Source organism: Collinsella aerofaciens, from assembly GCF_015548375.1.
GTDB lineage: Bacteria > Actinomycetota > Coriobacteriia > Coriobacteriales > Coriobacteriaceae > Collinsella > Collinsella aerofaciens_AB.
Map to the genome: position 1 here is coordinate 1 of NZ_JADMWW010000008.1, position 83988 is coordinate 83988.

At 58.2% G+C, this 83988-nt stretch carries 72 protein-coding genes; 30 read left to right on the plus strand and 42 right to left on the minus strand.

Features of this window, described 5'->3' with window-relative positions; genetic code table 11:
* Positions 1 to 1045: 1045 nt before the first annotated feature.
* The 9 genes from I1969_RS04730 to I1969_RS04770 all read left to right on the plus strand — a co-directional run bounded on the left by I1969_RS04730 (position 1046) and on the right by I1969_RS04770 (position 13694).
* The gene (locus I1969_RS04730; protein ID WP_195233337.1) at positions 1046 to 2959 is read left to right on the plus strand and encodes a magnesium chelatase domain-containing protein; all 1914 of its coding nucleotides are present in this window, start codon (positions 1046 to 1048) and stop codon (positions 2957 to 2959) included.
* Between the two features lie 93 nt (positions 2960 to 3052).
* Entirely contained in the window at positions 3053 to 3934 is an 882-nt protein-coding gene (locus I1969_RS04735; protein ID WP_195233339.1) for a hypothetical protein, read from the plus strand.
* 11 nt (positions 3935 to 3945) lie between these two features.
* Complete coding sequence (locus I1969_RS04740) at positions 3946 to 4554, plus strand: 3'-5' exonuclease (RefSeq protein ID WP_195233341.1); 609 nt, start codon at positions 3946 to 3948, stop codon at positions 4552 to 4554.
* 124 nt (positions 4555 to 4678) lie between these two features.
* Positions 4679 to 5743 carry a hypothetical protein gene (locus I1969_RS04745; RefSeq protein ID WP_195233344.1) on the plus strand — a complete coding sequence of 355 codons (1065 nt, stop codon included), beginning with the start codon at positions 4679 to 4681 and terminating at the stop codon, positions 5741 to 5743.
* Positions 5744 to 5746: 3 nt separating this feature from the next.
* Entirely contained in the window at positions 5747 to 7717 is a 1971-nt protein-coding gene (locus tag I1969_RS04750) for a VirD4-like conjugal transfer protein, CD1115 family (protein ID WP_195233352.1), read from the plus strand.
* 47 nt (positions 7718 to 7764) lie between these two features.
* Positions 7765 to 7983 carry a hypothetical protein gene (locus I1969_RS04755; protein ID WP_195233353.1) on the plus strand — a complete coding sequence of 73 codons (219 nt, stop codon included), beginning with the start codon at positions 7765 to 7767 and terminating at the stop codon, positions 7981 to 7983.
* The gene (locus I1969_RS04760; protein ID WP_195233355.1) at positions 7983 to 9572 is read left to right on the plus strand and encodes a hypothetical protein; all 1590 of its coding nucleotides are present in this window, start codon (positions 7983 to 7985) and stop codon (positions 9570 to 9572) included. The genes I1969_RS04755 and I1969_RS04760 overlap by 1 nt, the downstream gene beginning before the upstream one ends.
* Positions 9573 to 9585: 13 nt before the next feature.
* Positions 9586 to 10056, plus strand: a complete 471-nt coding sequence (locus I1969_RS04765; RefSeq protein WP_195233357.1) for a PrgI family mobile element protein — start codon at positions 9586 to 9588, stop codon at positions 10054 to 10056.
* Positions 10053 to 13694, plus strand: a complete 3642-nt coding sequence (locus I1969_RS04770) for a VirB4-like conjugal transfer ATPase, CD1110 family (protein WP_195233359.1) — start codon at positions 10053 to 10055, stop codon at positions 13692 to 13694. The genes I1969_RS04765 and I1969_RS04770 overlap by 4 nt, the downstream gene beginning before the upstream one ends.
* Here I1969_RS04770 and I1969_RS04775 read toward each other — a convergent pair.
* Positions 13691 to 14050: a hypothetical protein gene (locus I1969_RS04775; RefSeq protein WP_195233361.1), complete on the minus strand. Its 360-nt coding sequence runs from the start codon at positions 14048 to 14050 to the stop codon at positions 13691 to 13693. The genes I1969_RS04770 and I1969_RS04775 overlap by 4 nt on opposite strands.
* Before the next feature lie 28 nt (positions 14051 to 14078).
* Here I1969_RS04775 and I1969_RS04780 point away from each other — a divergent pair, with 28 nt between their 5' ends.
* The 9 genes from I1969_RS04780 to I1969_RS04820 all read left to right on the plus strand — a co-directional run bounded on the left by I1969_RS04780 (position 14079) and on the right by I1969_RS04820 (position 25235).
* Complete coding sequence (locus I1969_RS04780) at positions 14079 to 15524, plus strand: phage tail tip lysozyme (RefSeq protein ID WP_195233363.1); 1446 nt, start codon at positions 14079 to 14081, stop codon at positions 15522 to 15524.
* A gap of 25 nt (positions 15525 to 15549) precedes the next feature.
* On the plus strand, positions 15550 to 16068 hold the full coding sequence (locus I1969_RS04785) for a hypothetical protein (RefSeq protein WP_195233365.1): 519 nt from the start codon (positions 15550 to 15552) through the stop codon (positions 16066 to 16068).
* A 77-nt stretch (positions 16069 to 16145) separates the two neighbouring features.
* Positions 16146 to 16403, plus strand: a complete 258-nt coding sequence (locus tag I1969_RS11305; RefSeq protein WP_411161031.1) for a helix-turn-helix domain-containing protein — start codon at positions 16146 to 16148, stop codon at positions 16401 to 16403.
* Positions 16404 to 16506: 103 nt separating this feature from the next.
* Positions 16507 to 17268 carry a hypothetical protein gene (locus tag I1969_RS04795; protein WP_195233369.1) on the plus strand — a complete coding sequence of 254 codons (762 nt, stop codon included), beginning with the start codon at positions 16507 to 16509 and terminating at the stop codon, positions 17266 to 17268.
* Positions 17269 to 17495: 227 nt separating this feature from the next.
* Positions 17496 to 17810, plus strand: coding sequence for a TnpV protein (locus I1969_RS04800; RefSeq protein ID WP_195233371.1), 315 nt, complete (start codon positions 17496 to 17498; stop codon positions 17808 to 17810).
* A gap of 107 nt (positions 17811 to 17917) precedes the next feature.
* Complete coding sequence (locus I1969_RS04805; RefSeq protein WP_195233379.1) at positions 17918 to 23539, plus strand: DEAD/DEAH box helicase family protein; 5622 nt, start codon at positions 17918 to 17920, stop codon at positions 23537 to 23539.
* A gap of 83 nt (positions 23540 to 23622) precedes the next feature.
* Positions 23623 to 24060 carry a hypothetical protein gene (locus I1969_RS04810; protein WP_195233381.1) on the plus strand — a complete coding sequence of 146 codons (438 nt, stop codon included), beginning with the start codon at positions 23623 to 23625 and terminating at the stop codon, positions 24058 to 24060.
* A gap of 1 nt (position 24061) precedes the next feature.
* The gene (locus I1969_RS04815; protein ID WP_195233383.1) at positions 24062 to 24826 is read left to right on the plus strand and encodes a hypothetical protein; all 765 of its coding nucleotides are present in this window, start codon (positions 24062 to 24064) and stop codon (positions 24824 to 24826) included.
* 46 nt (positions 24827 to 24872) lie between these two features.
* Positions 24873 to 25235, plus strand: a complete 363-nt coding sequence (locus I1969_RS04820; RefSeq protein ID WP_195233385.1) for a hypothetical protein — start codon at positions 24873 to 24875, stop codon at positions 25233 to 25235.
* Positions 25236 to 25286: 51 nt separating this feature from the next.
* On the opposite strand, the gene I1969_RS04825 is transcribed toward I1969_RS04820, so the two are convergent.
* Positions 25287 to 25517, minus strand: a complete 231-nt coding sequence (locus tag I1969_RS04825) for a type II toxin-antitoxin system RelE family toxin (protein ID WP_229028267.1) — start codon at positions 25515 to 25517, stop codon at positions 25287 to 25289.
* A gap of 25 nt (positions 25518 to 25542) precedes the next feature.
* On the minus strand, positions 25543 to 25779 hold the full coding sequence (relB, locus tag I1969_RS04830) for a type II toxin-antitoxin system RelB family antitoxin (protein WP_195233388.1): 237 nt from the start codon (positions 25777 to 25779) through the stop codon (positions 25543 to 25545).
* 803 nt (positions 25780 to 26582) lie between these two features.
* On the opposite strand from relB (I1969_RS04830), the gene I1969_RS04835 reads away from it, so the two are divergent.
* Positions 26583 to 27569, plus strand: a complete 987-nt coding sequence (locus tag I1969_RS04835; protein ID WP_195233390.1) for a hypothetical protein — start codon at positions 26583 to 26585, stop codon at positions 27567 to 27569.
* Between the two features lie 73 nt (positions 27570 to 27642).
* On the plus strand, positions 27643 to 27894 hold the full coding sequence (locus I1969_RS04840; protein ID WP_195233392.1) for a hypothetical protein: 252 nt from the start codon (positions 27643 to 27645) through the stop codon (positions 27892 to 27894).
* Here the strand turns inward: I1969_RS04840 and I1969_RS04845 are convergent.
* The 17 genes from I1969_RS04845 to I1969_RS04925 form a co-directional block, all read right to left on the minus strand.
* Positions 27891 to 28436 (minus strand): DUF5067 domain-containing protein, encoded by a 546-nt coding sequence (locus I1969_RS04845; protein ID WP_195233394.1) that lies wholly within the window; start codon positions 28434 to 28436, stop codon positions 27891 to 27893. The two genes, I1969_RS04840 and I1969_RS04845, sit on opposite strands and share 4 nt — an antisense overlap.
* 28 nt (positions 28437 to 28464) lie before the next feature.
* Complete coding sequence (locus tag I1969_RS04850; protein ID WP_195233396.1) at positions 28465 to 29958, minus strand: hypothetical protein; 1494 nt, start codon at positions 29956 to 29958, stop codon at positions 28465 to 28467.
* Positions 29955 to 30332, minus strand: a complete 378-nt coding sequence (locus tag I1969_RS04855) for a DUF192 domain-containing protein (RefSeq protein WP_195233398.1) — start codon at positions 30330 to 30332, stop codon at positions 29955 to 29957. The genes I1969_RS04850 and I1969_RS04855 overlap by 4 nt, the downstream gene beginning before the upstream one ends.
* Before the next feature lie 10 nt (positions 30333 to 30342).
* Positions 30343 to 31212: a type II secretion system F family protein gene (locus I1969_RS04860; RefSeq protein ID WP_195233401.1), complete on the minus strand. Its 870-nt coding sequence runs from the start codon at positions 31210 to 31212 to the stop codon at positions 30343 to 30345.
* A 10-nt stretch (positions 31213 to 31222) separates the two neighbouring features.
* Positions 31223 to 32125 (minus strand): type II secretion system F family protein, encoded by a 903-nt coding sequence (locus tag I1969_RS04865; protein WP_195233410.1) that lies wholly within the window; start codon positions 32123 to 32125, stop codon positions 31223 to 31225.
* Positions 32122 to 33423: a CpaF family protein gene (locus I1969_RS04870; RefSeq protein ID WP_195233412.1), complete on the minus strand. Its 1302-nt coding sequence runs from the start codon at positions 33421 to 33423 to the stop codon at positions 32122 to 32124. The genes I1969_RS04865 and I1969_RS04870 overlap by 4 nt, the downstream gene beginning before the upstream one ends.
* Positions 33413 to 34354, minus strand: a complete 942-nt coding sequence (gene cpaB / locus I1969_RS04875; RefSeq protein ID WP_195233414.1) for a Flp pilus assembly protein CpaB — start codon at positions 34352 to 34354, stop codon at positions 33413 to 33415. Before cpaB ends, I1969_RS04870 begins: the two co-directional genes overlap by 11 nt.
* Positions 34355 to 34667: 313 nt before the next feature.
* The gene (locus I1969_RS04880; RefSeq protein ID WP_195233416.1) at positions 34668 to 35261 is read right to left on the minus strand and encodes a hypothetical protein; all 594 of its coding nucleotides are present in this window, start codon (positions 35259 to 35261) and stop codon (positions 34668 to 34670) included.
* The gene (locus tag I1969_RS04885) at positions 35262 to 35738 is read right to left on the minus strand and encodes a pilus assembly protein (RefSeq protein WP_195233417.1); all 477 of its coding nucleotides are present in this window, start codon (positions 35736 to 35738) and stop codon (positions 35262 to 35264) included.
* Complete coding sequence (locus tag I1969_RS04890; protein WP_195233420.1) at positions 35735 to 36184, minus strand: TadE/TadG family type IV pilus assembly protein; 450 nt, start codon at positions 36182 to 36184, stop codon at positions 35735 to 35737. The genes I1969_RS04885 and I1969_RS04890 overlap by 4 nt, the downstream gene beginning before the upstream one ends.
* On the minus strand, positions 36181 to 36990 hold the full coding sequence (locus I1969_RS04895) for a hypothetical protein (RefSeq protein ID WP_195233422.1): 810 nt from the start codon (positions 36988 to 36990) through the stop codon (positions 36181 to 36183). Before I1969_RS04895 ends, I1969_RS04890 begins: the two co-directional genes overlap by 4 nt.
* 2681 nt (positions 36991 to 39671) lie before the next feature.
* On the minus strand, positions 39672 to 40346 hold the full coding sequence (gene csn2 / locus I1969_RS04900) for a type II-A CRISPR-associated protein Csn2 (protein WP_195233424.1): 675 nt from the start codon (positions 40344 to 40346) through the stop codon (positions 39672 to 39674).
* Positions 40343 to 40651, minus strand: a complete 309-nt coding sequence (gene cas2 / locus I1969_RS04905; protein WP_195233433.1) for a CRISPR-associated endonuclease Cas2 — start codon at positions 40649 to 40651, stop codon at positions 40343 to 40345. Before cas2 ends, csn2 begins: the two co-directional genes overlap by 4 nt.
* Positions 40652 to 40676: 25 nt before the next feature.
* A complete protein-coding gene (gene cas1, locus I1969_RS04910; RefSeq protein WP_195233440.1) occupies positions 40677 to 41564 on the minus strand; it encodes a type II CRISPR-associated endonuclease Cas1 in 888 nt (295 codons plus the stop codon).
* Complete coding sequence (gene cas9, locus I1969_RS04915; protein ID WP_195233449.1) at positions 41557 to 45750, minus strand: type II CRISPR RNA-guided endonuclease Cas9; 4194 nt, start codon at positions 45748 to 45750, stop codon at positions 41557 to 41559. The genes cas1 and cas9 overlap by 8 nt, the downstream gene beginning before the upstream one ends.
* Before the next feature lie 143 nt (positions 45751 to 45893).
* On the minus strand, positions 45894 to 46172 hold the full coding sequence (locus tag I1969_RS04920; RefSeq protein ID WP_195233451.1) for a hypothetical protein: 279 nt from the start codon (positions 46170 to 46172) through the stop codon (positions 45894 to 45896).
* A gap of 268 nt (positions 46173 to 46440) precedes the next feature.
* Positions 46441 to 46683 carry a hypothetical protein gene (locus I1969_RS04925; RefSeq protein WP_195233453.1) on the minus strand — a complete coding sequence of 81 codons (243 nt, stop codon included), beginning with the start codon at positions 46681 to 46683 and terminating at the stop codon, positions 46441 to 46443.
* A gap of 302 nt (positions 46684 to 46985) precedes the next feature.
* Here I1969_RS04925 and I1969_RS04930 point away from each other — a divergent pair, with 302 nt between their 5' ends.
* Together I1969_RS04930 and I1969_RS04935 are read left to right on the plus strand one after the other, a co-directional pair.
* Positions 46986 to 47636 carry a 3'-5' exonuclease gene (locus I1969_RS04930; RefSeq protein WP_195233455.1) on the plus strand — a complete coding sequence of 217 codons (651 nt, stop codon included), beginning with the start codon at positions 46986 to 46988 and terminating at the stop codon, positions 47634 to 47636.
* A 145-nt stretch (positions 47637 to 47781) separates the two neighbouring features.
* Positions 47782 to 47964: a hypothetical protein gene (locus I1969_RS04935; RefSeq protein WP_195233457.1), complete on the plus strand. Its 183-nt coding sequence runs from the start codon at positions 47782 to 47784 to the stop codon at positions 47962 to 47964.
* Between the two features lie 20 nt (positions 47965 to 47984).
* Here I1969_RS04935 and I1969_RS04940 read toward each other — a convergent pair whose 3' ends face one another.
* Positions 47985 to 48386: an HNH endonuclease gene (locus tag I1969_RS04940; RefSeq protein ID WP_195233459.1), complete on the minus strand. Its 402-nt coding sequence runs from the start codon at positions 48384 to 48386 to the stop codon at positions 47985 to 47987.
* A gap of 199 nt (positions 48387 to 48585) precedes the next feature.
* On the opposite strand from I1969_RS04940, the gene I1969_RS04945 reads away from it, so the two are divergent.
* Genes I1969_RS04945 through I1969_RS04955 form a run of 3 tightly spaced genes read left to right on the plus strand, consistent with a single transcriptional unit; the run spans position 48586 to position 52300 of the window.
* On the plus strand, positions 48586 to 49275 hold the full coding sequence (locus I1969_RS04945; protein WP_195233461.1) for a hypothetical protein: 690 nt from the start codon (positions 48586 to 48588) through the stop codon (positions 49273 to 49275).
* Positions 49276 to 49296: 21 nt separating this feature from the next.
* Positions 49297 to 50796 (plus strand): hypothetical protein, encoded by a 1500-nt coding sequence (locus I1969_RS04950; protein WP_195233463.1) that lies wholly within the window; start codon positions 49297 to 49299, stop codon positions 50794 to 50796.
* Positions 50789 to 52300, plus strand: a complete 1512-nt coding sequence (locus I1969_RS04955; RefSeq protein WP_195233465.1) for a hypothetical protein — start codon at positions 50789 to 50791, stop codon at positions 52298 to 52300. The genes I1969_RS04950 and I1969_RS04955 overlap by 8 nt, the downstream gene beginning before the upstream one ends.
* 192 nt (positions 52301 to 52492) lie before the next feature.
* On the opposite strand, the gene I1969_RS04960 is transcribed toward I1969_RS04955, so the two are convergent.
* The 3 genes from I1969_RS04960 to I1969_RS04970 all read right to left on the minus strand — a co-directional run bounded on the left by I1969_RS04960 (position 52493) and on the right by I1969_RS04970 (position 58629).
* Positions 52493 to 55267 (minus strand): hypothetical protein, encoded by a 2775-nt coding sequence (locus I1969_RS04960; protein WP_195233466.1) that lies wholly within the window; start codon positions 55265 to 55267, stop codon positions 52493 to 52495.
* A gap of 70 nt (positions 55268 to 55337) precedes the next feature.
* A complete protein-coding gene (locus I1969_RS04965; RefSeq protein WP_195233468.1) occupies positions 55338 to 58244 on the minus strand; it encodes a hypothetical protein in 2907 nt (968 codons plus the stop codon).
* Between the two features lies 1 nt (position 58245).
* Positions 58246 to 58629, minus strand: a complete 384-nt coding sequence (locus I1969_RS04970) for a hypothetical protein (RefSeq protein ID WP_195233470.1) — start codon at positions 58627 to 58629, stop codon at positions 58246 to 58248.
* 236 nt (positions 58630 to 58865) lie between these two features.
* Between I1969_RS04970 and I1969_RS04975 the strand changes: the two genes are divergently transcribed.
* Positions 58866 to 59843, plus strand: coding sequence for a Fic family protein (locus I1969_RS04975; RefSeq protein WP_195233472.1), 978 nt, complete (start codon positions 58866 to 58868; stop codon positions 59841 to 59843).
* Between the two features lie 153 nt (positions 59844 to 59996).
* On the opposite strand, the gene I1969_RS04980 is transcribed toward I1969_RS04975, so the two are convergent.
* Entirely contained in the window at positions 59997 to 60272 is a 276-nt protein-coding gene (locus I1969_RS04980; protein WP_195233474.1) for a hypothetical protein, read from the minus strand.
* Positions 60273 to 60616: 344 nt separating this feature from the next.
* Here I1969_RS04980 and I1969_RS04985 point away from each other — a divergent pair, with 344 nt between their 5' ends.
* Positions 60617 to 64462, plus strand: coding sequence for a VaFE repeat-containing surface-anchored protein (locus I1969_RS04985; RefSeq protein ID WP_195233476.1), 3846 nt, complete (start codon positions 60617 to 60619; stop codon positions 64460 to 64462).
* Between the two features lie 168 nt (positions 64463 to 64630).
* Here I1969_RS04985 and I1969_RS04990 read toward each other — a convergent pair whose 3' ends face one another.
* From I1969_RS04990 to mihF, 3 genes are all read right to left on the minus strand, one after another.
* Complete coding sequence (locus I1969_RS04990; RefSeq protein ID WP_195233478.1) at positions 64631 to 64948, minus strand: hypothetical protein; 318 nt, start codon at positions 64946 to 64948, stop codon at positions 64631 to 64633.
* A 309-nt stretch (positions 64949 to 65257) separates the two neighbouring features.
* A complete protein-coding gene (locus I1969_RS04995) occupies positions 65258 to 66442 on the minus strand; it encodes a hypothetical protein (protein ID WP_195233480.1) in 1185 nt (394 codons plus the stop codon).
* 37 nt (positions 66443 to 66479) lie between these two features.
* Positions 66480 to 66848 carry an integration host factor, actinobacterial type gene (mihF, locus tag I1969_RS05000; protein ID WP_195233482.1) on the minus strand — a complete coding sequence of 123 codons (369 nt, stop codon included), beginning with the start codon at positions 66846 to 66848 and terminating at the stop codon, positions 66480 to 66482.
* 288 nt (positions 66849 to 67136) lie between these two features.
* On the opposite strand from mihF, the gene relB (I1969_RS05005) reads away from it, so the two are divergent.
* The 3 genes from relB (I1969_RS05005) (at position 67137) to I1969_RS05015 (ending at position 68767) form a co-directional block, all read left to right on the plus strand.
* Positions 67137 to 67364, plus strand: a complete 228-nt coding sequence (relB, locus tag I1969_RS05005) for a type II toxin-antitoxin system RelB family antitoxin (RefSeq protein WP_195233484.1) — start codon at positions 67137 to 67139, stop codon at positions 67362 to 67364.
* Positions 67361 to 67645, plus strand: a complete 285-nt coding sequence (locus tag I1969_RS05010) for a type II toxin-antitoxin system RelE family toxin (RefSeq protein ID WP_195233486.1) — start codon at positions 67361 to 67363, stop codon at positions 67643 to 67645. Before relB (I1969_RS05005) ends, I1969_RS05010 begins: the two co-directional genes overlap by 4 nt.
* Before the next feature lie 255 nt (positions 67646 to 67900).
* A complete protein-coding gene (locus tag I1969_RS05015) occupies positions 67901 to 68767 on the plus strand; it encodes a Fic family protein (protein ID WP_195233493.1) in 867 nt (288 codons plus the stop codon).
* A gap of 95 nt (positions 68768 to 68862) precedes the next feature.
* On the opposite strand, the gene I1969_RS05020 is transcribed toward I1969_RS05015, so the two are convergent.
* The 14 genes from I1969_RS05020 to I1969_RS05085 all read right to left on the minus strand — a co-directional run bounded on the left by I1969_RS05020 (position 68863) and on the right by I1969_RS05085 (position 83427).
* Complete coding sequence (locus tag I1969_RS05020; protein WP_229028268.1) at positions 68863 to 71538, minus strand: N-6 DNA methylase; 2676 nt, start codon at positions 71536 to 71538, stop codon at positions 68863 to 68865.
* Between the two features lie 34 nt (positions 71539 to 71572).
* Positions 71573 to 71752 (minus strand): type II toxin-antitoxin system RelB/DinJ family antitoxin, encoded by a 180-nt coding sequence (locus I1969_RS05025; protein WP_195233505.1) that lies wholly within the window; start codon positions 71750 to 71752, stop codon positions 71573 to 71575.
* A 48-nt stretch (positions 71753 to 71800) separates the two neighbouring features.
* The gene (locus tag I1969_RS05030; RefSeq protein ID WP_195233507.1) at positions 71801 to 71998 is read right to left on the minus strand and encodes a hypothetical protein; all 198 of its coding nucleotides are present in this window, start codon (positions 71996 to 71998) and stop codon (positions 71801 to 71803) included.
* A 447-nt stretch (positions 71999 to 72445) separates the two neighbouring features.
* On the minus strand, positions 72446 to 73216 hold the full coding sequence (locus tag I1969_RS05035) for a class B sortase (protein ID WP_195233509.1): 771 nt from the start codon (positions 73214 to 73216) through the stop codon (positions 72446 to 72448).
* Positions 73213 to 75042, minus strand: coding sequence for a DEAD/DEAH box helicase (locus I1969_RS05040; RefSeq protein WP_195233511.1), 1830 nt, complete (start codon positions 75040 to 75042; stop codon positions 73213 to 73215). Before I1969_RS05040 ends, I1969_RS05035 begins: the two co-directional genes overlap by 4 nt.
* Entirely contained in the window at positions 75029 to 75379 is a 351-nt protein-coding gene (locus tag I1969_RS05045) for a hypothetical protein (protein ID WP_195233514.1), read from the minus strand. The genes I1969_RS05040 and I1969_RS05045 overlap by 14 nt, the downstream gene beginning before the upstream one ends.
* Before the next feature lie 158 nt (positions 75380 to 75537).
* Positions 75538 to 77361, minus strand: coding sequence for a relaxase/mobilization nuclease domain-containing protein (locus I1969_RS05050; protein ID WP_195233516.1), 1824 nt, complete (start codon positions 77359 to 77361; stop codon positions 75538 to 75540).
* Complete coding sequence (locus I1969_RS05055; RefSeq protein ID WP_195233523.1) at positions 77348 to 77752, minus strand: hypothetical protein; 405 nt, start codon at positions 77750 to 77752, stop codon at positions 77348 to 77350. The genes I1969_RS05050 and I1969_RS05055 overlap by 14 nt, the downstream gene beginning before the upstream one ends.
* Positions 77753 to 80024: 2272 nt before the next feature.
* Positions 80025 to 80702, minus strand: coding sequence for a DUF2786 domain-containing protein (locus I1969_RS05060; protein ID WP_195233525.1), 678 nt, complete (start codon positions 80700 to 80702; stop codon positions 80025 to 80027).
* A gap of 54 nt (positions 80703 to 80756) precedes the next feature.
* Complete coding sequence (locus I1969_RS05065) at positions 80757 to 81284, minus strand: hypothetical protein (RefSeq protein WP_195233527.1); 528 nt, start codon at positions 81282 to 81284, stop codon at positions 80757 to 80759.
* A 621-nt stretch (positions 81285 to 81905) separates the two neighbouring features.
* The gene (locus I1969_RS05070; protein WP_324248646.1) at positions 81906 to 82178 is read right to left on the minus strand and encodes a Txe/YoeB family addiction module toxin; all 273 of its coding nucleotides are present in this window, start codon (positions 82176 to 82178) and stop codon (positions 81906 to 81908) included.
* Entirely contained in the window at positions 82165 to 82425 is a 261-nt protein-coding gene (locus I1969_RS05075) for a type II toxin-antitoxin system RelB/DinJ family antitoxin (RefSeq protein WP_195233529.1), read from the minus strand. Before I1969_RS05075 ends, I1969_RS05070 begins: the two co-directional genes overlap by 14 nt.
* A gap of 72 nt (positions 82426 to 82497) precedes the next feature.
* Positions 82498 to 82929 (minus strand): single-stranded DNA-binding protein, encoded by a 432-nt coding sequence (locus tag I1969_RS05080; RefSeq protein ID WP_195233531.1) that lies wholly within the window; start codon positions 82927 to 82929, stop codon positions 82498 to 82500.
* Between the two features lie 78 nt (positions 82930 to 83007).
* Positions 83008 to 83427, minus strand: coding sequence for a hypothetical protein (locus I1969_RS05085; protein WP_195233532.1), 420 nt, complete (start codon positions 83425 to 83427; stop codon positions 83008 to 83010).
* Between the last annotated feature and the right edge of the window lie 561 nt (positions 83428 to 83988).

The window sequence follows — 83988 nt, forward strand, 5'->3', positions numbered from 1 at the left end:
CTTGCGCATTCCGTGAAATGCAGGGTACGGACGGCCGGCCCGGGTCCGGCCCCGTAATCCGGCATAGTTTTGAAATGGCTCTTGTCAACCAGCATTAACTATTACGAAGATTGGACCCACAAACGTTTATCAAGGCAATTGGGTAGGCACGTGGAGTGGGAACTTTGGCAAAAAGGGGCCGGGCTATTTGCCCGGCCCCTTGATTCTCTGGTGGGCCCTCCGGGATTCGAACCCAGAACCCAGGGATTATGAGTCCATATTCAAAACCGGATTCAAGTGGAGAAACGTAAATCTAAGTGTGGATAGCAGCGGATTACAAATTCTGCTGTACCTTAGTTTTACTCGAAATGGCTACTTGATACTTATTGACAGACTGCTTCTTTGGTATCCGATAAAAGCAGTCGATATTCAAAGTCATTAGGTTTTCCTATGATTGCGCTGTGGTTACGTGGAAGATCGAGGCGCTAAGGGTTGAGCATGTGGCCGCCCCAATCACTCACTATCGCGGCTGGGCCATATGTGACGAGGTTGGACGCAACCGGAATCTCTTCGGTCAAGCCAAACCCTATGCGATGGCTCATGAGTTGGAGTGTCCCGGTATCAGCGTTGAATTCCGAAATCCCGGCGAGGATGCCGTGCACACACCTGGCAGCTGGTGCCAATTGACCTGTGAGCTGACATCGATGTCTAAATGCTCCTCGATGGGACTTTGATCATACTCATAATCCCTGGGTTCTGGGTTCGAATCCCGGAGGGCCCACCACTATCTACCAGCGGTTTCCATGAAATACAGTTGTTCAGGGGAACCGCTTTACTATTGGCTATTCCTTCTAGAATCCACTGGTTTCTTCTGGCTATCCACCGCTATCCACCACAGCTCAATGCATAAACAATTATCCCAGTATATACATTGTGAATATGCTATGGACCGTCTCTTTCAATCGGCGGCGAGCCAGTGAGGTCCCGGAACAGTTGTTCAGCTAGACGCAATGGTTAATGCCTGCCGTCAAACTTGTTTCATTATCATTGAGGATTGGAGCGAGTTATGACCAATCGTACAGTTGTCCATGGCGCCATTGTGGAAGGCGCCTCGGCAGTACCCATTGACATCGCGATTGAATTCAAACCGGGAATTCCCGGCATTCACATTCTAGGCATTCAGGATAACGCCGCCGTGGAGTTGCGGGGCATTGTCAGGTGTGCACTCAAGGCGCAGGGATACACCTTGCCTCGAGACAGTGGTTCTATCGACGTCATGCCCTCGCCCGGCTATAGCAAGGCCTTCTCAGGTCGAATTCGAGACGCAGGCTCCCTCGCGCTGGCCATAGCGCTTGGTATCCTGAGCTCCTCGGGGCAGGTCGATCCTACGTATATCAAGGATAAGCTGTATTTTGGATCGCTGGACTTCGGCGGTAACGTGACGTCGTGTCGGGGCGCCATTGCAGTTGAGGATCTCTGCCATGAGCTGAATCTCCAGGGAGTCGTTTCCGCGGCAACTCCGCGCGGATTGAGGCCTTCTAACCCGAGCCTTCAAACCCTGGACTCGATCTCATCTTATTCCTTGGGTAATCCTGAGAATCTTATCGGCAGGCCTATGCCGGCTGAACCAAATCAATTGAGTCCGGTTTACCCGCCTGCTGCAGTCTCCGCTGTGGCCGAGGCCCTTGCGACGCGGATTCCCATTCTAATTGAGACGGATAGTCCGGAGCGTGCGGGAGAGGCGCTTCGCGCGTTCTTCCGCGTCGGCGAAAGCGATGAGGCGACGCTCATGAGGGACCTTGCCGGCGTCGGTGCGAAGGGTAACGTTGCCGTTGTTTCCGATATCGGGACGGCGAGCCTCGCAAGCATTATCGGCGGCGGGCGCCCAATCAGGCCGGGTGTCATCTCTGCCGCAAGCGGTGGCGCCATCGTTCTCGGAAATATCGATCAGGCATCGTCCAATGTCCTTCAGTCTGTGGCATCGGCTACAAGGCGAGATGCCGTCAGAATCGTTAGGGTTGACGGTACTACGCTGTTTCCAAGCGACGCCGCCCTCGTCATGACGGCCCGAGAGGATCGAAGTGACTATGCGATGAAGGCGTTTCAGCTGGGCCCGTTCCCTAAAATCGAGCAGCCGGTCGTTGTCGATATTGACCAATTGGAAAAAGGCCTTTCTCAGATTCATGCGCTCCCCGGATCGCTGGTCTCCTATAGAGAGAACCTCAAAAAGCGCATCGAGGACAGCAGCCTCTATGTGGACGCAACCACCAAGGGCGGCATCAAAGTCAACTATTCGGTTGATGGTGAGCCGAAGACCGTGGAGCTAGTAAAGCAATTCTACGAGGAGAACGATACGCTCTGCATCCAAGCCTTCGATGTGACCGACGGCTCTGACTCATTCGGCTCGCTTTGGTCGGATGTAACCGTGAATCTCGACGGACCTGCCCAAGGAGACCGTACTGTCTACATGCAGAGGTCAAGTGTAGACCCCCTGCCCGGCATCCTCATGGACTCGGAGATATTCGGCTCCGTTATCGATGGCGCCGGACGGGGTGGATATGATGCCGTTGAAGTTAACCTGAACGCTTTTCTTTCGATGAGGGATCTGTCCGAATTCCGCGAGATGGTCATTCCCCCTGAATATAAGGATATCGCCATCGCCGCAGGCGTAAATTTCGCCATCGTGCCGGCGATTGAAGCGAAGGACATTGCTCTTATGCCCGACGGCCTTGTCAGCATCGGCGGGCACGACTATACGCTCTACCGCGGCCAGACCTTCGACGAGTCGCGGAAGGTGGATGTGATCCTCGATCAGTATGAAGAGCTGAGCGTGGCTCCCCACAGAGTCGATTGCAGCCCCAGCACGAAAAAGATCATTGACTCGCTTCGACTTGTGACCAAAAGCACGGCATCGCCTGATGGAGTTGTGTCGATGGAGCGCGACGTGACCCTCCCCCACGCTCAGTCGCTTAAACATTAACCAAAATCTAGGAACAGTTGTTCAACGGCTCTCATCGACAAGCCCAAGGGCGGACGATAGCACCAACGGAACTATGACCGAAGGGAGAGCCGTATGGACAAACTGGATAGGGCGGGTGCGGCCGGGCTGGGCCCGCTTGACCTCGACCGCGTTTTCGATGCCGTGCGCGAAATGATCATGGACCCGCAGCAATGCGAGGGATACCTTAAGTGGCCGGCTGTTGCCACGCTTGGTGCGATTATGGCGGAGCCGAACCTTCTCTCGGCCGTGGCCGAGGTCGCTCTTGACGGCATCGTCCCCGACACGTATGCGGGTCAGAAGTCTTGGCTGCTCGCACGGGCCCTTTTCACGGCCTCCACCGCCCAAGCGGAATATGAGATCGAGCGCGGCCTTGAACTCTCGCCGTCGGATCGAACCCACATCAACCCGAAGGCGTCTATTGCCGTCCAGGACTATATCTCGCGAGACGAGAAGCTCGCCGTCATGAAATTCTATGTCATGGCGGACACGGAGCTCTCGCGCATCGCTATTCCCTGGCCGGCAGGGCCCTATGGCCAGTTCAGGATCGGCGACGAGGGCTATGTCACGGACGAGCAGTTCGGGCGCGTGATTCCCGACCCGGCCGACCAGAGCCTCTATGAGTACATCGCGAACGGCGGCGCACTTACCGACGACGTTGTCCACGCTGCCGTGAGGGGGAATACCGGCCACATCGATACGCTTGCCTCCCAGGCCATCGAAAACGACCCCGAGGCACCGGTCTTCTACACCGAGGCGACCCAGGACGAGTGGGACGAGTCTGTCGACGAGGGCTATGTCCAAACGAGCGACATCAAGACCGAGCGAGCCCATGAGATGCCCGGCACGAAAAACCTCATCGCGCAGATCAGCAGGAAGCTGGGAGGCGGTACCGAGGGCACCCTTCATACCACGGCCCCTAATCGTACTGCCTATTTCCATTACGGACAGGCATAGGGGGCGGCAAGATGAGCATCGCGCTGGTACCTTTCGACTCTCCCATCGAGTGCATGACGATTGACACCGAGACGACGGGGCTCGACCCTTATGACGGCGATGAAATCTTGGCCCTGGCAATGGTTCTCGATATCGAGGGTCAGGATTCGCCCTCGTCGGTCCATCTGCGTGTCAGGCCGCAGCATAAGACCGAGTGGCCTGCCGCAGAGCGCGTGAACCACATCTCACCCGACTCGGTGGCGAACCATAAGCCTTTTAAGAATTATCTCGAGGCCGTCCAGTCGCTATTCGACCGCACGGAGAAGATCGTCGGATGGATTGTCGGCTTCGACCTTGGATTCCTCGAGCATGAGGGCGTCATCATTCCGCAGACAGCGGAAATTGTCGATGCGATGGAGGAATTCGGGCGCGTATACGGCCCATTCTCAGAGTCCCATTCAAGATGGAGGCTCACCTCTGCGGCAGATGCCATGGGATACAGCTTCGAGGGCGCTCCGCATACCGCCCTCGCCGACGCCTTGGCTACAAGGCACCTATATCAACACACGACTGCAGTTACCGAGGGCCTGAAGCGGCCGGGCGTGCATGTCAAACGGCCCGGGGCACGCAGGCATAGCTAATTAGAGAAATTGTCACCCCGTGGCACCAAACCGGTCGGCACGGGTGGCCTATATGGCGAAAACTGTAGTTGGGGCCGCTTTATGTGCGGCCCCAACTACACGTCGCCGGAAGGAGGTAGCAGCAATGCCCGGAGAGAATGAAGAGGCCATGCGTGTTCTGCTGATGCTCGGCCAGGCTGTCCTGCCCCCGGCGCGCGAAGTCCTCATCATCACGATGAGAGCGCTCGCACGTGGTACGGGCAAAGTCGCTGGAGGTGCCGGCAGGGTTGCCGGTCGCGGCGCGAACCGCGCGATCAGCCATGTGAATGGGCTCGGACGTTACGGTCTCGTTACAGAGCACACGCTAAGGCGCGACCGCAACGACGTCATCAAGCTCGTCAACCTCGGCAAGGAGGGCGCGCTCGATCGAAGCGACCTGTCGCTCCTTTCCGACATCTGCCGAAAGCATCGCATCGGGTTCGCTGTCTTCGAGGACCCGGCGACTGGCTATTTCGCAATCGAATACAAGATGAAGGACCAGGAGGCGCTCGCCGCCTGCATTGAGACGGCAATCGAGAGGAAGCTGATCTCGAACGCCGATGTGGACAACGCGATGAGGGGTCCGGTCGAGAGCGGCGTCCAGATGCCCGCCAATCCAAACGATATCCAGTCGTCTTCCCAGCCAAAAGAGTACCCCGCCCTTCCGGCAATCGGGCTACCTGCTGTGGGTCTTCCTCCGGTAGGGCTCCCGCCTGCACCGGAGAATATCGAATATCTGGGTGAGTCTTGGAAGCTCGACCAGAACGATGGCATGTACAAGCGTAAATTCACCGGGTGGGACGGTGTTGTATACACCGCCGCCGTTTCCACGGCCGGAGCCTTCAGGATTACCGATCCCGAAGGGCATACGGCAAAAATCGGGAACCAAATCTGCGAAGGCGATGACAAGGGCGTGCTTCGTGAGGACCGTGCCGATGCCATCGTCCGATGCCATACACAAATCGAGACGCTGAAGGACCGCGAGGCCTTTGAGGGGTCAGTCAGACTCCAGCAGCGCCAGGGACGAACCAAGCAGATGGGTTCGCATGAGGTCATACGCGCCGTCAACATGCGCGACGCAGCCGACCGCAAGGCCAACCGTCACCAAATCGGCAACCAAAACCGTCCGTCCACGCACTCCCGAACCCTCAACAAGCGGGTCAAGAGGTAGCTGATGAAGCTGCCAAAGATAGACATAACGAAGGCTATCGGAGCCGTCGTGCTGGGATCTGCCGCCTTCTGGATCGTGAACCTCACGGTCCAGAAGGTTATGCTCGGCACAAGCGGTATCGAAACGTCCGATGACGTCGTGGCGTTCGTTGCATGGGCGGCATCCCGTCGGCCCCTCGGCATCTATTTCGGTGGGGTTCCGCTGCTGGCCTCAGTCGTCGCGGCCCTTGCAATCGCTCTGGCGATTTTCTTTAAGCATGAGGCGCCCGGAGAAGACATCTCGCCTGCGAAGCAATATGGATCCCAGCGTTTCTCGACCGCACAGGAGCGTCTGCTGTACTCACACAACAAGGCGACGGCTGATTGGCCGGTTCCCGAATGGTGTGAGACGGTCGAGGACGACAATATCATCCTCTCGCTCAATAGCAAGGTTGCCGGCACATCAATCGTCAACGATAAGAAGGACCCGATCAGGCGCGAGAGCCAGGTGCCAAACCGAAACATGTTCATCATGGCTGGATCGGGCGCCGGCAAGTCCTACCGCTTCGTGACCAACCAGATCATGCAGATGAACGGCAATATGGTCTTCACCGATCCCTCGGGCGAGCTTTTCCGTGCATCGGCTGCCTTTTTGGAGAAGAACGGCTATGACGTGCAGGTCATCGACCTGCGCGACGAGGAGCACATCCTGGCCTCAACCCACTACAACCCGCTTATCAACTGCCGCGACGTCACGTCCATCAACTCCCTGGTCAATATGTTTGTCGCGAACACCAAGGGCGAGGACACGCACGGGGACCAGCAGTTCTTCATCGATATGGAGAAGAACTTCTACACCTGCGTTTGCGGCATGTTCGTTTTCTGGTTCAAGGCCAACGGCAATACCGCCGACTGCACTCTTCCCGGCATCATCGATTATCTAGCGATGGCCAAGGCCGACGGCGCCGAGGGCATCAACAAGCTCGATCTCGTTTTCGAGGGCACCCGGGGGCGCGACGGCTTTGACGGATTTGCGCAGTACATCATCGATACCTACGGCGAGGACGCGCTGGATGACGAGTCGCTTCCTGAGAACTCGGTCCTCACCAACTACCGCACCTTCAGGTCCAACGCCGGCGCTCCCGAGCAGATGGCGGCGGTCGTGTCTTCGTGTGCCGCCCGTCTGCAAAGGCTCAATAACCCAGCGATCAGAAAGATGCTGGGCCGCGACGAGCTCGACCTCCAGTCTATCGACAAGCGCAAGCGCGCCATCTTCTTCTGCATCAAGTCCGGCGGCGGCCCCTATGACTTCGTCGCCGCAATGGCCTTAAACCAGTTGTTCGATATCTCGAAGGATATCGGGTCAACGAATGGAATCGGCCATCTAGAGATTCCCCTCTATTGCTATCTCGACGAGCTCGCCCAGATTGGTAAGATCCCCGACCTTGAGAAGCTCTTCGCCGAGAGTCGTAAGTTCTGGATCAACCTCTGCGCAATCGTGCAGGACGGCAAGCAGCTCGAGGCGCGATATGGCAAGCAGTCGGAATCCATCCGAGCAAACTCGGCCATTTTTATGTACATGGGTTCCTCACTCTTTTCCGACTGTGAGCAGATATCCCGTGAGATGGGCAACACCACGAAGAAGTTCACGGACTACTCAGTCTCGAACTCCGCGAGCGGTAAATCCATCCAGGAGAGCACGAGATACGTCAAGGTCCCGCTCATGAGCCCCGAGGAGCTCTACAGCTTCAACGAGGAGGACGGCCTGTCCCCTGATGAGTGTGTGACGCACTACAAGCAAGGTATGTGGTTTCGTGATCTCAAGGCAGATCCCGAGATTCATCCCAGGCGCAAGGAGTATCTCAGCGCCGGCAAGACCGACATGCTCGAGTGGGCGCGCGCCAGGCGACACGCGGATATCCCTGACGTGTCAACACCGGAGGGTGTCGTGCTCATAGACCGCACCAGCCCCAAAACCATCGTCATCGACGCCTAAGGGCGCGTGAATAGGTATCAACTATCCTTAAGGGAAGGAAATCTTCAATGGAACAGCTTGCTGATCTCGTTACCAAATTCGAGAACGTCATGATCGCTGGCGGCTCTCTGTTTGCCTTGTGGGGTGTCTACAATCTGCTCGAGGAGAAGACTAAGGGGCGCCCCGGCCACGGTACCGAGTGGTGGCAGGTTCTCGCTGGCGTCTTTATCGCCGGCTGCGGCTTCTCCCATATCATCTCCCAGCTGTTCAACGGCATCCTCGGATAATGGAGATCAGAGAGAGACTGCTTGCCTTCGCTGCCGGTTCCCCTATCGGTGGTGCTTCGTCGCCTAGGCCAACAGACCCGTATGATGAACTTGAATATGATGAAAGGCCGACTTCGTTTGGCGATCGCGTCTTACGTTTTGCAGCCGTCAGCGTCTTGATGCTCGTTGTGGCTTGTGCCATTGCATCGATTGCCTATGCCGCTCAAAAGGGCCAGTGGAATGTCAACCTCGGCGTTGACAACATGAACCCCGAGCGCACGCAAATTACAATCAGGTGGAGTGACATCGATAAGGACAAGTATGTTTCCTTCGAGCATGGCGGCATTAAGGCCTACAAGATTGGCTACACCATAACGACCACCAAAGACGGAAGTACCGTCGAGGGTCCTGTCTACTACGATAAAAACGGCAAAGTTGTCGATAAATCCCACAGCAAAATGAAGAAGTATAACGGTAGCCTGCAGGGCGAGGACCTTAAGAAAAACTTCGAACCGTCCTGGGCTCCTGATGGTTGGGAAAAGGGCGCGTCTGCTTCGACGAGCACAAGTCCCAACGACAACCATAAGCCGCATGAATCGCAGGGTTCTGAGTCAAAAGATCCAGAGGATCTGGACAACCAACTTATCAGCAAGAAGACCCCGGATTTTGCCCTAGATTTTAAGTTCTTTAAATATGCTGCCGAAAACCTGGCATGGACTTTCTGCCGTGGGCTTGCGGAAAGCGCCACGAGCCTTGCCGAATGGTGCATTTCGCTAGTGTCCTCTACGGCGAGCACTGCATTCACATCCGACTTTACCAATGGTCCTTTCGGCCAGTTCTACACCATGGCATCAAAGCTATCGAAAGGCGCTTTCCAGCCTTATGCCATGGCGTTTCTCGGCCTGACGTTCGGTGTCGCCCTCATGCACCAGCTGGATGTCCGTCGCAAGATGGCAGGCGTCGACATCATGGCAAGCCTCGCATTCGTCGTCATGATGTTCGCGGTGAGCTACACCCTCATCGTCCATGCGATGGACATCTGTGCGGCCGTATACGTTCTCGCCCAACACCTTGTCGGGGTCGTAAACAACACGCTTGCATCCATGGGAATCGACACGACCAACTCCATTGGAATAAAGGAACAGGTAACCAGCTCATTCGACGCCCTGACTTACGCACAGGCCGGCACCTCGTTTATTCTTCTCATCCTTGCCATCGTTTCCCTTGTCGCCTGCGTCGCCTGCCTATTCACCGTGCTGACAACAATCTTCGTGCGTGTCGGCGAAATATATTTAAGGGCCGCCGCAAGCCCCCTTTGCCTAGCGTTCTTTGCTGACGACAAATCAAGACCCATGGGCGTCGGCTATCTCAAGCGTTTCGCCGCGGTTTGTTTCCAGGCGGTGATGATTGTCATCGCGATTGGCATGATCCCACTTATCAATACGGTCGCAACCGAACTCATAGCCCCTATCACGTCTGATACAAGCACCCTGAATGGTTTCGGGGGCGCCGCGGCCGCGCTCATCCCGTCGATGTGCTCCGTCCTTTGCATTACTGAAATCGTGAACAAGTCAAAGGTCGTTGCCAACAGTCTGTTCGGCCTCGCCTAGGAAAGGTAGTGAAATGGCAGAGACATTCGTGCGCGACGATATCAACAACTATGTCGCGAGAAACATCTTTGGTCGTTTTTCCAAGCGCTCGGCCATAGCGGCACTTGCCGCCGTTGCCGTCGTGACCGTCGGAATATACGGCGTCTACGCATGGGGCTGGAGCCTCGATATTGTCACCTACATGGCGATCCCGGTGTGCGTTGCCATCGGCGTCATCGGCCTCCATTCGCACCACGGCCTGAAATCGGAGAAATGGCTGCCGCTCATGCTGAAGGACAGGACGGAGCCCGATCAGCTCACGCTCGCTGTCCCGACTTTCGAGGTGGCCGTTCCGAAGAAGACGAAGGCAGAGGTGCGCGAGCAGAAACGCCGCGAAAAGGCAGCAAGGAAGGCGAGGAAGTTTGAGCAGGAGGCCGTGCCGGCGGGAATCGCCCAGGCGATGGCTGAGGCCTCCGTGAGAAACGATGGGAGAAACCCTAGATGAGCAAACTGACTATTGACGATCTCGACCGAGAGATTGCCGAGGCCGAGGAGCGCCGCGCGAGCGCCCTCGAGGCCGGTTGGCAGAAGGGCGTGCGCCAGATGGACAAACGCCTGAAAAAACTGAAGAAGAAACGTGACAAGTATGTCGCGAATTACGGCACCGACGTGCCATCCATCCCCCTCGGCTCTTCCTGGGCGATAGACGAGGAACAGGCCGAGCTCGGTGTAAACACTGCGCTCTCGACCGATGTGAAGCTCGTCCAGCCTAAGTGGTCGACCACGAAACTCGTCCCCTACGAGCTGCTCACGGTTGACGGCGTCATGCGCATCGACAGCGAGACCTACTCCATCGCCCTTCGCGTCGATGACGTCAACTACCAGGGAGCGCGACCCGAGGACCAGTATCTCGTGCGCGAGGCGTGGGCGGGATACCTCGATTCGCTCGACCACACGGTACGTCTCGGCATTTTCATCATGAACAAGCGCGTGAGCCCGGAGGAGTTCGCTTCTGACCTGCTGTTCCGTGAGGTTCCCGGCGATGAGCGCGGTAACGTCCTGCGCCGCGAGTACAATGCATGGACCCGCTCCATGCTTGCCAAGTCCTCCCGCTCGGTGCGCCGCGACCGCATTATCACGATTGCCGTGTCCGCTGACACGCTGGAGCGTGCGGTGCCCCGGCTGTCCCAGGAGGCGGATTCCTTCCTGCGCTTCATGCGCGACCTCGGGTCCGATGCGCATGTCCTCGACGGCCAGCAGCGCCTCGACATCATTCAGACCATGACGCGCCAGGACGACACTCCGGGCACGGCGAACTTCGAGCGCCTGTCCGGGACCGTCGGCCTCACGACCCGCGAGCTCGTGGCGCCCTCCTCCGTCCTCACCGCTGACGGCTACCGCGGCGACCCCCGCATGATCGTCGGCCGTCGCTGGGTTAAGACCTACGACGTCACCCTTGACGGTTACGGCAAGACCATGAAGGACTCCTTTATTTCAGACCTGACGGGACTGCCCTACGACCTTACCGTCGCGTGGCACATCCGTCCCTGGGAGTTCTCTGCCGCGATCTCGGCCGCCGAGAACCACCTGCACGAGATCACCGAGGAGAACAATACCTATCAGTTCAACACGAGCCGTCCCGAGGTCGGCTACTTTGTCGACCAGAACAACATGCCGCCCGCGATGCGCGAAGCCCAGGAGGACGCCGAGGCGTTCCGAGACGACCTCGAGAGCGCGGAGATGCACGCCTTCGGAGTCACGACCGTCGTGACCGTCCAGGGGCGCACGGAGACTGAGCTCGAGGAGGCCTGCCGCGAGGTGGAGAAGGTGTTCTCCACGCACAGGAAGCCCTATCCCGATTCATGGCGCGCCCTTCGCGAGGAGTCCTTCTCGACCGCTCTGCCGATCGGCGCCCCCTACATCCCGTATGAGCGAACGCTGACCACGGACCCCCTGTCCCATATGCTGATGTTCGTCGCCGCCGAAATGAACGATCCGGGCGGTAACATCATGGGCCTCAACGCCGAGACCCGCTCGTTTATCGTCTACGACCCCGTGTCCCATGAGCACACGAACAGCTTCACGCTGGCACAGCCCCGATCCGGCAAGTCGTTCAATTCCAAGATCACGCGCATCATCCCCGTGCATCTGAAGCATCCGGACGACGACGTGATCACGATCGACCCCGAGGGCGAGTACGTCACACCCACCGAGTATCTGGGCGGCCAGGTCATCCGTATCGCCGAGAATTCCGGCGACTTCATTAATCCCCTCGACATCTCCCTTGCCTACGGCTCGGACGATCCGGAGACGAAGTCCTCCCCCGTGCCCGCGAAGGTGTCCTTCATCCAGTCGCTCGTTCGCATGATGGCCAGCAGCGTCAACGATGCCCAAGCCAATGTCCTCGACGCCGCGACCGCATACGCCTACAACCGGTATCTGGACGATCCGCGCCCCGAGAACCTGCCGACGCTTCAGGATATCTATGACTTCCTGATGTCCGAGCAGGGCTCCGATATGCGCGACGCCCGCGACCTGGCAAAGCTCATTCGCCGTTACGTCACGGGCACGCTGTCGCTGTTCAACCATCCGACGAACGTGAACCTCCAGTCGAATCTCGTGTGCTTCGACCTGCACGAGCTATCCAGCGAGCTCAAGCCGCTGGCGCTGCTCATCATCCTCGATCACATTTGGGTCCGCGTATCGGCGAACCGTCGTGCCGGTAGGAGAACCTGGCTCATCATCGACGAGTTCCAGCTCCTGCTCGACAGTCCCTACGCCCGCAGCCAGATCGACCGCTTCTTCACCCGCGGCGGTAAGTGGGACTTCTACATCAACGCCATCACGCAGAACCTCTCCCGCGTCCTCAACAGCGAGGAGACGCGCTATATGTTCCAGAACTCGCCCTTCGTGACGATTCTGCAGCAGACGAGCGACCTTCTCCCTGACTTCCAAGAGCTGTTCAATCTCTCTGAGAGCCAGACGAAGGTTTTGGCCACCGCACATCCCGGCGAGGGTCTCTACGTGTTCAAGAACCGCGTTGTCCATTTCGACTTTCAGATCGACCAGAAGACCTGTCCGACTCTCTACGACATCTGCACGACCCGTCCCGCCGATATCAAGCGCCGGGCGGTGAAGCCGGCAGCGAAACCCGATGTCGGCTCACTCGACGAGCCTGAAGATGCCCCGTCTTCGACCCCGCGCTCCACTCGTGAGGAGATCGGCCGCAACGTTCCGTCACCTGCACACATGGCTCCCCCGGCGCGCCCTCGACCCAACGTGCGGCCGGCGAGCGAGCAATTCGGTTTTAACGGAGGCGGCAACCGAGACACGGTTACCGCCAAAAAGGAAAGGATGGAAGATATGGATATTCGTGACTTCCAGGAGGGCGCGGACTTCTCGCGCTTCAACACCCGTCGACTCCCGAGTGAGGAGGAGCTGCGCGCGCAGGCCGAGGCCGAGCTCAAGGACCTTGTCCTGAATGCAATCGATAAGGTCTTCACCCGCGAGAGCGACACCCATTTCGACGATTTCGCGCTGGCTCTTTCGTCTGTCGGGGTCACGCTCGGAAGCGAGCCCTCCGGCGATATCGCTTTCTCGAACGGCACGGTCGCCCTCTCCGGCTCCGAGGTAGGCTACACGCTGTCTGCGCTCGTTGCCATGTCGGAGCGCGCTAACGGTCTCGATGCTGAGGTGAAGCCCCAGCCCGCTCCCGCTCCCGAGCAGGCTCAGCCTACCGAAGATCTCAACGCGCAGCCGGGCTCCTGGTCAAACGTCACCCGTCAGCAGCAGATGGATTCAGCGCCTCGTCCGCGCACCCAGACGCAGGCCCCTCAGCAGCCGGCGCCTTCCTCCTCTGTCCAGCAGGCCCCCGCAACCAGCTTTACACAGCCGAATGGCATGTTTTTGAATCAGCGCGCCGCGCAGCGTCATCGCGCCCAGGCTTCCTCCCAGGCGGCTGTCGCCCCCCAGCAGTCGGCAGACCAGCGTTTTGGCAGCGCATCGGTCTCCGATGCGATGTCCACCCTGCTGAAGTATCAAAACGACAGCGGTGAGGATGTCGGCGGCATGTTCGCCAGCCCCGACGAGATCAGCCCCGAGGGTCTCAACGAATATGCCGACGGTTCCGGTTTCGTGGGCTAGTAGATGAAACCGCGCTCGATGAGATATAGCTCAAACCTTGCCCACGCGGATGCCCGTACCGCCGCAAGCCGGCGTACGGGCACCGTGCCCGCCGTGCTCGAAGCCGAGTCACGGCGCACATCTGCATGGCAAAGATCCTTACCGCGCCCGAACAGGTCGCGTTCCGGCTCCTCGGATTTCTCTCGTCTCAGCGCCCAGAAAACGACGCGCTCGCGTGCGGCATCTGCCGCCGCGGGCGCCGCCTCATACGGCGGCACCTTCGCGTCCATCGCGAAATCATCCATGGCAGGCGCATCCGAAGCCGATGCGCCCGACACAGACACATCGGAGGGATCGGGTTTCTCCCCCTCCGTCATGGCCTCGTCTTCCCGACGCGGGGCCGCTGTGTCGGGCGCAACGCCCTCGGCCCAGCTCCTGGCATCCTCATCGCTCGCGAAAAAGGTGGCGACGGTCCCCGTCGCCCCGATTTCCGGTAGCGCCTCCAAGACGCTCAAGCGCGCCAATGCGGTCGAGCTCGACATCCTTATGAAGCGCCGTCCGGGTTCATTCAAGAAGGACCCGGCCGCCGTCAAAAAGCTCAAGGACCATCGCAAGATGGTTTTGCGTAGGAAGAGGAAGGTCGCCCTCAAGCAGGCCTCCCTTAGCATGAAGGCGGGGCGCGCCGTCGGCGGCAAGCTCTCCCGAAAGCTATTCAAGGGCCGTAAGGGAAGAAAGCAGCTTCTCTCCCTCAGGGAATGGAAGAACAGGATCGCCATATTCGCCTCGCTGCTCTCCCTCGGCGGCCTTCTGCTCATGGGGGCGATCCTCGCTTCGTCGCTCGGGCTCGTGCAGTTCGGCCAGCAGGCGGGAGGGGCGAGCAACGGCGGCAGCCTGGACGGCGACGAGCTCACCATCTACCTGTACCTCAAAGACCACGGTTGCGACGACATCCACGCCGCCGCCATCATGGGCAACTACTGCCATGAGTCCGCTGGATCCTCAAATCATAAGATATATCCGATGGCTGACCAGGCAATGGGTTCGCATGCCTATTGGCTGGACGGAAAGAACCCGAAAACAAACGACGAGATCGTTTCGAGAGGCTCTGTATATAACAAGGCGACCGGTATAGGCCAGTGGGACGGAGGGCGCCGCCTTCGCCTGGCTCAATTCGCAAAGGAGAAAGGCAAGAACTGGTACGACCTCGATGTCCAGCTCGAGTTCTGGTCTGATCACGACGAATGGGGCTCGTTTTCCAGTGCCGACGGCAAGTACAACTACCAAACATTCATGGATGCAACCGACCTCGAGGCCGCGACGAAGATCTACGCCATGGGCTGGGAGCGGTGCGCCATGGTGGGAGGCAAACCCTCCGGCTGGGAACCGCGATACACCAACGCGCAGTACTTCTACAACGCGATCACGTCCGGCACCCTCGGCGGCTCGGGCCAGGGTCTGGCGGGCGCCACGGGAAGCCAGCTCACCGTCGTCAACGCCTGCAAGTCAACGCCCTCACCCGGCCTGAACTGGTGTGCCGCGTGGGTGACAAACGTATTCAAGGCGGCTGGTGTCGGCTCCTTCGGTGGAAACGCCTGCGACATGGTCAAGGCATGGTGCCATAGCAACAACCCCGCCGACCTCAAAGTCGGCATGATCGTCGGCGACGCGAGCCACCCGGGCACCGGCACCCCAGGACTTCTCTATGGCCACGTCGGCATCTACATCGGTGACGGCAAGGTCATGAGCAACGAAGGTGCAATCACCACCAAGACGCTCGATGAGTTCATTGCCTTCTACGGTAAGGGCTCAGGAGTCTACTGGGGATGGATAGGCGGAGTCGAACTCAAATAGCCAACAAGGGAAAGGAACGTTCGCCATGTACAAAAAGGGAAAGAAGCTGGATTCGAAAGGGATTATCCTCGCCTGCGTAGGCATCATCATAGTCTGCATCGCAATCAACGTCGCGTTCGCGCTCTTTCCGCCCACAGGCAGGACGGATGACAGCCCGGCGGTGGAATCCTCGGCTGCCTCCGACGGTGAAGTCGGTGCCGATGGCTACGGCACGGGTGATGAATCGGAAGGCGGCGCCATGGATGACAAGGGTGAAACGACGCAAGTCGACCCCTCGGTTGTTGCCGTCCCCGATAACCTGCCCGAGGGAATGACCCAGACTGGTTTCCAAGACGCGGTCGCAAGGTACCTCACGTCCCTGACACCCGAATACGGCGCTCCCGAGAAGACCCTTATCGAGTCGAGTGACGTGAACGTTGGAATGGGTCCCGACGGCTCCGATATCCCCTACTGGGTCATCCGCGTCTACTTCCCCAACGAGACGGAGATTCCCGTGACCGTCGACTACACCAAGGGCGAGGGCTTCAACGTCGGGACGTACTGATCGAGATGAAGAACGCGCCCGGACCGTATACAACCGAACCTTCCCTGCTGCTCTTTCGCCGACGCCTGGCCGCCCTCATGAGGGCAACGGGAATCGACCAGGATGAGCTTGCGGGGATGATCGGGCAATCGTCGCGCTCGATCGGCCTGTGGCTCACTGGCGTCAGGTTGCCCTCGGCCGTCTCACTAAAGGCCCTCTCAAGGACGTTCGGCGTGCCTACCGACTGGCTGCTGGGCGCAGACGCGGTCGAGATAGCCTCGGGGCTAACGAGACTCGCGGAGATAGCATCGGCTCCGAAGGCGACAGATACCGGCGCCGATAGGGCGTCAGGCTAAAGGCTTACCTGCCCTGCCGCGGTGAACACTTGTTCCCGCGCCGGGCGACATGGGCACACTCCCCCATCATCGATGGGTAGTTGACTGAGACGGGGAGGAATTAATGCAACAGAGCCACATTGAAGCGCCTATCGAGATGCTCGCGGCGGTTTTGGGCCATCCGCACGGCTGGGACACGATTCTCGACGCCATGGCCGAGCACTCCGAACTGGGCCCGAGGGGAATTCTCGCTCTTGCGGCATTCAAGCTCGACCATCCCGAGGCCGATACATCGGCTGTCCTCAGCAGGCAGCGCGCCGATATGCTGGGCGGAAAGATCAAGGAGCATCCGGCCGGGTTCGAGATTCTCGTTCCCTTCGCCAGACGAGTGGACGATGAGCTGACTCTCGATTGCGAACTCGTTCCCGAGACGGTCTACCCCGCCTCCGCTTATATAGGGCTCACCTCGTGCCCCGGCGCCGCACCGATCAGCGTCGTCGAGGGGGATGCGGTCGCGCTCGATGCGGTCTCGATGGCCTCCGAAGACGTCGACCTTGAGGGCATGGACCCGATGGCTTCCCACGTTACGCTTCGCCGCTACGGGATCGATGACGGCCTGGAGGTTCGCGTCCCGATGGAGGATACCGAGCTGCTTCTCGCGCGTATCGAGCGCGTTTGTGCCCAGGTGAGAGGCGCCACGGGCAGAATCGACCGCGCCCTCAAGAAGGCGGGATTCGAGTGCAAACCGAGAGTGCGGCCCCCGCAGGGCGAGCGGGCCGAGCGCGGCCAGTCAGCAACTATGACGACCAAGCGACTAAAGAGCATGCTCGCCTCCTTCGATTCCGGTTCGCGCGGAACCTGCAACAACTCTCGAAAGGGGGCGTAGCGCCATGGCCAGGAGAGCGTCGAGGCGCTTCGTTGCGGCAGAGGGGCAAATCTCCCTTTTCGCGATGGATGATTCATCGATCTATGAGGCGCCCGCCGAAGAACAAATCGATAACGTAAAAGCGCAGCAAAGCCTGGCCCTTGACTTCGGGGCGCAAGAGGAATCTTATGTAAGCCAAGCGGGAGGCGACAAGTTCGCCCACAAGGATGATTTCGAGGAGGAAGCGCATGTCGGTGCTGAAGAACCCGTACAAGGGCGTGAGGGGTCTCCGGTATTCCTTCATGGAGCAGAACGCTCCGGAGGATCTGGCCAGGATGGAGGTGGCCGGCGAGACGGAGGAGTATCTCAAGGCGGTGGAGCACAACTACCTGACGAGACTCGCGGAGCTGCAGGACAGCTGCATGGAGAGCTGCGGGGCGACACCGGAGTTCGCGCAGATCACGATGGCCGAGTGCCGGTACGACGACTACATCCGCAAGGCCAACAGTGCCCAGAAGATGGCCGAGGAGATCGCCCTCAACGAGACGGTGCTCACACTCTAGCCGCTCACGACAACACCGAATACCTGAACCCTGATATCCAGGCCGGTCATTCGCCGCTGGAGCGTGCCAGGCTGAATGTCGCCGCGCTGCGCGCCCTCAAGGCGACCATGGAGGAGGGGCGAGACGCCACTCTCGAGGAGGCGCGCGCCATCTCGGCCTATTCCGGTTGGGGCGGTGCCGCGAACGCCTTTGCCGAAAACCCGACCGGTGGCTGGGCCGATGTATCACGGGATCTGAAAGAGCTTTTGAGTGAGGATGAGTTCGCCGATCAGCGCGCGACGGTCCTCACCGCCTTCTACACCCCCCGCCCCGTCGTTGAACTTATCTGGGAGACGTTGAGGGATGCCGGTATCTGTGACGAGGGCAGGGCCGAGATTCTGGAGCCGGGCTGCGGAACGGGCAACTTCATGCGCTGTGTCCCCGTTGGTATGGACGTCCATGTGACCGGCGTCGAAATCGACCCAGTGAGCGCGGGACTCGCACGCGTGCTTTGCCCCGACCATAAGATCGTCGCCGCCGATATCGCCAAATGCGAGATCCCCGAGGGGTCGTTTGATGCCGCCATAGGTAACGTCCCCTACTCGGACGCGATAAAAATCGACGGAGTTCCGCTTCATGACTACATGATCAAGAGGGCCGTGGCCGCCGTGCGCCCCGGCGGTATCGTCGCTGTGCTGACGAGCCGCTATACCATGGACAAGGCCCGGGAGGCCACACGTGAAAGCCTTGCCCGCGAGTGCGATCTTGTCGGCATGGCACGGCTCCCCAAGGAGACTTTCGAGAGCCAGGCGGGAACGAGCGCGCTGTGCGACCTCATCGTCCTGAGGAAGCTCGCCGAGGCGCGGGAAATCACGCACGACAACGCGCCGGCCTGGGTCCGTACGGAGACGAACGCGGACGGCTTCCGCGTGAACGCTCTGCTTGCCTCCAACCCGTCCATGGCCGTCGGCGAGCAGAGCTCGGAGATGACCGCATACGGCCCCGGATATGCATTGATAAGTGGTCTGGACGCCGCTGGAATCGCCGATAGCGCTAGGAAGTCCCTGGCAAATCAGGCCATCGGTGCGATTTCTCATACATTTGAGGGGATGCCCGGCAGGTCTGCCGCTCCCGAGGTCGCGCAGGTCCCCACCAATCCGGCGCTCTATGAGTTCACGCTGGGCGACGGCGGGTCGATCTGGTACGGCAACGGCGACACGGTCGAGCGTTTCCGGCTCGCGGACCGCGGGGCAGAGGACCGCGCACGCGCAATGCTTGAGCTCAGGGATGCCGCTCGAGCGCTTGTCTCGCTCGAGCACGACCCCAAATCGACCGATGCTGCAATCGAATCTGGAATTAAGGCCCTCAGCGACCGCTACGACCTCTTCACTGAGCGCTACGGTCGACTAAATGATCCGAAGAACCGCAGAGTCCTCACCATGAAGGGCTATCACGACTGCTCGCTCGGCATCAACCTCTTCAGTCTCGAGGTGCTGGATACCAAGAAGAACTTCGTCCGCAAGGCCGACATCCTCTCAAAGCGCACTGTGCGCCCCCAGGCACCCCTCCCCGACCGTTCGGAGACCCCGGCTGATGCCCTGGCCGTCTCATATGACCGTACGGGCGGCGTCGATCTGGCGCTCATCGGGCGACTACTCGGCTGCAGTGTCGCCGAGGCCGAGCAAAGGCTCGGCGACCTCATCGTCCGCGATCCGATCACGTCGAGAATCGAGAGCGCCGAGGCATATCTTTCCGGCGATATCGGCGAGAAGCTGGATGCGATCCATTCGATGCAAAAGAAGGTAGAGAGCGATCGTGTCGACGCCGAGGAAAGCTCCTGGCTCGAGTCGGTATCGATTCCCCCTGTCCGCACTCCCGAGACGAGTGCGGAGGTGGCGAGAGCCGTTAGCGTTCTCATGAAAAGCGGCCTGTGGGATACCTGCGTCCATCCCTTGACGGCCGACCGTGCCGTTATCGCCTCGGCGCATGTCGGCAGCCTCCCCGACAGCTGGCGCGATAGGTCATTCAGTACATGGACCGGAGAGGCGTTAATCGCCGCCCTGGGAGAGCTCGATGAGGGGGTTCGCATCTCCACCGAGCGCAGGAACGGCTACGCGGCCATAACGAACCCCCTCATCGCAGCGCTTGTCGAGAGATCGCTCGGATATCTGGCAAGTAAACGAGATTTCGCGACCGATGGGATGAACACGGAGGAGGTTCTCTGGCGATTGTCCACCGATCCCCGCGTGGGGCCCGATGTCCTTGCCGTCGCGCTTGGGCGTGCCGATGCTGACAACACATATCAGACTCCCGATCCAATCAAAAACCTGGCGCGCGCGTATGGGATCTCTGTTGCCCGGAAGTCGGAGCAGGAGCCCCTATCGAGTGTTTTGGCGGCTGCGATGAAGGCAGACACCGTGCCGGCCGAATTCCTTATCTCGCTCGGCTATCGCCAGGCTGGTGAGAAGGCCGTGATGAGGACTACCCATGTTGACTGGATGGGCGACTTCGATCAGCCCATTCCCCACGAGGAGCTCGTCAACTCAGATGACCTTGCCGAGTACAGGGCTAGACGCGAGAGACATATGGCAGCCTTCGGCCTAACCGAGTCGGATGTCGAGAGGCTCGCCGCGCTGCGCACCTGCGAAGAGAAACTGAAAGCCGTGCTTCCACGCGAACTGGGTCCCGGAGAGATCGCGGCGACCCTGGGTTCTCCCTGGATTCCCCCCTCCTTCGTCATGAGCTTCATCGAGGAGGAGCTCGAGTTAACTGATGGCGAGATGACTGCGGCAAAGCAGAGGAAATTTGAGGTTGCCCATGAGCCCCGTACCGGAAAATGGCGCCTGACGGGAAACGCGACCGAGCTTTCGCTTGAGGTGCTGACCAGATACGGGATCAGCAGCTATTCGCCGCTCAAGGTCATCTCGGCCGTCCTCAACGGCAGCGAGACGAAGCTGAACAAGACCGACCTGTCCACGGGCAAGAAGATTCCCGACCCCCAGGGGACTAAGGCCGCATGGGACAGGAGGCGCTTGATTTCGTCGGCTTTCGAGAAATGGGTGTGGGCAGACCCGGATCGGGCAAATGTGCTGTGCAAAATCTACAACGATAGGTACAACCGATTGGCGCCCAGGACGTATGACGGCTCATACCTCACTTTTCCCGGTATGAATCCCGACGTGGAGATGAGGCCGCATCAGCGTGCCGCCGTCGCGCGAGCTGGGCAGGCAGATGAGGGCACGCTTGTGGCACATGTCGTCGGCGCCGGAAAAACCTATACGGGTATCGCCATGTGCATGGAAGCCAGGCGTCTCGGTCGGGCCAACAAGCCGCTTGTCGTCGTGCCGAAGCACCTAACCGAACAGTGGGCATCGGATTTTGCCTACCTCTATCCAGGGTCGAGGGTGCTCTATATGGGTAAATCTGAGTCGGATTCCGCGGATGCGGCGAGGGAGTTCTTCGGCCGCGCGGCAAACGGTGACTGGGACGCCGTGATCGTATCGAGTTCGCGCTTCGATATGCTCGACCTTTCGCAAGAGCGAAAGGAGGTCTATCTCAAACGCCGAAGGATGGAATTCCTGCGGGCCAAAGAAGATGCGCAAGAAAACGGCGGAACCTTCTCGGTTAAAAAGCTCGAGGAAGAAGTTAAGAAAATCAATGAGAAGCTCTCAAAGCTCCATTCTTCTCCGAAGACCGAAGGGCTTTCGTTCGAGGAGATCGGCTTCGACTATCTGTTTGTGGACGAGGCGCATAACTATAAGAATCTCCCTACGTATGGCCTCGCTATTGCGGGAATGACTTCCTCGAAGTCCAACCGCAGCGAGAGCTTGCTTGAAAAGTGCACCTACCTTCGTGAGATTGGCCATGGACGCAACATCGTGTTCGCCACGGGCACACCTGTCACCAATACGATGGGCGAGCTGTACAACATGCAGCGATATCTTGCACCCGAGCTCCTCGAGCGGCAGGGCCTTTCATCGTTCCCGTCTTGGGCGTTCACGTTCGGCACGATAGAGGACTCGATGGAGATCAAGTCTGAGGGCAACGGCTTCCAGCTGAAACAGCGCTTCACGAAGTTCCATAACCTCCCTGAGCTCATGAGCGCTTACCGAACCTTTGCGGACATCGTCACGCAAGAGACCGTGAACCTCAAGGTCCCCGAGTGCGAGGAGATCCATATCACCGTGCCCGCCACGCCTGAGCAGCTCGAGGAAGTCAAAAAACTCGGCATCCGCGGCGAGCGCGTCCGTGCCGGAAATGCAGAGGGCAACGACAATCTGCTTGCGATCACGGGCGACGGCATGAAGGTCGCACTCGACCCGAAGCTGATGCACCCCGAGTTTGAGCCGATGGAGGGCGGCAAATGTGAAGTTTGCGCACGCGAGGTATTTAAAATCTGGGAGGAGACGGCCGACATGCGCGGTGCGCAGCTCGTCTTTTGCGACCGTTCGACCCCGGCCTCGGGGAAATGGAATATCCAAGACGATATGAGGAGACGCCTCATCGAGGCGGGAATTCCCTCCGAGCAGGTTGCTTGCGTCAGCGATGCCGGCAACGATCCGGAGAAGAAAGAAACACTGTTCGAGAAGGTTCGTTCGGGCGAGGTGCGCGTCCTCATGGGTTCGACTGAGAAGCTGGGCACGGGCACAAACGTCCAGACGAGACTCGCGGCCATTCATAACCTTGATTGCCCATGGAGGCCTTCCGATTTCGAGCAGCGCCTTGGTCGAATCAGGCGCCAGGGAAACCTTTTCGAGAGCGTCAGGGACTTCAAGTACGTCGCCCAGGGAACGTTCGACTCCTTCCTCTACTCCACCGTCGAGCACAAACAGCGCTTCATCGGTCAGGTCTTCTCGAATAAGCCGTCCGTGCGCAGCATGGATGACATCGATGAGACGAGAATCTCCTACTCAGACCTTGCCGCCGTGGCGTCGGGTAACCCCGATATCAAGAGGATCCAGGAGCTGAGAAGCGAGATTATGGCACAGTCCATGCTCAAGCAGTCTCATGACGAGATGGTGGCAAACATGCGCCACCAAATCGAATCTCGTTATGAGCCTTCAGCCGCTTGCAACCGACGACGATTCGAGTTGCTCGAACGTGACCACGATGTCCTCGATTCTGCGAACAGGCAAAGGGAGCTCGACAAGGGTGCAGATATCGTAAGGGTCTCGGTCGGAGGTGTGTCGGCGCTAGATCGAGCTAGCGCGATCGGCATGATTCAAGGGGCTGCCGGAGATTGTCCCATCGGCCCAGTCAGGGCAATCGGAGAGTTTCGCGGTCTTGAGATTGTCGTGAAGAAGGAGCAGACGCTGCTCGAGCGAGACGGCACCTTCCGTTACGACCCCTTCATCGGCCTTAGGGTCAAGGGTGCGGCCGACGCGCACTGGTCGAATCATATGCTGCCGTCGGCTACTTCCGGTTCACACACCGTGCTGCAGCAGATGGACGGCATTATCGAGAAAGAGGCGGGCGGTCTAGACCAGGCTAGGGCCCTTATGGAGCGCTCCGACAAGCAGCTTGATGAGGCCAGGAGAATCGTTGTCGAGCCCTGGGACGGTGAGGAGAATCTCGATAAGCTGCAGGACGAGCTTGCCGAGCTGGAGCAGAAGGAGCTTGAAAAAGGCCATGACGAGTCAGGCGTAGATGGTGACCAGGACGAGGACGGCCCTGCCATTGCGGAGTCTCCCGTCAGTGTTGGGGGACACGATGGGGGCGCACATCCCCACACGAGCGGTCATGGATTTTAAACGACAGTCACAGTCGGCCTCCAAAGGCGCTAGCCGTTTGGATGCTATGGAGCCCATTGAGGTTGAATGAGAACGGAGACGGGATGAACGTAGGAAAAAGTCTCGCCGAATCGATTGAGGGGGCCACGACGGCCTACTATCGAGATGGCGGTGGCACCGAGACCGGGATTGCGGCTGACGAGAGACTGGTCGAGGCGCTCAAACAGGCCTATATCGCCGCCTATGCCAGAAATGACGGCGGATCGCTGGATACCGTGAAAAAAGAGCTTGCGGAGTTCGGTGGAAGGGAGCCGACGACCAATGAGATCTGTGAGGCCGCCATCGCGCTCGCAGGCAAGCAAGCGAAGCAGGATGCCGGGGTCATCTCCCGTATGTTTAAGCTACAGGCCGCATCGCTAGCGGAAGAGTATGCGCCTGCGCTTGTCAGGGCCTTCGATGCGGAACGCGCTCAGAAGACCGCCCGCGGCATCGAGCTAGACGAAAACGCTGCGGTCAAGCGAATGAATATTAGGAGGAGCTGATATGTACCTTGTGGATGACAGCGGGAAACCTTACGTCGCCTTATTTAGCGTGCAGTACACGCCCCGGTACAGCGACTATCCAAGGAGGCCCCATGACGTCTGTTTCAAACTCACTAGGGACCCGAAAGGCCGCGACGGCGTTTTCGTTCAGCCCTTCTCATATGGCGGCATCTCTCCCGTGGCCCATGTCTCGCATGAGGTAGAGGCCTCGCTTGCGCTCGGATGGCCGGAGCTTACGTCCAACGGGTATACCGTCGAATTTACCGGCAGTTACGATGAGGCCAAGGGAATCGGGAGTTACAGTGCCGGGCACGAAAAGCTGATGGAGCTCCCGATTCTCATGGGCATTCTCGAGCTGGAGGGGCTGGTCGAAAACGCCGAGCGCGACACGCTTTACGGCGCCCTCGTGATCGATGAGAAAACTAACGAGATCAGGGTCGAGGTTCCCGAGGATGTCGATACCGAGTTCAGGTATTGGCTCAGGAACAACGGGGCGCACCCCGTCTCATCCAAGGAGATGCCGACGGTTCCCGTTGACCGCGATCCGAACCGAATCTCCAAGGAGGTCGAGGCGATCATCTCGGAAAAAACTCCGGAACGCTTCATGAAATCGCTGCTCGACTCGAAGATCCTGCGTGCTGGGGCTTCGGCGGCAGATGTCGCGGCGCTGAGATCGGGACTCGATGGCCTTTTGGGCCATAGCGTCGCCGGTACGGAAAACCTTAAGAAATCGCTCGATATGAGAGAGCGTTCAACGCGACATTAATAGCTCGCAAATCCGTAAGCCCCTGCCCTGATCAGGGGCTTTTCGTTTGTTAGGAAATTCATTTAGTCAGAAATTACATAGTTACGATATTGCACAGTTCCGTTATCACGTAGCTACGTTATGCCGTTGGGGCGGCACCATCGACACCATCAGCGAGGCCAACCTGCAGGACAGCTACATCGAAAACACGGCTTATCGGTGGTGTGTCCTGGGGCTCGTCCCGATCGTCGACACGCGATGGAAGCCCGTCACCTATGGCCACGGCGATTCGAGTTGGTATTACTACAGCAAATGGGACGTGCGCTACGACCGTGCTCGCGCCAAGGAGCTGCTGAAAACGGGGCCGCGGGAGTACGACCGACATCCAGACGGCGGGCCCTACGACGGCCGCCCCTGTTGGCAAGCGTAAAAACGGGGAGGGTCAAAAACCCTCCCCGTTGCGTTAGCGGTGTCGACCAGCCTACCTGCGAGTCCTGTAAACCCTGCTTCGGTGGTCTAAATCGACAACAAGAATGACGAGAACATCGTCCTCGATATCGACAACTATCCGATAGTCTCCGACCCTGTAGCGCCATAGACCAGACTTATTTTCAGTTAAGCCCTTTCCCATGCTCCTCGGGTCTTCGAGCTGTGAAATCTCATGGAGCTTTGCCACAATTCTTTTGGCGATCTGCTTGTCCAGCTTTCTCATTGATCGCTGGACATCCTTATCGACTTCAATCCGCCAAGCCAAGGCTCTCCTCCAGCTCGTCGAGCGTCACAGTCTCAAGCCTGCCGGCCCTATAATCCTCGACCTTCTTCATTAAGCCGTACTCGTACTCCAGCCTGTCAATCTCGGCGGCGAGTGCTTCTGTCATGTAGAAAGTCTTCGTGCGTCCCGTTGATTTCGCCAAACGGTCGTACCTGATTGCTAAGTCCTCGGGCAGCCTCAATGCCGCGGTAGCAGTGGCCATAACGCACCTCCCAATCATGCGTATAACGTGTATTACATTCTAGCACATCGATCACCGCAGAGGTGCACAATAAATGTATTGATCTTCCATCGTTCATGTAATGTGAACTGTAACGAAAGAGGCCACCCAGGATAGCTATGGAAAATCATGGTGCTGATAACTGCGAAATTACGTTAATGAATACTTGCATTTTAAGAAGTTACGGCATTACACAATCACTCTATTACATCGTTACACTATGCCGTAGTTGCGTTATTGCGTAGTTACATTGTCACGTAGTTGAGTCATATCACAGTTCGGCTATTGCCAATACGATATCTCGGTTACGGAGACCATCCTTCATCCGGTCTGTCATTTTCCGGATCATGGACCACATACCAGCTGTTGCCGTGGTGGCAGATGTCGCGTAGGGTACCGTCTCCCATCTTTACGCGCCAGCTCTCGCACACACGGCCCTCCCCCATCACCCATGACCGGGGTTCGTGCCAACCGACCTCTGCGAAGGGGAAGATCCTGCCGTCGTACCATTTGATTCCCCACGGTACGTACTCTCCGTCTGGCCGGCACTCGACCAGTGCTGTCACGAGCCTGATTGACTTCTTCCCCACGCCGACTCCTTATGCCAATTACTAACGAACGTGTGTTCTATTGTCTCATATCTCATAGCGTACATGCCGGATGTTTTGAAGCCTTCGCGATACAGACTGAAGTGTCACCAGATGGCACCAAACGACCACACGCAAGAGCCTCGGTAGTGGGATTCTAATCTCATGGAAATCCCTGGAAGAAAGGGCTAAACGGTTATGGTTAAGAAAACTACTAGCATTTTTGTCCCGTTGGTTCCGAAAATGCCAAAAGACGATATGCCCAACGAATCCAGACCGAATTTCGATGACTTTGCTGTTGGTATGGTAACGGTCAAAAAAGATGAGAAATGCCCAGAGACATTGAGATTCGCAAACGATGTTTCCATTAAGACTGAAGCCATGGTGGAGAAAGATGTTCTTGAAACACTAACGGCCTTTTGCGGAATGAATGACAGTACAGGTTATCTGGTGACCGTCGATTTCACCAGGGCGAACCTATCGTTCCGCAAGAATAAAAAGGAATCTAAAACTGATCACCCGCTACCGCGTGGCTTCGATTGTTTGCTTTTGGAGTTTCCCATTCTTGCATGCGCCCTAAAAACACAGGGAATCGAGATTTGTTTGCCAGATAACGCCCTATGCTTCGGTAGTTTATCTCGGAAGAGTCTCGACTATATTAAACACTACGCAGGTAATTATCCTGGTGATTGCAGGTTGCCCCATCGCCTTTTTGATGAAAGAGCCACTATTGTAGGCAAGGGGTCAGAATTGCGAGCCCTCTGCCATCTTTCCAAAACACATGGCCTTACGACCTTTAGCCCGGATTATGCTGAGGACATGCTAGACACCACCTATAGGAAGGATGTCTCTGCCAAAGAGAAAATTAGACTAGTTCTAGATTCGGGGTCTTCCCCTGATTTCATTCGCAAAATGAATGAGGCGGGCTTCATCTCGGAAGGGGTTCCCGCCCAGTACCGTGACTCGATTCTCAAAAAGGCGCGTGAGGTATTCGATACCGATCTCGAGATATGGGATCAGCGTGTCGCGCCGATGCTCGAGGAGCATCTGGGCGTTAACGAGCCGTGGGTTGTCGGCGACTTCTATGGCAATCCGAGGAAGGCTGAGCTTAAGAGCGAGCCGGAGCCAGCGGAAAGGGTTGTCCCGGCACCCGCCCGCGCAATGCCCGTATTTAGACCGGAATAGCCATGAGTGCGCAGATGCGCTCGCTGGGCAACTCTCTAATCCCCCATGGCCATGAGAATCTTTTGGAGCGAAAATGACTCCCGTTACGGTCAGCGTCGTGGAGAGGCCCGGTAGGGAGCCGAAGTTCAGATGGATTGAGCTTTCCGACGGTCGTAGATTCCAGGTCCGCTCCACGGGCGCATCTGTCCCCTGCCCCGGGCGCAAGACGGGCTCTCTCGCCCGTATCTGGAGCGTGGAGATCGAGTGGAAGGGCAGACCGGTCCACCGTTTCATCGTCAAGGACGGTGATGGCTATTACATCGTGCGCGCAGGAGAGGACTCCTAGAGGGCCTCATAATCCAGATGCGAGATCGGGTAGGTGTTCTCGTAGACGTAATCCGATGAATTCGATGACTTGATCTTCACCTTTACGGGTTGGCCTTCGTCTTCCAGCAGAAATGCGGTGCAGACTGAAATCGAGTAGCCGGGCTCGAGTGTCTTCGAGGCATTCGGGTCGCTGTATTTCGTGCAATGGGACAGCTTCACGCCGTTTTGGTAGCACGAGACGTAGGACACCGGTGCCCGTCCGTCATGGTCGAGGTTGTTCTCGAATGTCATGCTGACGAGCAGGAATCGATACTCCTTGCCCCTCGAGTCCGTGACGACCCTCTTGTAGACGCCATCGACCGTAAGCCCCCTGGAGGCATCGGATGAGCCCGTGTCCCCTATGCCTCCGAAGGAGAACGCCTCGTCCTCGCTCTTCTCGGATTTCTTTTTCTTCTTCGAGTCGTCCGATTTATCCGACTTCTTGGCGCAGCCGCATCCCATGAGGGCCATCGAGCCGATACCTGCCAGGACGGCCCTCCTGCCGACGTTGACGCTACCCATACGTTATCACCCATCAATCCATTTCATATCACAACCGATAGAGCGCGTATCCCCTGCCGCTCGCCGTCTTCTCGGCGCCGGGACAGGCTTTCTCCAGGCGTTTCCCATGGGAGTCCATCACGATTGCCCATGCCCAGCCGTCCTCCCTTAGGCGCCCAAAGCCGCCTTCCAGGCTGTCAACGTAGAGTCGGTAGTCATTGGCCGCGCCGTCCCCGGCGATTGCCTCAGACCAGATCTCAGGCCGCATATCGTATGTCACGGGCACCTCGGCCCATTCGAGGTAATTCATCACGGCGGCGTCCTCGGACCATATGCGACCGGGGTTGTCGCCCAGGGCCTCGACGATCTGCCCCATATCCGCATCGATACCGCACCAACCGGATTCCACTCCGCTTGTCTCGGGCTCGATTGAGTGAAGTCCGCTGTTGATGACGGAGAGCGCCATGACAAGGCTCAAGGCCATCCTGCCTGCAATGAGCAAACGATATATTTGGGGCTCGAGTTCGTCCTTGCGCCCGGCAGATACCGCGACGATCAGAAACGAGACGGTCCACGTTATCCAGAGGCACCTGACGGCGAGCGCCCCGGCAATTGCGGACGCCAGCCAAAAAGCCAGAAGCCATCTGGGCGGGAACCGGCGCGCGAGGGCGCACGATATGGTTGCCGCGAGGATCGAAACGCACCAGAACAGGGCTGCCGCCGGCATCGCCCACACCGGCTTCAGCTCGAGGATGACCCCACCGTACGATGCTGCACCTAGTGAGCGGAGCACATAGAGCGAGCCGTCGATTGCATACGGGTTGACAAGGGATTCCGCTGCCATTCCGGCAATCGCCGCAAGCAGGGGCAGTCTGGACTGTGACCACGCGCGGAGTGCCTCGCATGCATTGCTCGGCTCGAACTCGCCCTCTTCCGGAAGCAGGAAGCACGCTGCGGCGGCGGCCGGCAAGGGCCAAAGCGCAGCCTGCAGATTCACCGACAGCAGCGATACTACGGGAAGCCCAAGTAGCAAACGCTTATCGGCGCCTCGCCGCCACTCCAAGCACAGGGAGATTGCGACAAACAGCAGCGCTGCCGTCCAAAGGGACGGACGGATGGACAGATACGAGGCCATGAGGGTAAAGCCGAGCGCACCGATCAGCAACGGTGCCCAGGGGTAGCGTGGGTTTTGCGCCAGCCTGGAAACGGTGCCGGTATAGGCCCACAGGGCGAGCGCGGCAGGTATCGCCACGGAGACGGCGACGCCCGCATAGCCCGCGGCCCTCCAACACAGGTAGAGCCACACATCGTGCAGCCACTGCTGGAGCACGATACCCTGGCCGGCGATTGCGGTGAATGGGTTCGTGCTCGGGACGCCTGATTCGACGACCACGCGCCCCGAGGCCAGAAGGAACCATCCGTCCGTATCAAGCGTCCCCGCCGACCTGATGGTGGGAATCAAGGCCACAACGGCCATTGACAGGATGACGGCGAGCGCCGCTGAGGCACAGCGTACGATCTTCGCTACCTTAATTTGGTTCAATCGAGTCTCCTGATAGAGATCGGGCGGTCCGACTCGGTGAACGTCCCGGGTGCGACCTCGATGCCGCCCACAGCCCCCCGCGGTGCGAAAAGGATGCGCCAGGGGGCGACTGAGGCATCGAGCGAGACTACCGGCCAGGACTGATCTGAGGGGTCGAAACGGCCAATCCAGCAGACATCAATCGGGACGCGCATGAACAGGGTATGGAGCGACCTGCCCCTTGCGTAGACCATGCCGGTGGATTTGCCGATTGACTTGGCGCCCATATACCCGATCGCCTTGTCCCTGAAGGACTTGGCGATCTTGAGGGAAATCGGGACCTCGGCGCCGGACCGGGTGGTGGCCACGCAGGGGATATCGTATTCGAAGCTCATGGGCCGTCTCCTACATGAGAGAGGTGAACGTCTGCGCGATCTGGGCCAACACGGGGGCGAGGACGACGATCAGAAACACCGGAAGGATAAACAGGATGATCGGGAAGAGCATCTTGGTACCGAGCTTCTCGATCTCCGACTCGACCTTCAGGCGCCGTTGCTCGCGAACCGTCTCCGCCTGGTCGCGGATGATGTCGACGAGAGATCCGCCCGCGCGCTCGGATTGCGCAAACGAGGCCGCGAAGATCGTGAGGGACGGCACGCGGGCTCGCTCTGCGAAGCGAAGGAGTGCCTCGGTTCGCGATGAGAAGCTGGCCTCGTTGGCCACTCGCTCGAAGCCCTGCGCGATGGCGCCGTCCATCTTGCTGCCGACCGTGTGCAGGGCGAAATCGATAGATGAGCCCGCCGACATGCAGATTGCGAGCAGATCGAGGGCGTCGGGAAGCTGTCGGTCGAGCTCGTCGCGCCATTTTGCGCGCTCATTCAAAAGCCACAGCTGCGGGATGGCGATTCCCGTGAGCGCCAGCGCGGCGAAAATGCCTAAACCCTTTGCCCCGCCGACGAAAAGCGACGCGACGAGTCCCGCCGCCGTGAATCCCGCAGCGCTCGCGACGCGGAAGGCCCAGAAGGTCGCCGGCTGCATGGTGGATCCGGCGCGGTCGAGGGAGTCGCGCGTCGAGTCCATTACGGTGCGCGAAATGGGAGCGAGCCTGGAGACAACGTTGGAAAGCTTGTCGGCGATTCCGGGAAGCGCCGGGGAGGCGTCCTCTTCCGCAGGCTGCTCTAGGCCGAAGACGCGTTTGAGGGCGATGTCCACTCCGAGGCCCGCGGCGATTCCGATGAGGATGATAATGAAGCCAGTTGTTATTGATTCGAACATCTGAGCTCCCCTAGTCGTACCTGATGTTGCTAATTTGCTTCAGCACCATGAAACCGATGATATCGAGCGCTATGCCAACGCCCAGGCACGCCCACCCCGCAGGCGTCATGAAGAACTGCCGGTGCATTTCCGAGGCAACCGACATGAGCAGCAGCATGACGACCGGTGCGAAGCCGACAATCTTCGCCTCGAACCGTGCCGAGGAGGTCTTGGCCTCGGCCGAGCGCTTCGCCTTGACCTTTGCCCGGATGGCCTCGCCGACACGCTCCGTGATCTCGGAAAGCGAGCCGCCGGTCTGCTGCGATACCGATACGGCCGTTGAATAGAGCCTGAGGTTGGAGCTTTTGGTCCTTATTGCCATATCGTCGAGTGCCTGGTCGATGGGGCGTCCGTTTCTAAGGTCGCGCTCGAGGATGGCGAACTCGGACTTCAGGGGCTCATCCATGTGCTCTGCGACCGGTGCCACCGATTGCGCGATCGAGGCTCCCGTTCGAAGGTTCGATGCGATAAGCGGCATCGCCTGTCCGAGCTGCTCCTCGAAAAGACCCTGCTCGGCCCCGCGCTTCGACTTCACCCAGATCGGGAAGGCAGCGATTCCGAGTGGGAGCGCGGCGACCGCTCCCGCTGTCGAGCCCATTGCAAGGATAAAGACCGAAGGCGCGAATGCGATTACCGCCCATAGCTGTGCCGCCTCGGTGGTGGAGAGCTGGGGCGCCGCGCCCTGGCACACGCGTCGCAGGGCGCCGGCAAGGCGGTTTCCCCCATCTTTGTCGGATGGATTTTCCGGAAGGGGCCCTGCTTCTGACTGCTCACGCTCGATGCGAAGCTTTCTTGCCGTCAGGAACAGGATTATTCCCATCAGCACCGCCGGCAGCGCGGGAAGGAGGGCTGCCGGGGAAATCTGCCCGCTCATCGACGGAACCAGAAATCGTCATCGATGTACACGCCGCGCGCGAAGAGCTTCTCGCGATGTGCCGGGGTGATGCGCTCTCCGGTGGGCATGAACTCTCCAAGCACCTTGCCGTCCTCGGAAAATCCCGTTTGCTCGAAACGCATGATGGTGCCCATGGTGATGACGTCGCCCTGCATGCCCTGGACCTCGGCGATCTCGGTGATCTTGCGCGAGCCGTCGATATCGTAGCGGTTGACGAAGATGACGAAGTCGATGGCCGAGGCGATGAGCTCCATGATCTGCTCGCTTCGCATCTCGGTTCCGGTCTGCTGGATCATCGAGCGCAGGCGGGTCATGGCCTCGCGCGCGTTGGAGGAGTGGACGGTCGTGAGCGAGCCCTCGTGTCCCGTCATCATCGCCTGGATCATGTCGAACGCCTCGCCGCCGCGGCACTCGCCGACGACGATTCGGTCGGGGCGCTCGCGCAGCGCGTGTATTACGAGCTGCCGGATGGTGATCTCGCCCTCGCCCTCGATATTGGGTCGGCGAGCCGTCTTGCGTACGACATGGGGCTTCTGGAGGCGCAGCTCCGGCGCGTCCTCGATCGTTACGATGCGCTGGTTGTCCGGGATGAAGGACGAACAGGCGTTGAGGAGCGTCGTCTTGCCCGAGCCGGTGCCGCCTGCGATGACGACGTTCATTCGGCCGAGTACGATCGCCTCCATGAACTCGAGCATGCGCTGGTCGAAGGTGCCGAGTGCCATGAGGTCCTCTGGCTCCACCGCATCCGGTCGAAACTTACGGATGTTGAGAATGTTGTGGTCGACGGCGATGCCCTTTGCGGTCGCCGCGACACGGGAGCCGTTGAATATCGCACCGGGGCGGTTCAGGATGCAGTCGCACAGCGGCTGCGCCTCGTCGCAACGGCGACCGTCGGCTGAAGCTATGCGATTGATGATGAACTTGACGTGGTCGTCGTCTTCGAAGGCGACGGGGACCCTCTGAAGTAGTCCGGCACGCTCAACCCACACATCGTCCGGGGCGTTCACCATGATTTCGGAGATCGACGTATCCGGTAGCAGCTCCTCGATGGGCCCCAGGTAATACAGGTCGTTGAGCCCGGCCTGGATCACGGCATCAAAGGAGTCGTCGTCCAGACGCGACCCTTCGGGACTGGAATCTATAATCTCGGCAAGGAGGTCGCGAGCGCGCGAGTCGCGCTGCACATCGCTCTCGGAGGCATCGTTGGCGGCAGTCAGGATCCCCGTCGCCTGGCGGACGGCCTCGCGTTCGATGCCGAGCAGATCGCTATTCAGCATTTTGCGCCTCCCCCGTCTCGGGAAGGGCCACGAGTCGGATGCCGCTCGCGCTCGAAAGGGCGAGGGCCTGGTCCTCAGTTACCTCGATTGTGACGTTGGAGTAACCGTCTGACTTGGAGCCCGAGAGGTTGCCGTCCAGCGCCAGTACGCGAATGGAGTCGGCCACGCGCACGGTGCTCACGACCTGGCCGTCGTTCACGCTCGCGAGAACATCGACCTTGTCACCGACCGAGAGCAGCGGGGAAAGGCCCGTTGAGCTGTCGAGTGCGACGGTATAGGCAACGTGGCCCTCGGTTACGGCGGTGGTGATGGAAGCGGGTTTCTTCGAGCCTGATACGGAGGAGAGGGAAACTGCGGTCCCCAAGGTCTGCTGCGTCACGGACTGGCGGCCCGCCACATCGGATACCTTCTTCGCCGCGTCCTTGGGCGCAAACGCCGTGGGCACGCTTGCGACCGTAAGGTCTGCCGAAGTGATGACTTCGCCGGGGGCGACATCGCGCGTGACGGTGACTACCTTGACGGTCGACTTCTCGAGATGCGCGAGCTCGCCCTGCGCCTGAGTCCATCGCCAGCCCGAGAAACCGACCGTCACGACTGCAACGGCGATCGCCACGCCGGCGACGGCGGCGAGCCTTCGGTCCTTACGTGTTCCCCCGGCTGCCGGACCGCGCTGCCTGCGAGCGGTCGCGGCGCCTGCCGTCGACGTGGTCCTCTGGCCGCCCTGTGCGGGCGCGGGGGCCGCGGGGGCCGATACCGTCGCCCCCGCGGAGGCCTCCTGTGCCATTGCGCGCTCCAGCTCATGGCCGAGCGCCTGCTTGCGACCGCGGAGTCGTTCGACGCTGCGCATGCGCCCGGAGTCGATGGCCGTGCGCATTTCCGACTCGACTTGGGCGATTTCTGCCCTTATTTCCTCCTGGGTCCGTTTTTTCATCTTTAAGATTCCTTCCTGGGACCTAGGAGTCCCTTAAACGCGAGCGGTGGAAAATGGTTCGCTCTCCAGTGCCAGGTGATACTGGCCGCACTTTCTCTGCCGCCGCACAAACCATCTCGAAAGCCTTTTTGGTTGAGCAGACCAGTCTCTGGCGCATCGGGTCGCACATCGGGCTCGAGGGCTCTTCGGCCTGCCGTGCTATTCCGACATATAAAGAATCGCCCCGCGCGGCCGTCTGCGCAGGGCGATTTGGTGCCATTGGGTGACAATATGGCGTGCTGTAGCGTGTTGGCTGACGGTTGCCGCCCGTCGATCAGGGAAGCATGTCCCTCACGGCCTTGGAGAGAATTTCGGGCGCATCGTCGAGTGAGCATGCCCCCGTTTTCGTCGAAACGCTGCCTTCCTTGTCGATCGTGTACTCGCACCATCCGTTACCGGTGTCGGACGGTCGCCATACCGTCGTAGATGAATAGGGATGTAGGGTCCAGACGGCGTCCGAGCGCACCTTGAGCTCATCTATGCCGGCAAATCGCGCGAAAGCCGACGGCCAGGTCCCCTCAAGGACCACATAGACGCCGGCGTAGCGATCGGCTGCCCCGCAAAGGCTTTCAGGGGCCTCTACGTAATAGACCATGGCCTTTCCGGTGTAACCGTTGGCCTTGAGCATCTCGAGAACCTCGGAGCGCGCCTCATCCCCCGGGTTCTCGGCGTATTTGACGGCATTGGCCTCACCAAAGCAAGACTGTCTCGTGCTCTCGAGAAGCGACCCCTGCCAGGTCCTATATGCGAGCGCTCCTCCCAGGTCTACGGCGAGCGCTATGAGGAGGGATAGGGGGATGAGCATCACGACGAAAAAGGATGTGAGCTGCGCGCGGGCTCCCCCTCCCCTGAGTGCGTGGCACTTCATCTAGATGACCTCCCAGTCGGAATAGCTGATGTAGGAACGCGTGATGTTTCGGACGGATCTCTTTCCGAACACGTTGTAGGGCGCCGGGTAGTCGTACGTGATTTCAGCCGACACCGTTACGGTCCTGTCCTCGGTCCTGAGGTTCTCGGTGCCCAAATCACCTGCGACGGCGTTTCCGTGGCCGAGGTTCTCATCGGAATCGATGTTGACCGAGGCGTTCTTTACCGTGAGACAGCTTGGGTCAATGTCGGCCGATGCGCTTACGAGCTTCTTCACGAGCGTGTCGGCGTCCATAGAATCCCAGCCTGCGGGAAGTCGGTCCGCGAGATGTGCGAGGGAGTAATCAATCCTGGCTCGCTGGTAGCCCGTGAACCCGAAGCCCAATATGGCGAGGACGACGGTGAGCGCTATCGGGAATACGAAGATGAATTCAGTGGAGATGAGCGCCTCGAGCGACCTTCTGTTACGCACCATCACTTGACCTCCGATGAGATTGCCGTTGCCGAGGATGACTCGGGCTCAATTTCCGCAAGGCCATCGAAGACGGCCAGGGTGAATACGCGACGGCATGGAATCTGGACATTGACCGTGACGGACTTGCGCTCTATTGAAGAGTCCCTGGACTTGTCCCCAACCCTTAGCTTCACGCCTTTGGACGAAAGCGCGCCGCGCTCGATATCCACAGTGCAGCTGCTATCGAGACCGATAGTGCCCCTTACGTATGATTCGACTTCAGAATCATTCTTATCGGGGTTCGCTGCGGCGTAGCGCGCCCCCTCGGATGCGGCCGCCGATGCGAGGGCCTTGCATCGGCTCAGGTTCGCGCAATCCACGACGAGTGCGAGCATTGCGATCATGATGGGGAGTAGAAGGAAGAGTTGGGTCACCATGACCGCCCTGAGTTCTGTTGGTCTTGACCTCATAGCAGATTACCTTTCAAGATTGCGATTAGCGTCGCCCCGACCAGACTTACCGACAGCACGGCGTTATAGGGGACGTTGTCTTTGAGGCGAGCACAGGCCGGGATGGATCTGATAGCGAGTTCCAGGGCGCATGCGCATGCAAGGTGGATAGCGAGAAACTCGAACACGGTCCCGACGGATAGCGCCGCCATAAGGGCGACGGCAAGCGTGAGATAGTCGCCGGCGTGCCAGGAGATGCCCCCGATACGCTTCAAGGCAAAGGAGATCAGCGCGAATACTGCAGCGCAGGGAATGGTAAATACCGCCCACGCATATGGTCCCCAGGGGGACGACACGGCGCCCGAGGCCGCAAAGAGGAACAGCATGGGCACCGGCGCGAGCCTGAATCTCATATCCTCCTGGCCAAGTGCCACGGAGGCTGCCAGGAAGACGGCATAGGGAATCGAGATGAGCGATCCAGTCCAAGCTGCAAGCAGATAGGGGTAGACAAAAACGATTTCCGAGGCAAGCGGTGGGTTGTGGCGGCGTGCGTACGTTCCGGTGTCTCCAAGCTGGGACATCTCCGCATCGATATCTCCTGCGCTACCCAGAGAAATTAGTGTTGAGGGGCTGACGCCGTAGTTAACGGCCTCCCTCTTCACGGCGTCTATCCATTTATCCCTATCGGTATCCCCGGGCTGTGCTTGGAGCATGGTCTTGTCTTCATGCTCCAGTGCAGCGTAGCGCCAGCGTTGGTAAAGATGGGAGGCGCACCAAAAGCCGCAACCGACGGCTAATGTGGTCGCCAATCTGACGCCAAAAGACACGGGAGCCTCCTCGATATAGGCATAGGTACTCATATTTAATTTTGTAGTCGTGTTTGCTCAAAATAAGGCTAATTTGGTGCCAAGCGGTGACACTATTTTGATTGAAACGCCTATCCATTCGACCTGGGGTTGTGGCAATGGATGACCTACGAAACCGAAGTGGTCGCGAAGAAGTTGCCACGAGAGCCGTATCGGATTGCGCGAAAGACGGCAATCAACCAGGGCGAAGCTGTGAATCGCAGCGATCTAAGAACCTTCGAAGCCATTAGGTGTGTCGGCTAATTCCCGCGCCTGTAAAGCAATTGCCCGAAATACGATACCTGCAAAACATGTACGCCCATGGCTTTGACTGCCTTGTGATATAAGTATCTGCTCGAAGTGCGGTGTCTGCGAAGCATAAGAGTGGGAAAGTCCATATTTATGCTTAGTGAGTAGTCTCTCGAAACGCCATACTTGCGAAGCCTGTGTGCGTGGATGCGAACAAAGTTTTGCGGTAAGTAGCTGCTCGAGGCGCGGTACCCACGAAGCAATATCCATCCTGAGAATGATGCAAAGTAGGGTAAGTAGCTGTCCGAAGCGCGGTACCTGCAAAGTTTTATGGACTCTTGGGTTTTTTGCCGGCCAGAGTAAGTAGCTGCCCGAAGTGCAGTCCCTGCGAAGTAGGCCTTATGTAGGCAGAATTAAGCGCGAAGGTAGGTAGCTGCTCGAAGCGCGATACCTGTGAAGCGTAAATCATTGCGCCATATGGCGGCTCTGTGGCAAGAAACTAGTCGAAGCGCGGTCCCTGCGAAGCCATCCTACGGTGGGAACGTCGCAGCCGGATGGTAAGTAGCTGCTCGAAGCACGGTACCTACGAAGCAACATGTTGCAGCCGCCAATCGCTTGAAGACGGTAAGTGGCAGCTCGAAGCGCGGTACCTACGAAGCACGCACCACGTCCGCAGCCTTGACGTCACAGGTAAGTAGCAGCTCGAAGTGCGGTACCTACGAAGCAGAATACGACACGCGCCCCATAAACTCATGGGTAAGTAGCAGCTCGAAGCGCGGTACCTACGAAGCGTCTTGAAGACACCTTTGGTCGCATCCAAAGGTAAGTAGCTGCTCGAAGCGCGGTACCTACGAAGCGCTCCTTGGCGGCATACGCAGAACCAACCTGGTAAGTAGCAGCTCGAAGCGCGGTACCTACGAAGCACAAAAACCTGTACCTTTTTGTGCAACAAAGGTAAGTAGCTGCTCGAAGCGCGGTACCTACGAAGCAGCTATAGCTGATGGGGAGGGAGCGACAGAGGTAAGTAGCTGCTCGAAGCGCGGTACCTACGAAGCATCACTGGACGCGACGTCGACCTAGCCGAAGGTAAGTAGCTGCTCGAAGCGCGGTACCTACGAAGCGTGTATGTGTTACGGGGCGGGAGCTGCTCCGGTAAGTAGCTGCTCGAAGCGCGGTACCTACGAAGCCGGCAAGCGAGTGAAACGAGCGCGCAGCGGGGTAAGTAGCTGCTCGAAGCGCGGTACCTACGAAGCAAGAGCCCGCGTTTGTCCTCAGACATGCCAGGTAAGTAGCTGCTCGAAGCGCGGTACCTACGAAGCACATACGTCCTGCAATGCCATAGGCATTCCGGTAAGTAGCTGCTCGAAGCGCGGTACCTACGAAGCCGTGAAACCGTTGGCGATTATGTAGCCGACGGTAAGTAGCTGCTCGAAGCGCGGTACCTACGAAGCCTCTTCCTTGGCCATAAAAATGGAGCCCTTGGTAAGTAGCTGCTCGAAGCGCGGTACCTACGAAGCACATACGTCCTGCAATGCCATAGGCATTCCGGTAAGTAGCTGCTCGAAGCGCGGTACCTACGAAGCGTATCGAAGGTCATGCCAGAGGTCTGCTCGGGTAAGTAGCTGCTCGAAGCGCGGTACCTACGAAGCGCCGCCGGCAAATGCCACCACGCAAAGGCGGGTAAGTAGCTGCTCGAAGCGCGGTACCTACGAAGCTCTATTCTTCAGACACCGCCCGCCGCGCCCGGTAAGTAGCTGCTCGAAGCGCGGTACCTACGAAGCCCATAATAGATGCGAGTCATGGCCAATTCAGGTAAGTAACTACTCGAAGCGCGGTACCTGCGAAGCAGGAACCCCCCCCCATCACAGTTTCCTCGGTGGTAAGTAACTACTCGAAGCGCGGTACCTGCGAAGCTTTTTCTTTTGAACTCACATGGACATACCTGGTAAGTAACTACTCGAAGCGCGGTACCTGCGAAGCTGGTCGGCATGGCAATCTCCGTTCGACGACGGTAAGTAACTACTCGAAGCGCGGTACCTGCGAAGCATCGGCTTCACCAGACCGTCGGCGGCGTCGGGTAAGTAACTACTCGAAGCGCGGTACCTGCGAAGCCGCTTTGCATGATTGATTTCAAATATTCGAAGGTAAGTAACTACTCGAAGCGCGGTACCTGCGAAGCCGAAGAATTGACATCGACTGGCAAGTCCGTATAAGAGCAGCTACTGAAGCTAAAAAGTTGATTAGAAGAAAGAAAAGGTTCCGACGATTTTGGGAAACCATCCTATTTCCGCCCGGAAACAGGATGGTTGTGTGAGTTCTGGAAAAACCTGACAGCTACCGGATCATCGGAAAACCGTGCTATCAAGCAATAAGCCTTATTTGAGATTTCAAGGTGCACGCACCAGTTTAACGGTTTAGACGTTACGGGAGAAGAGGACCCGATCTCTATCTATATGCCACACTGGGATCTCGAGATTGGCAGTGTCTACCTCCCGGTATTCGAGAAACAACATTTCCAGGCCCTCATGGCGCGCCTTTCGAGTTAATTCCAAGACCTCGGTCGGATTTAGCTTGTCGATGAGGGCGATTACAGCAATTGACGGATTCAGCCTCGTATCGCAAACGTAATCCATGAAGGAGAAGAATTTTCTTTGCAGGGTATTGGCCGGCTCGCGGCGGGGTGACAGCGAAAGCCATTTGGCGAACGATTTGATATCCCGTTCCGTGTTCCCTATCAAATCCGTTCGAAGGGAATACCCCAATTCCGCGATCAACATCTCGATACACGCCCTGATCTCATGCGCTTTGGTTGCCAAAGGCTCACAGGCCTCGATCTCAGACGCCATCCTTGACGTATAGGCGCCGGTTAACCTCCGGTCATCGAATGGGAGCTCGATCAGGCTGTCGATAAGGACGATATCCTTCGGTTTGAGCTTTCGTTCCCCTCGGTATAGGGCGATTCCGGGTTCCCCTTCTCCCAAAAGCGATTCGGCGCATCGAGATAGCTCGTCGAACTCATCGAAGGATATGACTCCAAGTCCGTCCGGAAAATCGATTGTCTCCCCTACCGTTTCGAGCTTGACGATCATAAGACGATAAAGTCCTCTCCGGTAACAAAATGCCCCTCGTCAGACGGGCTTCCACATAGCGTGAGCATTGAGCAAAAGGAGGCCTCGGATACCCTGAGCACCTGCACCAGCCCCGCTTCTGGAAGGCTGGCCTTGAGCCTAGAGATGGCAGCCTCGGCATTCTTGGTATCGACCGCCAGGCGGGTGTAGACGGAATTCTGCAGCCTCGTATAGCCATCCCCGACAAGAAACTGCCTGAACCTCGAGTACTCATGACGGTCCTGGGCATCGGCCACGGGTAGGTCATACATTACGACTATCCTCATGAACCTTATCCTCCCCCGTTCCCCATCAAGGCGTTCCTGGCGCCGAGATCTCATCTGCATCGCCAGCCCCCTCCATCACACGAAGGCATCCGTCGACCCATAGGTCGATGGCGTCCGACACCCGGTAGCTCCCATGGCCATAGGGAATCCTGTCCGCGAGTGTGGACGCAAGGAGCCTTTTCACAGAAGGCGAGAGATCGCGGGGGCGCTCCAGCTCGACTTTCCGATCGACCAGGGGCCTGAACGGCTCCACGAGGTCGCAGGCGAGGTTGTAGGGGTTCGTCTTGGAGTGGTGGTGGATTCCCACCTGGTTGAGGTAGCCCTTCGCCGCGATCCTGCACGCTGTATGCGAGAGCAGGATGGAATAACCGTAGTCGAGGGCGCTATTGGTTGCATCCGCGTGCGGTACCCGCACGAAACCGTCGCCGAACAGCGCTTTGAAATAGCGGCGCGCACCCGCGGCCTCGCGCCCGGTCGAGTCGCCGGCGCGGACCTCTCCCGCATAGGATGCAAGCAGCTCTGCCTCCAGGTCGTGGCCTGATCCTTCGAGGACAGAGGCCTGGTTTTCCAGCTTGCACTCGATGATCCTCTTCCACAGCATCTTGCGCGGCCAGGCGCCCCAGGACATCTGTGAGAGGACTTTGCCGTTCGTATCGATCGTCGCTGCCGTTAGCGGCATCAGGATTGATGCCGGCATATGCCGGCTATCGGTGAAAATGACGCTGCAGCCCCTTGCCGCGAGCTCATCGAGCAGGTAGGTCGATATGAACGCGGCCTTCCCGTCGACAACGATGCAGTCGAGCTCGTCGGCGCGCAAAAGGACGGGCCGGGGGTCGCCGTCACGGTGAACGGCGACCCATCCCGCCTCATAGCGCAGTTTCCGGGCGTTCTCCAAAAAGAGTGTCTTACCCAAGGGTGGATACCCTCTCGTGGAGGCCCGCCGCCGAAATGTCAACGATAGCGAAACCGGCCTTGGGGTCGTTGATGATCTTATCGAAGGTCATCGAGAGCGTACCCGCGAACGCGCTGCCGCCGAGGGGCCTCACGTCGGCGGTGCCCCTGATTCCCGAGAGGAGCTCCACGACCTGGACCTCGGACTCCGCTACCGCGCGGACGGTCTTAGCGAGATCGTCCGCTTCCGTATCGGCGAACACCTCCTCCGGCGTCTTCAGGGCACCCAGCTTGAGCACCTTGGAGACGCGGGGGAAGTTTGCCGGAGCGAGCGCGAGAAGGCGTGCCCACAGCCGGCAGAGAACCTTGGCATCGGATTCAAGATCACGCCTGGGGCTCGGCTGCTCGCCGTCGACCATGCGCTCGACGATCCTGAGCAGTCGGGTGTCGGCTGCGTCGAGGGCGAGCTGGCGCACGGGGCCGGCGGTCTTCAGCCCCTTGACCCTGAAGCGCTCCCCATATGCCTCGTACACTGTTTCCTTAAGGATCCTGTCGCGCACGACGCGGACGAATCTCTCACCGGATTCACGGCACAGCGAGCGCGCATAGAGCTCGGTGAGCGAATCGGTCGCCTTGGATGCGATGGAGGTGGGCACGGGGGCGAACCTGAACAGGTTTCCCTTCTTGCCCTCGGTCTCGTAGATCATGAAATAGGCGAACGTCTGGGCTGAGTAGCCGCCGAACAGGGCAGCATCACGGTCGCCCTTCACGGGGATGAGCTTCGTCTTGGAGTCGCGCGGGGAGTAGACGGTCTGCTTCCAGAAGGCGCCGCCTTCCTCGTAGGGGGCAAACGTCACGCGCAGGTTCTTCCAGGAGCAGGCGCGGATGAGCCTCTCGCGCTCGAAATCGGAATCCCACAGCACTTCGGCCGTGTCATAGTCCACGAGGTCGCGGAAGAACCCGCCTGAGAAGAAGTCGAGCTCGGAGTCCGCCCCGCCCCGGCGCTCCTGTGCCTCGATATCGCGCATGGTGCGCTCGTAGAAGGCCCTGTTGTTCGACCATATGGGCGCCCTCGTCTCGATGAACCTGCCGGTCGTGAGGGCGATGAGGGCATCGTGGGCGTGGTAGTAGCGATTTGCTTTTCGGCTTCTCGGGATTCCCGCGCGCCTCCTGACCGAGCTGGCGACCCCGGCCTTCACCGGCACGACCTTGACGCCCGTGTAGGTTGCCTCGAGGACCGCGGCGATGAGCTTGCACTCCTGGCTCGTCTCGGTCAGCTGGCGCCCGACGATCGACTTCAGCATTCTCTCGGAGATCTGCGTCCTCATGAGCGTATTGAGTTTGCGCTCGGTCATGAGGCCCGCGCGGCGAAGGTGCATCCAGAAAGGCGCCATCTTCCTCTGCACGTGTTGGGGCACGAGGATCGAGTCCTTCTTATCAAGGCTCTCGGCGTACAGGACCAATGCCTTGTTGTCGAGCGATTCGTCCCTGCGCACCGACCTGGGCAGGATACGGTCGACGCAGTAGTCGACCGACGCGATGCGCGCGATATCGATGGGCTTGCCGGAGTAGAGGCTCTTTCCCGCCTGTCGGAAATAGAGGTACAGGCGCTCGTTGATCTCCTTCTCGTCGAACATCCCCAGCTCGCGCAGGAGCCTGGCGGCATCCAGGTCGCGGCGCGCGTCCTCGTCGAGCGCCTTCAGCGCGGCCTCGATCTCCTGGGCGCGGCTCCGCGACCGCTTGCCCTTCAGCTGTTTCGAGGCGGTCCTCGTGACCTCGACGTAGACCTTTGCCGGGGCGCATCCAGCCACCGAAGCCATATCCTCGATAACCTTCATGGCCTGCGAGACGCCGCGACGAAGCGCGGGGGACCCGGGCAGGGCGTCGATGCCGAGCTCACCGGCCTTTTCCAGCGCGGTGGCGTTGACCTCGTCAATCCTCGTGCGGAAGCCGAGCTCGGTGTCGCTCAGGGCCTGCATCAGGTTCATGGACGTGCCGCGGAACCTGCCGTAGGGCGCGCCCTGCTCGAGAACGTCCATGATACACATGTCGCCGCGCGCGGTGTCTACCCACACACCGGTGAGCAGGCGCTCGGAGAGCTGGCCCCAGCCCTTGAGGCGCTTCGCGCAAAAGGCCTCGATAGCGCCCTCGTCAAGGATATCCCCGTATTCCTTGGCGACCTTGCGCTTCAGGATGGAGCGCTCCTCGAACACGGTGTTCCACAGGATGATGTCCTCTGCCATGGACTTCTGGGCGGCCGTCAAGGACTTCACGCCGAGAAGGCCTGCAATCCAGGCCGAGACGGACAGGCGCGACGTCATCCTTTTGGCATCGGATACGCCCTTGACGTGCGGGTGCGCCATCGTGAAGTCGCGCGAGAGGATGTTCGCGATTCGGCTGAGGGTCATGACCGAGCCGTCCGATGCGGCCTCGACCACGGCCGCCCTCATCGCCGCATCGAGCGGCAGCCAGTCCTGGCCGTCCTCGGTGTAGCGGATGCCCGCCAGCTCGTTCAGGAACCGGAAGCGCTCGTAGATGAGGGAGTTCGCCGGGAGCACGTCCTCATCGACCAGGTAGGTGCACTTGCCCGTCATGCGCCGGATGAATGCCTCTGCGGCCGCATCGGTGTCGATATGCTCCTCGTAGTTCCAGGGTGTGACGAAGGCGCGCTCATGGCCGGGAAGACGGCGCGACCACGAGAACCTCGCCTTGCCGTGGGCGTCCACGGGCGCGGCCGAGGAGTCCAGGGGCCCTACGTAGTAGGGGATCCTCGAGGTCAGCACCTTCAGGATATGGGGGCCTGCGTCCTTTAGCCAGGGGTAGAAGCCGCCCTGCGCGTCGATGATGCGGCCCACGACCTCCGCATGGAGCTGGTACGGGATAGCACTGTTGTCCGTGGTGTGGATACGGCGAAGGAACCTGTGCTCTCCGAGAGCGGCGACCATATCGATGTAGGCCGGGTCCTTTGCGGCATCCGTTCCCTTGAAGAGCCTCTCAACCCTCTTCTTGAACTCCTCATAGGGAATCACGTTGAGGTCGTAGGCCGTATAGCCCATATTCCTCTTGGCGCCGTCTAGCTTCTTCACGAGCACCTTGTCGTACCCCCTGCGGCCGGACCTTTTCGGGCCGCCGAAGAAGTCCCTGTAGAGGGCAAGCCCGTCCTCGTCGGGACCTTCCTCGGAATCAGCATGGGCGATGTATTTCAGTGCGAGGTCCTTCAGGGTGCGCAGCTGGCGCCCGTACACCTCGTACTGGGCCACCTGGTTGTGCGAGAGGGTCTTTCCGGGTGCAAACGAGAGAAGGCCCTGTAGGCGCCACGCGGAGTAGAGGCCCCGTGCGGCCTCGATGGTCGGGGCGAGTCTGTCGGGGCAGTTGGCGAGGAACTCATCGAGCGCATCGGCGTCGGATACGGATATCTTTCCGATCTGCTCGCCCTCGAGTGCGAAGGCGTCCATATTCGCCTTGTAGCCGGCGACGAGGTCGCCCAGCGCCTTTGCCTGCGCGCGGGCGATCTTGGCGTCGATATCGTCGCCTGTCACCGATACGGCGCCGGACACGGCCTTTTGGAGCTCTCGGGCAGTCCAGGAGCCGCCCATACCGCCAAGCGCGCTGCCGTCGAGCTCGATAGCCTCGCCACAGGCCTCCCCCAGGGCGTCGAGCTCGCGCACGAGGGCCTCGACCTGGGCGGAGGGGTCTGAGTTGTCGGACGTCACGTCGTTGCCCTCCATGAGGAAGTGTCCGCGGCGCACGACGTGGTTGGCGATGGCCCAGAAGACGAGCCTGGGGTCTCGGGGGCCGTCTGATTCCATGAGGTCGACGTCGAGGTGCGCGAGCGTGGGATAGCCGTCAAGAAGCCCCTGCCAGGCGGCAGCCGCGGGATCTGCCGCGATATCGTCGCGCATGAGTTTGTAGGACATCCTGCGCCTGACGAAGAAATCCGGGTCTGTGGGAGCGATCGCCGGCGCGAACACGCGCTCCATCTCACGCTCCCTGCCGCGGGCGCGCTGGAGCCTGCGCCTCGCCGTGCGCGGCATACGGGCCTCGGAGGCGTGGAGCGCCTCCTTGAAGCAGCGTGCGCCCATCACGGGCTGGCCCTTATGGTAGAGGACCTCCCCGTACTCGTCTGTGGCCACGAACCCGACGCTCGTACCGTCGAGGTCGATTCCGGCATACCACGGACCGTTGATATTTTTAAGTTTCCTGGCCATGAGTTCTCCTGTGTGATATAAAGGGATTGTGAGTTGCTGCTCGAAGCGCAGTACCTAAGTCGAAATACGGCTTAAAAGCCACAAACTGCCTAAACAGGCCGCCCGTATGGGGCTTTTTCTTTATTCCGACATTCCATAGGCATCTAGAGCAGGTACTCCATGACGGTACCGGTCGAGTCGGTGCGGAAGCGGATGCTGCCCACCGTGTTCTCGTGGATCATGTCGCCGGTCGCCACATCCACGTAGACGGCATCGCTGAGACCGCGCGACACCTCCATCTCGGTGGCGCCGGTCTCGGAGTCGATGCGGAGCTTTCCGACCTGGTTGCGCACGTGCATCTGGCCCCTGGAGTCCTGGCAGCGCTCGACCGTGCCGCTGCCGGCCTCGGTCAGGTGCACGCTATTCATTTGGAAACTGTTCACAGTTACCCCTCCCCCTCTGCAAGAAGGCATGAGGCCGGGCCTTTCCCGGCATTGGAGGGTTTTATCCAATTATAGACTGACGTCGGGACGTTCCCGATAACGTTTCCGAGCGTCGCCGGAAGGCCATGTTCCGAGCATCTCGACTTCGAGCCGAATGGGCAAAGGGCCCAACCGTAGCGAAAGGGCTTCGAAGGGGGTAGCCGAAAAGAAACCCCGTCCCAGGCTGATTCCGGGACGGGGCCAAAAGGGGAAGGCAAATCGAGCTATATTACGTAAGCGAGTAGCCGTTGGTGCCGATCTTGCCGACGACATTGGTCGCCATCGTGATGACATCGCGGAGCTTGCCGGAATAAATCGAAAGCACGGAGACAAGTGCGAGGGCAAGCAGGCCGATGAGGATGATCATCTCGGTGGAGAGCACGGCACCGAACTTCTCGTCAGCTGCACGACGGACATTGTAGGTCTTGGCCATGAGGTACATGGCCATGGCGTTCATGGTTCCAGAATCCATGATGCACTCCTTTCGGTTGGGGGTTCGAGTCTTCAGCCCCCGTCGACACGATGGGATGGACCTCCACCCCCAAATAAGATTTTGCCCCGCGAAATGCATCAACAGAAAGTAATTTGGTGCCAAGGGGTGACAAATGGTGACATGGAAAACGCAGATAGACCACTACGTACGCGGCCGTACAACATATGTTCGACAAGATTTAATGACCTCCTGGTCGCAGGCGCCACAAAAGGCCTATCCGGTGCTGTGATAGAGTCGAGGCAGCTAACGGCGAGGTCACCAACTAGTGAGAGGAACGGCGTATGGCATGCATGCGTGTAACCGGATCGGCCGACGAGATCGAGCTTCTTGCGCGCTCGTTCAGAAAGAATCCGGTGCTTCGCCGCCGGCTCGACGGCATGATGACGGGTTATTTCGAGGCGCAGGCCCCGAAGGTTGTCTGCCTGGACCTCGGAACGACGGGGCCCAACCCCGTTGAAGATGAGATCGTGGCCATCGCGATCGTGGACTGGGCGGGAAATGCGGTCCATGAGGGGAGATACAGGCCAAGTCGCATGGAGTTGTGGCGGGCGGCATCTGAGGTCAACGGGGTGGCCCCCGACAACCAGATAGACCTCCCCTCCTTTTTCGACGACCAGGTAAAGATCAGGGAGATCATCTGGGGCGCAGACGAGGTTATCGTCTACAACGCCCAACTCGTCATGAGGTTCCTGGAACACAACGACGCTGCGCCCGCCTCAGGTGCCAGGGTCACAGATACGATGTATGAATATTGTCTATGGCTCGGGGAGACGAATCGTAACTACAATCGCCTCGCACACATTGAACTGACTGATGTGGCCGATCATATCGGCTACGACCGGCCGGACGGTATGAGCGCAAGCCTAGCCAATGCCCTCGCCTGCCTCGCCGTCCAAAAATGGATCGAGCGGCAGCGGCGTGAAGAACAGTAGGCTCTCTGGATATCGGGGCAGCACGACACGCCATCGAGTTTGGCGCATTGATGATTTCGTGGATGATTGTTTCGATTTTGCGACACGGGATGATTCCACCGAGCGGCAAGACGCTCAGGGAACTCGGCTTGGAGAGGTGATTAACATGAACGTTAACGATTTTATGGCGAAGCACGGTATCACCGATGCCGACCTCGAGCGCATGGCCGCCCCCTATGAAGATGGCAGCATTGAGCTCGAGCCCGACGGCAAAGTATTCATCGGCTCGCATCTCGATACAGTCGGCACTCGCCGCGCGACGGTGGTTAACGATGAGAAGGATACTTAGAGGGTTTGCTATCAGATACGCTACTCCTCGTATTTGTTTCCCTTCCCACAGTTGCAGTCCTCGCAGAGCGTCAGCAGGTTGCTCATTACGGATTTTCCCCCTCGTGAGACGGGTTTGATATGGTCGACGTGGAGCTTCACGCCGTCCTCGCGGCCACGTCCGCACTTGACGCACCTGAAGCCGTCTCGGCGCAGCACGTCATAACGCATCGCACGCGTGACCTTCGCGTGTTCCTCATCGTTGGCCATGCGCCGGTCCTGGTACTCAAGGCGGCGCTTTTCCCGTTCCTTTTTCTTCTTGGACTTGCGATGCTCCTTTATGAACATCGTCAGAAGCGTCTCTGCCGCCCAAAGCGCGATGGCAATCTGAATTAGCGGCATGAGCGACTGGAATATCTGGGTATAGACATCGGATGTATCCATAGCGTTCCCTTCCGTTGAAAACAGACTCTTCAAGCATAAAAACCCGCAAATGCCGCCGCTCCCCCACTTGGTGCCATGAGGTGCCACTCGTCTTGGAACACTTGTTCATAGCCGCCCGTCCCACTGCCTCCGAAACGATGATTTGAACATCGAAAGATCGGACGGAGGGAGAGATATGGCCGAGGAGCTTGACCCGAGCATGCTTCCGAATTGGCTGAGGGACACTGATGACGGCCCGTCGGTGAGGCCCGGTGCAGACGATGGCGCCCGCTATGGCCTCACATGGTGCGGCAGCTTCACGGTCCACGGCCTCGGATTCCAGGCGATGAACGGGACGACGACCGATTTCGCGATGGCCTGGCCCATCGGTAACGGGGCCTGGCAGGTACTGCAGGACGCCTACGACATCTATGACCCCATCGCCGGACAGGACGGCTATATCGAGACCGACGACCTCAACGACATCATGCGCGAGAACGGATTCAGTTCCCTTAACTCATTTACCGTCGCAGAGGGCGCGGGGTGGCGCGAGAGCCTTACGCGCGCCGTCGCCGCTAGGTGTTGCAGGGAGCGCTACTCGGTCCCCCTGACCTTTATCGATGGCCCCTCGGCACTGTCCAGGCTCGTCTCCTGTGCCACCGCGTTCGACCCGTATTCGGACAGGGCGCTCGTTGCCACAGAAATCGAGCGGGAGATGGTGCGCCAGGAAAACGCCTACAACATGGCCGCATACGCCAACGCGCGCGAGTTTAAGAGCACGCAGCTTCGCTCTATCGCGGTCGTTCCGGAGAAGTCGGTTGGCCATGGAATGGGAATGGCGTCTGTGGGGAGCCTACGACACCACCAAGACCAGAGAGTAAGCGGCAACGGACCCAAGTTCGGACATTAGCGACCGGGGGGATAGATAACAATGTATGAAAAGGTATGGGAAGGCGCGGCACCTGGCCTAGACGGTACCGAGTGGGACCTTACCTTTGAATTCGATGAGTCCACCGGACTGTTCCAAGTGAGCGGATCGGTGGACGGCGAACCCCTTGACAGCTATGAATGCGCCGACCCGGTAATATCCGGCCTCATGGCGCGCTCTGAGAACGACCGGCCGGATGATCCCTACGACATGGCGCTTATCCCGCCGGCGCCCTTGGAGATGCAGGGTCGATTCGCCCCCTTCTCCTCACCCGACCAGATCGTCTCGGGCACATGGCGAACTCCCCGTGACTGGCCGGAGGTGAGAAAGGACGAGACGGTCCGGGATCTCTTCATGAGGAGAAACGACATAGTGAGATTGACCGATGACGTCAACCCTAATCAACTGGCCATAAAGGAGTGCTCAAGGCTCCTAAACGGTATGTACGGAGATCCTTCCAAATGGCCGCGGCGTGCTGTTGATTCTGTGCTCAACTACCCTCGCGGTACCATGCCCGTGAATAAATACAATGACTCCGGGCTCTTTGGGTGTACGCTCCCTCCGCAGTTCTCTGCCGCCGTTGTTCGCGCCGGAAGCGTGTTAGAGGGCAGGGCTCTTGACTATCGTGACGCGGTATACGCCCTCTACAGGAAGGCTACGTGCGAGTATCCCTATGTAGACTGGGAGTGGGAGGGCGGTCGCTGCTTCGGCGTCATCCCCAGCGTCGATGCGACGCAGTTCATCCAAGAGCTATCCGAAGGGGACACCGTGACCCTTTCGCTTGCCGCCAGCTTCACCTCATTCGGCGGTGGCACCTTGGAACTGGGTGATGTAAGTGTCAATCTTAAGTCCGCCGACTGGTATAGGAAAATGTTTGATGAACATGAACTCCTCCATGGCGCCCTAGACGTTAGGAACTTGGGGAAGCTTTCCCTCGATGAGTTCAACGCCTATCTTCGAAATTGCGACAGTTCGCATCTCTACGCACGCTGGGCCGGCGCCTTCCTCGATGGCGAATACGGCGTGGACCTCGAGGGTGAGACGGACCGGGTTCTCATCTCGGCAAAGACGGTCGCTGAGTTCGTTGCCGTGGGTGATTACGGCCTTCGCCATAAGGCGTTTGCATGGGAGGTCGTCTCTTGGTCTAAATCGGAAGACATCTACTATGTCGAGATGTGGCAGGCGCCAAAGTATTTGGATAAAGGCCTCACGAGCTCCGAGCAAGCCTGGAAGGAATGGGACATTACCTTCGACTCGTTCCCATCGGATTACATACCGGATATGCGCACCATGCCCATGACGATGGACGGCGAGCCGGGGGCGTTCGTCAACGCCCGCTACGCGATCGACCCGGATCGTCTGCTCAGGGGGCACTCCCATGAGGGTACCCGAAACAAGACGGTGCCCGGCACGGCCGCGCTCAAGGAGAATCTTGCGAAACTTGACCAGAAGGCAAAAGTAAATCAGTCATCGAAAAAAGAAAGTCGCGGTTGGCATGTTTGAGAAGGTATGGAGCGGAGAGATCGAGGGCTGCAAGATCTCCCTTGGGTTCAATGAGACACGTGGTCTGTTCAGATACACCGCGAAAAAGGATGGCGTGCTCATAAGCGACCGCCTTTGCGCCGACCCGGTCGACGCCGGCCTCATGGATGCCCCCGGTGTCATATGGAACAACAAGACGCCGCCACTCCCCGCCTCATCGTTTATCTCCTTCGAGGGCCGCTTCTCGATATTCGGCACGCCCGAAGATATTGTGGGCGGTACCTGGCTCTCCCCCGCCGACTGGCCGCAAGATCGTAAGAGGGTGGCGGTCTACGAGCTGGCCGGGCGCATGAACCGGATCGCGAGCAGTTATTCTATCGACCGCGTACCGGACGAGGCATACTTGAACTTCGGCCTCATCGACTGCTCGAAGCGCCTGAACGCCATGTTCGGAGGTCCCGAAAAATGGCCGAGGGCCGCATTCGAGCTCCTGCTCACTGCCACCGGGTACAAGGAGCTCGCGCTCGGAAAAAGCTTCGCCTACAGCGACCCGTACCTGCTCGCCGACCCGCGCAAGATGCCTAGGCAGGTCGTCGAACAGATTCGCAAGGCGGCAACACCTAGTATGCGGCATGAGTTGCTCTCTTATCGAGACGCCGTTGTCAGCCTTTGCAAGGAGTCCCGCATGAAATACGGGGGCAACGCGGATGCGTTCACAGTTCTGCCGTTCGTGAACGTCGCCGAGTTCATTGACGAAATCCGGCAGTCCGACAGGATACACGTCGACCTATATGCGGACTTCGATGGCGATGCCGTGCCAAAGGCCAACTTGGGACAGACTGCTATTACCCTCAATGACATAGATGCCGAGAAGATTAGGCTTAATCTGGACAGGGCTAGAGAGAAGCGAAATTACTATTGGTCGATGAGGGGCGAGAATTCCTCATCCAAACTGAACCTCTCGACATTTACGTTCGAGTTGACTGAGTTGGTCGCGGCCATCAAGTCATGTGCCGACTGGAGCCTGTTCTTCAACCATCAGGTCCACTTCCCGAACCTCGGCTATGAACTCGACGCGAACGGCGATTCAGATCGCATCCTCCTTGCCTGCGGCATGAGTGAATGGCGCTCGGACGACGCCCAGGAGTGGATGGCCGTATCGCGCTCGAAATCAGATCGTCTCTACCATATCGAGCGCATCGACGCATGGGATTCCTACGAAGGGCCTGAATTTGAGGTCACGGAATCGTACACCACTAAAACCTACCCGAGCGACCTCATCGACCAGATCGCGGCAGACCATAACGGGTTCAGGGAGACGGATGGCGTCCCACCCTTCATCAACGCACGCTACGCCGCCCAACTGGAGCATCTGCGTGAAGTTTATCCCCTAAGGCATAAGATCCCAGAGAATACGCCTAGCACAGCGGCATTGAGGGACGGGCTCGCCAAGCTCGAGGGGAAGAAGGCTGAGAGAAAAAAGACGCCCAGCCACGACAGGTGGCCGGGCTACTTCACCTATTGATCGAAAAACCGGGGGAGCCGAACGCGACGCTCCCCCGGTTCCACTTCCCCGCGGGCGACAGCCTGCAAAATCACAGTTGGAGCGGAGCTTTTTGGAACCTTTCCCGCCCGCTATCGCCGGTCCCCCTATTTCGAGCTGACGACGCCGTCGGCTTGAGCCAAAGACCACTTGATGTACAGGACGGTATCGCGCTTAGCCGTAATCGAGCCGGTCGATTCGCCCTGCTGGCTCGCTGAAGTCAGCCAGCACATCGGGACATACCGGCGCCAGGTGCCGTCGGATGTCTTCCGGTAGACGTCTTCGGGTTTTGCCGGGGCGACGCGCTCGCCCCAGTAGACGGCCTTGTGGGCGCGCCCGTCGTCGACGATGGCCGGCAGCGCGACCCCCCCCGAGGGAATGGGACTCACGTCCCTTGCCGTAATCGGGGAGTTCTAGGGCACCAGCAACCTCCGGGGCGCCGTCGCTCGCGGCGGTGCGGTACACGGCCCCCTCCTCGGGATGAAGCGAGCCTTCCGCATATTCGATCCTTACCGTGCAGCGATTGCGGCCGTAAAGGTGGAGTTCCTCGCCTGCCTTGAGCTCCGATCCCCCATAGGGCCTCGTCAGCCCCGTATCGGAAAACCAGCCCGTAAAGCCCGTGCTCTGCTCCTCGCCGAAATGGTCATTCAGGTTGCATCGGGTTTTCAGCGCGGCCGCGGTGGCCTCCGCGCTGGCCGCGTGGTGGCCGGGTTTGGCCGTTTCCGTGAAGACGACCGATTCGTCATCCACTCCGTCGGCGTGATAGACGACCTTTACCCCTGCGATATGGATGGGCCCGGCGCTTACGAATCCATGGAACCGGTGAACGAGCGGTGAGTCATGGTTGGCCCCCTTGCGCAGTTCAGTCGGAAATGCCTGCATGACGACACAGGAGAGATAGCGGTCCTGCATATCGGCGAATTCGTCTTCCGTGATGTTTAGAGTCCCACCGTCACGCGAGAAATCCCGCAATACCACGGCTCCTTCCGGTTTTGGGATCAAATCGACTTGGACGCACCTCAGGTCATTCGATGCGGTGAGGTCGCCTACCCCATCAACTGTCGGCGCATCGAGTCCCGTTCCCGAAACGTAGCCCGCCGTCCAGCCGACGTTCGAGTTGAACGCCCTTACCTCGAGGTCGAAATGCAGCGAGACGTCACCGGTGAGCCAGACCTTGATGGCGCTCCAGCGCAGGGACCTCCCTCCCTCGCCCACTTGCTCCCCGTCGGCCGCGGCATCGCTCCACCCGCCGCCCTTGGCGAGCATGCTGTAGCGGATCGATCCTTGCCATGGCGAGCCCTCGAGGCGAAGCGAGAGCGCCTCTATGCACATCAGCTCGGACATATTCATGCCGACATGGCGGTATGCGGCGCATTCGGGCATGTCGCCGAAGTTCGACAGGTGGCATGTTCCGATAATGGAGGCGCCTGAGCAGCCGTCGGACACCTCGTCGGTTTCCGATTGGTACCAGCGATAGGAGAAGTGGGTCGGGGCATTGCCCCCGTTGCCCTTTTTGACGTCCGACCAGTTCCTGCACGGGCTGCATGTGAGAAGCGGGTCCGAGCAGGCCACGGGCTCCACGCGAGTCAGCTCGGGCTTGCCGTCGTTCAGCGTGAGCGAGCCTGTGAACTGCACCTCCTTCACGACCCATGCCGAAGCGCGGTCGCCCGCCACCCCATCCTTGTAGCCGCTATGGAAGAGGTTTAGCTTCGAAGGCTTCGCGACGGTCGCATTCGGCCTGTTCACGCATAGGCCCGAGGCATCGCTTATGATGGCCATCGCGCCGTCGCCGTACAGGGCACCCCCCTCGGAAAACCTCTTCGTTACCCACCATGCGCTGGCCCTCGATTGGACGCCCGCGCTGTTGATTTGAAAGGGCTGGGTGCAGTTGGTATGGCTGAATTCCTTTCCGTCCCATGGCCCGCCCCATGAGGCGATCACCGCGCGGGATCCATCGGCCACATGCGCCGGTCGCATGGTCGTGAGAAAGCCCGGGACGGGTCCCCAGTCGGATTGATAGGTGTCATCGCGGACTTTGGAGAATTCGGTGAGATACAGCTGGTTGAAATTACCGCCATATGCCTGCTGATAGATATCCGTCGCATCGGTAATCGAGGCGTCACGCACGTCCCAGTTGAGCGTGTCGTCGTCCGCGGCGTGGATGCGGCACACGATGCCCTGGATATCCTCCGTCGTGAGGTAGGTATGCTCCACGGTGGATGATATCCATCCCGTCTGGGAGTGCAGGGCGTCGACGTTCTCGTCATGTGAGACGCCCTCGACGTAGATGTTGAAGATGTTCAGGTCCGCGGCCCACCTATGGGTCACGTCTCTCGATGTTCGCCTGTACCACTTTCCCGTGTCATGGTACTGGTAGTGCTTCCATCCGGTATCGTGTCGGCCGGTGCCGACCCCAAGCTCCTCGTTGGTAAGGTTGCCATCGAAGGTGACGATATTGTTCTCCTGCTCGTCCTCCTTGATTGCTCCGAGGTTGTCATGCTCCCACGCGAACCATAGGCGGTGGCCCCTGGGGTTGTAGTTGTCGTCCCCGCAGGCGGTCAACGGGTAGAAGGAGAGGTGGAACCACAGCTCGTTCTCGTAGTCGCATTCAACCTGGAGGTTCAGGGCGTAACGAAGGATCTGGACGTAGGCGTAGCGGAAGGCGTACCACTCGGTCCATCCGTTTGCCCAGCCCATGCATTGGTTTATGGGGTTTGACCTGCCCCTACAGCAGTTGATCTTGCCGTTGAGCATCCCATAGGCGTCCCAGGCCCCCTGGCCGATTCCCGCATTTTGCCCCCAATAGTCCCACCCGAGCGCCGTGTCGGCGCCGAGTAGGCCGAGTCCTGCCGCGACCGCCAGGGCCGCGAACAGTCCTCGTCTCGTAATGGGAGTATCCCCTAAGGATGAGCCTTCGCTCTTCCCCTCATCGTGCTTGTCGAGTCTCATCTACGCACACCTCCCGTCAGGGACATGCGCGGGCTCGGGAAGGAGGCCGCGCCTCCGTCCCGAGCCGTCGTTAGTTCTTTGCCGTGGCGACGCCGTCCGACTCCGCATACGCCCACAGGGCGTAGACGGTCGTGTCGCGTTCCATCTTGATTGTCGAGAGAGGCGTCCCCCCCCCCGCCCTGTCGGGCATGTAGCCCTTGAAGACGAGGCGGCGCCACGTTCCGTCCTCGCGCTTGGCGAAGACGTCCTCGTAGCCGGCGAGCGTCACGGACTCGCCGCGGTAAAAGGCGGTATGCCCCACGCCGCCATCGCCGATTGCCGGCAGGTCGATCTTATCGAGCCTGTGCCTCTCGGCAAGACCGGTGAAATCGGGCAGCCCGAGCGCACCGTCAACCGCATCCGCGCCATCGCTCGGCTTTCTGCGGTAGACGGTCCCGGCGTCGGGCTCAACCGATCCTTCCGCGTACTCGATGCGCAGCGTGCAGCGGTTGCGCCCGTATAGCTTCAGTGCGCCCTTCCTGGGAATCTCGAGGGAGCCGGCTGGATCGCGCAGGGCGGCGTCCTTGAACCAGCCCGTGAATCCGGTGGCCGCGTCCTCGCCGTAGTGTGCATAGAGGTTGCAGGGGTTTTTCCCGGCAGCCTCCAGCGCGGCCACGATGGGCGCGTATCGATCGCCGGGATGGACATTCTTATCGACATATACTCGATGACCGTCATCGATGCCGTCCGCATAGTACTCGACGCTTGCCGACTCGATGAGGCAGGGCTTGGATATGACGGTGCCGCGATAGCGGTCCGTCCATATGCGGTCGGTGTTCCTGGAAGGAAGGCGAAGGGCCAACATGGCGGCTGCGTATAGGCACCCGGAACCGAACTCCTCGGTCACCTTGACGTTCTCCTCGGCGCTGAACTCCCGCACCACCCGCGCGCCCGTCGGCTTGCGGATAAGGTGGACGTTCATGCCCGAGATCTTGGTATCGGAGCTCCCGTCCGGCTCGGGACCGCATGCCGGTGCCGTCTCGAGCGTCAAGGGCTCGTCTTTTGAGTTGTGGACGTACACCGGGTCGCTCCACGCGCAGGTGCCGCCGAGCAGCTTGGTCCTGACCACGAGGTCGTACTCGTCTGCGATGTCCCCGGTCAGCCACACCTTAACGCGGCTGATTATCTCGGTATCATAGTCCCCATTCGAGCACACCTTGGACCCGTCGGCGCCCTCATCCCATTCGCCGCCGGTGAAGCGCTGTGCCGCATAGTGAATCGATCCCTTGAATTTCGAATCCTGAAGACGCATCTCGAGGCTGAAGATGGAATGTCCCCCATGGGGCCAACCGATATGGTGGTGCGAGTAGGCCTCGGTCTGCTGGCCTCCCCATGTCGCGACTCGGCAGGATGCCATGATCGCGGTGTCATCGCTTGCGACCGCCTCCTCCGAGTCCGTCATGTACAGACGGAAAATCGGGTAGACGGGCAGTTCGCTCTCGTTTTTTGCCCCCAGGACATATCCCGCCGGCTTGATGCTCTTAGATTCGTCCTTGAACTTGTTGTGCCACCCCAGAATCTTCAGGCTGTCGCCGACCTGGGCCTCGTCCTTGGATAGCCCGACGTCGCCGTGGCAGACGACTTCCTCGAGAATCCATTGGGCGTTGACCTGGGTTGCCCAGAGTCCCGGGCACGCCGGATTGGACACGGCGACGCAGGTGCTGCTGTCATCCCGAGTAACCCCCCAGGTGTCGAGCCTCTGCCCGTCCGCATCGGAGGTGATGAACCAGCATTTGTGGTCCGTCTCGTTCGTGACAGCGGGCTCATGGTGGACCCACCAGGAATTCGTGAGGTTAGTCGATTCGGGGTTACGCCAGATTTTTGCGTAACCCCGCTCCATGGTGGGAGAGGTGTGGCCATAGTTATCCAGGCCTCGATCGAGACCGGGGCCGATCATGTTCGCGATGCAGAAAGTGAAGCATCCCAGCCCATCGGATTTATTCGGCCAGAACATCCAGTTCTGATTGACCCCGTCATAGTCATGGTAGAGGCAGGTGCCGCGACCGTTCTCGTAGCGAGCGACGGGGACATTGTTCTCGTAATAGCCCTGGACGAGGTCGACCCTCAGGTTCGGTGCGGTGACGGGGATGATCTTGAAGATGCCGCCCATGAGCGACATGTCGTTGTCGATATATATCTTGTCGGTCTGGACGGACATGTCCCTATCCTTCGGAGCATTCTGCGAGGAGACGATGGCCGATGAGGGCCTGACGTTGTTCTTCCAGCAATTGAAGATATCGATATGCGCATAGACGTTGTGGCCGGTCTTTGCCTGCCTGCGTCTCAGGAATGTCGACCATCCGGGACCCTCATAGAACCCGTGGTAGAGCCATCCGTAGGCATTCACATGGCGGTCCTCGCCCTCGGAGCCGTCGTTGATGAGGTTGCCGACGAAGTTGCCGACCGGCACGCCGTCGATATAGCACGTGCCCTTGTTGTCGTCGCCGTCATCGCGTCCCAGCCAATATCCCCTCCAGGGATTGCTCGCGCAGTAGGAGGTGCAGTAGTAGAACGGACGGAAAACGATGTGGTCATAGAGCTCGTCGGACCAATCGCACTCGAATACCATCGCGAAGGCGTAGCCAAGTCGGTGGCTGTAGTCATTGTAGATATTCCATAAGTCCCAGTTGTTCGCATAGCCGAACCAGCGATCGTTGACGCCACGGGTCCGATCCGGATGCGTCAGGTCACCGCTGTCCTTGCTTGGTCCGATATAGCCGGCTCCGGGCCCGAAGTCGACGGCTGCATATGCGAGCGCATCGCTCGCGCCCATCAGGCCGAGGCCGGCGGCGATGGCGAGGGCCGCGAGGAAACCGCGACGCGAGACCGGTGTGAATAAGCCTGTATCAGATTTGCCGTCATTCAGCAGTGCGGCATCCCCGGCCAGTCGGGCATCAGTTGACTTTTCCCCGTTAGCCCCTTTTTTCCAGGAACCCATCTCAGTACTCCCTCGATTTGACGGCGGATAGGCCGCAGCAGGCCAGAACGGCCAAATAGACACCCGCATGGCACAGGTCGAGCCTCAGCACGGCGAGTGCGCAGGCCGCAAGGCCGAACACGGCGGTGAGCGCGTAGAATCGCCAGCCATCGACCTTGCGCGCTATGAGGGCGAAGATGAATATGGCCAAGGGGATCCAGATGCTCTCGATGGAGCCCCGCGTCAGATAGAAAAGGACGGCACGCCCGCCCATCGTGGGAGCTATGTTGACGATGATGGAATAAGCGGAGAAGGCACAGGAAGGCAGAAGGGCCGCTGAAGACACCAGCGCCGAGAGGGAGAGCTCCTCCTCATCCGGCCCCATAAGAGAAAGGTTATCAAACACTCGATGTCCTCCAAGGAACTACGGTTGCCATCAGATGCACGGGGCCTTGTGGCGACCAGCCCGCCACAAGCCCATGGTTGCTTGCGGGCATTCGGCCCCATCAAAAGCGTAAATCGACAACATGTATAGTGCCGGGTGGTTTGGTGCCATTGGGTGACAGGATCGGTCGTGGGCGACTGCTATCCTGGGGTAAAATGTCGTAAGGAATCGGTGCGTCTATCGGAGTATGCAGAAAAATGTTGAACAAATTATTTAATTTGCTGGCTAGGGCAAATAAAGATAGGAAGCCCGCCGATAGCCCACATGCGAATAGGTCCCTGAGCCCGGAGCTGCAGCGACATTTTGTCCAGAGCTATATCGATCAGGTCGGGTTCGAGCGCGAGAACTCCATCCCGAACGGCGTGTATGAGACGTCCATCGTCTCTTTCGTGTTCAACCATGAGAGGATCGAGGGCAGCTCGCTCACAGAATGGCAGACGAGGACGATTTTCGAAACGAGGGACACCGTTCTCGCGGACTCTACCACCCCGGGAAATGTCCGCGAAACCGCAAACCACACGAAAATGTTCGATTTCCTTTTCGATTCACTGGATAGGGAGCTCACTCCCGAACTCATAAAGGAGATCCACCTGCAACTCATGGACGGAGTGATGGACGTACCCGGCCGATGGAAGGTCTTGGGGAACGGAGTGGGAAGCGTCATCACGGCGCGACCGGAGGAGGTCCCCGCGCTGATCGACCGCCTTGTCTCCGAATATAACAAGTATCAGCCGTCCCTGGAGAATATCGTCAGGTTCCACGTGCGATTCGAGACAATCCACCCCTTCCCGGACGGTAACGGCAGGGTCGGAAGGGCAATTGCCTTTAGAGAGTGCCTACGCGCCGGCCTTGTTCCGTTTATCGTGACGGACGCGTCCAAGGATGCCTACTACGACTCTCTCGATGAGTTCAGGGCGGGAAAAGCCGACCCCCTTCTGACTTACGCTGAGGATATGCAGGTTGATTTCGCTTCCACGGTAGCACCAATTCTCACCGACCGGTCACTTTCGGATCAACTGCTCGGTGAGCTTGGCGTGGATAGGCCGAATTTCGATGAGGACGCCGGCTTCGTCGGCCCATCCACGAAATCGCTGAAGTCCAATCTTGCCGCCGCTAATATGAACAGAACTACAACCAGTTCTGATAGTAAGACTGTCCGCACTCGTCGGATTTAGCTTCAGGCATTCGTCGGGCCGCTCTTGTCGAGCGGCCCTCTCCATGCGTTAATGAACGCTCGTCGCAGTGTTTACACTATACAAACGCCTGTATCTCCACCCTGTCATCCCATGCCTTGTTTCCAGTTGAATTCTTCAATCCTGTCGCTCGTCTTAGCAGTCGACAAAGCGGACGGGGACGTCCATGGGCAACGGTTCACGCGTCGTGACCTTGATCGATCCGAAACTCGAATTCAGCACCTTCCGATGGGCGATATCGGCGGGCATACGAAAATAGTCCTCGCTGTCGATATGCACGGTGCAGGTGGGCCACCCGCCGCACGTGACAACAACCAACTCCCCTACCGCGGTGGCGCTCTCGAGGAATTCGCGGACCGTCATCTCGCGGCGCACTAAATCGGCGCCCATGTTGGGATCGGTTTCAAACATATAATTTCCTCCGGTAACTCGTTGACGAGGGCGCATGCGCGCCATTGTATTCGCGTCGTCAAAAGGCAGACCGGAAATCTGTAATGTCCAGTTTACTACAAGCAGCCTCACCGGATCCGAACTCCCCTGAACAGTTGTTCCGAGCGGGCGACTGGGATACCTCACACGGTAGCGTGAAAACGATAGGTCCAATAAGCACCGCAGGCGCGAACTGTCACCCCGTGGCACCAAATCGGCAGGCATAGCGCCGATGCCGGCGGTACGTTAGACCATGGGGACGCATACCCATAAACGCAGCCCGAAACCCGCGTCCCCTCTCCGGTAACCGAGAGAATGGAGCATTCATGCGACCTGGAGGAAAGATGAAGGAGTGCGCCGGCAGGCTCTTTCGCCGCATCGGCGCCCGTCTCAAGAAAGGCGCGGTCCTCGGCACCGGAGCGGTGCTTATCGCGAGCCAGGTGCTCTCCGTCGTACCGGCGCCGACTGCCGCTTATGCCGCATCGTCTGAGACGATTACGCGCGGCGAGCGCGTGAACTACGGCGGCTTCTACATGTACAACTCGACGACCTCGGAGGGCACGCCGGCGATCTGCCTCGACCCGGCCAAACGCCATCCGCTGGACGCCTCAACGGCCCAGGCGCAACTTCCGATCGAAAGCGACTGGTCAAAGTGCTATACGGGAGGGGGCGGTGAGCAGACCAAGATAGACCGCCTCGACGGTATGGCGAGGGTCCTCTACTACGGCCCCACGGGCCCGGGTTTCGAAGAGGCGAAGGCGAAGGGCCTTTGGAACTTCAACTGGTACGACGGCACGCCCCTGGACTACGGCAAGATGCTCGCCATCCAGCATATCGCGCTCTCGGCGCTTTCCAAGAGCTCCAGCCAGTACGGTATGCAGGGCACGACGGCCGCGTTCCGCAACTGGTGCTATAAGACCATCCTCTACTACAACGGCAATATCAACGCGGGCACATTCCTTGCAAATCTGGACAAGAATTTGCCGGGGCCCGCACCCCAGTCCTTCAAGGACACGATCTACCTCGTCAACTACGGCACCGGCACCCAGTGCCTCATCACCTTCCACAACAAGGGCAAGCTGAAGCTCAAGAAGGCGAGCTCCAACCCCGGCATCTCCGACAATAACCCGTGCTATTCGCTCGAGGGCGCGACCTACGGCGTCTACTCCGACTCCGGTTGCACCCAGCAGGTGGGAACGCTCACCTGCAACGCATCCGGCGACTCCAACGTAATCGATATCGCCCCGGGCACCTACTACGTCAAGGAGACCAAGGCGGGCAAGTCCTATGCGCTTGATGAGGGGATCCACCAAGTGAACGTGTCGGGCGGCCAGACTGCCACCGTGAACGTTACCGACGCGCCCCAGAACGACCCCGCCGACATGCTGGTCGCCAAGGTCGATAGCGAGACGGGCAAGGCCTCCCCGCTCGGTGCCGGCACGCTCGCGGGCGCGGAGTTCACCGTCAAGTACTATGACGGCTTCTACACCCAGGAGAACCTGCCCGAGAAGGCCACGAGGACTTGGGTTCTGAAAACGGATGAGAATGGCCGCACTTCTCTTGCGCGCGTTACCCTTGATAAAGACAAATACTTTGTTTCCGGCGATAGCTTCTATACGAGCACAAATGGGAACATTACCCTCCCAATTGGCACCGTAACTGTCCAGGAGACAAAGGCGCCCAGCGGATATCTTCTTTCGGATAATTCTATTCATATCCAGCAAATTACATCTAATACAACGACAGAGCGTGTAACCACCTTCGTTGAGCCCAGCGAGGACGCCCCCACCGTGCGCGAGCAGGTCAAGCGCGGGGACATCGCCTTCAATAAGGTGCATGGCGAGGATATGACCGGTCTCGCGGGCGTCCCGTTCAAGATCACGTCCAAGACCACGGGCGAGAGCCACATCGCGATCACCGACGTGAACGGCATCCTCACGACCGAGGCCTCCGCCTGCCCGCATACCCAGAACACCAACGGCAATGATGCCGCCCTGCACGCCGAGGGCACCGTAGACGAGTCGAAGCTCTCCATCGACAACGGCCTGTGGTTCTCCGGCTCCAAGGACGCCCAGACCGCGGCAGACGACTCCAAGGGCGCGCTGCCATATGACACCTACACCTTCGAGGAACTCCGCTGCACAACGAATACCAGCCTCAACCTCGTCAAGTTCGAGGTGACCGTGAGCCGCGACGCCTACACGATCGACCGCGGCACGGTGGACGACAACCCCATCGAGATCGGCACTACCGCGACCGACGGGGCCGACGGGGACCATAAGCTCCTGGCCTCGAACCAGGCCGAGATCGTCGACTCCGTCTCCTACAAGGGACTCAAGAAGGGCACCGAGTACGAGCTGCAGGGCACACTCATGGATGCCGAGACCGGAGAGGCCCTGAAGGGTATGGATGGTAAGGAGATCACCGCCACAGCCAAGTTCACCCCCAAGGCGTCCAGCGGCAAGCAGAAGGTTAAGTTCAAGTTCGACGCCACGCTTCTCGGTGGCCACAAGGCCGTCGTCTTCGAGCGCCTCTATCTGGACGGCAAGATCCAGGCCTCGCATGAGGACCCCGAGGACGAGGACCAGACGATCGAGTTCCTGCCCGTCGAGATCGGCACCACAGCGACTGATGCGGCAGACGGCGACAAGTCCATCGGCGTCGGCAAGGCCGTAACTGTCGAGGACGAGGTTTCATACAAGAACCTCGCAACGGGCCGTGAGTACACTGTGACCGGCACGTTGATGGACTCGGCGACCGGAGAGCCCATCAAGGATGCAGAGGGTAATACCGTAACGGCGTCCACGACCTTCGAGCCCGAGGATACCGTGGGCAAGGTGAAAGTGACGTTCTCGGTCGACACCTCGACCCTTTCCAACAAGAAGCTCGTCGTGTTCGAGAAGCTCGAGGCGGACGGCAACGTCATCGCCAGCCACGAGGACCTGACCGACGAGGGGCAGACCGTCGAGGTCATCCCGCCCGAGATCAAGACGTCGGCAGCCGATGGCGCCGACGGCGATAAGGAAGTCACCGCCGACGGCAAGGCCACCATCGTCGACACCGTCAAGTACACCGGCCTCGTCCCCGGCACCGAATACGAACTCCAGGGCACCCTCATGGATGCCGAGACCGGAGAGGCGCTGAGGGGCGTGGATGGCAAGGAAATCACCGCTTCAGCCAAGTTCACGCCGCAGGCCCAGGACGGAACCAAGGATGTGACCTTTACCTTCGATGCGAGTGCGCTGGGCGGCGCGAAGACCGTAGTTTTCGAGAAGCTGTTCGTCGACGGTACCCTCATCGGCTCGCACGAGGACCCGACGGACAAGGACCAGACGGTCGAGATCTCTCCGAGCCTCAAGACCACCGCGGCCACAATCCAGGGCAGCAAGGTTGTGAAGCCCGAGGACGAGGCCGCAATCGTCGATACCGTCCACCTCAAGGGCCTGCGTCCAGGCCAGAGCTACACCCTCACAGCCTCGATCAACAAGAAGGCCGACGGCACACAGCTCACGCTCACGGACGTGAAAGACGCCTCGACCCTTGCCGGCAACGGCATCCAGAAGGGATCCGATACCGACGCCGCCGGCACAGATCTCTCTAAGGCACTCGTCGACGTCACCGGAACGGGCTCCTTCGTAAACATCCCCGAGGGCGCGAAGCTCACCAAGAACGATGACGGGACCTACACGCTCACCGTGCCGGGCGCGACTCAGGACGCGGCCGACATCGTGACGAAGCTGAGTGGCGGCCAGGTGAAACTCGTGTCCTCCGATAAGAGCAACAAGACCGAGGGCGACAATACGGCAACCGAAACCGAATCGACCGGAAGGGGCTCCACGCTGGGCACCTACGAGGTCATCGCCAACGGACAGGTGCGGTTCACCCCCACCGTCTCGGACCTCGATGTGGACGTCCCCATGGTGTTCAAGGCCTCCGACGTCGCGGGCCAGCAGGCTGTCGTATTCGAGAGCCTGCAGCGCGATACGGACGGCAGGGAGATCTCCAAGGAGACCGACCTTGAGGATACCGACCAGACCATCGATATCGAGAACACCCCCGAGGGCAAGAACCTCGAGCAGACCGGCAACTGGGTCCTCTACGTGGCAATCGCCGCAGGAGTCGCGGCCTGCATCGCCGGAATCGTCCTGGTCTGCCGCAAGCGCAAGATCTAACGCATATCCGCGATATAGCAGAAGGGCCCGCTCGAATGAGCGGGCCCTTTTTTCTTACAGCGTTAATCGAATATTCCGTCTGAGCATGTCGCAAGGAACCGAAAGGAAGTTCCATCCTAACAGGGACGAGGTCTCATTTGATGCCGTGAGCGCTCGCCCGAAAGCGACTCATTGCCCGACCTCTTCCGGGCTGATGCCCATTTCAGCAAGTATATCGTCCGGTATCCTTATCGGGTCATCCCCGGAATCGTCCTCGGCCAACCCGTATTCCTGCACCTCGGCCTGACGCATAGCCAGTCGGACGCTCTCGGAATAGGGGCGGTTGAGATGTAACCAAGACTGTGAGGAAGCTGGCGATTCATCCAATTCCGCATCCTGGCTATCTCCGCTGCTCACCGCCTTCGGGACGGAAAGATCGCTTTCGACAGCTGCCCTGTCCACCCATACTGATTCATCAGCCGATATTTCCGGCGAGACCTGAGCCATATACATCACCTCGTGTTAGAGAGCTTTGGATAACAAAGAACCATTTCCCGATAAATCAGATGCGAAACGGGCAAACTGGAAGAGGAAGGCCTATGTCAGGCTGATAAGATATGGCAGGATATCGCGGGCCAGGCGCAGGAGCGCACCAAGCAGCACGAAAAGCCCGACTCCCCTATAAAGATATGTCCTCTTGCCGAAGTGATCTGGTCGCATTATCAGGAGCAGGGCGAGGCCGAATCGACCGAATAACGATATGACGTGGAGCAATTTCTAACCTGATTCCCAAGAGCCAATCTATCCGATTCGGACCTATTTCGTGGCACCGCACCCGGAGCAGCGGTAGCCGGTAAGCACTTGCTTGGTTCCAGTTTGCACCTGATATTGTTCCTCATGCGTAACGGCGTCATGGTGAATAGTAACTTGTGGTGTGTAAATAGAGTAAGAGCACCCGGTACTATCCTGATGGTTAATAGCATCTGCGAGAGAAGTCGTTACATAGCCATCAGAGAATCTAAATTCATCATAGTTTGCATTAACGGTCTCATCCCATGCGTCTTGGTCTACAACAGTTCGAGTGCGAGTCTCGTATACGGGGTCGTTGCGGTACTGCGCCTGCCACGTATGCTCATGGGACGGCTTGCTGGAGGAGCCGGAAGAGGGCTTGGAGTCGGATTTTGACGGCGCGGAGCCGGAGCCCGTGGACGGCTTCGCCGCATCGGTCTTCTTGTCCTCGGCCTTCACGGCGCTGTCGGCCGCTGCGTCCTTCTTCTCCTCGACTTTCTCCTTGTCGGCGGCAGGGGCCTTGGAGGCGTTGTCCGTGACCTTGTTCACCACGTCCTTGCCGGCATCCCCCGTGAGGGTACCGTCGCCCTTGGAGACCGCCTCGTTCACCTTGTCGAGCACCTTGTCGATGTCGTCCTGGGTCACGTTCTCGGCGGGCTTCGTCTCGCCTGTAAACTCGGTGGAGCCGGAGTCCTTCGATTCGCCGGAAACGGCCTGCTCGCCGCCGCCTGCGGGGGTGGTGATGGAGCCGTCGGGGTTGATGATGGGGATCGCGGTGATCTCCCAGGTGCCCTCGGTCAGCCGCACGCTGTCCTTGCCCTCGATGGCGTCGGGTGCGGAGGTGGCATGATAGAACTCGACGCCCTCATCAGCGCCGTCGGTGCAGACGTAGCGGGTGATCAGGGGCGAGGAGTCGGCGGTCACACCCTCGGCCTCGATCTTTACGGTCCAATCCACCACGGCTTCGGTCTTCTCGGAGACCTGCTTCTTGCCGCTATCGCCATCGGCCTCGATCTTGGTAATCTCGGACTTGGGGGCGAAGGCGCCGGTCGCCCATGCGCCGCAGAGCCCGAGCCCCGCGACAACGAGAGCGACGGTCGCGCCGATGGCGACCTTGCGCTTCAGGGGCATCTTGCCGCTGCCGCCTCCATCGGGAACGAGGTTCAGGCCCTGGCCCTGGCCGTCTTGATTGTTGAGGTTATTCTCATCCATGATGTTGCCTTTCTCTAATCCCCTATCGGATTCTATTCTATCGTTCGGACATGATGATCTCGGCCACGCGGTCGACCCGGACGCCGCCGGCGATCATCTCCAGCATGGTCAGTATGCGGGCCTTCTGCACGGGACCCAGGGAGCGAATTGTCTTCGTCTCGGAAAGGCCCAATGCGCGAAGCAGTGTTCTTGCCCCCGCCGACCCCACACCGGGGCAACTTTTAAGGAACGCGAACAGCCTGATTTTGGCCGCGACGTTGCCCTCGTCATTGAGGACATCGGCGGGACTGATCTCCCCCGCCTTGAGGCGCCGTTTGAGGGTTGCACGCTCCCGGCGCACTTCGACAGAGCGCTCTCGGCCCTGGTCCGATATTTGCTTTGTGTAGCGGAATGATTCGTTCGGCATGGCACCGTCTCCTTAAATCCCTATCGCGGACTGATGGGCGCCTTCAATAGCGGCGCATTGACGGTGCTGATCACCTTAAACAACTTATACCCCATGAGGGGCGCAAAAACAAGAAACTTAGCCCTTCTTCCGGTAAGGGGCATCTCTTTTACGGCCGTTGTAGGGCATTTGGAGGCGCTTGTCCTGGTGCGGAGCTGCATACTCATTCTGAATACCTTTTTGAAACCGATCCCATGCCGAATGGGTATAATGGGCGTGCTACGGTGTAGTACGTTGATTGGAGTAGCTATGGCCATGAGTGCGACCGCCATCAGGTTCGACGAGTGTGAGAAGGACTGGATCCAGTCCTATGCGAGCGTTCTGGGCATTTCCTTTTCCGAATTCGTGAGGAGTGCCGCCCTCGAAAAAGTTGAGGAGGCTGCCGACATCAAGGCGTACAACGAGGCGCTAATGGAAGACGATGGCACCCGCTATTCGATGGATGACGTCATGCGTATGGCAATGGAGGCCGAGTGAGCTTCAGCGTCGAATGGTCTAAGGCGGCGACCAATCAACTCCTCAGCATCCCAAAGAAGCAGCGGCTCATAATCCTGTCCTGGGTTCAGGAGCACCTTGACGGATGCGAGGATCCGCGTCGCGCACCGAACGGAAAACAGCTTCAGGGCACCGATTCCGGTTGGCGCTGGCGTGTCGGTGTCTACCGCATCCTGGCAAGGATCGAGGACAGGAAAGCCGTCATCGAGGTCGTGAGGGTCGGCCACCGCCAGGGTGTCTACAAGAACATGCCGCGACTGTAAGCCAGAAGAAGTTCCTGTGAGCCAACTTATCGCGATTGCCGCGGGAGAATCTAGTCAACGTCTAACTCGTCCTTAAAGGTGGCGGCCAAGTCACAACCGCCTTTGAGAGCGAAGCGCCGAGGGTGTCTCTTTTACGGCCGTTGTAGGCATTGGGGCGCTTGTCCTGCTGGGGAAACACAAAGCTAATATCGTTTATTCAATTATCCTAGATATAGAAACGACTGTGATTGATACGCCATTTACGAAGGATGCACAATGATTATCTCCCCAAGCAAGATGCAGACACTGAAGGCGGCACCGAATTCCGCCTATGAGGTCATCCTTCTAGAATTCCTCTACCACTCTAACAAGATCGAGGGATCCACCTTCACGCTCGATCAGATCGAGACGCTCTATGCACGGAATAAGGTTATGGGAGACCACGACTTTGACGATATCATTGAGACCAAGAAGTCTTTCAAGATGTTCGATCGAATGGTCGACACGCTCGGAGTCGAGCTGACGCCGGAGCTCCTCATTGAATTCGAGACGATCCTTCACAAGGGGACAACCATGGCGGCCAACGGGGAAAGCGGGCATTTCAAGTACATTCCGAACCGTATTAGGAACAGCTCGGTGCAGGTTGCCCTTCCGAGCGACATTCCGACCGCCATACCGGCACTGCTCGCCGAATGGGAGAGCAGCCCAAAGGACTTCGAGTCGATCTCCCGTTTTCACGCAAGGTTCGAGCACCTGCATCCGTTCCAAGACGGCAACGGGCGAATCGGTCGACTCATCATGATGAAGCAGTGCATCGAGAACGGGGTGGACCTTATCGTCATTGACGAAACGCATGCGGATGAATACAAGAGTTGGATGGAGATTGCGCAGACTCAGGGCAACTTCCGATTCTTCGATGAGGTTTTGCAGAAGTGTCAATGCTCCTTTGACGCGAGAATGCACGAAATAGGGGCCGATATTCTTATTCAATATACCCCGGAGACGCTCGAGGAGGGAAAACGCTCGGTTGATCATTCCACACCTTCGACTTCGAAAATCCAGGCAGACCTGAAGACCCTCGAGAATAAGAAACGAGCAGCCGGTGCGCCTTCGTATAGGGGGCATAACTCTCACAATGTTTAATATTGGCTCTGTTAGACCAGCATTGACATGCAGCACTTTTTCAAGCTAGAAAGAAAATACCCGAGAGCAATTCGTTTTTGTTCTCGGGCATTAGTTTATTTCGGAGGTTTGAATGCTGTTAAAACTGACAAAGCACGTTCGTCTGAGTTGCAGATATCAATGTTAACCAGTTGGCTAACCTCTTCAAGAAGCGCTGCCGCCTTCTTTCGGGTTTCTGCTAGCTCCTCCATTCTTTCTTGAATAACCCGCATCGATTTTAGATTGGGAATCGGAAGTTGTAGCTCACCAAGGACATCCCAAGAAATTCGTGTCCTTCCGATACCTGTGGAAAGCAATATCAAATCTGAGCGGGCTGTATCAGATCTGATTAACGACCATAGCGTATAAACGGTCAATGGGTCTTTTGGCTGAATAACGGTATATTCAGAGGACACGTATAAACCAGCTGTATTTGAATCGACAACAGCAACGGCGCCATTAACGGCGTTGATGTTACTTAGAACGATATCGTCTTTTTTTAGCTTAAAAAGCTGTTCATAACTAACATCCTCTGCGTAAGATTCATCACCCGCGGCAATCGTTCCGTCATACCTAACAACTGCAAAGGTGACTTTCTTCTTCCTGTTATCCCCTCTGGTGTAAAAGAGGTCACCCGCTCGGCCCTCACAAGCGGCACCGGAAGCCCAAATGGGTTCAGCAATGTCTTTGACAGCACGGACTCTATAACCACGTTCGTTCCATTTTTCGACGTTTCTGCCGGCAACAAGAAGCGTGGCTTTTACATCCATCCGGTTTTCTATGCGTTTTGGATCAACCGAATACAGTCGAGCAATTTCAGGGTCACCATCTAAAAATGCTTTATATCCATTAACGATATCGGTGATCTCTTCTTTCGCCTTTTGCGCTGTAATTGCGTCAGACGGAAGAACTCTCTCCCTGTTTGGACTATCTAGCCCCACATACGAGCAGTACCGCATATAGATTCGAGGCTGCTCTTGGGCGGCTTCTATCTTCTTCTGCAAGAAGAGCAGTGACGTCTTGACTCTTGCCTGAGAGCGCTGGAATGCGTCGCCTGGAAGCGATATAACTGCCCTGACGATGAAATGACTTCTAATCCAATCCCTAACGTAAGAAGTGTCTTCACCTCCAAGTATTCCATCATCTAGTACGGTAATTAAAGAACCGCCTGGTTTTAGAATATCGTAGTAGCGCTCAATGAATAGAACGCTTGAGCGTACGGTTCCACGCAAACTCGAGACCCCATTTCCATCTGGACGATGCGCGATGGAGTAATCTTTGAGAAGGGTTAAATCAGACGGTTCGGAGCATTTATACTCCGCAGCAAACGGCGGATTGGTTAGCGCCAAGTCGAAATAGCCGTTACGCCCGGAAATTGCATCTCGAAATTCCTTTTTCTCGCTCCTTAATTCGAGCGAATCCGCGTCCTCTTCTACAGTGATGTTCTTATCAAGGGAATCTAGCTGGAAGATTTTGCTACCGCCGTCTCCATGAAGAAACATGTTCATACGAGCAATACGTGCTAAAGCTGGATCCCTAGCCGCATCGATGCCCCATATGCAATTTTCGGCAATGTTTTTCTTAATTTCCTGCTTCTCCTTCATAGAAAGAGAGGCGTTGGAATCGACTTTTCCCCACATACCATTTAGAGCTCCGATAAGGAACCCGCCAGAGCCGCAGCATGCATCAATAATTTGTGAGCAATCAGAGACGTTTCTTCCGACATGCAGGTCTGAAAGGCCAACGGCGATATCAACAATGCTTCTCGGCGTAAAATACTGCCCAAGTGACTTGCCTCTTAAAGTTGCGTTCAGAAACGTTTCGAACATGCGGCCATTGAGGTCGTCTTCAATGAGATGGAGATCAACTCCTTCAAATCGCTTAACAAGTTCTTTAATCGTTCCTGCGGATAGACGTATCTTCTCGTTAGGTTCAAAAATGCGTTTCTTCTTTTTCTGGGCAATCAGATCCTCGAAGTTCTTTACCAACTTAGCGAAAAGAATCGTATTGACGGGATTCGGAGTCGTTTCCTCGGCCTTTTTTATCCATTGTGATGAAAATTTTGCTCGTGAAACCGGTACAGAATAGCCTTCATCCGTTTCGTATCCTTCGTCACATTCATGCGCTTCTTTATCGGAGGTCATTTTCAGGAAAATCACCTTCACAAATTCAGTGAAAGCGGCTCCGTAACTGAGATGTTCGTGCTTATAGATATAGGAATGTGCGCTTCCGAATAGTTTATTTACCGCAGAGGGTCCGATTTGCTTCAGGACGATGCGCTCTTCCTCTATTTCGCTCGAGAGCCCAGCAGGATGTGTCGCGTTAAAAGAACGCGGTGACAGGTATTCGGCTAAGGTGTCGAAAGCTTTGGAGCCATTATTCATATCAGATAGAGACAATGTGAGAACGGGCTCTGCACTATCCCATCTGTACAGCTGCGTTTTCAAGCCGTTCGTTAAAACGAAGTATTGGACTGGATTGTCTTTATAACCCTGGTTGATTAGGAGGCAATAGCTTGAGCATTGTCCGACCCAATCGTCTAGATCTTCCTTGGTTGATTTGGCATCAATGACGAAACGCACCTTTCTTCTATACGAAAGTGCGTAATCGGGCTTGTAAGGTATCTTCTTTCGGCCCAAGTTTACATTGAGTGCCGAAATGCTTTCCTTTGTTTTTATTTGACTGTCTGACCAGCCCAGGCGCTTGAGAAGCCTGTCTACAAAAAACTGCTCTACAGATGCTTCATTACTCAAATCTTCTTCTCTGCAGATTGCTTTATTCGCCGTATTATTCATTCGGTTTATTTACTTTCATCTCAAACGGCATGCCACCCTCGCGGATCACCGCTCGGAGGAACATGTTCATCGCCGCGGACATGGACAGACCGAGCTCATCGAGGATGGCGGACGCCTCCTTCTTCACCTCCGGCTCGATCCTGATGGTGGTTGCGGGTATGTTCGACGGCATGGCGGCTCCTATCTCTTGTGTATACCACGGTGCCACCATTTTAACGGACTAAGCCGCCCTCGATACCCAGTAGTCCATATAGGGCGGTAGGACGTTGAACATGTCACGAATGCGGGTCGTGCAGGAGCCGTTGGCGAGCTGACGAGCGACCGTGGACTCCGCCGTGCGGGAGTCGGTTGCCATGAAGGTGCGGCACCAGCGGAACCAGTCGAGGTAAGCGCCGAGGTGCTTGGTGGACACTCTCAAAGCGCAGGTCCACCGTCTCGCTATAGCTCCTCGATTCCTTTTTATAGGAGGATATTGCTTGTCCCTTGTTCCGAAAGGCCTTTGGGTAGCTGAACTCGTCATTTTCGATATTTGAGGTCAGATGCTCTCTGCCAATTTGCCCTATGATGTCAAGCCGCTTCAATTAGGACCACCGCCCAGCAGCAATCCCCATAGGTGCGAAGCGCCTATCTACTCTCTCCCTCTTGACCTCTGGCTCTATCCGGATCGTCGTGGCTGGTATGTTCGAAGGCATGGTTGCACTCTTTCTCGTATATCACGGTGCAAACATTCTACCGTTCCTATGCCGCTGCGACATCCTAATAGTCCATGTAAGGCGGGCGGGACGTTGAACATGCCCCTGATACGGCTCTTGCAGACGTTGTTCGCGAGCTGGCGGGCGACAGCCCCTCTGCGGATTTGCAATCTTTAAAAAGTCTTTTCGCAAACCAAAACGCTGCGGTATCGATCGCCGCCAATCGCGGAAGAGCATGTCACCAACGTGATAACAGAGTCGGAACCAGAGGAATCCGACTTCGCGCTAGCGTGCTCAGCCAATGAAGTGAGCCAGGCCTTGAAGTCTAACTCTCCAGCAAAGTCAAATCGTAGAAGCAGATCAAAGTTTTTAGGAACTCTCATGCCAAGCAACGGCATATATCGAATGGTATTGCCATCTGCGTTCGTGAATGTCACGGCTCCAATATTTGCAAAACAATCCGTCCGATAACAATTCTGGAGTTCGGTAAAGCCCAGAGTTCCATATCCCATGTTATGAGCGTACACGAGCATGTTTGCACTTGATGGCGATGAGCCTTCAGCTATATACGGACACCCGGAGAATGACGGTAAGCGATCGAAACCGTGATTGAGGTAGAAACCGTTAGGGTCACCCTGGCGGCATGAGACAACGGGCGTTGAGATCGAGGTCCCTTCGACCGTAAGCCAACCGGCGTAGTCCGGGTTCTCGTCTTTTAGAGACACGCCGCCGTCTGCTTGCGCTTTCTGTTCAGCTGCATTTGCGATTGCAGCCTCTTTAACAATCTCGGCACCCAGGCATATGAAGATAAACACTGAGGCGACAAGAACACCAACCGTCAATTTCACGGCAGTGGAGCTTTTGCTACCAGATGCGACGCGCTCACAATTCCGATCGAAACGCCTTTTCGCAATTTTGCTGAACGGACCTACGAGGGGAATCATCCCTGCTTCTCCTTAAGATGCTCCTTAACGCCCGGCCATTTCATGGCCTTTTCAGGCGAATATTCTTCATGCTCATGAAAGCGCTTGACCTGAAAACCGCAACCGGACGCAAGCGCAAATGAACCGCCTCTATATTCCCAGCTGTTGGACTCACAGACGATGGACTTGCCGGACTTAGACACCTTCAGCGCGCGACCGCACAACGGGCAGAATCCGTATTTCCTTAGATTCGTCTCCTGGGCGCGCCTCTTGGCGCACTCGATGAGTATAGTCGCATCCCTCTTGGTAAGGTCGTCGTAATCTAAGTCACCTGCAGAATCGCCCAAAAGCCTCCTGATAAAAGCAACCTGCGGTTCTGAAGCGGGGTCCTCGGCCCATTTTGCCGCGCGCTCACGGTCCCAAAGGGCCCTATCGTGTGAGGTCTCATAATTCGATTCAAGCCACAGGAGTATGTCCTGCTCGGCAACATCAAGCGACCTATAATATCTGCGCTGGGTCTCCCCCAGTCTCGTAAGATCCGCGGTGCAACAGTCGAGAAGGTCAGGCTTGTATAGCGTGACCTGCCACCCCCTGTCGGATGCACCGGGACCGGCGATATTCCGATCGCCGTTGTAGTGCACGACCCACGCGATGGACCCAGTGGAAGAGAGCACGTTGACCTTGCGCGACGTAAGCACCCAACCGGATGGACAATCCTCCACTTCCTCGACCCTTCTTCCCAAATCGAGAAGCGAGCCATCGAGTTGCTTCCTGCCAACCCTGTCGGGAAAATCACTTTCATTGAGTCCAAATAAAGTTGGCGGTGTGCAGATGCTCTTATCGTCAGAAACGCCCAAGCAGTCGATAAGCCTGAGGGACTTCTTTTCATAGCCGGTTACGGGGTCGGTGTAGAGTCTCAGCCCTCGCCCGACCATCTGCGTGTAGAGCGATGGGTTCTTCGTCGGTCGGGCCAACAATACGGTCTCAATGAGTGGCATGTCCGTGCCTTCGGTAAAAACGCCGTAGTTGATGAGGCATGGAATCTCTCGCGCCGTGAACGCGTCAATGATCTGTCGGCGCTCATCTGCCGGTGTGTTTCCATCGACAACCACAGAGCCGGGAATGAGCTCGGCCAGCGAGTAGGCATGGTGCACGCTCGAAGCGAAGACGAGTGTCTGGCCTATATGGAGTTCTTTATATGCAGCCGCGACCTGCCGGTTCGTCTCAGGGCGGTCAACGCGCTTTGCAAGCTCTCCTACCCGGAAATCGCCCATTCCGGTTCGGACGCCCTTCGTCGACCAGTCCACGATGGTTCTACGGCAGTCGATATCGCATAGATAGCCATTGGAGATTCCCCAGCGCAGATCTTTCTGAAAGACGATATCGTCGAAAATCGCCCCGAGGCCTCGATCGTCTCCCCTCCTCGGCGTCGCGGTGAACCCGATGTGGAGGCGCGGCCTCAAGTAGTCATAGATCTTTCGATAAGACGGCGCTAGGGCATGGTGCGCCTCATCGGTGATAACCATATCGAATTCGCTAGGCTCAAAGTCTCTCTCGAGTCGATTTGCGAGCGTCTGGACAGAAGCCGAGACAACCTCCTCGCCATGCGAGTGCAGTTCGGCCTTTTCGATGCCTACCGGGCAGCTGTAGTACTTAACCGGCTGGGTAACCAGTTCCTCGCGGTGTGAAAGCAGAAGGACCCTACCCTTCCGGGCGATCCTGCTGAAAGTTACCGTTTTTCCGAGCCCCGTTGCCATCTGCACGAGATGTGACCCGCTCTCGAGGGAGTCGCAGATATCCACACACTCCTGCTGATAGTCCCTGAGGACAATCTCATCGGGTACCATCGCTCCAGCCTTCCTCAACGGTAAGCCCTTCCACGCCAGCCGCCAATCCGTTGACGAGCGCGGCGTGCGCGGCGGGCCCCATCGCAAGAATCTTTTCGATGAGTTTCTGGATGTTTCCGAAATACCAATCCTCGTTCATCAAGCAGGCGTCATCGTTGAAGCCCAAGCGGTCTGGCAGCGTGATAGATAGACCGCAATCAAAATCAGATAGAGGATCGCGCGTGAGGAGGGCAAGACCATGAGACTCGACGAGAAGGGCTCTCGCCAGGTCGTCCGAGCTCACGACAAGCATCCTGTCACACAGCTCGCGATACTCGTCATTGTCACCCCCAGGCATCTTATAGCTCCTATCTAGGAATATGCCACTGTCGGGATTGGAAATATCGAGGTACTCACGCTGGAGAGCGATGCCTGATTCAAAAGACGGATCTGGCATATGCACTTCGTCGATACATCCCGTCTCGTAGTAAATCCTCAATGAAGAAGTGTTCATCTTTAAACCGTGTTCTTTCTCTCGGAAACCGTTCCGACTTCAGGACGGACATAAACCGAAGGCATTTGCGATTTCGCTGCTTTCTCGATGCTCTCGATACGGTCACTACCCTCCTGAAGAATGTGCCTTGAGGCGGCTGACTCCAATGCGGCCGCGACGGCGATCGAGTCTCTTGTCTGGATTGAAGTCGGGACGCTGAGTCTCCGGCTGTTTGACCTTCCCAGAAACTCGCCGACCGAGGGGACTCCTCTTAGGTCCCTCACTGTCCTGACTCCGATAAAACCCTCGATTGCAACGAGAGACTCATTTAGCGACTCAGCATCAGCTCGCGCATTATCGAGCGACACGGAGAGCTCACCAAGCCTGTTTCTCAGCCCATCTAGGATTAAACTCGCTTCGACGGCATAGCGCTCAGCCCCTGATGTATCGGCAGATATCTTCGATAATGCCGCGCTGCAGAAAGCGGTATCGGTATCAATTTGGGATAAAAGAGCGTTTCTCTCTTTCCTGTCTACCGGCGTAAAAGATAATGACGACTCCAGCTCGGCAAGTCTTGCTCTGGCAGACGAGATCTTTTCCGAGCGTTCAAGAACCTCCTCCGCAATGGAAATCGATGACTCGATCTCATGGACCTCGTATTCCATGGCCTCAACCTTGAGCATCTGAGACCTGAAGGCATCCTCGACCTCCGTGACGGAGCTATACCCATTTGCGGAAATAACGGACAAGGCTTTGACTCCGGCACTAATTGCGCCGATGCCGGCGCGCTTCGATTTAGATGCAATCCTCCACTTGAGAGCTTTGTCAAAACCCTTTTCTCGCGGGGTGTACCCAATGCTCTTTGTTTTCGCCTCACTCTGTTTGTGTCTGGAGATTCTCGATTCGATATTCCCGGCTACAACATCGACGGGTATTCCGAGCCGGGCACGAATGCCGAACTCGTCGTAATTTGAACCGAGTGAAGACGCAAGTACCTTCTTGTCGTGCCCGCCGCTATCGGGGTGCCTATAGCCGATACCCCTGCGGCTCCATTCGACCGTAAAGCCATCGGCCTCGAACATTTCTACAAACTCATCCCAGTTGGAGCTGTTTGCGATTGACCTGTCTATGGCATCTCTGATTTCCGCAACCCAACTTCGGCCTCCACGGCGCCTAAGCGAACGCTCAGCCGCACTCATGCGGACCGACTGAGTCGTTGGTTTCCTTCGTCCTTCACGTATTGCCTTACGGCGGTCAGAGAGGTCAGGCAACATTCCCATGCCATGTTCACCGGCAATCTCTTGTGCCACGCGCGCCATGGAATCGCTGTCCTCGGGCGTTATTTGAACCTTCAATCCGCTGCTCGCGTTCACCGCATTGAGGATGACGTGCGCGTGCATGACACCGCTTGCGTTGTCGTCATGGACAGACCAGATCCACTGCCAGCCCCGATCAGCAGGCCAAACCCTCTCACACCATTCCTGGGCGAGCTGGCCTACCTCCTCTGCCGATGCACGGTCCCTGGGGTCAGGTGACAAAATCCATTGATAGTAATTTCTCCAGATGAGATCTGGATTCGATTTCCTTTTCTTCTCAAACCACTCTGGGGGCTTATCCTTGCCGAATCTCTTTCTCGTCGCATCCATTACCTTATGCCATCCGTAGGGGGTATCGGGCAGCCCTGGAGAGTGGCCGAACGCCATGGAGCGTGAGGCGGACTTGTCTCCGGCAAGGTATTTTTCCATTCTCTCTTCGTGGTCCTCGGCGCTTCGATGCCCAAATGAAAGGTAGTCATCGACCTGTTTACAGCTGCCTCCACCGCCCGAGAGCGTCTTAAGAAAGGGCATTACGTCTCCTTTCAGTCGGATATTCAGCCTCGATTGCACGCGAGAGACGCTCGCAGGCATCCATCAGACACGGCTCGACGGTATCGATTGCCGCGAATATGGCCATAGACACCCTTCTCGCTTCGGCAGCGCGCGACTGTCCCGATATCGCCTTTGCGTTTAAATTGAGCTCAGACAGCTGCGTCGAAATCGTATAGAGCTCGTCCCAGATATCCCTTAAGGTCGATCCTGATGAGGCATTGGTCTCGTAAAGCGCCTTGTACAGAATGTACTCAGTGACACTCATGTTGAGGCTGTTTGCCAATGCACGAATGGCCTCCGCTTCCTCAACGGTGCTCCTGGCCTCTATACGGGCCCTTTTTGGCTTTTTCTCACGGGACATTTCACCCACGCGCCGTCTCCTAACTCATGCTTTAACAAGCGTAGAGCAGCGACACGTACCGTGCCGTACAACTTGGTGACATGCGGTGCCAATGTTTTTGCAGGTGAATGGCTATGGAATTTCTGGGTTACGCCATTACTGAATTACGCACAAGCCGAATTTAAGAACAACGTAATAAGCGAACTACGGAACTGCGTAAGAGCCGAATAGCGTAACTACGTAACTACGCAACAACGTGATAAATGAACGATTGAAATTCGGTAAGCGTGAAACGCTTGCAACAGTCAGCCGAAACGTCGAGTAATGCCCTCGATCTAATGGGGTCATCGCTATTCAGTATTCCGGCTCGATTGACACAAGGAACCAGTCCTCTATCGAAATCCATCAGAACGTTTCTCGACGAGCCCATGAGGCACGTCTTGCTTAAAATCTCAAGGCAAGATGGGTGGCTGGAGTCGATTACGGACATCCCATTTGGTTCTATTACGGCGCATTGTTACGTACATACCGAAGGAGAGACTAACGTAAAAGATGAACAGCCGAACCGTGACATAGCTGAATAACGTAACTACGAAATATCGGAACTATGTAACAATGCAACTTCAAAATAACGATACTGTTGAACATTCAAAGAATGGGATTCTAGTCGTACCCGCCGACACACCCCAGACGATGCCCATCGGCAAAGCAAGCACCAGCGACCCCATGCTCCCGCCTAAACGATCCGGGGAACTAGGCCTTGGTTTAAACTGACTAAGCGTTTCGTTAGCCTTATGACCCCCTTTTGGCTGATAAGTAATGAGGCGAATAACGTCAGGATCGAAGTCCAGTCCATCTGTCCGGCACTATGCGGCACCCTGCGAATGCGAGACCGAATGCGCCGTGTTCATAATTGATTGACGACCGGCGATCATTCCAAATCAACGAAAAGAAGATGTTGGCTAATAGCTCATTAACGTCAAAACGCAACTGCGTAATAACGTAACTACGTAACTACGCAGTTGCGTAGTAAAGGAATAACTGAAATACGAGAGGTGGTGAAAGCTTGCCGCAGCCAAGAGCGACGCTGGGTAGCATCCTTCGTCTAACGCCATAATCGCAATTCTTTGTTCTCACTCAAGCGGCATAGGGAGGCCGATCTTTCTATCGAAATCTATCCGAGATCTTCTCGACGAACCCGTACCTCACGTATTGTCTAAGAGCTAAAGGCAAGATGGGCGGCTGGAGTCGGTTACGGATATCCCGTTTGGGTCAATTGCAGCGCATTGTTACGTACGTGCCGATAAGGTGAATAACGTAAAGGGCGAACAGCTGAATTGTGCAATAACTGAATAGCTGAACTACGCAACAGCGAAATATCGGAACAACGTAACCATGTAGTTGCAACAAGACGACACTATTGGACATTCAAAGAATGTAAGTTCCGGTCGCACCCGCCCAAAACCTTAGCCGATGTCCTTCGCCAAGAACGACCAGCAGCGACCCCGGGCTCCTGCCTGAACGTACCAGGGAAACTAAGCCGTGAGTCAAATTGACCAAGCGTCCCCCATCAGTCTAATGACTCCAATTTGGCTATCAAGCAATGAGGCAAAAAACGACAGGATCGGAGTCCGGTCCAACCATACGGCGCTATTGCGGCACCCTTTGAATGCGGGACCGAATATGCCGTGCTCATAATTAATTGACGACCGGCAATCTTTCCAGATCAACGAAAAGAAATAATTGGCAAACAACTCATTAACGTTAAAACGCAACTGTAGAGAGACTGAATATCGTAAATAGTGAACTGCTTAACTACGTAATACCGTAATTACAACAAAGAGGAACTACGACGTAATGCAACTACGTAGAAACGTAACTTTGTAACGCCGTAGGCGCCGGGTTTTAGGGCAGAGCCCTAACAAGCGCCGCCCTGGCGGCGGTACGCTACCGGGCAAAACGCAGTTTTGTACGGCAGCGTACGACTCTTGCGGACAAAATTCAGGACCGAACGGTATGATGTTCAATAGTTCTGCTATTCCGTAGTTTCGTGGTTCGCATGTTACGGTTTGCTGCTTTTGCGTTATTGCATCTTGTCGTTATTACGTAGTTCTATAGTTCGCTTTTCCCGTTGTCCATGTATTCACCTATTCCGTATTTCAGCAGCTTGTCAAAAGATCTAACGGGCAATGGGGCCCGGTGATAAATGGTTTCCCATTCGATACCGGAGCCCCATTGCCCGTTAGATCGAGTTAAATAGAAAAACGCCGGGGCCGTCTTTTGGCGGCCCCGGCGTTTCGTCTTATGCCGATGCGGCGGTCACTCTGTCGCCTCTGCCGAACCCATAACCGGATTCATAGCCGTCGGCTTTGACATAAGGATCGCTAGTAGTCCTGACTTTAATCTTGGTCGTCCTCAAGCCGATCCCATCCATGTGACGGTTGACGGATTCGGGGACGACGATCGCGAGCGCCATGGACTCGTCATTGCTGACCTGCTCCGCATAGGCTCGCTTGAGGCCGGAGATGAAGCCAAGCATCCACGTCCCCTTTACGCCCTTCTGGCGTGAGACATTCCCGTACCCCAGAGCCTTCATTCGCGCGCAATAGGTCCTGAAGCAGTTCTCGGCCGCATTGGCGCTCGCCCTAAAACAGCACGAGGCGACAACTGAATCCTCGCCCTCGCCAACGAAAACGACAGTCCTTCCATTGTTGCTATATGACGTGTAGGCCCTGCACCTGTAGTTCGCTGCAACAACAAGTGCAAGGGTTTTCTTCCACTCGGGAATTCGACGACCGAGATCGCAGGCCTCCTCGCCGACTTCTGCCGGTGAATCATCCAGATTGATGTCCTCCAACTTGAGGTTGTTCGAAACGAGGAGCCTCTGGAGCGCCAACGAGGCGGCACGCGCTTCGCCTTCGGTCGCGGCGCCGTCGATTAGGGCAACGATCTTCTTGATCTTCTCGTCGATGTTCTTCATGGTTATCTCCTTTGGAGTGGGGCGAGGACCCGGAGGCCCTCGCCATTGACGGTTCTAGAGATTAGGCAGCTTGTTTCGAGTGATCTGGGCTGTGGGGACACCCCAGTCATTGACGTTGATGAACAGCTGGAAACTCTGGTTCGCATAGGTCAGGTTGATGAACATGCTGCCGTTCGAGCACTCAACGCCACCATCCGGGAAGCTGGCGACGAGCATGTCCTTCTCGGTATGAAGCTCGGACTCAAGCCACGCCTCACCGTCCTCGCCACTCCACTTGAAATGGCTCTTGACGCAATGGGGGCCGATCGCCTTGAACGGCTCGTCCGTCCAGGACCCGATTTTGCCCCATTCGTACTCGATCGCGAAGGAATAAGGATAGAAATCGTCCTTGGAACGAGTCGTGACAAACCCGAGTTCAGACATCACCTTGCAGAAATCGAATGACTCATGGTCGGGGTAATCCTCCTCGATCCCGCCAAAACTATTGCTAGCGGGAATCTTCTTCAGCTCTTCGATGACGGCTTCGAGGTCTTTCTTGGACGGAAACCTTATTTCACCGATACCGGATGCGTAGTAGCCCATCTGGCTCCTCCTAACCGCACGGCGTCGGCACCGCCCCTTGCGTGTGCCCCTCGCGACCCCGCCGCGCGTCGCTTTAGCTCTGGCGAAAGCCGCCGCGGGCAGTCGCGACCCGTCAGGGGTCTGCACGGCAACCTCCACTCCACCAGGCCCCGCGCCCTGCGCGGGGGCTTGTGCGGGGTTCCGTGCGGGCCCTTGACGGGGGGCGGCCCCCGTGGCGACGGAGCGTGCGCGGTCGGGTTCCCGCCCTGGCGCGCGGCCGCGCCCCGCGCGGGCCGTCGGCGGTGGACGCGGCTGCCGTGGCAGGGGCCGCACCGGCGCAGCCGGCGGCGGTGGACGCGGCTGCCGTGGCAGGGGCCGCACCGGCGCAGCCGGCGGCCGAGGGGGTCGCAGGGGGACGGGCCGCATCCGTCCCCCTGCGAGGGGCGAGCGTTGTGCGCGCTTTCGACGGCCGTAGGGGCCCCGTGTGTGGCCCCAGGCTGTCGGAAGGGAGTGCAACGCGAGCCCCGGGGAATGGCCCGTGGGGGTCCAGGGGGAGGCGGCGCGGAGCGCTCCCCCTGGGCGGCAGCCGCGGCATGGAAAAGCCCGCCGGGTCGGGGCGGGCTTCAAGTGAGCCAGACGCTATCAGTGGTCTCCGTAATGCGTCTTACACGAGACGATCTCTATGCCTCTGTCGGTGATTCTGTAGACAAGACGATTCCCTCTGTCTATCCGGCGTGACCAAAGCCCTGAGAACTCGCCCCTTAAAGGTTCGGGCTTCCCGATTCCAACCGAAAGGCCGTTTCGGTCAATATCTAGAATCAGGGCGTTGATGCGCTTGAGTGTCTTTCTGTCTTGGCTTTGCCACCAAAGGTAGTCATTCCACGCCTCCGGTGACCAAACCTTATTCATCGGCATCAAGCAGTCCCCTTTCCAAGCCTCTACCCGAGTCGAGTTCCGAGACTGAACGGCGCAGGTGGTCTAGGTTCTCAGTCGAATAGAAGGGATCGATTGCGACGTCGAAGGGAATCCTCCTTTCCCTGCACATCTTTTTGGCAAAAATGGTAAATGCGGTAGTGACTGACAATCCAAGCTCCTTGCAAACGGACTCGAGGTCGCGCTTGGTAGATTCCTCGATTCGGATATTTATGTTTGAGGTCGACATAGGTTGTATCTCCTTCAATGCTAATGCACTGTATATACCACGCTTTGCATTGTATATACAGTGTATCACTTGCTAGAACGGGATATCCTCGTCGTAAAGGTCGACCGAGGGCGGGATTGCCGCCGGTGCGGGCGCGGGAGTGGAAACGGGGGCCGCAGCGGGGGCGGCGCCGCCCTGACGCTGACTCATGAACTCTATCTCGTCCACGATGACCTCGAGCTTGGATCGGCGCTGCCCATCCTTCTCCCAGGAGCTGTAGCGCAGCTTGCCCTCGATCGCGACCTTGTTGCCCTTGGCGAGGAAGCGGCTGACCGCCTCGGCGCGCGTGCCGAACATAGTGCAGTCGACGAAGTTCGGGTAGTCCTCCCACTCGCCGGTCTGCGGGTTGCGGCGGCGGTCATTCACGGCGACGCCGAAGGACAGAACCTGGGTTCCGCCGGCGGTGACGCGCAGCTCGGGGTCGCGGGTGAGGTTGCCGGTGATGTTGACTCGGTTGATACTCATGTCGATGATCCTCTCGAAGGATGTTGGTAAATAAGGTGGGTCGGGGCGAGTCGCCACCCCGACCATTGGGCGTGTTATCTAGAACCTAGTGAACCAACGATCGTAATCCTCTCCCTCCCAGACGATGTAGGAGCCCTCCTCCACGACCGGACGGAGCGCATCGAGAAAAACGTCCTCGTCTCCGGTCTTGGAATCGTAGGAAAGGCCGACAATATCCCCCTCATCGTTATAGTCGATTCCGAAACCGAGTTCCTCCAGCACCTTGGGGAGGCTGTCGCAAACCTCGTCGTAGTTCCAGAGCATCCACGAGAACCATTTGTCGGGGCTGCTTGCGCAGGACTTGGAATCAGCGGGCTTAGGCGTCGGATCGCCACCGAACTTTCCGCCGCCCTTCAAGTCATCGCGAGCGTTAAGGTCGCAGACTATCTGAAAGCCGCGGTCGAAGTCCTCCTTCCTGATGGTGAAATCTGAGTAGACGATCTGAACGTGGTAGCCCATCTGGCTCCTCCTAACCGCACGGCGTCGGCACCGCCCCTTGCGTGTGCCCCTCGCGACCCCGCCGCGCGTCGCTTTAGCTCTGGCGAAAGCCGCCGCGGGCAGTCGCGACCCGTCAGGGGTCTGCACGGCAACCTCCACCAGGCCCCGCGCCCTGCGCGGGGGCTTGTGCGGGGTTCCGTGCGGGCCCTTGACGGGGGGCGGCCCCCGTGGCGACGGAGCGTGCGCGGTCGGGTTCCCGCCCTGGCGCGCGGCCGCGCCCCGCGCGGGCCGTCGGCGGTGGACGCGGCTGCCGTGGCAGGGGCCGCACCGGCGCAGCCGGCGGCGGTGGACGCGGCGGCCGGGGCAGGGGCCGCACCGGCGCAGCCGGCGGCCGAGGGGGTCGCAGGGGGACGGGCCGCATCCGTCCCCCTGCGAGGGGCGAGCGTTGCACTCCCTTCCGACAGCCTGGGGCCCCGTGTGTGGCCCCAGGCTGTCGGAAGGGAGTGCAACGCGAGCCCCGGGGAATGGCCCGTGGGGGTCCAGGGGGAGGCGGCGCGGAGCGCTCCCCCTGGGCGGCAGCCG

Coding starts and splice junctions, on each gene's coding strand:
- I1969_RS04865 (WP_195233410.1), bottom strand. CDS start 32,125: ATGAGCGGGCAGATTTCCCCGGCAGCCCTCCTTCCCGCGCTGCCGGCG.
- I1969_RS05050 (WP_195233516.1), bottom strand. CDS start 77,361: ATGCCCTTTCTTAAGACGCTCTCGGGCGGTGGAGGCAGCTGTAAACAG.
- I1969_RS11305 (WP_411161031.1), top strand. CDS start 16,146: ATGAGGGCAACGGGAATCGACCAGGATGAGCTTGCGGGGATGATCGGG.
- I1969_RS04835 (WP_195233390.1), top strand. CDS start 26,583: ATGGTTAAGAAAACTACTAGCATTTTTGTCCCGTTGGTTCCGAAAATG.
- I1969_RS04870 (WP_195233412.1), bottom strand. CDS start 33,423: ATGCTGAATAGCGATCTGCTCGGCATCGAACGCGAGGCCGTCCGCCAG.
- I1969_RS05080 (WP_195233531.1), bottom strand. CDS start 82,929: ATGAGTATCAACCGAGTCAACATCACCGGCAACCTCACCCGCGACCCC.
- I1969_RS05085 (WP_195233532.1), bottom strand. CDS start 83,427: ATGGGCTACCACGTTCAGATCGTCTACTCAGATTTCACCATCAGGAAG.
- I1969_RS05065 (WP_195233527.1), bottom strand. CDS start 81,284: ATGGGCTACTACGCATCCGGTATCGGTGAAATAAGGTTTCCGTCCAAG.
- I1969_RS04810 (WP_195233381.1), top strand. CDS start 23,623: ATGAACGTAGGAAAAAGTCTCGCCGAATCGATTGAGGGGGCCACGACG.
- I1969_RS04965 (WP_195233468.1), bottom strand. CDS start 58,244: ATGGGTTCCTGGAAAAAAGGGGCTAACGGGGAAAAGTCAACTGATGCC.
- I1969_RS04750 (WP_195233352.1), top strand. CDS start 5,747: ATGAAGCTGCCAAAGATAGACATAACGAAGGCTATCGGAGCCGTCGTG.
- I1969_RS04950 (WP_195233463.1), top strand. CDS start 49,297: ATGTATGAAAAGGTATGGGAAGGCGCGGCACCTGGCCTAGACGGTACC.
- I1969_RS05035 (WP_195233509.1), bottom strand. CDS start 73,216: ATGATTCCCCTCGTAGGTCCGTTCAGCAAAATTGCGAAAAGGCGTTTC.
- I1969_RS04765 (WP_195233357.1), top strand. CDS start 9,586: ATGGCAGAGACATTCGTGCGCGACGATATCAACAACTATGTCGCGAGA.
- I1969_RS04815 (WP_195233383.1), top strand. CDS start 24,062: ATGTACCTTGTGGATGACAGCGGGAAACCTTACGTCGCCTTATTTAGC.
- I1969_RS04800 (WP_195233371.1), top strand. CDS start 17,496: ATGTCGGTGCTGAAGAACCCGTACAAGGGCGTGAGGGGTCTCCGGTAT.
- I1969_RS04880 (WP_195233416.1), bottom strand. CDS start 35,261: ATGAAGTGCCACGCACTCAGGGGAGGGGGAGCCCGCGCGCAGCTCACA.
- I1969_RS05040 (WP_195233511.1), bottom strand. CDS start 75,042: ATGGTACCCGATGAGATTGTCCTCAGGGACTATCAGCAGGAGTGTGTG.
- I1969_RS04975 (WP_195233472.1), top strand. CDS start 58,866: ATGTTGAACAAATTATTTAATTTGCTGGCTAGGGCAAATAAAGATAGG.
- I1969_RS04995 (WP_195233480.1), bottom strand. CDS start 66,442: ATGGATGAGAATAACCTCAACAATCAAGACGGCCAGGGCCAGGGCCTG.
- I1969_RS04805 (WP_195233379.1), top strand. CDS start 17,918: ATGGAGGAGGGGCGAGACGCCACTCTCGAGGAGGCGCGCGCCATCTCG.
- I1969_RS04860 (WP_195233401.1), bottom strand. CDS start 31,212: ATGTTCGAATCAATAACAACTGGCTTCATTATCATCCTCATCGGAATC.
- I1969_RS04740 (WP_195233341.1), top strand. CDS start 3,946: ATGAGCATCGCGCTGGTACCTTTCGACTCTCCCATCGAGTGCATGACG.
- I1969_RS04960 (WP_195233466.1), bottom strand. CDS start 55,267: ATGAGACTCGACAAGCACGATGAGGGGAAGAGCGAAGGCTCATCCTTA.
- cas2 (WP_195233433.1), bottom strand. CDS start 40,651: ATGAGGATAGTCGTAATGTATGACCTACCCGTGGCCGATGCCCAGGAC.
- I1969_RS04745 (WP_195233344.1), top strand. CDS start 4,679: ATGCCCGGAGAGAATGAAGAGGCCATGCGTGTTCTGCTGATGCTCGGC.
- I1969_RS04930 (WP_195233455.1), top strand. CDS start 46,986: ATGGCATGCATGCGTGTAACCGGATCGGCCGACGAGATCGAGCTTCTT.
- mihF (WP_195233482.1), bottom strand. CDS start 66,848: ATGCCGAACGAATCATTCCGCTACACAAAGCAAATATCGGACCAGGGC.
- relB (WP_195233388.1), bottom strand. CDS start 25,779: ATGGCCACTGCTACCGCGGCATTGAGGCTGCCCGAGGACTTAGCAATC.
- I1969_RS04945 (WP_195233461.1), top strand. CDS start 48,586: ATGCTTCCGAATTGGCTGAGGGACACTGATGACGGCCCGTCGGTGAGG.
- I1969_RS04825 (WP_229028267.1), bottom strand. CDS start 25,517: ATGAGAAAGCTGGACAAGCAGATCGCCAAAAGAATTGTGGCAAAGCTC.
- I1969_RS04940 (WP_195233459.1), bottom strand. CDS start 48,386: ATGGATACATCCGATGTCTATACCCAGATATTCCAGTCGCTCATGCCG.
- I1969_RS05075 (WP_195233529.1), bottom strand. CDS start 82,425: ATGTCGACCTCAAACATAAATATCCGAATCGAGGAATCTACCAAGCGC.
- I1969_RS05025 (WP_195233505.1), bottom strand. CDS start 71,752: ATGCCGTCGAACATACCCGCAACCACCATCAGGATCGAGCCGGAGGTG.
- I1969_RS04735 (WP_195233339.1), top strand. CDS start 3,053: ATGGACAAACTGGATAGGGCGGGTGCGGCCGGGCTGGGCCCGCTTGAC.
- I1969_RS04730 (WP_195233337.1), top strand. CDS start 1,046: ATGACCAATCGTACAGTTGTCCATGGCGCCATTGTGGAAGGCGCCTCG.
- I1969_RS05015 (WP_195233493.1), top strand. CDS start 67,901: ATGATTATCTCCCCAAGCAAGATGCAGACACTGAAGGCGGCACCGAAT.
- cas9 (WP_195233449.1), bottom strand. CDS start 45,750: ATGGCCAGGAAACTTAAAAATATCAACGGTCCGTGGTATGCCGGAATC.
- I1969_RS04890 (WP_195233420.1), bottom strand. CDS start 36,184: ATGAGGTCAAGACCAACAGAACTCAGGGCGGTCATGGTGACCCAACTC.
- I1969_RS04925 (WP_195233453.1), bottom strand. CDS start 46,683: ATGGATTCTGGAACCATGAACGCCATGGCCATGTACCTCATGGCCAAG.
- I1969_RS05045 (WP_195233514.1), bottom strand. CDS start 75,379: ATGCCTGGGGGTGACAATGACGAGTATCGCGAGCTGTGTGACAGGATG.
- I1969_RS04795 (WP_195233369.1), top strand. CDS start 16,507: ATGCAACAGAGCCACATTGAAGCGCCTATCGAGATGCTCGCGGCGGTT.
- I1969_RS04955 (WP_195233465.1), top strand. CDS start 50,789: ATGTTTGAGAAGGTATGGAGCGGAGAGATCGAGGGCTGCAAGATCTCC.
- I1969_RS05060 (WP_195233525.1), bottom strand. CDS start 80,702: ATGAAGAACATCGACGAGAAGATCAAGAAGATCGTTGCCCTAATCGAC.
- I1969_RS04770 (WP_195233359.1), top strand. CDS start 10,053: ATGAGCAAACTGACTATTGACGATCTCGACCGAGAGATTGCCGAGGCC.
- I1969_RS04775 (WP_195233361.1), bottom strand. CDS start 14,050: ATGACGGAGGGGGAGAAACCCGATCCCTCCGATGTGTCTGTGTCGGGC.
- I1969_RS04855 (WP_195233398.1), bottom strand. CDS start 30,332: ATGAGCTTCGAATACGATATCCCCTGCGTGGCCACCACCCGGTCCGGC.
- I1969_RS04990 (WP_195233478.1), bottom strand. CDS start 64,948: ATGGCTCAGGTCTCGCCGGAAATATCGGCTGATGAATCAGTATGGGTG.
- I1969_RS04935 (WP_195233457.1), top strand. CDS start 47,782: ATGAACGTTAACGATTTTATGGCGAAGCACGGTATCACCGATGCCGAC.
- I1969_RS04755 (WP_195233353.1), top strand. CDS start 7,765: ATGGAACAGCTTGCTGATCTCGTTACCAAATTCGAGAACGTCATGATC.
- I1969_RS04760 (WP_195233355.1), top strand. CDS start 7,983: ATGGAGATCAGAGAGAGACTGCTTGCCTTCGCTGCCGGTTCCCCTATC.
- I1969_RS04840 (WP_195233392.1), top strand. CDS start 27,643: ATGACTCCCGTTACGGTCAGCGTCGTGGAGAGGCCCGGTAGGGAGCCG.
- I1969_RS04785 (WP_195233365.1), top strand. CDS start 15,550: ATGTACAAAAAGGGAAAGAAGCTGGATTCGAAAGGGATTATCCTCGCC.
- csn2 (WP_195233424.1), bottom strand. CDS start 40,346: ATGATCGTCAAGCTCGAAACGGTAGGGGAGACAATCGATTTTCCGGAC.
- cpaB (WP_195233414.1), bottom strand. CDS start 34,354: ATGAAAAAACGGACCCAGGAGGAAATAAGGGCAGAAATCGCCCAAGTC.
- I1969_RS05070 (WP_324248646.1), bottom strand. CDS start 82,178: ATGCCGATGAATAAGGTTTGGTCACCGGAGGCGTGGAATGACTACCTT.
- I1969_RS04980 (WP_195233474.1), bottom strand. CDS start 60,272: ATGTTTGAAACCGATCCCAACATGGGCGCCGATTTAGTGCGCCGCGAG.
- I1969_RS04845 (WP_195233394.1), bottom strand. CDS start 28,436: ATGGGTAGCGTCAACGTCGGCAGGAGGGCCGTCCTGGCAGGTATCGGC.
- I1969_RS04985 (WP_195233476.1), top strand. CDS start 60,617: ATGCGACCTGGAGGAAAGATGAAGGAGTGCGCCGGCAGGCTCTTTCGC.
- relB (WP_195233484.1), top strand. CDS start 67,137: ATGGCCATGAGTGCGACCGCCATCAGGTTCGACGAGTGTGAGAAGGAC.